The organism is Streptosporangium sp. NPDC002721, assembly GCF_042888905.1.
In the GTDB taxonomy this organism is placed as follows: domain Bacteria; phylum Actinomycetota; class Actinomycetes; order Streptosporangiales; family Streptosporangiaceae; genus Streptosporangium.
In genome coordinates this window covers 138,962-254,304 of sequence record NZ_JBIAQI010000001.1, presented here as the reverse complement: position 1 = coordinate 254,304, position 115,343 = coordinate 138,962, and the positions used below count along the sequence as shown (strand labels likewise).

General features: G+C 72.4%; 97 protein-coding genes (2 of these 97 running past the window's edge). 33 read left to right on the top strand and 64 right to left on the bottom strand.

Going from position 1 to position 115,343, the window contains the following annotated elements; genetic code table 11:
• Positions 1–552: the beginning of a glutamate synthase subunit beta gene (locus tag ACFYWM_RS01100; RefSeq protein WP_389907064.1), read on the bottom strand. 927 nt of this gene lie to the left of the window's left edge; 552 of the gene's 1,479 nt are visible here — the first part of the coding sequence; it begins with the start codon at positions 550–552; the stop codon falls past the left edge of the window.
• 109 nt (positions 553–661) lie between these two features.
• Positions 662–5,167 carry a glutamate synthase large subunit gene (gene gltB, locus ACFYWM_RS01095; protein WP_389907062.1) on the bottom strand — a complete coding sequence of 1,502 codons (4,506 nt, stop codon included), beginning with the start codon at positions 5,165–5,167 and terminating at the stop codon, positions 662–664.
• Between the two features lie 274 nt (positions 5,168–5,441).
• Here gltB and ACFYWM_RS01090 point away from each other — a divergent pair, with 274 nt between their 5' ends.
• Positions 5,442–7,310, top strand: a complete 1,869-nt coding sequence (locus ACFYWM_RS01090) for a bis-aminopropyl spermidine synthase family protein (protein ID WP_389907060.1) — start codon at positions 5,442–5,444, stop codon at positions 7,308–7,310.
• Positions 7,311–7,413: 103 nt separating this feature from the next.
• Here ACFYWM_RS01090 and ACFYWM_RS01085 read toward each other — a convergent pair whose 3' ends face one another.
• From ACFYWM_RS01085 to ppk2, 14 genes are all read right to left on the bottom strand, one after another.
• Positions 7,414–8,031 carry a hypothetical protein gene (locus ACFYWM_RS01085; RefSeq protein WP_389907058.1) on the bottom strand — a complete coding sequence of 206 codons (618 nt, stop codon included), beginning with the start codon at positions 8,029–8,031 and terminating at the stop codon, positions 7,414–7,416.
• Positions 8,032–8,242: 211 nt separating this feature from the next.
• A complete protein-coding gene (locus ACFYWM_RS01080; protein WP_389907056.1) occupies positions 8,243–9,154 on the bottom strand; it encodes a hypothetical protein in 912 nt (303 codons plus the stop codon).
• Complete coding sequence (locus ACFYWM_RS01075; RefSeq protein ID WP_389907054.1) at positions 9,151–9,870, bottom strand: VIT1/CCC1 transporter family protein; 720 nt, start codon at positions 9,868–9,870, stop codon at positions 9,151–9,153. Before ACFYWM_RS01075 ends, ACFYWM_RS01080 begins: the two co-directional genes overlap by 4 nt.
• A gap of 148 nt (positions 9,871–10,018) precedes the next feature.
• Positions 10,019–11,428, bottom strand: a complete 1,410-nt coding sequence (gene lgt / locus ACFYWM_RS01070) for a prolipoprotein diacylglyceryl transferase (RefSeq protein ID WP_389907052.1) — start codon at positions 11,426–11,428, stop codon at positions 10,019–10,021.
• Between the two features lie 26 nt (positions 11,429–11,454).
• On the bottom strand, positions 11,455–12,219 hold the full coding sequence (locus ACFYWM_RS01065) for a DsbA family protein (protein WP_389907050.1): 765 nt from the start codon (positions 12,217–12,219) through the stop codon (positions 11,455–11,457).
• The gene (locus ACFYWM_RS01060; protein WP_389907048.1) at positions 12,219–12,800 is read right to left on the bottom strand and encodes a MauE/DoxX family redox-associated membrane protein; all 582 of its coding nucleotides are present in this window, start codon (positions 12,798–12,800) and stop codon (positions 12,219–12,221) included. Before ACFYWM_RS01060 ends, ACFYWM_RS01065 begins: the two co-directional genes overlap by 1 nt.
• 404 nt (positions 12,801–13,204) lie before the next feature.
• Complete coding sequence (gene trpA / locus ACFYWM_RS01055; RefSeq protein ID WP_389907046.1) at positions 13,205–13,999, bottom strand: tryptophan synthase subunit alpha; 795 nt, start codon at positions 13,997–13,999, stop codon at positions 13,205–13,207.
• Positions 14,000–14,056: 57 nt separating this feature from the next.
• Complete coding sequence (gene trpB / locus ACFYWM_RS01050; RefSeq protein WP_389907518.1) at positions 14,057–15,277, bottom strand: tryptophan synthase subunit beta; 1,221 nt, start codon at positions 15,275–15,277, stop codon at positions 14,057–14,059.
• 27 nt (positions 15,278–15,304) lie between these two features.
• The gene (trpC, locus tag ACFYWM_RS01045) at positions 15,305–16,114 is read right to left on the bottom strand and encodes an indole-3-glycerol phosphate synthase TrpC (RefSeq protein ID WP_362842743.1); all 810 of its coding nucleotides are present in this window, start codon (positions 16,112–16,114) and stop codon (positions 15,305–15,307) included.
• Positions 16,115–16,284: 170 nt separating this feature from the next.
• A complete protein-coding gene (locus ACFYWM_RS01040) occupies positions 16,285–16,800 on the bottom strand; it encodes a DUF2752 domain-containing protein (protein ID WP_389907043.1) in 516 nt (171 codons plus the stop codon).
• 234 nt (positions 16,801–17,034) lie between these two features.
• Positions 17,035–17,532 (bottom strand): DUF4190 domain-containing protein, encoded by a 498-nt coding sequence (locus tag ACFYWM_RS01035; protein ID WP_389907041.1) that lies wholly within the window; start codon positions 17,530–17,532, stop codon positions 17,035–17,037.
• Positions 17,533–17,726: 194 nt separating this feature from the next.
• Positions 17,727–18,335, bottom strand: a complete 609-nt coding sequence (locus tag ACFYWM_RS01030; protein WP_389907039.1) for a TIGR02234 family membrane protein — start codon at positions 18,333–18,335, stop codon at positions 17,727–17,729.
• Complete coding sequence (gene hisI, locus ACFYWM_RS01025; protein ID WP_389907037.1) at positions 18,332–18,679, bottom strand: phosphoribosyl-AMP cyclohydrolase; 348 nt, start codon at positions 18,677–18,679, stop codon at positions 18,332–18,334. The genes ACFYWM_RS01030 and hisI overlap by 4 nt, the downstream gene beginning before the upstream one ends.
• A 65-nt stretch (positions 18,680–18,744) precedes the next feature.
• Complete coding sequence (gene ppk2 / locus ACFYWM_RS01020) at positions 18,745–19,701, bottom strand: polyphosphate kinase 2 (RefSeq protein WP_389907035.1); 957 nt, start codon at positions 19,699–19,701, stop codon at positions 18,745–18,747.
• A gap of 565 nt (positions 19,702–20,266) precedes the next feature.
• On the opposite strand from ppk2, the gene ACFYWM_RS01015 reads away from it, so the two are divergent.
• The 4 genes from ACFYWM_RS01015 to ACFYWM_RS01000 all read left to right on the top strand — a co-directional run bounded on the left by ACFYWM_RS01015 (position 20,267) and on the right by ACFYWM_RS01000 (position 23,689).
• Entirely contained in the window at positions 20,267–21,157 is an 891-nt protein-coding gene (locus tag ACFYWM_RS01015; RefSeq protein WP_389907033.1) for an amino acid ABC transporter permease, read from the top strand.
• Positions 21,154–21,918: an amino acid ABC transporter ATP-binding protein gene (locus tag ACFYWM_RS01010; RefSeq protein ID WP_389907031.1), complete on the top strand. Its 765-nt coding sequence runs from the start codon at positions 21,154–21,156 to the stop codon at positions 21,916–21,918. Before ACFYWM_RS01015 ends, ACFYWM_RS01010 begins: the two co-directional genes overlap by 4 nt.
• 257 nt (positions 21,919–22,175) lie before the next feature.
• Positions 22,176–23,183: an ABC transporter substrate-binding protein gene (locus ACFYWM_RS01005; RefSeq protein ID WP_389907029.1), complete on the top strand. Its 1,008-nt coding sequence runs from the start codon at positions 22,176–22,178 to the stop codon at positions 23,181–23,183.
• Positions 23,180–23,689 carry a GNAT family N-acetyltransferase gene (locus ACFYWM_RS01000; protein WP_389907027.1) on the top strand — a complete coding sequence of 170 codons (510 nt, stop codon included), beginning with the start codon at positions 23,180–23,182 and terminating at the stop codon, positions 23,687–23,689. Before ACFYWM_RS01005 ends, ACFYWM_RS01000 begins: the two co-directional genes overlap by 4 nt.
• Here ACFYWM_RS01000 and ACFYWM_RS00995 read toward each other — a convergent pair.
• Both ACFYWM_RS00995 and ACFYWM_RS00990 read right to left on the bottom strand, forming a co-directional pair.
• The gene (locus ACFYWM_RS00995) at positions 23,686–25,464 is read right to left on the bottom strand and encodes an ABC transporter ATP-binding protein (protein WP_389907025.1); all 1,779 of its coding nucleotides are present in this window, start codon (positions 25,462–25,464) and stop codon (positions 23,686–23,688) included. The two genes, ACFYWM_RS01000 and ACFYWM_RS00995, sit on opposite strands and share 4 nt — an antisense overlap.
• A 25-nt stretch (positions 25,465–25,489) precedes the next feature.
• Positions 25,490–27,292, bottom strand: coding sequence for an ABC transporter ATP-binding protein (locus tag ACFYWM_RS00990; protein ID WP_389907516.1), 1,803 nt, complete (start codon positions 27,290–27,292; stop codon positions 25,490–25,492).
• Between the two features lie 152 nt (positions 27,293–27,444).
• On the opposite strand from ACFYWM_RS00990, the gene ACFYWM_RS00985 reads away from it, so the two are divergent.
• On the top strand, positions 27,445–28,074 hold the full coding sequence (locus ACFYWM_RS00985) for a TIGR03085 family metal-binding protein (protein ID WP_389907023.1): 630 nt from the start codon (positions 27,445–27,447) through the stop codon (positions 28,072–28,074).
• A 160-nt stretch (positions 28,075–28,234) separates the two neighbouring features.
• On the opposite strand, the gene ACFYWM_RS00980 is transcribed toward ACFYWM_RS00985, so the two are convergent.
• Positions 28,235–28,531 (bottom strand): hypothetical protein, encoded by a 297-nt coding sequence (locus ACFYWM_RS00980; RefSeq protein ID WP_389907021.1) that lies wholly within the window; start codon positions 28,529–28,531, stop codon positions 28,235–28,237.
• 570 nt (positions 28,532–29,101) lie between these two features.
• On the opposite strand from ACFYWM_RS00980, the gene ACFYWM_RS00975 reads away from it, so the two are divergent.
• The 5 genes from ACFYWM_RS00975 to ACFYWM_RS00955 all read left to right on the top strand — a co-directional run bounded on the left by ACFYWM_RS00975 (position 29,102) and on the right by ACFYWM_RS00955 (position 34,165).
• Complete coding sequence (locus tag ACFYWM_RS00975) at positions 29,102–29,263, top strand: hypothetical protein (protein ID WP_344744406.1); 162 nt, start codon at positions 29,102–29,104, stop codon at positions 29,261–29,263.
• 419 nt (positions 29,264–29,682) lie between these two features.
• Positions 29,683–30,243, top strand: coding sequence for a hypothetical protein (locus tag ACFYWM_RS00970; RefSeq protein WP_389907019.1), 561 nt, complete (start codon positions 29,683–29,685; stop codon positions 30,241–30,243).
• Between the two features lie 94 nt (positions 30,244–30,337).
• Positions 30,338–31,732: a glutamine synthetase family protein gene (locus ACFYWM_RS00965; RefSeq protein ID WP_389907017.1), complete on the top strand. Its 1,395-nt coding sequence runs from the start codon at positions 30,338–30,340 to the stop codon at positions 31,730–31,732.
• An 18-nt stretch (positions 31,733–31,750) separates the two neighbouring features.
• Positions 31,751–33,160 carry an FG-GAP repeat domain-containing protein gene (locus tag ACFYWM_RS00960; RefSeq protein ID WP_389907015.1) on the top strand — a complete coding sequence of 470 codons (1,410 nt, stop codon included), beginning with the start codon at positions 31,751–31,753 and terminating at the stop codon, positions 33,158–33,160.
• A 426-nt stretch (positions 33,161–33,586) separates the two neighbouring features.
• Positions 33,587–34,165: a Uma2 family endonuclease gene (locus ACFYWM_RS00955; protein ID WP_389907013.1), complete on the top strand. Its 579-nt coding sequence runs from the start codon at positions 33,587–33,589 to the stop codon at positions 34,163–34,165.
• Between the two features lie 12 nt (positions 34,166–34,177).
• Here ACFYWM_RS00955 and ACFYWM_RS00950 read toward each other — a convergent pair whose 3' ends face one another.
• Positions 34,178–35,404, bottom strand: a complete 1,227-nt coding sequence (locus tag ACFYWM_RS00950) for a ricin-type beta-trefoil lectin domain protein (RefSeq protein WP_389907011.1) — start codon at positions 35,402–35,404, stop codon at positions 34,178–34,180.
• 471 nt (positions 35,405–35,875) lie between these two features.
• Here ACFYWM_RS00950 and ACFYWM_RS00945 point away from each other — a divergent pair, with 471 nt between their 5' ends.
• Positions 35,876–36,262 carry a nuclear transport factor 2 family protein gene (locus ACFYWM_RS00945; RefSeq protein ID WP_389907514.1) on the top strand — a complete coding sequence of 129 codons (387 nt, stop codon included), beginning with the start codon at positions 35,876–35,878 and terminating at the stop codon, positions 36,260–36,262.
• A gap of 91 nt (positions 36,263–36,353) precedes the next feature.
• Here the strand turns inward: ACFYWM_RS00945 and hisF are convergent, their stop codons facing one another.
• From hisF to hisD, 8 genes are all read right to left on the bottom strand, one after another.
• The gene (gene hisF / locus ACFYWM_RS00940; protein WP_389907009.1) at positions 36,354–37,124 is read right to left on the bottom strand and encodes an imidazole glycerol phosphate synthase subunit HisF; all 771 of its coding nucleotides are present in this window, start codon (positions 37,122–37,124) and stop codon (positions 36,354–36,356) included.
• Positions 37,125–37,135: 11 nt separating this feature from the next.
• The gene (gene priA, locus ACFYWM_RS00935) at positions 37,136–37,858 is read right to left on the bottom strand and encodes a bifunctional 1-(5-phosphoribosyl)-5-((5-phosphoribosylamino)methylideneamino)imidazole-4-carboxamide isomerase/phosphoribosylanthranilate isomerase PriA (RefSeq protein WP_389907007.1); all 723 of its coding nucleotides are present in this window, start codon (positions 37,856–37,858) and stop codon (positions 37,136–37,138) included.
• 4 nt (positions 37,859–37,862) lie between these two features.
• Positions 37,863–38,204: a hypothetical protein gene (locus ACFYWM_RS00930; RefSeq protein ID WP_389907005.1), complete on the bottom strand. Its 342-nt coding sequence runs from the start codon at positions 38,202–38,204 to the stop codon at positions 37,863–37,865.
• Positions 38,205–38,265: 61 nt separating this feature from the next.
• Positions 38,266–38,901, bottom strand: coding sequence for an imidazole glycerol phosphate synthase subunit HisH (gene hisH, locus ACFYWM_RS00925; RefSeq protein ID WP_389907003.1), 636 nt, complete (start codon positions 38,899–38,901; stop codon positions 38,266–38,268).
• A complete protein-coding gene (locus ACFYWM_RS00920) occupies positions 38,898–39,053 on the bottom strand; it encodes a hypothetical protein (RefSeq protein WP_350950340.1) in 156 nt (51 codons plus the stop codon). The genes hisH and ACFYWM_RS00920 overlap by 4 nt, the downstream gene beginning before the upstream one ends.
• A gap of 33 nt (positions 39,054–39,086) precedes the next feature.
• On the bottom strand, positions 39,087–39,719 hold the full coding sequence (hisB, locus tag ACFYWM_RS00915) for an imidazoleglycerol-phosphate dehydratase HisB (RefSeq protein ID WP_389907512.1): 633 nt from the start codon (positions 39,717–39,719) through the stop codon (positions 39,087–39,089).
• A gap of 5 nt (positions 39,720–39,724) precedes the next feature.
• On the bottom strand, positions 39,725–40,795 hold the full coding sequence (locus tag ACFYWM_RS00910; protein ID WP_389907000.1) for a histidinol-phosphate transaminase: 1,071 nt from the start codon (positions 40,793–40,795) through the stop codon (positions 39,725–39,727).
• A gap of 106 nt (positions 40,796–40,901) precedes the next feature.
• Positions 40,902–42,209, bottom strand: coding sequence for a histidinol dehydrogenase (hisD, locus tag ACFYWM_RS00905; RefSeq protein ID WP_389906998.1), 1,308 nt, complete (start codon positions 42,207–42,209; stop codon positions 40,902–40,904).
• A gap of 99 nt (positions 42,210–42,308) precedes the next feature.
• On the opposite strand from hisD, the gene ybaK reads away from it, so the two are divergent.
• Together ybaK and ACFYWM_RS00895 are read left to right on the top strand one after the other, a co-directional pair.
• On the top strand, positions 42,309–42,809 hold the full coding sequence (ybaK, locus tag ACFYWM_RS00900) for a Cys-tRNA(Pro) deacylase (RefSeq protein ID WP_389906996.1): 501 nt from the start codon (positions 42,309–42,311) through the stop codon (positions 42,807–42,809).
• A gap of 282 nt (positions 42,810–43,091) precedes the next feature.
• Positions 43,092–44,480, top strand: coding sequence for an amidase (locus tag ACFYWM_RS00895; RefSeq protein WP_389906994.1), 1,389 nt, complete (start codon positions 43,092–43,094; stop codon positions 44,478–44,480).
• 91 nt (positions 44,481–44,571) lie between these two features.
• Here ACFYWM_RS00895 and ACFYWM_RS00890 read toward each other — a convergent pair whose 3' ends face one another.
• Positions 44,572–45,132 carry a hypothetical protein gene (locus tag ACFYWM_RS00890; protein ID WP_389906992.1) on the bottom strand — a complete coding sequence of 187 codons (561 nt, stop codon included), beginning with the start codon at positions 45,130–45,132 and terminating at the stop codon, positions 44,572–44,574.
• Positions 45,133–45,230: 98 nt separating this feature from the next.
• On the opposite strand from ACFYWM_RS00890, the gene murA reads away from it, so the two are divergent.
• Together murA and ACFYWM_RS00880 are read left to right on the top strand one after the other, a co-directional pair.
• Entirely contained in the window at positions 45,231–46,547 is a 1,317-nt protein-coding gene (gene murA, locus ACFYWM_RS00885) for a UDP-N-acetylglucosamine 1-carboxyvinyltransferase (RefSeq protein WP_344744426.1), read from the top strand.
• 52 nt (positions 46,548–46,599) lie between these two features.
• Entirely contained in the window at positions 46,600–48,930 is a 2,331-nt protein-coding gene (locus ACFYWM_RS00880) for a transglycosylase domain-containing protein (protein ID WP_389906989.1), read from the top strand.
• A 240-nt stretch (positions 48,931–49,170) separates the two neighbouring features.
• Here ACFYWM_RS00880 and dnaE read toward each other — a convergent pair whose 3' ends face one another.
• Positions 49,171–52,692 carry a DNA polymerase III subunit alpha gene (dnaE, locus tag ACFYWM_RS00875; RefSeq protein WP_389906987.1) on the bottom strand — a complete coding sequence of 1,174 codons (3,522 nt, stop codon included), beginning with the start codon at positions 52,690–52,692 and terminating at the stop codon, positions 49,171–49,173.
• Between the two features lie 543 nt (positions 52,693–53,235).
• On the opposite strand from dnaE, the gene ACFYWM_RS00870 reads away from it, so the two are divergent.
• The 5 genes from ACFYWM_RS00870 (at position 53,236) to ACFYWM_RS00850 (ending at position 59,933) form a co-directional block, all read left to right on the top strand.
• Positions 53,236–55,869, top strand: a complete 2,634-nt coding sequence (locus ACFYWM_RS00870; protein WP_389906985.1) for a protein kinase — start codon at positions 53,236–53,238, stop codon at positions 55,867–55,869.
• 46 nt (positions 55,870–55,915) lie between these two features.
• A complete protein-coding gene (locus ACFYWM_RS00865) occupies positions 55,916–57,880 on the top strand; it encodes a protein kinase (protein WP_389906983.1) in 1,965 nt (654 codons plus the stop codon).
• Between the two features lie 67 nt (positions 57,881–57,947).
• Positions 57,948–58,781 (top strand): AraC family ligand binding domain-containing protein, encoded by an 834-nt coding sequence (locus tag ACFYWM_RS00860; protein ID WP_389906981.1) that lies wholly within the window; start codon positions 57,948–57,950, stop codon positions 58,779–58,781.
• Between the two features lie 22 nt (positions 58,782–58,803).
• Positions 58,804–59,484 (top strand): AzlC family ABC transporter permease, encoded by a 681-nt coding sequence (locus ACFYWM_RS00855; protein ID WP_389906979.1) that lies wholly within the window; start codon positions 58,804–58,806, stop codon positions 59,482–59,484.
• A gap of 137 nt (positions 59,485–59,621) precedes the next feature.
• A complete protein-coding gene (locus tag ACFYWM_RS00850; protein WP_389906977.1) occupies positions 59,622–59,933 on the top strand; it encodes an AzlD domain-containing protein in 312 nt (103 codons plus the stop codon).
• A gap of 76 nt (positions 59,934–60,009) precedes the next feature.
• On the opposite strand, the gene ACFYWM_RS00845 is transcribed toward ACFYWM_RS00850, so the two are convergent.
• Positions 60,010–61,203: a sensor histidine kinase gene (locus ACFYWM_RS00845; protein WP_389906975.1), complete on the bottom strand. Its 1,194-nt coding sequence runs from the start codon at positions 61,201–61,203 to the stop codon at positions 60,010–60,012.
• On the bottom strand, positions 61,203–61,889 hold the full coding sequence (locus ACFYWM_RS00840; protein WP_389906973.1) for a response regulator transcription factor: 687 nt from the start codon (positions 61,887–61,889) through the stop codon (positions 61,203–61,205). Before ACFYWM_RS00840 ends, ACFYWM_RS00845 begins: the two co-directional genes overlap by 1 nt.
• Positions 61,890–62,010: 121 nt before the next feature.
• On the opposite strand from ACFYWM_RS00840, the gene ACFYWM_RS00835 reads away from it, so the two are divergent.
• The gene (locus ACFYWM_RS00835; protein ID WP_389906971.1) at positions 62,011–64,194 is read left to right on the top strand and encodes an MMPL family transporter; all 2,184 of its coding nucleotides are present in this window, start codon (positions 62,011–62,013) and stop codon (positions 64,192–64,194) included.
• A 201-nt stretch (positions 64,195–64,395) separates the two neighbouring features.
• Here ACFYWM_RS00835 and ACFYWM_RS00830 read toward each other — a convergent pair whose 3' ends face one another.
• From ACFYWM_RS00830 to ACFYWM_RS00795, 8 genes are read right to left on the bottom strand one after another with little or no spacing between them, the layout of a single operon-like run.
• Positions 64,396–65,646: a beta-ketoacyl synthase N-terminal-like domain-containing protein gene (locus ACFYWM_RS00830; protein ID WP_389906969.1), complete on the bottom strand. Its 1,251-nt coding sequence runs from the start codon at positions 65,644–65,646 to the stop codon at positions 64,396–64,398.
• 54 nt (positions 65,647–65,700) lie between these two features.
• Complete coding sequence (locus tag ACFYWM_RS00825) at positions 65,701–66,963, bottom strand: beta-ketoacyl-[acyl-carrier-protein] synthase family protein (protein WP_389906967.1); 1,263 nt, start codon at positions 66,961–66,963, stop codon at positions 65,701–65,703.
• Complete coding sequence (locus tag ACFYWM_RS00820) at positions 66,960–67,796, bottom strand: cupin domain-containing protein (RefSeq protein WP_389906965.1); 837 nt, start codon at positions 67,794–67,796, stop codon at positions 66,960–66,962. The genes ACFYWM_RS00825 and ACFYWM_RS00820 overlap by 4 nt, the downstream gene beginning before the upstream one ends.
• A complete protein-coding gene (locus tag ACFYWM_RS00815) occupies positions 67,793–69,118 on the bottom strand; it encodes an SAM-dependent methyltransferase (RefSeq protein ID WP_389906963.1) in 1,326 nt (441 codons plus the stop codon). Before ACFYWM_RS00815 ends, ACFYWM_RS00820 begins: the two co-directional genes overlap by 4 nt.
• Entirely contained in the window at positions 69,115–70,341 is a 1,227-nt protein-coding gene (locus ACFYWM_RS00810) for an FAD-dependent monooxygenase (protein WP_389906961.1), read from the bottom strand. The genes ACFYWM_RS00815 and ACFYWM_RS00810 overlap by 4 nt, the downstream gene beginning before the upstream one ends.
• The gene (locus tag ACFYWM_RS00805) at positions 70,338–70,760 is read right to left on the bottom strand and encodes an antibiotic biosynthesis monooxygenase family protein (RefSeq protein WP_389906959.1); all 423 of its coding nucleotides are present in this window, start codon (positions 70,758–70,760) and stop codon (positions 70,338–70,340) included. The genes ACFYWM_RS00810 and ACFYWM_RS00805 overlap by 4 nt, the downstream gene beginning before the upstream one ends.
• On the bottom strand, positions 70,757–71,506 hold the full coding sequence (locus ACFYWM_RS00800; RefSeq protein WP_389906957.1) for an SDR family oxidoreductase: 750 nt from the start codon (positions 71,504–71,506) through the stop codon (positions 70,757–70,759). The genes ACFYWM_RS00805 and ACFYWM_RS00800 overlap by 4 nt, the downstream gene beginning before the upstream one ends.
• Positions 71,503–71,856 carry a SchA/CurD-like domain-containing protein gene (locus ACFYWM_RS00795; protein ID WP_389906955.1) on the bottom strand — a complete coding sequence of 118 codons (354 nt, stop codon included), beginning with the start codon at positions 71,854–71,856 and terminating at the stop codon, positions 71,503–71,505. Before ACFYWM_RS00795 ends, ACFYWM_RS00800 begins: the two co-directional genes overlap by 4 nt.
• A gap of 619 nt (positions 71,857–72,475) precedes the next feature.
• Between ACFYWM_RS00795 and ACFYWM_RS00790 the strand changes: the two genes are divergently transcribed.
• From ACFYWM_RS00790 to ACFYWM_RS00760, 7 genes are all read left to right on the top strand, one after another.
• Positions 72,476–73,327: a sensor histidine kinase gene (locus tag ACFYWM_RS00790; RefSeq protein ID WP_389906954.1), complete on the top strand. Its 852-nt coding sequence runs from the start codon at positions 72,476–72,478 to the stop codon at positions 73,325–73,327.
• Positions 73,306–73,980 (top strand): response regulator, encoded by a 675-nt coding sequence (locus ACFYWM_RS00785; protein WP_389906952.1) that lies wholly within the window; start codon positions 73,306–73,308, stop codon positions 73,978–73,980. Before ACFYWM_RS00790 ends, ACFYWM_RS00785 begins: the two co-directional genes overlap by 22 nt.
• A 310-nt stretch (positions 73,981–74,290) precedes the next feature.
• Complete coding sequence (locus ACFYWM_RS00780; protein WP_389906950.1) at positions 74,291–74,629, top strand: TcmI family type II polyketide cyclase; 339 nt, start codon at positions 74,291–74,293, stop codon at positions 74,627–74,629.
• Positions 74,626–76,320 (top strand): acetyl-CoA carboxylase carboxyltransferase subunit alpha, encoded by a 1,695-nt coding sequence (locus ACFYWM_RS00775; RefSeq protein ID WP_389906948.1) that lies wholly within the window; start codon positions 74,626–74,628, stop codon positions 76,318–76,320. Before ACFYWM_RS00780 ends, ACFYWM_RS00775 begins: the two co-directional genes overlap by 4 nt.
• Before the next feature lie 7 nt (positions 76,321–76,327).
• Complete coding sequence (locus ACFYWM_RS00770) at positions 76,328–76,948, top strand: acetyl-CoA carboxylase biotin carboxyl carrier protein (protein WP_389906946.1); 621 nt, start codon at positions 76,328–76,330, stop codon at positions 76,946–76,948.
• Positions 76,945–78,321: an acetyl/propionyl/methylcrotonyl-CoA carboxylase subunit alpha gene (locus ACFYWM_RS00765; protein ID WP_389906944.1), complete on the top strand. Its 1,377-nt coding sequence runs from the start codon at positions 76,945–76,947 to the stop codon at positions 78,319–78,321. The genes ACFYWM_RS00770 and ACFYWM_RS00765 overlap by 4 nt, the downstream gene beginning before the upstream one ends.
• Positions 78,322–78,364: 43 nt before the next feature.
• Positions 78,365–79,912, top strand: coding sequence for a protein kinase (locus ACFYWM_RS00760; RefSeq protein WP_389906942.1), 1,548 nt, complete (start codon positions 78,365–78,367; stop codon positions 79,910–79,912).
• 40 nt (positions 79,913–79,952) lie between these two features.
• On the opposite strand, the gene ACFYWM_RS00755 is transcribed toward ACFYWM_RS00760, so the two are convergent.
• The 3 genes from ACFYWM_RS00755 to ACFYWM_RS00745 are packed head-to-tail and all read right to left on the bottom strand — an operon-like array spanning position 79,953 to position 81,902.
• Complete coding sequence (locus ACFYWM_RS00755; protein WP_389906940.1) at positions 79,953–80,882, bottom strand: RluA family pseudouridine synthase; 930 nt, start codon at positions 80,880–80,882, stop codon at positions 79,953–79,955.
• The gene (locus tag ACFYWM_RS00750) at positions 80,875–81,519 is read right to left on the bottom strand and encodes a signal peptidase II (protein WP_389906938.1); all 645 of its coding nucleotides are present in this window, start codon (positions 81,517–81,519) and stop codon (positions 80,875–80,877) included. Before ACFYWM_RS00750 ends, ACFYWM_RS00755 begins: the two co-directional genes overlap by 8 nt.
• Positions 81,483–81,902 (bottom strand): TraR/DksA family transcriptional regulator, encoded by a 420-nt coding sequence (locus ACFYWM_RS00745; protein WP_389906936.1) that lies wholly within the window; start codon positions 81,900–81,902, stop codon positions 81,483–81,485. Before ACFYWM_RS00745 ends, ACFYWM_RS00750 begins: the two co-directional genes overlap by 37 nt.
• Before the next feature lie 473 nt (positions 81,903–82,375).
• Between ACFYWM_RS00745 and ileS the strand changes: the two genes are divergently transcribed.
• The gene (ileS, locus tag ACFYWM_RS00740) at positions 82,376–85,534 is read left to right on the top strand and encodes an isoleucine--tRNA ligase (protein ID WP_389906934.1); all 3,159 of its coding nucleotides are present in this window, start codon (positions 82,376–82,378) and stop codon (positions 85,532–85,534) included.
• Positions 85,535–85,759: 225 nt separating this feature from the next.
• Here the strand turns inward: ileS and ACFYWM_RS00735 are convergent, their stop codons facing one another.
• The 18 genes from ACFYWM_RS00735 to mraZ all read right to left on the bottom strand — a co-directional run bounded on the left by ACFYWM_RS00735 (position 85,760) and on the right by mraZ (position 107,625).
• Entirely contained in the window at positions 85,760–88,045 is a 2,286-nt protein-coding gene (locus ACFYWM_RS00735; RefSeq protein WP_389906932.1) for a hypothetical protein, read from the bottom strand.
• Between the two features lie 42 nt (positions 88,046–88,087).
• Complete coding sequence (locus tag ACFYWM_RS00730) at positions 88,088–88,945, bottom strand: DivIVA domain-containing protein (RefSeq protein WP_350973933.1); 858 nt, start codon at positions 88,943–88,945, stop codon at positions 88,088–88,090.
• Positions 88,946–88,994: 49 nt separating this feature from the next.
• Positions 88,995–89,282, bottom strand: a complete 288-nt coding sequence (locus tag ACFYWM_RS00725; protein ID WP_344748313.1) for a YggT family protein — start codon at positions 89,280–89,282, stop codon at positions 88,995–88,997.
• 82 nt (positions 89,283–89,364) lie between these two features.
• Positions 89,365–89,868, bottom strand: a complete 504-nt coding sequence (locus ACFYWM_RS00720) for a cell division protein SepF (RefSeq protein ID WP_389906930.1) — start codon at positions 89,866–89,868, stop codon at positions 89,365–89,367.
• A 120-nt stretch (positions 89,869–89,988) separates the two neighbouring features.
• The gene (locus ACFYWM_RS00715; RefSeq protein ID WP_389906928.1) at positions 89,989–90,693 is read right to left on the bottom strand and encodes a YggS family pyridoxal phosphate-dependent enzyme; all 705 of its coding nucleotides are present in this window, start codon (positions 90,691–90,693) and stop codon (positions 89,989–89,991) included.
• A gap of 90 nt (positions 90,694–90,783) precedes the next feature.
• The gene (ftsZ, locus tag ACFYWM_RS00710; RefSeq protein WP_389906926.1) at positions 90,784–92,160 is read right to left on the bottom strand and encodes a cell division protein FtsZ; all 1,377 of its coding nucleotides are present in this window, start codon (positions 92,158–92,160) and stop codon (positions 90,784–90,786) included.
• A gap of 234 nt (positions 92,161–92,394) precedes the next feature.
• On the bottom strand, positions 92,395–93,063 hold the full coding sequence (locus ACFYWM_RS00705) for a cell division protein FtsQ/DivIB (protein ID WP_389906924.1): 669 nt from the start codon (positions 93,061–93,063) through the stop codon (positions 92,395–92,397).
• 40 nt (positions 93,064–93,103) lie between these two features.
• Complete coding sequence (gene murC / locus ACFYWM_RS00700; protein WP_389906922.1) at positions 93,104–94,510, bottom strand: UDP-N-acetylmuramate--L-alanine ligase; 1,407 nt, start codon at positions 94,508–94,510, stop codon at positions 93,104–93,106.
• 110 nt (positions 94,511–94,620) lie between these two features.
• On the bottom strand, positions 94,621–95,709 hold the full coding sequence (murG, locus tag ACFYWM_RS00695) for an undecaprenyldiphospho-muramoylpentapeptide beta-N-acetylglucosaminyltransferase (protein ID WP_389906920.1): 1,089 nt from the start codon (positions 95,707–95,709) through the stop codon (positions 94,621–94,623).
• A gap of 14 nt (positions 95,710–95,723) precedes the next feature.
• Positions 95,724–97,040 carry a putative lipid II flippase FtsW gene (gene ftsW, locus ACFYWM_RS00690; RefSeq protein ID WP_389906918.1) on the bottom strand — a complete coding sequence of 439 codons (1,317 nt, stop codon included), beginning with the start codon at positions 97,038–97,040 and terminating at the stop codon, positions 95,724–95,726.
• Positions 97,037–98,377, bottom strand: a complete 1,341-nt coding sequence (gene murD, locus ACFYWM_RS00685; RefSeq protein ID WP_389907510.1) for a UDP-N-acetylmuramoyl-L-alanine--D-glutamate ligase — start codon at positions 98,375–98,377, stop codon at positions 97,037–97,039. The genes ftsW and murD overlap by 4 nt, the downstream gene beginning before the upstream one ends.
• Positions 98,378–98,471: 94 nt before the next feature.
• Positions 98,472–99,530 carry a phospho-N-acetylmuramoyl-pentapeptide-transferase gene (mraY, locus tag ACFYWM_RS00680; RefSeq protein ID WP_389906916.1) on the bottom strand — a complete coding sequence of 353 codons (1,059 nt, stop codon included), beginning with the start codon at positions 99,528–99,530 and terminating at the stop codon, positions 98,472–98,474.
• Positions 99,527–101,041, bottom strand: coding sequence for a UDP-N-acetylmuramoyl-tripeptide--D-alanyl-D-alanine ligase (murF, locus tag ACFYWM_RS00675; RefSeq protein WP_389906914.1), 1,515 nt, complete (start codon positions 101,039–101,041; stop codon positions 99,527–99,529). Before murF ends, mraY begins: the two co-directional genes overlap by 4 nt.
• Positions 101,042–101,053: 12 nt before the next feature.
• Positions 101,054–102,598 carry a UDP-N-acetylmuramoyl-L-alanyl-D-glutamate--2,6-diaminopimelate ligase gene (locus ACFYWM_RS00670; protein ID WP_389906912.1) on the bottom strand — a complete coding sequence of 515 codons (1,545 nt, stop codon included), beginning with the start codon at positions 102,596–102,598 and terminating at the stop codon, positions 101,054–101,056.
• Positions 102,599–102,638: 40 nt separating this feature from the next.
• Positions 102,639–105,485 carry a penicillin-binding transpeptidase domain-containing protein gene (locus ACFYWM_RS00665; RefSeq protein ID WP_389906910.1) on the bottom strand — a complete coding sequence of 949 codons (2,847 nt, stop codon included), beginning with the start codon at positions 105,483–105,485 and terminating at the stop codon, positions 102,639–102,641.
• Positions 105,482–105,931 carry a hypothetical protein gene (locus ACFYWM_RS00660; RefSeq protein ID WP_389906908.1) on the bottom strand — a complete coding sequence of 150 codons (450 nt, stop codon included), beginning with the start codon at positions 105,929–105,931 and terminating at the stop codon, positions 105,482–105,484. The genes ACFYWM_RS00665 and ACFYWM_RS00660 overlap by 4 nt, the downstream gene beginning before the upstream one ends.
• A gap of 43 nt (positions 105,932–105,974) precedes the next feature.
• Positions 105,975–106,967 (bottom strand): 16S rRNA (cytosine(1402)-N(4))-methyltransferase RsmH, encoded by a 993-nt coding sequence (gene rsmH, locus ACFYWM_RS00655; RefSeq protein WP_389906906.1) that lies wholly within the window; start codon positions 106,965–106,967, stop codon positions 105,975–105,977.
• Between the two features lie 226 nt (positions 106,968–107,193).
• Positions 107,194–107,625, bottom strand: coding sequence for a division/cell wall cluster transcriptional repressor MraZ (gene mraZ / locus ACFYWM_RS00650; RefSeq protein ID WP_344747384.1), 432 nt, complete (start codon positions 107,623–107,625; stop codon positions 107,194–107,196).
• A 492-nt stretch (positions 107,626–108,117) separates the two neighbouring features.
• On the opposite strand from mraZ, the gene ACFYWM_RS00645 reads away from it, so the two are divergent.
• Genes ACFYWM_RS00645 through ACFYWM_RS00635 form a run of 3 tightly spaced genes read left to right on the top strand, consistent with a single transcriptional unit; the run spans position 108,118 to position 112,816 of the window.
• Positions 108,118–109,095: a MoxR family ATPase gene (locus ACFYWM_RS00645; protein ID WP_344747382.1), complete on the top strand. Its 978-nt coding sequence runs from the start codon at positions 108,118–108,120 to the stop codon at positions 109,093–109,095.
• On the top strand, positions 109,092–110,348 hold the full coding sequence (locus ACFYWM_RS00640; RefSeq protein WP_389906903.1) for a DUF58 domain-containing protein: 1,257 nt from the start codon (positions 109,092–109,094) through the stop codon (positions 110,346–110,348). The genes ACFYWM_RS00645 and ACFYWM_RS00640 overlap by 4 nt, the downstream gene beginning before the upstream one ends.
• On the top strand, positions 110,345–112,816 hold the full coding sequence (locus ACFYWM_RS00635; protein WP_389906901.1) for a transglutaminaseTgpA domain-containing protein: 2,472 nt from the start codon (positions 110,345–110,347) through the stop codon (positions 112,814–112,816). The genes ACFYWM_RS00640 and ACFYWM_RS00635 overlap by 4 nt, the downstream gene beginning before the upstream one ends.
• Before the next feature lie 404 nt (positions 112,817–113,220).
• On the opposite strand, the gene ACFYWM_RS00630 is transcribed toward ACFYWM_RS00635, so the two are convergent.
• The 3 genes from ACFYWM_RS00630 to ACFYWM_RS00620 all read right to left on the bottom strand — a co-directional run.
• Positions 113,221–113,634 carry a DUF3040 domain-containing protein gene (locus tag ACFYWM_RS00630; protein WP_362870367.1) on the bottom strand — a complete coding sequence of 138 codons (414 nt, stop codon included), beginning with the start codon at positions 113,632–113,634 and terminating at the stop codon, positions 113,221–113,223.
• Between the two features lie 147 nt (positions 113,635–113,781).
• Positions 113,782–115,020, bottom strand: a complete 1,239-nt coding sequence (locus ACFYWM_RS00625; protein WP_389906899.1) for a DNA polymerase IV — start codon at positions 115,018–115,020, stop codon at positions 113,782–113,784.
• A gap of 37 nt (positions 115,021–115,057) precedes the next feature.
• Positions 115,058–115,343, bottom strand: the final stretch of a protein-coding gene (locus tag ACFYWM_RS00620) for a class I SAM-dependent methyltransferase (protein WP_389906897.1). It continues 473 nt past the right edge of the window; 286 of the gene's 759 nt are visible here — the last part of the coding sequence; its start codon lies beyond the right edge, outside the window; the stop codon is at positions 115,058–115,060.

Below are 115,343 nucleotides of genomic sequence, written 5' to 3'. Positions count from 1 at the left end.
GTAGCGGAGCAGGCCGCCGATCCGGTCGGCCCGCTCGAACACGACCACGTCGTGCCCGGCCCTGGTGAGCTGCTGGGCGGCGGCCAGGCCCGCGGGGCCCGAGCCGACGACCGCGACCCGGCGGTCGGTCTTCGAGGCGGGGATCTGGGGGGTGACCCAGCCCTCGTCGAAGGCGCGGTCGATGATCTCGACCTCGACCCGCTTGATCGCGACCGGGTCGGAGTTGATGCCGAGCACGCACGCCGCCTCGCACGGAGCCGGGCACAGGCGGCCGGTGAACTCCGGGAAGTTGTTCGTGGCGTGCAGGCGCTCGATGGCCTCGCGCCAGTCGTCCCGGTAGACCAGGTCGTTCCACTCGGGGATGAGGTTGCCCAGCGGGCAGCCGTTGTGACAGAACGGGATGCCGCAGTCCATGCACCGCGCGGCCTGCTTGGTCAGCGCGGGCTTGGGGAAGTCCTCGTAGACCTCCCGCCAGTCGCGGATGCGCACGTCCACCGGGCGGCGCGCCGGCAGCTCGCGTCCGTGAGCGAGGAAACCCTTGGGGTCAGCCATCGGTCGTACCTCCCTTATCCGTGAAAAGCCTGGAGAGCGCGGAAAATCTGGAAACCCGAAGAAACATGGGCGACATGAACGGTCGTCGACATCGGAACGAACATCGGCCTCACCCCTGGACCGCGGCGGTCATGACGGCCTCGTCGATGTCGCGGCCCTCCAGCCGGGCGGACTCGGCGGCCCGCAGGACCCGCTTGTAGTCCGTCGGCATGATCTTGCTGAACCGGGACGGGTCCCAGTCGGCGAGGAGCGCCTTGGCCACCGTGGAGCCGGTCTCGGTCAGGTGGGCCTCGACGAGCTCGCGCAGCGCCTCGGACTCGGTCTCGTCCAGCGCCTCGATCTCGACCATCTCCCGGTTGACCCGTTCGGCGTCGAGGTCGAGCAGGTAGGCGACGCCGCCCGACATGCCCGCCGCGAAGTTGCGGCCGGTCGGGCCGAGGACGACCGCCTTGCCGCCGGTCATGTACTCGCAGCCGTGGTCGCCGACGCCCTCGACCACCGCGGTGGCGCCGGAGTTGCGGACGCAGAACCGCTCCCCCACGACGCCGCGGATGAAGGCCTCCCCGGAGGTCGCGCCGTACAGGCCGACGTTCCCGGCGATGATGTGCCCGTCGAGCGGGGCCGCGTCGTGCGGCTGGACCGTGATCCGGCCGCCGGACAGGCCCTTGCCCACGTAGTCGTTGGCGTCGCCGGTCAGCCGCAGGGTGATCCCCCTGGGCAGGAAGGCGCCGAAGGAGTTGCCCGCCGAACCGGTGAAGCGCACGTCGATGGTGTTGTCGGGCAGCCCGGCGCCGCCGTACCGCTTGGTCACCTCGTGGCCGAGCATGGTGCCGACCGTGCGGTTGACGTTGCGGATGGGCAGGTCGAGGGTGACCCTGGAGCCGCCCTTGAGCGCGCCCTCGGCGAGCTGGATCAGCGTGTTGTCCAGCGCCTTGGCCAGCCCGTGGTCCTGCTCCACCGTACGGCGCAGCGAGGTGCCCGCGGGCAGCTCGGGCTGGTGCAGGATCGGCGCCAGGTCCAGCCCCGAGGCCTTCCAGTGGTTCTCGGCCGGGGTGGTGTCCAGCAGCTCGGCGTGGCCGACGGCCTCCTCGATGCTGCGGAAGCCCAGCGCGGCCAGATACTCGCGGATCTCCTCGGCGACGAACTCGAAGAAGTTGACCACGAACTCGGGCTTGCCGGTGAACCGCTTGCGCAGCTCGGGGTTCTGGGTGGCGACGCCGACCGGGCAGGTGTCCAGGTGGCAGACGCGCATCATCACGCAGCCGGAGACGACCAGCGGTGCCGTGGCGAAGCCGTACTCCTCGGCGCCGAGCAGCGCGGCGATGACCACGTCGCGGCCGGTCTTGAGCTGGCCGTCCACCTGCACGACGATCCGGTCGCGCAGGCCGTTGAGCAGCAGCGTCTGCTGGGTCTCGGCCAGGCCGAGCTCCCAGGGGGCGCCCGCGTGCTTGAGCGAGGTGAGCGGGGAGGCGCCGGTGCCGCCGTCGTGGCCGGAGATGAGCACGACGTCCGCGTGGGCCTTGGACACGCCCGCCGCGACCGTCCCGACCCCGACCTCGGCCACGAGCTTGACGTGCACCCGGGCGACCGGGTTCGCGTTCTTCAGGTCGTGGATGAGCTGGGCGAGGTCCTCGATCGAGTAGATGTCGTGGTGCGGCGGCGGCGAGATGAGGCCGACGCCCGGGGTGGAGTGCCGGGTCTTGGCGATCCACGGGTAGACCTTGTGGCCGGGCAGCTGGCCGCCCTCGCCGGGCTTGGCGCCCTGGGCCATCTTGATCTGCACGTCGTCGGCGTTGACCAGGTACTCCGAGGTCACGCCGAACCGGCCGGAGGCCACCTGCTTGATCGCCGAGCGGCGGGCCGGGTCGTGCAGCCGCTCGGGGTCCTCGCCGCCCTCGCCGGTGTTGGACTTGCCGCCCAGCCGGTTCATCGCGATGGCGAGCGTCTCGTGCGCCTCCATCGAGATGGAGCCGTACGACATCGCGCCGGTGGAGAAGCGCTTGACGATCTCGCTGACCGGCTCGACCTCCTCGATCGGCACCGGCTCGCGTACGCCCTCGCGCAGCTTGAACATGCCGCGCAGCGTCATCAGCTTCTCCGCCTGGGAGTCCACCAGCCCGGTGTACTCCTTGAAGATCTCGTAGCGGCGCGAGCGGGTGGCGTGCTGCAGCTTGAAGACGGTCTCGGGGTTGAACAGGTGCGGCTCGCCCTCGCGGCGCCACTGGTACTCCCCGCCGACCTCCAGGCGGCGGTGGGCGTTCTCGGCCCGGGGGTAGGCGCGCAGGTGACGCTGCGCCGCCTCCTCGGCCAGGACGTCGAAGCCGACGCCGCCCAGGCGGGACGTGGTCCCGGTGAAGCAGACGTCCACGACCTCCTGGCTCAGGCCGAGCGCCTCGAAGATCTGCGCCCCGGTGTAGGAGGCGACCGTGGAGACCCCCATCTTGGACATGACCTTCAGCACGCCCTTGCCGTACGCCTTGATGAGGTTGCGCACGGCCTTGTGCCGGTCGGTCTTCAGGGCGCCGGAGTCGACCATGTCCTCGACGGTCTCGATGGCGAGGTACGGGTTGACCGCGCCCGCCCCGTAGCCGACCAGGAGCGCCATGTGGTGCGCCTCGCGCGCCTCGCCGGTCTCGACGACCAGGCCGATCTTGGTACGGGTCTTCTCGGCGATCAGGTGGTGGTGGACGGCGCCGGTGAGCAGCAGCGAGGGGATCGGCGCCAGGGTCGCGGAGGAGCCGCGGTCGGACAGCACGATGATCCGCGCCCCGCCCTCGATCACCGAGGAGACCTCGGCGCGGATCTCCTGGATGCGGCGCAGCAGCGCCTCGCCGCCGCCCGCGACCTCGTACAGGCCGGAGACCACGTGCGGGTGGAAGCCCGGCAGCGCGCCCTCGTCGTTGATGTGGATGATCTTCGCGAGCTCGTCGTTGTCGAGCACCGGGTAGGGCAGCACGAGCTGGCGGCAGGAGGCCGGGCCCGGGTCGAGCAGGTTGCCCTCGGGGCCGATGGTGCTGGCCAGGGAGGTGACGAGCTCCTCGCGGATCGCGTCCAGCGGCGGGTTGGTGACCTGCGCGAACAGCTGGCTGAAGTAGTCGAACAACAGCCGGGGCTTCTCGCTGAGCACCGCGACCGGGGTGTCGGTGCCCATCGAGCCGATCGGCTCGATGCCCGCCCTGGCCATCGGCGCCAGGATGATCCGCAGCTCCTCCTCGGTGTAGCCGAAGGTCTGCTGCCGCTTGATCAGCGCCTCGTGCGACAGGACCTCGCGTGAGCGGGCGGGCAGCTCCTCGAAGCGGACCAGCCCGGCGTGCAGCCAGTCCCCATACGGCAGCTCGGCCGCCAGCTCGGTCTTGATCTCGTCGTCTTCGATGATCTTGCCGAGCTCGGTGTCGACCAGGAACATCCTGCCGGGCTGCAGGCGGCCCTTGCGGACCACGTCCTCGGGGGCGATGTCCAGCACGCCCGCCTCGGAGGCGAGCACGACCAGGCCGTCCGTGGTCACCCAGAACCGTCCGGGCCGCAGGCCGTTGCGGTCGAGCACCGCGCCGACGAGGGTGCCGTCGGAGAAGGTGATCGAGGCCGGGCCGTCCCAGGCCTCCATCATCGTGGAGTGGAACTCGTAGAACGCCCGCCGCGCGGGGTCCATCTCGGTGTGGTTCTCCCACGCCTCGGGGATCATCATCAGCACCGCGTGCGGCAGGCTGCGCCCCGCGAGGTGGATGAGCTCCAGGGTCTCGTCGAAGGAGGCGGTGTCGGAGCCGGCCGGGTCGCAGATCGGGAAGAGCCGCGACAGGTCGCCCGGCAGGTTCGCCGTCTCCAGCATCGCCTCGCGGGCGCGCATCCAGTTGCGGTTGCCCTTGACCGTGTTGATCTCACCGTTGTGGGCGACGTAGCGGTACGGGTGCGCCAGTGGCCACGAGGGGAAGGTGTTGGTGGAGAAACGCGAGTGGACCAGCGAGATCGCGGTCTCGTAGCGCTCGTCGCTCAGGTCGGGGAAGAACTGCTCGACCTGCAGCGGGGTGAGCATGCCCTTGTAGACGATGGTCCGGGAGCTCAGCGAGGGGAAGTAGACGCCCGCCTCGTGCTCGGCCCGCTTGCGCAGGCAGAAGGCCAGCCGGTCCAGCTCCAGGCCGCTCTCGCCGTCCGGGGAGGCCACGAACAGCTGGCCGAAGAACGGCATCACCGCGCGAGCGCTCGGGCCGGGCAGGTCGGGGGTGGTCGGGAGGTCGCGCCAGCCGAGGACCGTCAGGCCCTCCTCTGCGGCGATCTCCTCGATGAGCCGTACGGCGGCCTCGCGGGCCTGCGCCTCGGCGGGCAGGAAGGCCGTGCCGGCGGCGTAGGAACCGGCCACGGGCAGGGAGAAGTCCGTCACCGCGCGGAAGAACGCGTCGGGGATCTGCGTCAGGATCCCGGCCCCGTCGCCGGTGTCCGGTTCGCTTCCCTGGGCTCCCCGGTGGTCGAGATTGCACAGCGCGGTCAATGCCTTCGCGACGATGTCGTGGCTACGGCGACCGGCAACGTCCGCGACCATGGCGACACCGCAGGCGTCGTGCTCATGTGAGGGGTGGTACAGGCCCTGGGGCTCGGGAAAGCCGAGGTGGGCAGCAGGCATTGAATCCCTCCCGTCGTCTTGCTTCTTTGGAACAAGCAAGGGACGACGTTGGCCCTGCTGCGTGGTGGGTAGAGATTACCGTACCCTGCCGGATACCTACCTACCCGGTGAGGTCGCGCCGAATTAGTGCCGATTCGCCCGGTTCGTTTAACACATAACGGTGGCGCAACATTCCAGGTCGGGGCTCTAAGGTGGCCCAATGGAACCGAGCGACCCCGCCGGCCCGGGTGGCCCCACCGGTCTGACAGACGGCAACACTCCCAACATCCCGGGCGTGTCGGGACGACCCGGCGCGCCGGAGATCCCCGGCCGGACCGGGGCCGAGGCGCTCGTCGCGCGGGCGGGCGTCGACGGCAGGCGGCTGCGGAACGCGCTGGTGGCGCTGGGTGGCGGCCGCTGGTGGACGCTCGCCGACCTGGTCAGGGAGACCGCGACGTCGCGGCGGACCATCGAGGCGCTGCTGCGCGAGGTGGACGGGGAGCTGGAGCGATCCGGCGACCGCTTCAGGCTCCCGGCCCCTCCGGCCTGGCTGGAGCCGGCCTGGCAGGACCCGGCCACCCGGGGCCGGACCTGGCAGGATGCGGCCACCCGTAATTCGGAAGGCCGAAATCCGGCCGAGCAGGGTCCGGCCCGGCAGGACCCTGCCAGGCAGGACCAGGCCAGGCAGGGGGACGACGCCTTCGCACCGGCCGGGCCGCGAGCGAACGGCCCCACGCCGACCGGCCCGGGAGTGACCGGCCCCACACCGTCCCGAGGCGGCCCTTCACCGGCTCGGGCCCGGGCGGGGAGCCTCGCGCCGGCGGACCCCGTGGCCCACCTGCTCCCCGGCCACGCGGACCTGGTCGCGCGCATGGACGAGCTGATCGCCAAGGCGCCCCGGGGCCGCCACACCCTGGACCACGTCGCCGCCACCGGCGAGACCGTGGTCAGGCGGGCTCTGCTGCTGGACGCCCGCTTCTGGCTGGACGGCGCCCGGCTGCTGTGCGTGGGCGACCACGACCTGACCTCGCTGGCCACCGCGATGCTGCACCCGGGCGTCGAGGTGACCGTCGTCGACGTCGACGAACGCATCCTCGCCTACATCGCCGGCCAGGCCGACCGGCTCGGCCTGGCCGTACGGACCCGCTGGGCCGACCTGCGCCTGGGGCTGCCCGCCTCCGCGCACTCCTGGGCCGACCTGGCGATCACCGACCCTCCCTACACCCCCGAGGGCGTCGGGCTGTTCGTCGCCCGCTGCGCGGAGGGGCTGCGCGACCGCGAGCAGGGCCGGATCATGCTGGCGTACGGCGCGAGCGAGCGCACCCCCGCGCTCGCCCTCAAGGTGCAGCAGGCCCTGTCGCAGCTCAACCTCGTCAACGAGGCGATCTACCCCGACTTCAACCGCTACTTCGGCGCCGAGGCCATCGGTTCGGCCGCCGACCTGTACGTCCTGCGTCCCACGACGAAGACCTGGCCCGCCGCGACCGCCCGCGTCGAGGCGTCCGGCACCGCCATCTACACGCAGGGCCCGCAGTCCGTGGAGTCGGCGCCCCCCTCCGCCGCCGCCCCGGCCGCGGACCCCGGCGACGGGTTCGTCCCGGAGGTGCTGGTGGGCGACTGGCCCCGCGACGTGCTGCCCAGGGCCCCCAGGGCGCGCCTGACGACCTGGCTGGCCAAGCCCTACGCCAGCGACCCGGCCAGGGTGGCGATCTCCGTACCCGCCGGTCTGGAGGCGGCGCTTCCCCGGCTGCTGCTCGCCACCCGCGCCGTGGAGGTCCGGATCACGCTGGCCGCGCCCCCGAAGGACCTCCCCGCCGACCTGCTCGCCCCCGTCTACGAGCTCACCGCCGAGGGCGCGTCCGTGCGTGCCGTACGGGTGGCGCCACCGGCCGGGAAAGCCGGCGACACCGGCTCCGACGCTGACAACGCGGCCAGGATCCTGCGCCGCGTCCTGGACAACGCGCACGGCAAGCTCGCCAACACCTGGCGCGAGGCCCTGATCAGGGTCAGGGGCGACCTGACGAAGAAGCAGGCCAGGGCGGTCGTCGCCGCCGTGGCCCCGTGGGCGGGCGACGTCACCGTCCTCGAACTGCCCGCCCACCGGCTGCTGGAGCTGCGGGCCGCGGTGGAGAGCTCCCTCAGCGCACCGGCCGACGCTGAATGAGCTCCCTCAGCGCACTGGCCGACGCTGAATGAGCTTCCTCAGCACACCGGCCGACGCTGAATGAGCTTCCTCAGCTCACCAGCCGACGCTGGATGAAGCTTCCTCAGCTCACCAGCCGACGCTGGATGACCAGTCCGAGACCGTCCACCGCGACCTGCGGGTAGGTGAGGTCCACCTTGCTCCCCGGCACGGCGGGGGCGACCCAGCTCACCGTGACGTAGTGTCCGAGGCCGCGGATCTGGGCCCAGCCGCCCGAGCCGTCGAAGCCGTCGGGCGTGCCGGGGGCGGGCCGGACGAAGCCGCCGCCCTTGAGCGCCGCCACGAGCCTGTCGGCGGCGGCGGAGTCGCCGAGATTGAAGATCAGGAACTGGCCGGAGACCGCCCCGTCCTCGGTCTCGTAGCGGGCCCGCAGCACCTGCGTGCACCCGCCGAGCGCCTCCTCTGCGCTCCCCCAGACCACCTCGGTGCAGTCGGCGAGGGTCTCGGTGTTCCTGAGCGCGAGCCTGGTCGTGCCCGCCGACACCGCGGGGCCGGGGAACATCTCCGCGACGGTCAGCGGCCGGGGATCGAGGGCACGGGTCGCGATGGGCGCGTAGTGGGCCGTACCGGTCTCCGCGCGCAGGACGGCGGGGCGCGGGGCGGGCTCGCCGCCCAGCCACAGGAAGGCTCCCGTGCCGGCGACCCCGGCCAGCACGACGATGATGATGATCCACTTGCGCATGAGGAAAAAGCTTACTTCGACATGCCGCCTGTCCTCGAAGAACCGCGGTTCCCGGCCGGAATCAGAGGCTCACCGTCCGTGGCGGCCCCGCCCGGCGGCCGGAAGGCTCCCCGTGCCACCCCCGTACCTCCCGGGCCGTCACCCCGTACCTCCCGGCGGGTCCGGCGAGCGCGAACCGGCGGGATCCGGGCAACGGCACGGCGTACGGGAGCTACTTGGTCGGCGCGGGCGCCGGGGAGGCGGCGACGATGCGACGGAAGATCGCCTTCTCCGTGGCGCGGACCGTCAGGGACAGCGAGACGAAGTCGTCCCTCGCGCCCGGCTCCGTCCCGTCGGTCTTCCCGATCCAGACCAGGCCCGCGTAGTGCCCCATGGCGTGGCCGCTGGCCTCGGTGTGCCCCCCGGCGGGGAAGGCGGCCCTGGACGTCTGGAGCGGCCGGACCCAGCCGCCCCGGTGCAGGGTGGTCAGCGTGTTCGCCAGCGTGTCGGCGGAAGCGGTGTCGCGGAGGTTGAACATGGTGTACTGGGCGATGTAGCGGCCGTCGGCACTGGTGTACAGGCCCCTGGCCACCTGGGTGCACCCTCCCTGGGTGAGCAGGTCGGCGAGCCCCTGCCCCCAGACCGCCGCCACGCAGTCGGTCTCCAATCGGGGGGCGCCCGCCAGCCTCAGCGTGACCCGGCCCTCCTTGAGGGTCTTGGCGAAGAGGTCCTTGGCCGTCAGCGGCTTGGGGTCGGCCTTGCTCTCCGCGATCGGCGCGAACACCTTGGAGGAGGGCCATCCCCGGTAGACGTCCGGCCGGGGTTCGGTGCCGATGACCGAGGCGGTGGCCCGCTCGGGCACGAAGTCGTTGCCGATCGCGGAGATCGCCAGGGTGATGGCGACCGCGGCGACCAGCACACCCGCCAGCGACCCGAACACCACCACCAGCCGCTGCTGGGTCGGCGTCAGCCCCCACTCCTCCAGCTGGGGGACGGTCCAGGTCCGCGCCTTGCCGGAGGTGCGGGTCTTGCCGGAGGTGCGGGTCTTGCCGGAGGTGCGGGTCTTGCCGGAGGTACGGCGGCGCTTGCGCCCGGGAGCCGGCGAGGGCGGGGCGGGGGTCGGGGCCGGGGGTGGCGGGGTCACAGTGCGGTTCCTCCCAGGAAGGTGCCCAGGGCGAAGGTGAGGCCGGCGGCGACGGCGCCGACGACGAGCTGGCGCAGCCCGCTGTACCACCAGCTACGCGCGGTGACCCGGGAGACCAGCGCGCCCGCGCCGAACAGCGCCAGGCAGGAGATCACCGCCGAGGCCACCAGGCTGGTGACGCCGAGCAGGTACGGCAGGAGGGGCAGGAGCGCGCCCACCCCGAACGACAGGAACGAGGAGACCGCGGCGATCCTGGGCGAGGGCAGGTCACGGAGGGTGACGCCGAGCTCGGCCTCGGTGTGCACCTCCAGGGCCCGGTCGGGGTCCGTCGAGATCTGCCTGGCCACCTCGGCCGCCACCGCGGGGTCGACGCCCCGCTCCTCGTAGAGCTTGGCGAGCTCCTCCAGCTCGGCCTCGGGGTGGCGTTCGAGCTCGCGCCGCTCGACGTCGATCTCGGCCAGGGCGAGCTCCCGCTGGCTGGCCACCGAGACGTACTCGCCGCCGGCCATGGAGAACGCGCCCGCGGCCAGCCCGGCGATGCCGGCCAGCAGGATGACCCTGGTGCCCGCGGCGCCGCCGGCGACACCGGCGATCAGCGCGAAGTTGGAGACGAGGCCGTCCATCGCGCCGAACACCGACGGCCGCAGCCAGCCGCCGTTGACATCGCGATGCCGGTGGTGCATCTCGGCACGCCCCCCGGAGGCGTCCGGACTCACGCCGGTCCTTCGGGAGACGGCCCCGGGGACTCAGCGCCCGGGGGGTGCGGCGTGCCGCCGGTCCCGGCCCCGGAGAGAGGACGCGCCGGTGTGCCGGACGATCCGGCGGCGCGTCCGGGGCCCCGGGGCCTCGACCGTGGGAAGAACGTCAACGTCGTTCTTTCTCGCCTTCGGGAACGCCCTTCGCCGCGGTCTCCTCGCGGAGCTCACTCTTCCCGGCCCCCGGAGCCTCGCTGCTCGGGACGGTGCTGTCCGGGACGGCGTCACCCGGGACGGTCTCGTCGGAGACGGTCCCGCCGGAGACGGGCCTCTCCGAGGTGGCCTCGCCCGAGGCCGAAGCCGCGGTCGCGGCCGGGGCGCTCCCGTCACGGCCGTTCTCCACCGGCTCGGCCTGGTCCGACGGGTGGGCCGGGTCGACCGACGCTCCGGCCGTGCCCGCCTTCCCGGTCTCGCCCGGAGCCTCGGCCACGAGCGTCGCCGAGGCGGCCGGCGCCTCGCCGTCGTTCCCGCCCTGCTCGGTCTCGCCGTCGTTCCCGGTCCGGCCGGTCTCGCCGTCGTTCTCGGTCTCGTCGGCCTGGTCCGACGGATGGGCCGGGTCGACGGGATCCCCCGCCCCGTCCCCCGGCTCCGGCGCGACCAGGGTCTTCGCCGAGGCCGACCGCGACTCCGCGCTCTCGTCGTCCCCCGGGACGTCCCCCGCGACCACGGCCCCGCCGGTGAGGTCGTCGGGATCGGTCACCGGGACGACCCGCTCCTCGGTCGTCTTGTTCCTGGCGTACCAGAAGTAGGCCATCGCCCCGATGAACAGGATGATCGAGGTCCACTGGTTGAGCCGCAGGCCGAGGATGTGGTGGGCGGTGTCGACCCGCAGGCCCTCGATCCAGAAGCGGCCCACGGTGTAGCCGGCGACGTAGAGCGCGAACAGGCGGCCGTGGCGGAGCACGAACTTGCGGCCGAGCCAGATGAGGACCAGCGCCAGGCCCAGGTCCCAGATCGACTCGTACAGGAACGCGGGGTGGTAGGTGTCCTCGCCCGGCACCGTGCCCGGCCGGTCGGGGTCGATCTCCAGGCCCCACGGCAGGTCCGTGGGCCTGCCGAACAGCTCCTGGTTGAAGTAGTTGCCCCAGCGGCCGATGGCCTGGGCCACCACGATGCCGGGGGCGACGGTGTCGGCCACCGCGGTCAGGGAGATCCCCCGGCCGCGGCAGCCCAGCCAGACGCCCACGCCGCCGAGCGCGACGGCGCCCCAGATGCCCAGGCCGCCGTTCCAGATGAACAGCGCCTCGATCGGCTCGTTGGGCGCGTCCGGCCCGAAGTAGAGCTGCCAGTCGGTGATGACGTGGTAGAGGCGGCCACCGACCAGGCCGAACGGCACGGCCCAGACGGCGAGGTCCACGATCGTTCCAGGGACACCGCCGCGGGCGCGCCAGCGACGTTCGCCGATGGCGACCGCGACGACGACACCAAGCACGATGCACAGTGCGTAGGCCCGGATGGGGACCACGCCGAAGAGGTGCCAGACCCCCTGGGAGGGGCTGGGAATCGAGGCGAGGGGCATGTCAGGTGACGTTACCGTGTCAGGCGCTACTTGGCGGCATCAAGAACGGCCTGACGTAGCTCGGCCGGTTTGAAGGCCACCGCGGTGTCCAGCTCGGTGCCGTTGAGCTTCAGCGTCGGGGTGCCCGTGAGCTTCTGCGTCTTCAGGACCTCGGCGCTGTAGGCGAGGTGCGCGGACGCCTTCTCCTGGCTGGTCACGCACTTCTCGAAGGCGGGATCGGTCACCCCGGCCTCCTTGCCCCAGGCGACCAGGTCGGGGATCGCGAAGCCCTCCACGGTCTCGGACGGCTGCTCCTCGAACAGCCTGTCGTGGAACTTGCTCCAAGGGGCGCCCCCGGCGATGCATCGGGAGGCCGCCCCGGCGCGCACGGAGTTGCCCCGGGTGATGCCCTTGTTGGTCTGCTCCGAGAAGATCGTGATCGGGTGGTAGACCACCTTGGCCTTGCCCTCGGCCGCCAGGTTCTTGATCGTGGCGCCGCTGGTCCTCTCCAGCGCCTCGCACGCGGGGCACTGGAAGTCCTCGAAGACGTCCAGGACCGGCTTCTCCACGCCCGCCCTGGCCATGACCACCGACCCGTCGGAGGCGACGGTGACCGGTGCGAGCGCGGCGCCGACCTCCTCGGACCTGCTGCTCTGGGCGGCGAACCACCAGCCCGCCCCCACTGCGGCGATCGCGACGACGGCGACCGTTCCGATGGTCGCCATGCGCTTGCGCCTTTCCCTCAGCAACTGCTCTTCACGCTGTGCCTTGATCCGATCACGCGCCGACTGATCCCGCGCGGCCTTGCCCATCAGTCCGTCTCCTTTTCCTGGTGCTCCTCCTCGTCGTCGCCCTCGGGCTCGTCGTACGGCTCCCGTCCCGGGGTGAGCCCCAGGGCGGAGTCCAGCGCGAAGCGGCCCGGAGGGAACCAGGCGACGAGCACACCGAGTCCGAAGAGACCGAGGTCACGCAGGATGTCGATGAGGTAGTCGGGCTCCACCCCGGCCGCCAGCTGACCACCGCCGCCGAAGCAGCCGCAGTCGATGCGCAGCCCGCGCGCCCACGCCGAGGCGATCCCGATGACGAACGCCAGCATGAGCAGTGCCGAGATGACACCCGCCGCCCGGGTGAGCAGCCCGACGACCAGCAACACCCCCACGACGATCTCCAGGATCGGCAGGCCGTAGCCGACCGCCGTGGCGAGCGATTCAGGGAGCAGTTCATATGCCTCGACCGCCTGAACCGAGAGCACCGGGGTGCCGATCTTGCCCCAACCCGCGACAATCAGCACGCCCGCAAGCACCAGCCGCGAGACGGTCGTTACCCAGGGTAGCGCCGAAATCACGATACGCGACCTATTGGGCGCGGGGTTATCAGAGGTCACGAGCACCATTCTCCTATTCCAGGCCACGGGCGCGGACGTCTCCGGCGAACGCAAGGTATCCGATGGAAACCTCATCACGGGCTGGATAAGCGTCGAATAAGCCTGTCCGGCAGGCATGAAACAGAGCACGCCCCCTCCGTGGGAGGGAGCGCGCCCGGGCGGGTCCTCGGCGCCTGACGCCCGCCACCGGCTCGGCGCCCGGCCCGCAGGCGGGCCCTCAGCGCCCGAACGCCCGGACCCGGCTCGGCGCCCGGCTCACGGACGGCCCCTCAACTCCTGGACGCCCGCCCAACGGCTGGGCGCCCAGCTCACGGGCGAGTCCTCGGCGCCTGAAACCCCCCGCCGGCTCGCAAGCGGGCCTTCAACCCCTGACGCCCGCCCACCAACTCGGTGCCCGGCTCGCAAGCGGGCCCTCAGCCCCTGACGCCCGCCGCCAGCTCGGCGCCCAGCTCGCGGACGGCCGCCAGACCGGAGTTCTCGTCGGGGGCGTCCAGAACGCGGCGGATGAACGCCGACCCCACGATGACGCCGTCGGCGTAGCCCGCGACCTCGGCGGCCTGCCGCCCGGTGCCGACGCCCAGGCCGACGCACACCGGCAGGGAGGTGTGCGGGCGGGTGCGCTCGACCAGGCCCTGCGCGGCCTCGCCGACCGATTCGCGGGCGCCGGTCACGCCCATCAGCGACGCCGCGTAGACGAAGCCGGTGCAGCTGTCGGCGACGGCCCTGATGCGGGCCTCGGTGGAGCTGGGCGCGACCAGGAAGACCGTGTCGATCCCGGCCGAGGCGCTGGCCTCGCGCCAGGGACCGGCCTCCTCGGGGGTGAGGTCGGGCGTGATGGTGCCCACCCCGCCCGCGCTCGCCAGGTCACGGGCGAAGCGGTCGACGCCGTAGCGGTCGATCGGGTTCCAGTACGTCATGACCAGGGTGGCGGCACCGGTGGCGGCCACGCCCTCGACCGTGCGGAGCACGTCGGCGATGCGGGTGCCGTTGGTCAGCGCCCGGTGGACGGCGTCCTGGATCGTCGGGCCGTCCATCAGGGGGTCCGAGTAGGGCAGGCCGATCTCGATCACGTCACAGCCGGCCTCCACCATGGCGGTGGCGACGGCGATCGCACCCTCCTTGCTGGGGAACCCGGCGGGCAGGTAGCCGATGAGGGCGGCGCGGTCGTCCGCCTTGGCCTTGGCGAACACCGTCTGGAGAGTCGTCATCGTTGCTTCCGTTGCGGTTCGTCCCCTCCGGGCCGCCGGAGGGAAGCAAGTCGGTCGTCAGAGGTTGAAGTACTTCATCGCGGTGCCCATGTCCTTGTCGCCCCGGCCCGAGAGGTTGACCAGGATCGTCGCCTCGGGACCCATCTCGCGACCCAGTTTGAGGGCTCCGGCGAGCGCGTGCGAGGACTCGATCGCGGGGATGATGCCCTCGGTGCGGGCGAGGAGGGAGAAGGCGTCCATCGCCTCGGCGTCGGTGATGCCGTGGTAGGTGGCGCGGCCGCTGTCCTTGAGCCAGGCGTGCTCGGGGCCGACGCCGGGATAGTCGAGCCCGGCCGAGATCGAGTGCGACTCGACCGTCTGGCCCTCGTCGTCCTGCAGCACGTAGGTGCGCGAGCCGTGCAGCACGCCGATGGAGCCCTCGGTGAGGGTGAGGGCGTGCTCGCCGCTCTCCAGACCCCGGCCGCCGGCCTCGTAGCCGTGCAGCTGGACGTCCTTGTCGTCGAGGAAGGCGTGGAAGATGCCGATGGCGTTCGATCCGCCGCCGACGGCGGCGGCGACCGCGTCGGGCAGCCTGCCGGTGAGCTCCAGCGTCTGGCGGCGGGCCTCGACGCCGATGATGCGGGCGAAGTCGCGGACGATCTCCGGGAACGGGTGCGGCCCGGCGATGGTGCCGAAGAGGTAGTGCGTACGGTCGACGTTGGCGACCCAGTCGCGGAACGCCTCGTTGATGGCGTCCTTGAGGGTCTGGCTGCCGTTGGTGACCGGGACGACGGTGGCGCCGAGCAGCTTCATGCGGGCGACGTTGAGCGCCTGGCGCTCGCAGTCGACGGCCCCCATGTAGATCACGCACTCCAGGCCCATCAGGGCGGCGGCGGTCGCGGTGGCGACGCCGTGCTGGCCGGCGCCGGTCTCGGCGATCACCCGCGTCTTGCCCAGGCGCTTGGTCAGCAGGGCCTGGCCGAGCACATTGTTGATCTTGTGGGCGCCGGTGTGGGTCAGGTCCTCGCGCTTGAGGACGATCCGGGCGCCGCCCGCCTGCTCGGCGAAGCGCGGGACCTCGGTCAGCGTGGTCGGCCGCCCGGCGTAGGTGCGCAGCAGGTGGTCGAACTCCCGCAGGAACGCCTCGTCGTTCTTCGCCTTGTCGTACTCCGCCGCGACCTCGTCCAGCGCCGGGATGAGCGCCTCGGGCACGTAGCGTCCGCCGAAGACGCCGAACTTGCCGTGGACGTCGGGGTCGTTGCCGTGGGCGGCGTTCCCCGCGAGGTCGGCGGTGGTGATGACGGTTCCCTCGTGCGTTGTCACTGCTTACTGCCCCTCGGGTCGGGATGCTGGGTGGGCACCGGCGGTGACCAGGTCGACCACGGCGGCCCGCGGGTCCTTGCCGGTCACCAGGCTCTCGCCGACCAGGACGGCGTCGGCGCCCGCCCTGGCGTAGGCGAGCAGGTCGTGGGGGCCGCGCACGCCCGACTCAGCGATCTTGATGACGCCGTCGGGGATCTTCGGAGCCAGCTTGGCGAACACTTCACGGTCGACCTCGAGGGTCTTGAGGTTCCGCGCGTTGACACCGATGATCTTGGCTCCGGCGGCGAGCGCCCGGTCGAGCTCCTCCTCGGTGTGCACCTCGACCAGCGGGGTCAGCCCGATCGACTCGGCCCGCTCGATCAGCGAGACCAGCGCGTTCTGGTCGAGCGCCGCGACGATCAGCAGCGCCAGGTCGGCACCGTAGGCGCGGGCCTCCCACAGCTGGTACGAGGTGACGATGAAGTCCTTGCGCAGCACCGGGATGTCGACGACGGCGCGCACCGCGGCCAGGTCGTCGAGGCTGCCGCCGAAGCGGCGCCGCTCGGTGAGCACGCTGATGACGTGGGCGCCGCCCGACTCGTAGTCGCCCGCCAGCGCGGCGGGGTCGGCGATCGCGGCCAGGGCGCCCTTGGACGGGCTGGAGCGCTTGACCTCGGCGATGACCGCCACCTGGTCGCCGCCCAGCGCCGCGTACGCGTCGCGGGGGGCGGGCGCCCGCCCGGCCCGCTCCTTGAGTTCGGCCAGCGTCACCTTCTCCTGCCGCTCGGCCAGATCGGCGCGGACTCCTTCGAGGATCTCCTCGAGCACGCTCACTTGCCCTCCTCGCGAAGCTCCGGGGCCAGGTTCGCGGACGCTGCCGTGTCCGTGGTTCGCTCGCTCCGCTCACTCACGAGTTAGGCCCCTCCCGAATCAACTGCCCTTGTTCCGCCGATGCTATCGGCCCTACCGGGGTTGCCCGGCCACGGGGTGAGACCTATCGGTGACTATGGGGCCAGGAATTCCCCAAAAGGAAGATTTCGCACTATCCAAAACACGACCATCAAAGCGAGCAATAACCACGCGTAGGCCGGGTGTATGGATTTCCAGGCGGGCGCCCCGCCGGATTTCCAGGCGCGCGCGCCGCCGGATTTTCCGGTGGGCCCGCCGCCGGACCAGGCGCGCAGCGCCCACCGGCCCCAGAGTACGACCAGCGCCGGGATCGCGAGCACGACGAGCGGGTTGAGCCCCAGGGCCGTCACGGGATCGCCGTGGACGAGCGCGTACACCGTCCGCAGGCCGCCGCAGCCGGGGCAGTAGAGGCCGGTGAGCATGAGGAACGGGCAGGTCGGGTAGTGGCCGGGCTCGTTGGGGTCGACCGTCCCCACGAACGCCACCGCCGCGCCCGCCGCGAGCGCGGCGCCGAGCGGGGCCAGCACGGCCGTCGCGCGCGACCCGCGCGAACCCTCGGTCCGCCCCGTCACCATGCCGTCAGCGCCCTTCGCCGGTGTCCAGCCCCTCACCGGCCACCCTACCCACGGCCCACGCCGCCCCCGGGCCGCCGGGGCGCCGGGGCGCCGGGCCACTGGGGCGCCGGGCCACTGGGGCGCCGGGCCACTGGGGCGAACCCTCGCCGGAACCGGAACCGGAACCGGAACGGGTCACGGGAACCTGGCGCGATCGATACCGTTCGCGGCTCCCGGCCGGGCCTGAGCCCGGTCATGAAGCGAACCGGCACCGGACGCCCGGCTTTCGCGTCAGTAGCTCGCGCCGCCGCCGATGAGGGCCGCGGCCCCGATCAGCCAGAAGAGCAACGCCACGCCTATCCAGCACAGGACGCTGAAGTAGGACAGGACCAGGCCGGCGATGGCCATGCCCCGGCCCTCCTCGCCCGTCCGCTTGATCTGTCCCAGCGAGATGTGGCCGAGCACCACGCCCACGAGCGAGGGAAGGCCGCAGATGAACAGCCCCGCGATGCCCATGATCAGCGAGGCGACGGCCATGCCGTTGTTGCCCCTGGGCGGCGGCGGCGCGCCGTACCCGCCGTAGGGGTCGTAGCCGCCACCGGGCTGGCCGTAGCCGGGCTGGCCGTAACCGGGTTGGCCATACCCGGGCTGGCCGTAACCGGGCTGGCCGTAATCGCCGTACCCTCCGGTGCCGTAACCGCCGCCGGATGAATCGTGGCCACCCGGGGGGCCGTAGCCGCCGCCCCCTGGGGTCTGGCCATAGCCATCCGAGTGATTGCCATAGCTCATGAATGACCCCCAATTATCCGAGTTGCGGGCGAAATCCTAGCGAAAATGCTCCGGGAAGGAGAGGCTCCGCTCACGCTTGTGAGCGCGTTGTGAGCAAGTCGTAGCCGAAAGCACACGCCCCGGCGTCTTGGGCGCCCCCAGAGGATCAGCGCCCGCGAAGTTCAGCGCCCGTAGAGGATCAGCGCCCGCGGGGGTCAGCGCCCGCGGGGGTCCGGGTCGGCCGTGGGGTCGGTGCCCTCGTCGAGGGCGTCCCACAGTGCCCGCTCGCTGGGGGCGCTCTCGGCGGGAGCGGGACGGCTCACGGCACCGCCGGGACCCGGCCCCGTCCCCTGACGGTCGTACCGGCCGGACATGCCCGGCCAGCGTCGGCCGCGCAGGATCGCCGCGACCCCTCCGGCCAGCAGCAGGAGCCCCCCGGCGGAGGCGAGGACCGGCCAGACGACGGCCTGCGCGACCTGCGGGGCGGTGCCCGCGGCCATCGGCGCCTGCTCGGCGGAGATCCGCAGCGCGGCGCTCGCGCCGCTCCCCCACCAGGAACCGGCGATCGTCCCGGCCCCGACGAGCGCCATCACCGCCCCGACGATCCCGCGCCACACGCCCCCCGTGGCGAGGACGGCGACCACCGCGGCGAGCGCCGCCCAGGCGGCGGGGCCGAGCGCGGGGACCAGTTCGGCCGCGGAGACCGCCACCTCGCGGGTGCCGTACGTCACGGTGAACCAGTCGCGCCCGGCGGCGAGGAGCACCAGCGCGGCGCCCGCCGCGCACGCGGCCAGCCAGGTGAACAGCTCCCGCCTGGCCGTCACGCCCGGGTCACCGTCAGCTCGCCGGCGTCGAAGCAGGTCCGGTCGCCGGTGTGGCAGGCGGCGCCCACCTGGTCGACCTTGAGCAGGATGGTGTCGCCGTCGCAGTCGAGCGCGGCGGACTTGACGTGCTGGACGTGGCCGGAGGTGTCGCCCTTCACCCAGTAGGCCCCGCGGCTGCGCGACCAGTAGGTGGCCCTGCCGGTGGTGAGCGTGCGGTGCAGCGCCTCGTCGTCCATCCAGGCGAGCATGAGCACCTCGCCGGTGTCGTACTGCTGGACGACGGCGGGAACCAGCCCGTCGGCGGTGCGCTTCAGCCGGGCCGCGATGGCGAGGTCAAGGGACATGCGGCAATTGTGCCGCAACCGGGGGGAGGGGTCGCGACCGGCCTTCGCTCCCCCCAAAAGGCGGCTCAGTGGCCGCGGTCGTCGTCGAGCACGTCGGCGGCGTGGACGACGATCCTGGGGTCGGGGGTGCCGACGATCTCGTGGTCCTTGTTCTCGTACTCGAACAGGCTCAGGACGTGGCGCATGGCCTCGGTCCTGGCCCGCTTCTTGTCATTGCTCTTGATCACCGTCCACGGGGCCTCCTCCGTGTCGGTGTGGATGAACATGTCCTCCTTGGCGGCGGTGTAGTCCTCCCACTTGTCGAGCGACTCCAGGTCCATCGGCGACAGCTTCCACTGCCGCACCGGGTCGACCTGGCGGATCACGAACCGGGTGCGCTGCTCGGACCGCGAGACCGAGAACCAGAACTTCACCAGGTGGATGCCGTCGCGGACGAGCATCCGCTCGAACTCGGGGGCCTGCTCCAGGAACTCCAGGTACTCCTCGGGGGTGCAGAAGCCCATCACCCGCTCGACCCCGGCGCGGTTGTACCAGGAGCGGTCGAAGAAGACCATCTCCCCGGCGGCGGGCAGGTGGGAGATGTAGCGCTGGAAGTACCACTGGGTACTCTCGCGCTCGCTCGGCTTCTCCAGCGCCACCACGTTCGCGCCCCTGGGGTTGAGGTGCTCCATGAACCGCTTGATCGTGCCGCCCTTGCCCGCGGCGTCGCGCCCCTCGAAGAGGACGACCATGCGCCCCCCGGTGTCCTTGATCCAGTACTGGAGCTTGAGCAGCTCGATCTGGAGCAGCCGCTTGAGCCGGTCGTACTCCGCCCGCTCCATCCGCTCGTCGTAGGGGTACTTCTCCCGCCAGGTGTCGACCGGGCTGCCGTCCTTGCGGACGAGGACGGGATCGTCGTCGTCATCGTCGTTGACCCGCAGATCGGTCAGCTCGTCGAGCAGGTCGCTGCGGTCTATCGCCGCGTGGACGTCCACCACGGGGAACTGGCTGTCCGACGGCTCCCCGCCAATCAACTCCGACATTCGACCCCTTCCCCTCGGGCGACGGTGAGACCCGCCTCCGTCCTGCCTCTACCTCCCTCTGAGCAGGCTAATCCTCCCCGGACGCCCCTTTCTCGGCGGGTGATCCACCCCGTCGCCACGGGGAATGATCGGCTTCGTCCAAAAACCTACTAAACAAGTAGGTCTTGACGGGATTGTGAACGTGTGTTGAAGTGATGCCGTGCGCCCAGAGTTCCGGCCGGCGGCGGGCGAGCACCTCGCCCGCCGCCGCCCCCACCGCCTCCCCTGTCGCCGCTGACCTGCGTCGCCGCCGTCCTTGTCGCCCCCACCCCTGTCGCCGCCGTCGCGCGACCTTCCGGCGCTCCGCCCTCGGAGCGCGCGCCACCCCTGTTCGGTACGACCAGCCAGAAAGGCCTCAACCATGCCCGTCGAATTCTCAGGCGCCGGCGGCGGTGACACACACGATCTCCCCGCGGCCCTCGCGAAGGCACCACCCCCGGTGACGGGCGGCCGGGGGCGCGGGTACGCGTCGAGCCGGACCCGGTCCGTCCCCGGGTCCGCCTCCCGCCGATCGGGCGGGTCCCGCGTGATCCTGGCCGCCACTCCCCCCGCGGGCGGCCCCCCGGACGGCCCCGGAGACACGGCGGCCGGTGAGCCCCCGCTGAAGGTGGTCACCACCCGCCACCCCGGGCGCTGGGTGGCGGCCCTGGGCGTCGCGGTGCTGCTGGCCATGGCGGTCAGCGCGCTGGTCACCAACCCGGCCTGGGAGTGGGAGGTGGTCGGGGAGTACCTGTTCGCGCCCTCGGTGCTGCGGTCGGTCGTGTTCACCCTGGAACTGACCGCGCTGGGAATCGTCTTCGGCTTCCTGCTCGGCACGGTCCTGGCGCTCATGCGGCTGTCGGGGAACCCGCTGCTCAACTCGGTCGCCTGGGGCTACATCGCGCTGTTCCGGTCGGTGCCGCTCATCCTGCAGCTGCTGTTCTGGTACAACCTCGCCCTGCTGTACCCGAGGCTCTCCTTCGGGGTGCCGTTCGGCCCGGCGTTCTTCGACATCGGGACGATGGACCTGATCGGCCCGGTCACCGCCGCCGCGCTGGGCCTCGCCCTGCACCAGGCCGCCTACGCCGCGGAGATCGTCCGGGCCGGGCTGCTCTCGGTGGACCACGGCCAGCGGGAGGCGGCCGCGGCGCTGGGCATCCCCAGGACCCGGCAGCTGTTCCGGATCGTCCTGCCGCAGGCCATGCGGTCGATCGTGCCGACCGCCGGAAACGAGATCATCGGCCTGGTCAAGGGCACCTCGGTCGTCTACATCATGGCCCTGCCCGAGCTCTTCTACCAGGTCCAGGTGATCTACAACCGCAACGGCAGGGTGATCGCCCTGCTGCTGGTGGCGACCATCTGGTACCTCGTCATGACCTCCGTGATGTCCGTCGCCCAGCACTACGTCGAGCGCCACTACGGCAGGGGGCGCGCATGAGCGCCACGATGGTCGAGCTGCGGGACGTACACAAGAGCTTCGGCCCGCTGGAGGTGCTGCGCGGGGTGGACCTGAAGGTCGCCGCGGGCGAGGTCACGGTGATCCTGGGCCCGTCGGGGTCGGGGAAGTCCACGCTCCTGCGTACCGTCAACCACCTGGAGAAGGTGGACAGCGGTTCGGTCAGCGTCGACGGGGAGCTGGTCGGCTACCGCAGGTCCGGCGACAGGCTGTACGAGCTGCCCGAGCGCGAGATCCTCCGGCAGCGCACCAAGATCGGCTTCGTCTTCCAGAACTTCAACCTCTTCCCGCACCTGACCGTGCACGAGAACGTCACCGAGGCGCCCCGGTCGGCCCAGCGCAGGCCGAGGGCGGAGGTGGACGCGCTGGCGACCCGGCTGCTGGAGCGGGTTGGGCTCTCCGACAAGGCGCGCTCCTACCCCCGCAAGCTCTCCGGCGGTCAGCAGCAGCGGGTGGCCATCGCCCGCGCCCTGGCCCTGGAGCCCAAGGTCATCCTCTTCGACGAGCCGACGTCCGCGCTGGACCCGGAGCTCGTCGGCGAGGTGCTCGACGTGGTCAAGGACCTCGCCGGGAGCGGCACCACCATGATCGTCGTCACCCACGAGGTCGGCTTCGCCCGCGAGGTCGCCGACACCGTGGTCTTCATGGACGAGGGCCGGATCGTCGAGCGGGGCACTCCCGCCGAGGTGCTGGACGCCCCCCGGCACGAGCGCACCCGCCTCTTCCTCAGCAAGGTCCTCTGACCCTCCCGCGAGGACCCTCACGAAGACTTCCCACGAAGACTTCCCACGACCCTCGCAAGGACCTCTCGCGAAGACCTCCCACGACCCTTGCGAAGACCTCCCACGAAGACCCCTCACGACCCTTGCGAAGACCTCCCACGAAGACCCCTCACGACCCTCGCGAGGACCTCCCACGAAACCCCCGCCCGAAGATCCCTCGCGCGGCTCCCGCGCGAATCCCCGGCACCACCCCACCACCCACCCGAGCAAGGACCGACATGTCGTTCACATCGAGGCTCGCCCCCGCCGTCGCCGCCCTGCCTCTCCTCCTCGCCGTCGCCTGCGGCGGCACCGCCGCCCCGGCCGGTACGACGAACAGGGCCGAGGCCGGCACGACCGCCCCGGCCACGGCCCCGTCCGGAACCGGCGGGATAAAGATCAACACCTCGCCCGAGCAGAACCGCGTCCGCGCCGAGAAGGTGGAGGCGATCGCCGCCAAGGTCCCCGAGGCGATCCGGTCCAAGGGCGCGCTGACCGCCGGGTTCAACGGCGAGGGCGCGCCGCCCCTGGTGTTCCTGGCCGACGACGACACCACCCTGGTCGGCGTGGAGACCGACCTCGCCCACCTGATCGCCGACGTGCTGGGCCTCCCCCTGAAGGAGGACAACACCTCCTGGGAGAACCTGTTCCTCGCGGTCAAGTCAGGCAAGTACGACCTGGTGCTCAACAACGTCACGGTGACGGAGGAGCGCAAGGACATCTACGACTTCGCCACCTACCGGGTGGACCAGCTCGCCTGGCAGGTCGGCAGGGACAGCCAGATCACCAAGATCGAGAAGCCCGCCGACATCGCCGGGCTGAACGTCTCCGTCGGCTCCGGCACCAACCAGGAGAAGATCCTGCTGGAGTGGGACGCGCAGAACCAGAAGGCCGGGCTCAAGGCCGCGAACATCCAGTACTACCAGAAGTACGGCGACGTCCTGCTCGCGCTGAAGTCCGGCCGCATCCAGGCCTACCTGGGCCCGAACCCGCCCATCGCCTACCAGGTCGCGGTGGGCGGCGACAGCAGGATCGTCGGCACGCTCTCGGGCGGCGGGCCGGTCGAGGGCCTGATCGCGGTCATGACCCTGAAGGGCAACGGCCTGGTCCAGCCGGTCAACGAGGCGATCAACACGCTCATCGAGAACGGCAAGTACGCCGAGGTGCTCAAGCGCTGGGGCCTGGACAACGAGGCGCTGCCCACCTCGAAGATCAACCCGCCCGGCCTGCCGAGGCAGCCGAAGTGACGGTCGACTCCGCGAGGCCCGCCGCCCCGGGCGAACACCTCCGGGTCCGGTACGTGGCCGTCGGCGACCCCGAGGTCAGGCCACTCCTCGCGGACCTGCATCACGAGTACACCAGCAGGTACGGTCCCAACGAGGAGATGAGCCGCTACCCCGACGAGCGGTTCACCCCGGAACACGGGGGCGCGTTCCTCGTCCTCGTCGAGGACGGGCGGACCGTCGCCGGGGGCGCGTTCTTCCGCCACGACGAGGAGACCGCCGAGCTCAAGCGGATCTGGACCCACCCCGGCCACCGCAGGCGCGGCCTGGGCGCCGTCGTCGTACGGGAACTGGAGCAAGAGGCCGCGCGGCAGGGCTATCGCAGGATCTACCTGACCACGGGCCCCCGGCAGCCGGAGGCGGCCGGGCTGTACCTCTCGACCGGATACAGCCCGCTGTACGACCTGACGGCCGACCCCGAGACGGTCGGCCCCCATCCCTTCGAGAAGGCCATCCCGCAGGGCCGCTAGGAGCGGGCGGCCGAGACCCAGGAGGCGTGCAGGTCGGCGTAGACCCCGGGCCGTCGTACCAGCTCGGCGTGCGGGCCGCGCTGCACGATCCGCCCCTTGTCGAAGACGAACACCTCGTCGGCCGCCTCGGCGGTGGAGAGCCGGTGGGCGATGGAGACGGCGGTGCGGCCCCGGGTCACACCCTCCAGGGCGCGGGCCAGCCGCACCTCCGTCGCCGGGTCCACCGCGGAGGTGGCCTCGTCCAGCAGCAGCAGGTCGGGGTCGGCCAGGTAGGCGCGGGCGAGCGCGACGAGCTGGCGCTCGCCCGCCGACAGCGACTCGCCGCGCTGGCCGACCCTGGTCGCGAGGTCGGCGGGCAGCCCCTCCAGCCAGTCGGTGAGCCCCAGCTCGGTCATGGCGAGCCGGATCTCCGCCTCGGTCGCCGAGGGGCGGCCGAAGGCGATGTTCTCGGCCAGGGTGCCGTCGAACAGGAAGCCGTCCTGGGGCACCATGACGATACGGCTGCGCAGGGAGGAGAACCGGACGTCCCGCAGGTCGTGGCCGTCGACCGTGATCCGCCCCGAGACCGGGTCCATCAGGCGGGTGAGCAGCTTGGCGAAGGTCGTCTTGCCGGAACCGGTCTCCCCCACCACGGCGATCCGCGAGCGCGGCGGGATGTCCGCCGAGACCTCGTGCAGCACCGGCACCCCTCCGGGATAGGAGAATCCCACGTCCTCGAAGGAGACCGAGATCGGGCCGCGCGGCAGCTCGACGCCCTCCGGGCCCGGGTCGGCGACGTCGGCGGGGGTGTCGAGCACGCCGAGGATGCGCCGCCACCCGGCGACGGCGTTCTGCGCCTCGTTGAGCACCTCGGTGGCGATCTGCATCGGCGAGACGAACAGCGTGATGAGGAACAGGAAGGCGACCAGGCGACCCTCGGTGATGTCCTCGGCCAGCCCGAGCCGCACCCCGACCAGCACCACGGCCGCCAGGGTGACGGCGGCGACGATCTCGGTCAGCGGGAACACGGTCGCGACGATCCGCTGGGTGCGGGCCTGCGCCGCCATGTTGGCGTCGATCGCGACGTCGAGCCGCTCGGCCGTACGGGCCTCGGAGCCGTGGGCCCTGATCACCGCCGCGCCCACGACCGACTCGCTGACGGCCGAGAGCATGTCGCCGGTGCGCTCGCGGACCCGCGTGTAGGCGCCGGACAGCCACCGCTGGAAGCGCGGCAGGACGACCATGAGCGGCAGGAAGCACAGCCACACCACCAGGGCGAGCTGCCAGGAGTAGACGAACATCAGCGCGGTGGCGACCAGGAGCTGGCCCAGGGCGATGATGATCATCAGCCCGCCCCACTGCATGAACACGCTGATCTGGTCGACGTCGCCGGTGACCCGCGAGACGAGGGCGCCGCGCCGCTCGGAGTTCTGGGTGAGCACCGACAGGTCGTGCACGTGCCGGAAGCCGCGCACCCTGAGCGTGGCGAGCGAGGACTCGGTGGCCCGGTAGAGACGGACGTTCATCAGGTACGCGCACAGCGCGGTGAGCACCACGGCGGCGGCGCACAGCAGCACGGCGGTGCGGATGTAGGCCACGTCCGGGGCCCCTCCCCCGAGCCCCCTGTCGATGGTCTGCTGGACGGCGATCGGCACGATGATCTTGCCGACCGTGGCCACCACGGCGAGCGCGAGCGTACCGGCCAGCCCCCTGCGGAACTCCGGTGTGAGCGACAGGCCGTGCCTGACGGTGGCCAGGCCCGAGCGTTCGACCCCCTGGAACGAGCTCACCGGCACCACCCTCCCGGCGGGTTGTGCTTCCTCACGCGCTGACCTCTTCTTCCTGTTCGGCGGCGAGCGCCTCGCGCTCGGCGCCCTGGCGTTCGTAGGCGGTGACCAGGTTGCGGTAGCCCTCGCAGCGGGCGAGCAGCTCCGCGTGGGCGCCCCGGTCGACGACCCGGCCGTGGTCGAGGTAGACGACCTCGTCGGCCAGGGCGATGGTGGCCATCCGGTAGGCGATGACGACCACCGTGGAGACCTGGGCCGCGTCCCGCAGCCCGTACAGGATCCTCGCCTCGACCTGCGGGTCGACGCTGGAGGTGGCGTCGTCCAGGACGAGCAGCCGCGGGCGGCGCACCAGCGCGCGGGCCAGGGCGATGCGCTGGCGCTGGCCGCCCGACAGGGTGGTGCCGCGCTCGCCGACCCGGGTGTCCAGCCCCGAGGGCAGCGCGCTGACGAACCCCTCGGCCTGCGCCAGGCGCAGCGCCTCCCAGACGTCCTCGTCCCCGACCGGCCGGCCGAGGGTGACGTTGCCGCGTACGGTGTCGTCGAACAGGAACGTCTGCTGCGGCACCAGCGCCACCGCGTCGCTCACCCCGTTCCTGGCGATGTCGCGCAGGTCCGTGCCGTCCACCAGCACGACGCCCTCCGCCGGGTCGACCAGGCGCACGAGCGCCTGGGCGAGCGTCGACTTGCCGGAGCCGGTGGGGCCGACCAGGGCGACGGTACGGCCGGGCTCGACCTCCAGGCTCACCTCGCGCAGGACGGGGAACTCGCCGTCGCCGTACGCGTAACCGAGGGCGCGGACCTCCAGCCTGGCCGGGTCGGTGCCGGGCAGCTCGACGGCGCCGTGCTCCATGGAGCCGGTGGCGTCGAGCACGGCCCGGATCCGGTCGTAGCCGACCACGGCCCGGGGCAGCTCGGCGAGCACCCAGCCCAGCGCGCGGATCGGGAAGGCCAGCAGGGTGAACAGGTAGGCGACCTGGACGAGCACGCCCGAGCCGATCGCGCCGCTCTCCAGCCGCATCGCGCCGATCAGCAGCACGGCGAGCACGCCCAGGGTGGGCAGCGCCTCCAGCATCGGGTCGAACAGGCCGCGGACCCGGCCCACGGCGATGTTGGCGTCGCGCAGCTCGCCGGCCTTGGCCTGGAACCTCGCGGTCTCCTCGTCCTCGCGGCCGAGGGTCTTGACGACCAGGGCGCCGTCGAAGCTCTCGTGGGCGATCTCGCTGACCTCGGCGCGCAGCTGCTGGGCGCGGGTGGCCAGCGGGTTGAGCCTGCGCTGGTAGACCAGGTTGAGCACGGCGATCGCGGGGAAGACCAGGAAGCCGACGAGAGCGAGGACCGGGTCGGTGATCACCATCGCGACGGCGGCGGTCACCAGCATCACGACCACGCCGACGGCCATCGGCAGCGGGGCGAGCGGCGCCCAGGCGGCCTCCACGTCCGACCCGGCGTTCGACAGCAGCTGCCCGGTCGGGTGCCTGTGGTGCCAGGACAGCGGGAGCCTCAGATACTGGCGGGTGACGTCGCGGCGCGAGCGGGCCTGCATCCGATACTGCATGACCCCGGCGAAGTACCGCCGCCCGGCCACGCCCAGCGCCTTGAGCAGGGAGACCCCGAGGATGAGGAGCGCGCCGAGGGTGAGGGTGGCGGTCGTGATCCGCCCGTCCCTGAAGGCCGGGAGCACGACGTGGTCGGTGGCCCAGCCCAGCGCCCACGCCGCGGCGACGGTCATCACGCCGTACAGGGCGCTGGAGAGCACCGCGGCGGAGAAGATCGCCTTCTCCGCCCGGACGGCCACCCCCAGAACCCCCAGTCCCCTGCGCATGACTGCGGTGGTCATCTTGCTCGCCACGCGGGGGGTGTCCTTTCGACGGGGAACGTTTCTACCTATGTCCCTATCACTGTGGATCATCCGGTTATTCCCGAACCACCTTCGGTTAGTGTCACGTTCACACCTCCGGTTGCTCGTACAACGGCTCGTTAGGAACTGAGATGAACTACGCCCGCGCCGAACGATCCGCGCTCAGCGACCTGTTCGACCGGCTCGGCCCGGACGCCCCCACGCTCTGCGAGGGCTGGACCACCTCCGACCTCGCCGCCCACCTCGTCGTCCGCGAGAGCCGCCCCGACGCCGCCGGAGGCATCCTCCTCAAGCCGCTGGCCGGATACACCGCCAGGGTGCAGGAGTCCACGAAGGCCAGAAAGGGGTACGCCGGCCTCGTCGACCTCGTGCGTTCCGGGCCCTCGGGGGTCTACCGCCTGCCCGGCCTGGACCAGGCGGTCAACACGACGGAGCTCTTCGTCCACCACGAGGACGTGCGGCGGGCGCAGCGGGTCTGGGAGCCTCGGGAGCTGCCCGCCGGGCTGGAGGAGAGGTTCTGGAAGCAGGTCCACCGCGGCGCGCGGATCTTCCTGCGCCGTTCTCCCGTACGGGTGGTCCTGCACCGCGTCGGCGGGGGTGTCGCCGTCGGCGGTCCCAAGGAGGGGCCGCAGGTCGAGGTGACGGGCACGGCCGGGGAACTGCTGCTGTTCTGCTTCGGCCGCCAGTCCCACGCCAAGGTCGAGGTGAGCGGCGACGACGAGGCCGTGGCGAAGCTGATGGACGCCTCCCTGGGCGTCTGAGCGGACGTCCGGGCGGCCTGTACGTCCAGGCGGCCTGTACGTCCAGGCGGCCTGTACGTCCAGGCGGACGTCCAGGCGGACGTCCGGACGGGTGCGTCCGGACGGGCGCTTGGGCGGGGGGAAAGGTGGGAGGAGCCGGACGGGCGGGAAACCGGGGAGGCTAGCGGATGCCGTCGCCCCGGTCCCGGCTTCCGGCCTTCGCCAGACCCCGGGCGATCATGTAGCCGACCGTGAGGATGGTGATGTACTTGATGGCCTGCTCCGCCCCGAAGGGGTCGCCGTAGCCGCGCGAGTCGCCACCGACCACGAAGGCCGTGATCACGATCGCGACCAGGATGACGATGTAGGCGATGAGCTCGGTCGTCTGGAACGCGGGTTTCGTCTCCGTGCCCACCCCGTGAGAGCCGACGTTCCGCGGCCGGTCACCTGGCTGTCCTGATCCGACGGGCGATGTCATCGTCACCACTCCTTGCTCCTGAATAATTACCCATAGTTACGATACATCGACCAATTCCCCCCTTTTGCAGCCACAAACGCCGCACCAGCCACCCACGATCGCGCCGGAGAGGCGCACCAGGCGCCGACAAGAGGCCGCAAGGTCAAAAGGCATCCCGAAAAGCAGGCCGACCCCCCCTCGAACGGCAGGGCTCCCCGGCCGTCCCCGGCTCGCCCGACGGCGAGGTCACGCATTTGCCGACACCGATCGCCATACCGGAACCCCCGGCACGAACGACGCGTCAGGCCGGCCACCGGATCGGCGATGACCAGCAAAAACCACCCCCGCGATCGGCGTATGCGCGACGCCGGGCTACCCCTACCGGTATACCTGGCATTGAAGATTGGACAGGAGCCCCTCGCGACCGCACGATGGCGAGTGTGACCTATGCCAAACTCGCCACCGGACCGCGGCTCGCCACCGCGAGACGGGTATGATCATCAAAATCCGGGAGCCACCCGGGCCGCAGATGCCAAAGATCGATAAAATTCGGGTATATACGGCTGGGATTGGAACTGCCAGGAGGCCCCCATGCAGGTCAAGAAGATCCTCACCTACCTCGCGGTAGCTTTCGTGGTCTTCTATCTGTTCACCAAGCCCGCCGAGGCGGCGAGCGCGGTCAACGGAGTCTTCGACGGGATCATAAGAGGAGCGGACCAGTTGGCCCTGTTCTTCACCCGCGTGCTCACCTAATCGTCAGGCGGGCCCCCCGCCCCGAACCGCGTCACCCGCGCTCCCGGCTGACCCACAGGGGAGCGCACCCACCTCGAACGCCATGCCGTCGGCCCCGCCGATCCCGGAAACGCATCCGGCTCCGCTGATCCCGGAGCCGTATCGCGACGATCACCGGAAGCGGCCACGGCCCCCTCGTCCCCGCCAACCGTCCACGAGGTCACACCCGCGCCCCGCCGTCCGAGGCCGCGCGGCCCCGCCGTACAGAGTGGTACGGAAACAGGGTGGCAAGAGACACCCGCGTGACATGACACGAAGGCCACCCGTACGGCGAACGTCCTGACCCGATCATGGATGACCCCGGAAGACATCACGGCACTTCCTTGATGATCTCTCCGGCACCCTGGGGAAAAGTCCGTTTCTCGTACGGGGGATCGTTCATGCGCGGCAAGCAGGGGTTTCCCTGGATCGGGGTCATCGTCGCCGGGGCCGTCGTGTGCGGCGTGCAGGCGACCCCGGGAGTCGCCCTCGCGACCCCGGCACCGGACCCGGCCCTGACCTCGACACCGGCCTCGGCCCCGGCCCCGGCTCCCATGCCACCCTCCGCCCGGACACCGGCCCGCGGGCCCGTGCCCCCCTTCCTCGCGGACTCCTCGTCCCTCTCGGCCTACCCGCCCCTCGGCCACTTCGGCGCCGGCGTCGACCGGCCGCTGAAAGGGAGGATCACGCTGGCCAACCCGACCGGCGAGACGACGGCCTTCAGGGTGCTCGACCCCACCCTCCTGCCCGCCGGGGTCACCCTCGACGCCGACGGCCTGCTCGGCGGCGCCTCGCGGGTGCCCGGCACCTGGACGGTCCCGGTCGAGGCGTGCGTCCCCTCCGGCCGCTGCACCTCCGGCACGGTGACGATCACCGTCACCTGCCGGTGCGCCCGCCCGCTCCCCCCGTCTCCCTCCCTCACGGGTGCGCCCTGCTCCGCCGGCGACGTGACCACCGAGTAACCGCGGGCCGGAATCTCACAATCGTCCAGGATCATCCCCCGGGCGGGCGTCCCGGGTGCTTCCCCTCCCCCCGAGGACGTGTTACGCAGGAGACATGGGAGATCAGCAGGTCGTGACCGGCCCCCACCCGTTCGACGCCGCCGCGGCGCACGTCGCCGAACGCGCCGACACCGAGGGCGTCGAGCTGGTCCGCTTCCTGTACGCCGACCACGGCGGCGTGATCAGGGGCAAGGCCGCCTCCCGCTCCCGCCTGGCCGAGCGGCTCCGTACCGGCATCGGGCACACCGTGGCGATGATGGCGATGAACATGCTCGACGAGCTCCAGGACGTCGAGGGCCTCGGCCCGGTGGGAGAGGTCCGCCTCGTCCCCGATCCGGCCACGTTCGTCCACCTGCCCTACGCTCCCGGCGCCGCGGCCATGCTGGCGGACCTGCGCCAGGTCGACGGCTCCCCCTGGCCCGTCTGCCCGCGCACCTTCCTGCGCGAGGCCGTCGCAGCCCTGGCCGCCGAGGGTCACGCCCTCGTCGCCGCCTACGAGCCCGAGTTCACCCTGGGCCGCCGCGAGCCCGACCCCGCGGGCGGCCCGGACCGCCTGGTCCCCGCCGACGACAGCCTGTGTTACTCCAGCGTCGGCTTCAACCAGGTCCACGACTACACGATGGCCCTGATCCGCGCCCTGGAGAGCCAGGGGCTGCGGCCCGAGCACTACCATCCCGAGCTCGGCCACGGCCAGCACGAGCTGTCCATCCACCACGCCCCCGCCCTGCGGGCCGCCGACAACCAGGTGATCTACCGCGAGACGGTCAGGGGCGTCGCCGCCCGCATGTCGATGTGGGCCTCCCTCGCCCCCAAGCCCCTCGCCGACCAGGCGGGCAACGGCGCCCACCTCCACGTCTCCCTGTGGGACCCCGAGCTGCGGGCCAACGCCTTCGCCGACCCCTCCGACCGCTACGGCATGTCGGCCACGGCCTACCGCTTCATCGGCGGCCTGGTCGCCCACCTCCCGGCACTCACCGCGCTGACCTGCGGTTCGGTGAACGGCTTCCGGCGCCTGGCCCCGAGGTCGTGGGCGAGCGCGTACGCCTGCTACGGCATGGACAACCGTGAGGCGGCGGTGCGGATCTGCTCCCCCACGGGACGCGACGCCGCGGCGTCGGCCAACCTGGAGCTCAAGCCCTCCGACTCCTCGGCCAACCCCTACCTGTCGCTGGGCGCCGTCATCCACGCGGGCCTGGACGGCATCCGCCGCGGCCTCGACCCCGGCGACCCCGTCAACGTCGACCCCGCCACCCTCCCCGCCGGACGCGTGCCCCGCCTCCCTGCCTCCCTGGACGAGGCGCTGGACGCCCTGGAGGCCGACGACGTCCTCATGGACGCCCTGGGTCCCCTGCGCGCCTCCGCCTACCTGGCCGTCAAACGCTCCGAGGCCCGGACCTTCGCCGCCCAGGACGCCACCTACGAGCTTTTCCACCACTTCCGAGTCTTCTAGGTCCTAATATCCCCACATATGCGGGAGGGTGCGACAAGAAGCGGAACCGGAACGGCACTGGCACTCGTCCTCCTGCTCGGCGGATGCGGCTCCGGAGGCGAGCGGGAGGCGACCCCGGCCCCGTACGTGACACCGTCGGCGCTGCTCCCCGAACCGCCGCCGGCGCCACCGTCGTCGTCCCCCCGGCCCGCGCCGTCGCGTTCCCCAGGGTCGCCGCCCGCCGAGGGAAAGGGCGGACGCGACCCCGACGACGTCAACGGCGACGGCTTCGCGGACCTGACCTTCGTCATGTCCCACGCCTCTTGGTCGCCCGACCTCGTGATCGTGTACGGCTCGAAGGGCGGCCTGAACCCCCGGACCAGGACGGTGGTGCCCGGCGCCCACCTCGAGTTCACCGGGCCCACGAGCACGGCCGACCTGGACGGCGACGGCTTCGCCGACGTCCTCGTCCACGGCCACGTGGTGCGGCGCGGCCCCGCCACGGACAGCCCGCACATCCTGTGGGGCGGCCCGAAGGGGGTGGACCCGGAGGCGGTGCCGACCGCCGTCCCGACGTCCCTCACCCCGCGCGCCTTCTCCCACGGGACGCTGCCGGGTGACTTCGACGGCGACGGAGAAGCGGATCTGGTGCTGAAGACGCCGATGACGAGGGGAACGTCCGAGCACCGGGAGAGCCTGGCCGTGCTGTACGGGCCGTTCACCCGGCAGGGCGTCCCCCGCCGCCACACCGTCCAGCCCTCTCCGGGCGACGTGGGCTTCCACGGCCTGGCCGTCGGCAAGGTCGGCGGACGCCGCGCCGGCGACCTGCTCGTGTACGACGGAGGCGACGACGGGCAGGCGGAGACCTGGCTCGTCAGGGGCGGCCCCGGCGGACTGTCCCGCCAGGCCCGCAGGCTGAACAAGGGCAAGTCCTTCGCCTTCGGTGACTTCGACGGGGACGGCAGGGGCGACGTCGTGGTCGCCGACAGCGGCAGCCGCACCAACGAGCCGGGGTACGACACCGAGCCGCCCTCGGTCGACGGCGTGATGACCGTCTACTTCGGCGGGACGCGCCGCACACCGCAAACGTTCAGGAACCTCAGGTTCGCGCGGACGCTGACGGCGGGAGACTACGACGGCGACGGGACCGACGACCTCGCGATCGACCGCGGCCCCGACGGCGTCGAACTGCTCCACGGCGGGGGAGGCGGGCTACGACGCGGCGGGAAGACGATCCGCCGGTCCGGACCGGCCACCGACCCGACCGGCGGGAAACCGCACCCTTCGGAACGCCTGGCGCGCCCGTGGACGTCCGCCGACTACGACGGCGACGGACGGGACGAGCTGCTGCTGACCTGGTCCCCCACGGGATCGAACCCGGCGTTGTCCCTGTGGTGGGTGACGGACGGCGACCGCGACGAGAACACCTTCGACACCGGTAACTGGTAGAACATCGGCCAACCTTCCGCGCCGATCGGCGCCGGGGCCACACCGTTCCAGGTACGGCTACGTCATCAACCGCCCACCCCCGACCTCTGGGCGGCGCGCAGACACCGCTCACCCCATTTCGGCGTCCTCACTTTCCAGCATTCTCGTCTCTTCAAGTAATCATGTGGATACGATTCGTTCACGCCGACTTCAGGGGCCCTGCGAGGTGAAGGAAAACCGCATCCCCCTCGACCACCGCCGCTGCGGCAGGACACCGCGCGCCCGATCGTTCACCTTCGACCGGCAGTGCGCGGGGGCGGGTCACGACGCGAACCAGGAACTCCCGAAAGGACCACCGAGCCCATGAGCAGCCCGCCGGGAACCATGAGCGAACGCACCGCTCAGCCACGCTATGAGGTGTGCGGCAACCCCGATACCGTGGTACGCATGACCGTCCCGCATGGCCACCAACCTCACGGAACGCTTCCGTGGGCTCCGCGTTACTGGAACGCGGACGAGTTCATGAGCCATGACTTCGGCGACGTCGGCCGCCGCTTCGAGCTTGAGGACGGCTGCATCGTGATGACCCCCGCGCCCTCCATCCGGCACCAGCGCATCGCCCGCCGCCTCATCAACGCCATCGAGGCATGCCTGCGGGCCAACGACCTGGACCTCGACGTGGAGGGGCCGGTCAACTACCGCCTCAACTCCGACACTGTGTTCGCCCCCGATGTCGCCGTCTTCCAGCGCGGCACCGACAGTGACCTCTACGTGGAACCGCACGAGATCGAGATCCTCGCGGAGGTCACGTTCACCAACTCCAACCGCGACCGCCTCACCAAGATGAACCGCTACGCCCGGACCAAGTGCGAGTGGTACTGGATCATCGACCAGAACACCCTGGTCGTCGACGTCTACCAGCTCGACGGTGACGTCTACCGGCAGGTGGCCGCCCTCGCCCCCGGCAGCGCCGCCACCCTGCCCGGCCCCGTTCCCCTGACGATCGACCCTGGAACCCTTGCCTGAAAGGCGGGCGTGTCACGTGCGGGGCGCGTCGGGGTAGCGGGCCCACAGGGGGGTGCGCCACTGCTGGTGGATGTCCGTGCGATCACAGGTCCGGAGGGTGAGTTCCGTTCCGATCTCGTGCGACTCGCCTTCCACCCGGAGGCAGCGGCCGGTCAGGCGATGCCTGATCTCCCAGTACTGCCACTCGCGCGCGGTGTCCCGCGCGTCGAGGTCCCAGATCGCGTCGGCCGGAGGGGCCTCTCTCGGGCAGATCGGCCGCCGGACGACCCCCGCCGCGTCGTCGCCCGCCTGGGGGACCACGCAGCCGGACCCGTTGCGGATCACGTACGCCCCCGGCCTCGGGGGGACCTCCTGGTAGGTGAACGCCTGGTTGGGCTCACCGTGGCAGTCCCAGCGCAGGAGCCGGCCGCCCGTGAAGGGAACGTCGACGCAGTCGCCGTTCTGGGCGCTGGCGATCGCGCTGCCCGTGCCGGGCGGCAGGCCCCTGGTGATCTGCCAGTACTGGCCGATCCGGTCGGAACAGTTCTGCAGGACCAGTGCGACCCCAGGGTCGCGGACCGTCTTCTCGACGTCGATACAGAGTTCACCGCCGTGGGAGGCGATCCTGCCCCGGGAGGTGCCGTCGATCAGACGCCACAGTTGCCCGTCGGAGGTCTCGTCGCACAGGGAGTTGGTGAGATGGGAGGACTGGCGGGGGAGCCTGGCCTCCACGTCCAGGCAGAGCCTCGATTCGGCGTTGACGATCCGGTGGTGCAGGATCCCCTCGTGCCGGACGGGCTGAAGATCCCAGCTGCGTTCGGGTTTCGGCTCCTCGTGGGCCAGTGACCCGCCGAGCCGGACCCGCTTCACCGGCTCGCCGCCGTAGACCATGGGCTGCCCCACCGCGAACCGGGAGACGACCATGACCCCCCGCGCCTCGAAGTCGGGCGCGGACAGCGACCCGTACACGGCGACCGCACCCCACAGCGTGAACGCCACCGCCCCGGCGACACAGAGCACGACGGCGCCCTGTCGCGACACACCGAACGACACGGGCACCACCGCCCCGACCCCCGCCGCCCCCGTCTCGGAGCCGGCCCGATCCCGCTCCTGCCACCAGGCCAGGACTCCGGTCAGGATCAGCGAGCAGAGGAAGAACTCGACCCGGAACTCGACGTCACCGGTCGTCCAGTTGATGAACAGACCGCCCAGAGTAACGACAAGCGCAAGTTTCCCGGCATTAAGAAAGTGTCGATCCAATGAGAATATTATCTTCTTTCTGGAAGCTACCGGAGCAGGCATATATACTCACACCTGACATTATTAGACGAGAAACCCGGGCGTCCGAAAATCGCCGGAGATAACATCATCCGGCCGAGGCCGTCACCATTCCGGCCCAGCACACGATACGCCGCCCCACCTCGCCCCAACCGGCGGTTCCCCAACGCCGACCAGGCCGAACCCGGCCACCGTGAAGCGCAAAGGCGCTCGGCCACCCGCGCCACGTGGCCCCCCGGGACACGACGAGGTCGCAGGCGAAACACAAAGCCACCGGCAGAACCCACTCGCGGAACGCGCTCACAGAACATCGCCCATAAACCCGCTGTAACGCCGGCGAACCATTCGGCGATCCACAGAACCGGTACGGTCGACAACACCGCCGTCAAATCAGGCGCCGATCATCGCGTTCCCCCGAGCGAAGGAGCACGCCGTGCCCGAAACCCCCAGGAGATCTTCGAGCGGTACGTCCGGGCCGGAGCCGTGACCCGGGACGCCGCGGCGCTGGCCGAGCTGTTCACCGTGGACGGCGTCATCGAGGCGCCGCTCGTCCCGGCCGGTCACACCTACCCCAGGCGCCTTGAGGGGCGCGAGGAGATCCGCGAGGCGATGGCCGCGCACTACAGGCGGCCGGTGCGCGCCGACCGCACGTTGAACGTGGCCGGGACCCGGTACGCGCTGCACACCACCGTCGACCCCGACGTGTTCGTCGCCGAGATCGACACCGCCTTCGACGGAGGCGCCGGGCCCACGACCATGTCGCTGGTGCAGATCTTCCGCCTCCGCGACGGGAAGATCGCCCTACTGCGCGACTACTTCGCCCCCGAGGAAGTGGAGTGAGGGCGTCCGCGGCGCTCGACGACGTCAGCGAACGCGCCTGCTCGGCGGCTACCTGGCCGCGCGCGCCGAGCATCGGCGGCACTCGACGACGTCAGCGGACGGGATGCCCCGCCCCCCGCAGCGCGTCCTTGACGTCACCGATCTTGAGCTGCCCGAAGTGGAACACCGACGCCGCCAGCACCGCGTCCGCCCCCGCCTCGACCGCGGGAGGGAAGTCGTCGACGGAACCGGCCCCGCCGCTGGCGATGATCGGAACCGACACCTCGGCCCGTACGGCCCGGATCAGCTCCAGGTCGTAGCCGTCGCGGGTGCCGTCGCCGTCCATGGAGTTGAGCAGGATCTCCCCCACCCCGAGCTCCTCGCCCCGCCGGGCCCACTCCACCGCGTCGATGCCGGTGCCCCGGCGGCCGCCGTGCGTGGTCACCTCGAAACCGGACGGCGTCGGCGGGCCGTCGACGATCCGGCGGGCGTCCACCGACAGCACGATGCACTGCGCCCCGTACCGCCGCGACGCCTCGGTCAGCAGCTCGGGCCGGGCGATCGCCGCCGTGTTCAGGCTCACCTTGTCGGCGCCCGCCCGCAGCAGCTTGTCGACGTCCTCGACCGAGCGCACTCCCCCGCCCACGGTCAGCGGGATGAACACCTGCTCGGCCGTCCGGCTGACCACGTCGTACATCGTCGACCGGTCGGAGCTGGAGGCCGTGATGTCCAGGAACGTCAGCTCGTCGGCCCCCTCCGCGTCGTAGCGGCGGGCCAGCTCGACCGGGTCGCCCGCGTCACGGAGGTTGTCGAAGTTGACGCCCTTGACCACCCGCCCGGCGTCCACGTCCAGGCAGGGAATCACTCGCACCGCGACAGTCATCTGCGACCCCCTCAAGAGCTCACTGCGGCGAGGGCGTCCTCGAGGGTGAAGGCCTGCGCGTACAGGGCCTTACCCACGATGGCCCCCTCGACGCCGATCGGGACCAGCGAGGCCAGGGCGCGCAGGTCGTCCAGGGACGACACGCCGCCGCTGGCGACCACCGGCTTGTCGGTGCGCGAGCAGACCTCGCGCAGCAGGTCGAGGTTGGGGCCGCGCAGCGTGCCGTCCTTGGTGACGTCGGTGACGACGTAACGGGGACAGCCGTCGCCCTCCAGGCGCTCCAGGACCTCCCACAGGTCGCCGCCCTCCTGGGTCCAGCCACGGGCGGCCAGGGTCGTCCCCCGCACGTCCAGCCCGATCGCGATCCGGTCGCCGTACTCAGAGATGATCTTGGCGCACCAGGCGGGGTTCTCCAGCGCCGCGGTGCCGATGTTCACCCGGCGGCAGCCGGTGGACAGCGCGATCTCCAGGGAGGCGTCGTCACGGATGCCGCCGGACATCTCCACGTTGACGTCGAGCGCGCCGACCACGGTGGCGAGCAGCTCCCGGTTGCTGCCCCGGCCGAAGGCGGCGTCGAGGTCGACCAGATGGATCCACTCGGCACCGGCCTCCTGCCAGGCGAGCGCCGCCGACAGGGGGTCGCCGTACGACGTCTCGGTGCCGGCCGCGCCCTGGACCAGGCGGACCGCCTGCCCGTCGGCGACGTCCACGGCGGGAAGCAGCTCAAGCGACATCGGTTCAAGACCTCCGGTCGAAGACAAGGGTGAGGAAAAGCGGTACGAACAGCAAAGAGATGACGAGCGCCCCGAACCGGGCCGCCCACGAGGACCACAGCAACCAGACGATCACCTGGACGATCAGGAACAGCACCACCGCGACACCGTTCTGCGCCCGGCGGCGGCGGGCCATGATGCCGCCCTGGGACGCGATGCGGACGGGCCTGCCCGGCAGCAGAGCGACCAGCCTGCCGACCCGCTCACGTCGCCGCGCCAGCCGCGCCTCCCGCTCGGCGCGCAGGGCCGCCTGGCGTGCCTGCTCGGCCTCCCGCTCGGCCCTGCGTCTGGCCCGCTCCTTGCTCATCGGGCACTCCCGGGCGCCCCGAACGGGACACTCACCGGCACCCCGCACGAGACCCATGAGATCACGTGACGGTCCCGAGCCAGTTCGTGAGCAGGTGCGCCCCGGCGTCGCCCGACTTCTCCGGGTGGAACTGGGTGGCCGCCAGCGGGCCGTTCTCCACCGCCGCGACGAACGGGACCCCGTGCTCGGACCAGGTGACCAGCGGATCGTCGAAACCCGGCCCGGCCTGGAGCTCCCAGGAGCGCACCCCGTACGAGTGCACGAAGTAGAAGCGCGTGTCGGCGTCGAGCCCGGCGAACAGCACGGTCCCGTCAGGCGGCTTCACCGTGTTCCAGCCCATGTGCGGCAGGACCGGAGCCTCCAGGCGCTCCACCGTGCCAGGCCACTCCCCGCAGCCCTCGGTCGTGACGCCGTGCTCGACGCCCGTCTCGAAGAGGATCTGCATGCCGACGCAGATGCCGAGGACCGGCCGCGCCGCCGACAGGCGCCGCGCGACGATCCGCTCGCCCCGCACGGCGCGCAACCCCGCCATGCACGCGGCGTACGCCCCCACGCCCGGCACGACGAGGGCGTCGGCCTCCATCGCCGCCTCGTAGTCGGCCGTCACCGTGACCTCGGCGCCGACCCGGGCCAGCGCGCGCTCCGCCGAACGGAGGTTGCCCGAGCCGTAGTCGAGAACGGTTACCTTCTTCTTCACCACCAGAGCACCGCCGCCGTGGTCGCCAGGGCCGCGAGGGCGGCGAGCAGCACCGCGCCCTTCTTCAAGCCCTGTTTGAGGAATGAGACGATCCCGCCGACGAGGAAGAGGGCCACGAAGGCCATCGCGACGGCCGTCCAGTTGTCACTCACCGGCGCCGCCCCTCTTTCCCGTACGGAAGACGATCACAGCACGCCCTTCGTGCTGGGCACCCCGGTGGCGCGCGGGTCGCGCTCCGAGGCCGCCCGCAGCGCCCTGGCCAGCGCCTTGAACTGCGCCTCCACGATGTGGTGGGCGTTGCGGCCGTACGGGACGCGCACGTGCAGGCAGATGGCGGCCTGGGCGACGAACGACTCCAGGATGTGCCTGGTCATCGTCGTGTCGTAGTCGGGACCGATCATGGGGGCCATGCCGTCGGGCTCGCTGTGCACCAGGTAGGGGCGCCCGGACAGGTCGACCGTGACCTCCGCGAGCGACTCGTCCAGCGGGCAGGAGGCGTTGCCGAACCTGCGCAGGCCCGACTTGTCGCCCAGGGCCTCGCGGAACGCCGCCCCCAGCGCGAGCGAGGTGTCCTCGATCGTGTGGTGGGCGTCGATGTGCAGGTCGCCCTCGGTCTTCACGGTCAGGTCGAACAGCCCGTGCTTGCCGAGCTGGTTCAGCATGTGGTCGAAGAACCCGACACCGGTGGCCACCTCGACGCTCCCGGTGCCGTCGAGGTCGACCTCGACCAGCACCGAGGTCTCCTTGGTGACACGCTCGACACGGCCGCGACGCGGCGCGGTCGCGGTGCCGGTACCGGTTCCGGTGCCGCCGGTGATGCTGCTCACAGGATCTCCTCCAGGGCGGCGCGGAACGCCGCCATCTCCTCAGGGGTACCGATCGAAACTCTCAGCCACTCGGGCGGCCCCACCTCGCGGATCAGCACCCCGCGCTCCAGCATGCCCCGCCACACCGCGTGCCTGTCCTCGAAGAGCCCGAACAACACGAAGTTGGCGTCGGAGTCGGCGACCGTGAGCCCCCGGCCGCGCAGCCACTCCACGGTGGCGTCGCGCTCGGCCCGCAGCGCGTCGACGGCACCGAGCAGCTCGCCTCCGTGGGCGAGCGCGACCCGCGCCGCCGTCTGGGTGAGCGTGGACAGGTGGTACGGCAGCCGGACCAGCAGCAGTGCCTCGATCACCGCGGGGTGGGCGGCCAGGTAGCCGAGACGGGTCCCGGCCATGGCGAACGCCTTGGACATCGTCCGCGTGACGATCAGCCGGGGGTTGTCCGGCAGCAGGGTCAGCGCCGACGGGGTGCCGGTGCGGGCGAACTCGAAGTAGGCCTCGTCCACCACCACCATGCCCGGCGCCGCCTCGACGATCCTGGCGATCACCTCCGGGTCCAGGGCGGTGCCGGTCGGGTTGTTGGGCGAGGTCAGGAAGACGACGTCGGGCCGGTGCTCCTCGATCGCGGCGACGGCCTTGCCGGGGTCGATCCCGAAGTCGTCCTCGCGCGCCCCGGAGATCCACTCGGTCGACGCGCCGGTGGTGATGATCGGGTGCATCGAGTAGGAGGGCTCGAAGCCCATCGCGACCCGGCCGTGGCCGCCGAAGGCCTGCAGGATCTGCTGGAGCACCTCGTTGGAGCCGTTGGCCGCCCAGACCTGCTCCACGGCCAGGCCGTGCCCCAGGTAGGCGGCCAGCTCCCCGCGCAGGGCGAGCGCGTCGCGGTCGGGGTAGCGGTTGAGCTCGCCCGCCTGGGTGCGTACGGCCTCGGCCAGGTCGGCGACCAGGGACGCGGAGGGCCCGTAGGGGTTCTCGTTGGTGTTGAGCCTGACCGGGACGTCGATCTGGGGGGCGCCGTACGGCGTGCGCCCCCGGAGGTCGTCGCGGATCGGCAGATCTTCAAGCCTCACGACGAAGTCTCCCCGTCGAATCGAACACGAATGTCTCCGGTGGACACCGGCGGGAGGGTCCTCACGAGGGCACCTCTGTCTCCGGTGGACACCGGCGGGAAGGTGATCACGAGGGCACCTCCCAGTCGAAGCGCGCGCGGATCGCCGCCCCGTGCGCCGGGAGGTCCTCGGTGTCGGCCAGCACGCACACGTGGGCGGCGGCACCGGCGAGGGCCTCGCGGCTGTAGTCGACGACGTGGACGCCGCGCAGGAACGTCTGCACCGACAGCCCCGAGGAGTGGCAGGCGCAGCCGCCGGTGGGCAGCACGTGGTTGGAACCGGCCATGTAGTCGCCGAGCGAGACCGGCGCGTAGGAGCCGACGAAGATCGCTCCGGCGTTGCGCACCCGGGCGGCCAGCTCGCGCGCCCCGGCGGCGTGGATCTCCAGGTGCTCGGCGGCGTACGCGTCGACGACGCGCAGCCCGGCCTCCAGGTCGTCGACGAGCAGGATGCCCGACTGGCGGCCCGACAGGGCCTCGGTGATCCGCTCGGCGTGCTTGGTCGCGGCGACCTGGCGGGGCAGCTCCCTCTCGACGGCCTCGGCCAGCTCCACCGAGTCGGTGACGAGCACGGCGGCGGCGATCGTGTCGTGCTCGGCCTGGCTGATCAGGTCGGCGGCCACGTGCACCGGGTCGGCCGTGGAGTCGGCGAGGATCGCGATCTCGGTGGGACCGGCCTCGGAGTCGATGCCGATGCGGCCCTTGAGCAGGCGCTTGGCGGCGGCGACCCAGATGTTGCCGGGGCCGGTGACCATGGTGACCGGCGGGCACTCCTCGGTGCCGTACGCGAACATCGCCACCGCCTGGGCGCCGCCGACGGCGTAGACCTCGTCCACGCCGAGCAGCGCGCACGCCGCCAGGATGGCCGGGTGCGGCAGCCCGCCGAACTCGCGCTGCGCGGGCGAGGAGACCGCCAGGGAGGGCACCCCCGCCTCCTGGGCGGGGACGACGTTCATGACCACGCTGGAGGGGTAGACCGCCCGGCCGCCGGGGACGTACAGCCCCACGCGGTCGACGGGAACCCAGCGCTCGGTGACGGTGCCGCCGGGCACGACCTGGGTGGTGACGTCGGCGCGCCGCTGGTCGCGGTGGACGAGGCGGGCGCGGCGGATCGACTCCTCCAGCGCCGCCCTCACCTTCGGGTCGAGCCTCTCCAGCGCCCCGGTGATCGCCTCGGCGGGCACCCGGGTGGACTCCAGCTCGACCCCGTCGAACCTGGCGGTCAGCTCGCGCACGGCGGCGACCCCGCGATGATGCACGTCCTCGCAGATGGGCCGCACCTTCTCCAGGGCGGCTTCGACGTCGAGGTCGGCACGGGGCAGCACGTCGCGAAGGTCCTCAGGCAGAGGCCCTCGCAGGTCGGTACGCGAAATCACCCGTTCAGTCTACGGAGGTCCGCCACCCGATATCGTCTCGTCCATTATCCGGACGACGCCTTTACTATGTAGATTTTAACCAGCCGCTACGCTTCCCCCGTGAGCAAGAGCAAGAACAAGGGCGGCCAGGGAACCCCCGCGACGGTGGCCCTGACCCAGGCCAAGGTCGATTTCACCCTGCACCCCTACGAGCACGACGCGAGCGCGCAGGCCTACGGCGAGGAGGCCGCCGACGCCCTCGGGGTGCCGTACGGGCAGATCTTCAAAACGCTGGTGGCCGAGGTGGAGAGCGGCCTCGCCGTCGCGGTGGTCCCGGTGGCCGGCAAGCTCGACCTCAAGGCGTTCGCGGCGGCGCTGAAGAGCAAGCGGGCGGCGATGGCCGACGCGGTCAAGGTCGAGCGGGTCACCGGTTACGTGGTCGGCGGCATCAGCCCCCTCGGGCAGCGCAGGCGCCTGCCGACCGTGATCGACGCCTCCGCGCTCGACTTCGCGACGATCTACTTCTCGGCCGGGCGGCGCGGGCTGCAGATCGAGACCGCCCCCTCGGAGCTGGTACGGCTCACCCAGGCCGTCACCGCCCCCATCGGCAGAACCGGCTGAGCGCCTCGCGGGGTTCCCACCGGCAGAGCAGCTGAGCACCTCGCGAAACTCACCGGTGGAAAAGCCTCGCACCTCGCGAGATCCCGCACCGCTCCCGTCGGCGAAACGGCCGCGCACCTCGTGAGACCGCCGGGCGAAACGGCCGCGCACCTTGTGAGGTCCCACAAGACGGACCCGCTCCCCCCGCCAGGTCCTGTCGAAGGTTGCCGACGCGGCGCGCGGTGACGTTCGGTCAGACTCGGTACGACAGGCCACACCTGACCAGGGACATCCGGGGGGAAGATGCACTATTTGACCGCTACCGAGATGATCGAACTGCTGCGCACCCGGCAGGTCGGCGCGGTCGAGCTGCTCGACGCGCACCTGCGGCGCATCGAGGAGGTCAACCCGGAGGTCAACGCGATCGTCACCCTGGTGGCCGAGCGTGCCAGGCGGGAGGCCGAGGAGGCCGACCGGGACCTGGCCCGCGGCAGGTGGCGGGGCCCCCTGCACGGGCTGCCCGTCGCGCACAAGGACCTGGCCGACACCGCGGGGATCCGCACCACGTACGGCTCCCCGATCTTCGCCGACCACGTCCCCCACTCCGACGCGCCGATCGTGCGGCGGATGCGCGAGGCCGGGGCGATCACGGTCGGCAAGACCAACACCCCGGAGTTCGGCACCGGCTCCCACACCGTGAACGAGATCTTCGGCGCCACCCGCAACCCCTACGACCTGTCGAGATCGGCCGGGGGCAGCAGCGGCGGGGCCGCGGCGGCGCTGGCGACCGGCATGGTGGCGCTGGCCGACGGCTCCGACATGGGCGGCTCGCTGCGCAACCCCGCCTCCTTCTGCAACGTGGCGGGACTGCGGCCCACCCCGGGCCGGGTCCCCTCGCCCTCGCCCGTCGCGGCCTGGTTCACCCTCGGCGTGCCGGGGCCGATGGCCCGTACCGCGGAGGACCTGGCGCTGCTGATGAGCGCGGTGGCGGGGTTCGACGCCGCCTCCCCCCTGTCGATCATCGGGAGCGGCTCCGCCTTCGCCGGGCCGCTGGACCTCGACCTGACCGGGCTGCGGGTGGCCTGGAGCCCCGACCTGGGCGGGCTGCCGGTCGACGCGGAGACGGCCAAGGTCACCGCGGACGCCCCGGCCACGCTCGCGGAGCTGGGCGCGCGGGTGGAGCGGGTGGACCTGGACCTTTCCGCCGCCGAGGACGCCTTCCGGATCTACCGGGCGTGGTACTACGCGCTCTCCTTCGGCGACCTGCCCCAGGAGAGCCTGGGGGCGAACGTGCGCTGGAACGTCGAGCGGGGCCGCGAGGTGACCGGCGCCGACCTGGCCCGCGCCGAGCGGCTGCGCAGCGGGCTCTACCAGCGGATGAACTCCTTCTTCGACACCTACGACTTCCTGATCGCGCCGGTCAGCCAGGTGCCGCCGTTCCCGGTGGACGCCCCGTACGTCTCGGAGATCAACGGGGAGGCGCTGCCCGACTATCTGGCGTGGATGCGCTCGGCCTACTGGGTCAGCGTGCTGCACGCCCCGGCGGCGTCGGTGCCGTGCGGGTTCACCCCCGGCGGGCTGCCGGTGGGCGTGCAGATCATCGGGCGCCCGTTCGCCGACATGGCGGTGCTGCGGCTGGCCCACGCGTTCGAGCGCGCCACCGGCCACGGCGCGCGCAGACCGCCCCTCTGACCGCTCCGCGCAGGCTCCCTCGCCGTTCCCGACCCCGCCACCGCGTCCACAACTCCGACCACCCCTCTGACAGCCCCCGCGGCGAGGGGCCCTACCGGTCGCCGAGCCGGTCGCTGATGTCGTACGACGACAGCGGCCCGTAGGGGTCGTTCCCGCCGAACGGGCGGCGCAGCGGCGACTCGCGGTAGCCCGCGATGCCCTCCAGGGCGAAGAAGAGACCGGCCGCCAGCGTCGGCCACACGAACAGCACCCCCCTGGCGGTCAGCTCCAGCGGCCCCGCGATCAGCTGCGTGGACGTCCCCGAGGCGGTGACGCTCACGGCCCCCAGGTTGACCGCCACCCCGACCAGCAGCGCCAGGTGCGCGCCGAGCAGGCCGCCCGCGGCCAGGCCCACCACCACCGGCACCGGGCGGCCCCTGCGTGACACCGCGTAACCGACGGCCCCGCAAACGAGCCCGAGCGCGCCGGTGATCACGGCGAACCAGCCGTCGGCGGCGATCAGCGCCTGGGTGGAGGGGTCGGCCAGCAGCGGCCCGCCGTCGATCACGACGTACGGGGGGCGCGGCGCGGCCAGCGACCACAGGAGGCCGGCGGCGGCCCCGACCAGCGCCAGCGCCAGCACGGTGATCACAAAATCGCGTACACCGCGCACCATGGCTCCCTCACCCTCTGTGCAGATGTGCCCGATGTTACCCACCGCACGGCCCGGCGCCATCCGAGGCTCCGACCGAACCCCGTTACTCTGGCTGGGTGAATGAAGAGGTATGGCTGATCGAACCCTCCGGGCCGCTCCGCGGTGATGTCGAGGTCCGCGGCTCCAAGAACGGCGTCTCCAAGCACATGGTCGCCGCGATGCTGGGCACCGGTGAGAGCACGATCCAGAACGCCCCCGACGTGGGCGAGGTGGGGATCACCGCGCAGATGCTGAGGGCGCTCGGCATCGACGTGGAGATCAGCTCGGGGGAGATCTCCGTCGCCCCGGGGAAGCAGATCAACCCGCACGTCCCCGCGGCGTTCACCGGGCTCAACAGGATCCCGATCCTGATGCTCGGCCCGCTGCTGCACCTGGCGGGCGAGGCGTTCGTGCCGCTGGTGGGCGGCGACCCGATCGGCCGCCGTCCCGTCGACTTCCACGTCGAGGCGCTGCGCGCGATGGGCGCCGAGGTCGAGGTGAGCGACACCGGGGTGTACGCCAAGGCCAAGCGGCTGCGCGGCACCCGGATCGAGCTGCCCTACCCCAGCGTCGGGGCCACCGAGACGATCCTGATGTCGGCGGTGCTGGCCGAGGGCAAGACCGTGCTGAAGGGCGCGGCGATGGAGCCCGAGGTGGTGGAGCTCGCCCTGTTCCTGCAGCGGATGGGCGCCCGCATCGAGCTGAGCCCCGACCGGCGCATCGTGATCGAGGGCGTGGAGCGCCTGCACGGCGCCTCCACCTGGCTCAACGGCGACCGCATCGAGGCGTTCTCCTACCTGGCGGCCGGCCTGATCACCGGCGGGCAGGTGCGGGTGCACGGCTGCCCGCAGGACCGGCTGGTGACCGCGATCACCACCCTGGCCAGGATGGGCGCCGAGGTCGACATCACCGACGACTACCTGTCGGCCTCCGCGCCGCACGGGCTGCGGGCCGCGGCGGTGCAGACCGACACCCACCCGGGGTTCATGACCGACTGGCAGACGCCCCTGATGGTGCTGTTCACGCAGGCCCAGGGCATGTCGGTGCTGCACGAGACGGTGTTCGAGAACCGCCTGGTCTACGTGCCCGCGCTGCAGAAGATGGGCTGCGAGATCGAGGTGTTCGACGTCTGCCTCGGCGGCCCCGCCTGCCGCTACCACGACACCAACGCCAAGCACTCGGCGGTCGTGCGCGGCGTGTCCAGGCTGAGCGGCGCCGACGTGACGCTGCCCGACATCCGGGCCGGCTTCTCGGCCGTGCTCGCCGCCGCCGCCGCCGAGGGCACCTCCACGCTGCGCGGGGTGCACCACATCGAGCGGGGCTACCACCGGCCGTTCGAGCAGTTCGCCTCGCTCGGGCTGAAGATCAGTCGAGAAAAGGTGCAGGACGGGTAAGGATTGGCAATCGGGCGTTTGTAGGTGATCACCCGGTCGCACGTTACCAAGTGTGACATCGCGCCCAGAGGTGAGACGTGGTCCCGGCGCGTGCCTGCGCCGGCTGGCCGCCTGCGGGGTGTTCGGCGGGCTGCTCGCCGCCCTGGCCGCGCTGCCTCTGGTCGGCACGGCCGGGCTCACCGTCAACAACGTCACGCGGACCCTCACCGACCTGCCCCCGAGCCCCCGGGAGAACCCGCTCCCCCAGCGCACCGTGCTGCTGGACAAGAACGGCAGGCGGTTCGCCCAGTTCTACACGGAGAACCGGACGGTCGTCAGGCTCTCCCAGGTCGCCCCCGTCATGCGTGACGCGATCGTGGCGATCGAGGACTCGCGGTTCTACGAGCACGCGGGCCTGGACGTCAAGGGCACCCTGCGCGCCCTGGTCACCAACACCAAGGCGGGCGAGGTGCGCCAGGGCGGCTCCTCGCTCACCCAGCAGCTCGTGAAGAACATCCTGGTCGAGAACTCCGAGAGCGACACCGAGCGCGCCCAGGCCCGCGCGCCCAGCATCCAGCGCAAGATCACCGAGCTGCGGTACGCGCTGGCGATGGAGCGCAAGTACAGCAAGGCCGAGATCCTGGAGCGCTACCTCAACATCGCCTACTTCGGCGCGGGCGCCTTCGGGGTGGAGGCCGCCGCCCAGCGGTTCTTCTCGGTCCCGGCCGCCCGGCTCACCCTGCCCCAGGCGGCGACGCTGGCCGGCGCGGTCCGCACGCCGTACGCCACCGACCCCTCGCTGGACGTCAGGCGCAGGGAGCGGCTGCGCGAGCGCAGGGACATCGTCCTGGACCGGATGGCCCAGCTGTCGTACATCACCGCCGCGCGGGCCGAGGCCGCCAAACGGCGCCCGCTCGCCATCCGCCTCAAGCCCGAACCCGGCGGCTGCCAGGGCAGCGACTACCCCTTCTTCTGCCTGTACGTGCACCGGGAACTGCTGACCAGCCCGGCCTTCGGCCCCACCCGCGCGGAGCGGGAGCGCCGCCTGGCCAGGGGCGGCATCGTGCTGCGCACCACCCTGGCGCCGAAGGCGCAGCGGGCCGCGCAACGCGCCATCTCCGCGCGGGTCGGCAGGAAGGACACCCAGGTCGCGGCCGAGGCCATGATCCAGCCGGGCACCGGGCGGATCCGGGCCATGGCGGCGAGCAAGAGGTACGGCAGCAACGGCGGCAGTACGGCGAACTCCAGGAACGGCCCCGACACCACCTACAACCTGGTCGCCGACATGGCGCACGGCGGCGGCCAGGGCTTCCAGGCGGGATCGACGTTCAAGGTGTTCACCCTGGCGACGGCGCTGGCCCAGGGGTGGCGGTTCGACCAAGGTTTCATGACGCCCGGCAGTTTCGTCCCCGCCGACGGGTTCGTCGACTGCGGGGGCCGCAAGGTCAACGACCCCGGCGCGGAGATCCACAACGCGAGCGGCGAGGGCAAGGGCGGCCCGCAGAGCCTGTCCACCGGCACCTGGAAGTCGGTGAACGTCTTCTACATGATGCTGGAGCAGCGGGTGGGCCTGTGCCCGGTCGTCACGACCGCCAGGGCGCTGGGCGTCGTCCGCGCCGACGGCACCCCGCTGCGGGAGGTGCCGACCTTCACCCTCGGCGTGAACGAGATGGACCCGGTGACCGTGGCGGCCTCGTTCGCCGCGTTCGGGGCGCGGGGCCGCTACTGCCGCCCGATGGCCATCGTCGAGATCGTCGAGCGGGACGGCAGGCGCTTCAAGATCCCGCCCAGCTGCGCGCGGGCGATCGAGCGCGAGGTGGCCGACGCGGTCAACCACCTCCTGGCCGGGGTGTTCACCAAGGGCACCATGACCGGCCAGGACATCGGCCGCCCGGCCGCGGGCAAGACGGGCACCAACAACGGCTACACGTCGGCCTGGTTCGCCGGTTACACCCCCGACCTCGCCGCCGCGGTGAGCGTGGGCGACATCCGGGGCGCCTACCGCTACCCGCTGACCAACGTCGAGATCGGCGACGAGTACTTCGGCGCCGTCCAGGGTGCCTCCCTGCCGGGACCGATCTGGGTCTCGTCGATGTCGGCGGCCCTCGACGGTACGCGCGAGAGCCACTTCCACCGCCCCGACATGGGCCGTTTCGGCGGCGGGTTCACCCCCGGCATGGAGGAGGCCCTGGCCAGGGAACGCGAGGAGGAGGACGCCGAGGGCGAGGGGCGTCGCGGCGCCCGGGGAGAGCACGGACGCCGCTTCCGCGAGGAGCGGAGGTACCGGCGGGAGCATGGGTACCGGGAGCGCCGATACCGCGAGAACGGCGCGCACCGCCGGTATCGCGACGGGTACCGCGCCCCCGGCTGGCGCTCCCCCCGCCGGCACGACCGGCCCCGCTGACCGCCGCCCGCCCACGCTGACCACGGTCTGCCCGCACTGAGCACGACCGGCCACGCTGACCACGGTCCGCCCGCACTGAGCACGTACGCCCACACCGGGCAGGGTCACGCCCACACCGGGCACGTCCGCCCGCACTGAGCACGTACGCCCGCACCGGGCAGGGCCGCCGCGGGGCAGGGCACCGGGCACGTCCGCCCCGGGGCAGGCTCCTTCGAGCTCCCCAGGCTCCCCCGAGCTCCCTCAGGCTCCGAGGCAGGCGGGGCCGAGCAGCTGCTTCAGGTCGCCCATCAGCGCCGGGGACGGCGAGACCCTCAGGCGGTCGTCGAGGCGCACGATGGTGGTCTTCGGGCCGTTGTGGACCTGCAGGTGCACCTCGGTGGTGCCGGGGTGCGCGGTCAGCACCTCCTTGAGGCGGCCGACCACCGGCGGGGTGCACCGGGCCAGGGCGAGGCTGACGGCGAGCGGGCCACCGGCCTCGCGGGTCAGGTCGGGGGCCGTCACCTCCATCGCGATGATCTTCCCGACGTCCTCGCGCTTGTCCAGGCGGCCCTTGACGAACACGATGGCGTCCTCGGCGAGCACCGTCGCGCAGAGCTGGTACGCCGAGGGGAAGATCATCACCTCGATGGCACCCTCCAGGTCCTCCAGCTGGGTGAGGACCCAGGTGTCGCCCTTCTTGGTGACCTTGCGCTGCAGGCCGCTCAGGATCCCGCCGACGGTGACGACCTGGCCGTCGGGACGGTGCTCGTCCTGCAGCGCGGCGATCGAGCAGTCGGCGCCGGAGGCCAGGATGTGCTCCACGCCGAAGAGCGGGTGGTCGGAGACGTACAGGCCGAGCATCTCCCGCTCGAACTGCAGCAGGGTGTTCTTGTCCCACTCGCCCAGCGGGATCTGCACGTCGAAGGTCTCGTCCTCGGCGCCCTCGACGGCGCCGAACAGGGAGTCCTGGCCCTGGGCCTCGTTCTTCTTGATCCCGATGATGCTGTCGACGGCCTGCTCGTGGATCATCACCAGGCCCTTGCGCACGTGCCCGAAGGAGTCGAAGGCACCGGCCTTGACCAGCGACTCGATGACCCGCTTGTTGCAGACCACCATGGGAACCTTGCGCAGGAAGTCCTTGAAGTCGGCGAAGCGGCTCTTCTCCCGGCGCGCGGCGATGATCCCGTCGACCACGTTGCCGCCGACGTTGCGGATGGCCGACAGGCCGAACCGGACGTCGGTGCCGCGCGGGGTGAAGTCGAAGTCGGAGTCGTTGACGTCCGGCGGCAGCACCTTGATGCCCATCCGGCGGCACTCGTTGAGGTAGAGGGCCGACTTGTCCTTGTCGTCCTTCACCGAGGTGAGCAGGCCCGCCATGTACTCGGCCGGGTAGTTGGCCTTGAGGTAGGCGGTCCAGTAGGAGACCAGGCCGTAGGCGGCGCTGTGCGCCTTGTTGAAGGCGTAGTCGGAGAACGGCAGCAGGATGTCCCAGAGCGTCTTGATCGCCGCGGCCGAGTAGCCGTTGTCCTTCATGCCCTGCTCGAAGGACTCGAACTGCTTGTCCAGCTCCGACTTCTTCTTCTTGCCCATCGCGCGGCGCAGCAGGTCGGCCTTGCCGAGCGAGAACCCGGCGACCTTCTGCGCGATGGCCATGACCTGCTCCTGGTAGACGATCAGGCCGTACGTCGTGCCGAGGATCTCCTGCAGCGACTCCTCGAACTCCGGGTGGATCGGGACGATGTCCTGCTGGCCGTTCTTGCGCAGCGCGTAGTTGGTGTGGGAGTTGGCGCCCATCGGGCCGGGGCGGTACAGCGCGCCGACGGCGGAGATGTCCTCGAAGTTGTCGGGCTTCATCAGCCTCAGCAGCGACCGCATGCCGCCGCCGTCCAGCTGGAACACCCCCAGGGTGTCGCCCCGGCCGAGCAGCTCGTACGTCTTGCGGTCGTCCAGCGGCAGCTTGAGCAGGTCGATGGCCTCGCCGGTGTTGGCCTCGATCATCTTCAGGCAGTCGTCGATGATCGTGAGGTTGCGCAGGCCCAGGAAGTCCATCTTCAGCAGGCCGAGCGTCTCGCAGGTCGGGTAGTCGAACTGCGTGATGATCACACCGTCGGAGTCGCGGCGCATGATCGGGATGTAGTCGGTCAGCACCTCCGCCGACATGATGACCCCGGCCGCGTGCACGCCGGTCTGCCGGATCAGGCCCTCCAGGCCCCTGCCGAGGTCCATCGCCGACTTGACGTCGACGTCCTCCTCGTACAGCCTGCGCAGCTCGCCCGCCTCGTTGTAGCGCGGGTGCTCGGAGTCGAAGATGCCCGACAGCGGGATGTCCTTGCCCATCACCGCGGGCGGGAACGCCTTGGAGACCTTGTCACCCAGCGCGTACGGGTGCCCGAGGACGCGGGCCGCGTCCTTGATGGCCGCCTTCGCCTTGATGGTGCCGAAGGTGGCGATCATGGCGACCTTGTCGGCGCCGTACTTCTCCGTCACGTAGCGGATCACGTCGCCGCGCCTGCGCTCGTCGAAGTCGATGTCGACGTCGGGCATGGAGACGCGGTCGGGGTTGAGGAACCGCTCGAAGATCAGCCCGTGCGGCAGCGGGTCGAGGTCGGTGATGCCCAGCGCGTACGCGGCCAGCGAGCCGGCGGCCGAGCCTCGGCCGGGGCCGACGCGGATGCCGTTGTTCTTGGCCCACATGATGAAGTCGGCGACCACGAGGAAGTAGGAGGGGAACCCCATCTGCAGGATGACGCTCATCTCGAACTCGATCTGCGCGCGATGCTCCTCGTCGACGCCCTCGGGGAAGCGCCGCTCCATGCCCGCCCAGATCTCCTTGCGGAACCAGCTCTCCTCGGTCTCCCCCTCGGGCAGGGGGAAGGTGGGCATCAGGTTCTTGAAGCCGAACATGCCGCTCGGGTCGACCTTCTCGGCGACCAGCAGGGTGTTGCGGCAGCCCTCGGCCCACAGGTCGGAGGAGTCGACGGCGCGCATCTCGTCGGCGTTCTTGATGTAGTAGCCGCTGCCGTCGAAGCGGAAGCGGTCGGGGTCGGACAGCTGCTTGCCGGTCTGGATGCACAGCAGCGCGTCGTGCGAGGTCGCGTCCGACTCGTAGGTGTAGTGGGAGTCGTTGGTGACCAGCGGCGGGATGTTCAGCTCTTTGGAGATGCGGGTCAGGCCGTCGCGGACCCGGCGCTCGATGTCGAGCCCGTGGTCCATGATCTCCAGGTAGTAGTTGTCCTTGCCGAACAGGTCCTGGAACCTCGCCGCCGCCGCGACCGCCTCGTCGTACTGGCCCAGGCGCAGGCGGGTCTGCACCTCGCCCGACGGGCAGCCGGTGGTGGCCATCAGGCCCTCGGAGTGCTCGGCGAGGATCTCGGCGTCCATCCTGGCCCACTTGCGGACGAAACCCTCGGTGTAGGCGCGCGAGGAGAGCTTCATCAGGTTGCCCAGGCCCGTGGCGTTCTTCGCCCAGATGGTCATGTGGGTGTAGTAGCCACCCGCCGAGACGTCGTCGCGCTTCTGGTGCGGCTCGCCCCACAGCACCGGCTTCTTCTGGTGCCGGGAGGCCGGGGCGACGTAGGCCTCGATGCCGATGATCGGCTTGATCCCGGCGCCGGTCGCCTGCTTGTAGAAGTCGTAGGCGCCGTGCATGTTGCCGTGGTCGGTGATCGCGATGGCGGGCATCCCCAGGTCACCGACCTGTTTGAACATCTGCTTCAAACGGGCGGCCCCATCCAGCATGGAGTATTCCGTGTGAACGTGCAGATGCACAAACGAGTCTGACATGCGGCCCCGTCCTCCCCTAGTCGCACCGTCGGGGGGAAAGCGTATCCAAGTTGGGTTTCGGAAGTGCCCCTCACACTCCGGAGCACCCCTCCCGGCCCTCGGCCCCCCGGCCCTCCCGATGTGAGGTCCGCCCCCGGCCCATAGTACGGGTGACGGCACGTGTCACCTGGCGCCACGCGAGCGGAGCGCGGGCCGCGCCACCCCGCCCGGAGGGTGAGCGGAGGCCGTCCGGACGGAGCCCCTTGACGAGGGTTCCGGCGGGGTTTCCGGCGGGGGTTTCCGGCCGGAAGGCGGGGAGCCCGCGTTCCCGCCCCGTGCGAGTTTCGGCCGGTCACGGGTCGGACACTGTCGCGATCGGCTCCGCGCGGCCGGTTCATCCGATACAAAGGTGCAGGTCACACGGCGACTCTCAGATCGCCTTCCCGACATCCGCCACGTACTGGACACCGAATCTCACGATGTGGACATTTCCCCGGCGTGTGAGTCGATCACTTTACCGGGCTATGAGAGTATTCGGGGGTTCAGAAGGAGGTAAGCCGGTTGATGGCCGAAGCACAGCCCGAGGGGCGCCGTATCGCCTCCCGCTACCACCTGCTCGAAGCCATCGGCCGGGGTGGCATGGGCATCGTGTGGCGGGCCCACGACGAGCTCCTCGACCGTGAGGTCGCGATCAAGGAGGTCCGCTACGCCGACATGCTCGGCGAGGACAACCAGGAGGACTTCAACCGGCGCACCAAGCGCGAGGCGCGTGCCGCCGGGCGCCTGACGCACCCGAACGTGGTGGTCGTCCACGACGTCGTCGAGGAGGACGGGCGTCCCTGGATCGTCATGCAGCTGGTGGAGTCGCGCTCCCTCGGCAAGGTGCTGCGCCAGGACGGGCCGCTGCCGCCGCGGCGGGTCGCGGAGATCGGCCTCAAGCTGCTGGAGGCGCTGCGCGCCGCCCACGCCCAGGGAGTGCTGCACCGCGACGTCAAGCCGGAGAACGTGCTGCTGGCCGACGACGGCCGGGTGGTGCTGACCGACTTCGGCATCGCGACCCTGGAGGCCGAGACCGCGCTGACCATGACCGGCATCGCGGGCACCCCCGCGTTCATCCCGCCGGAGCGCATCAAGGGCGGCAGCGCGCAGCGCGAGTCCGACCTGTGGTCGCTCGGCGCGACCCTGTACGCCGCCGTCGAGGGCAAGCCCCCGCACGACCGGGGCGGGGCGCTGCCGACCATGCACGCCATCCTGAACGACGAGCCCGAGACCCCGGCCAACGCCGGGCCGCTGGCCCCCGTCCTCGAAGGGCTGCTCCGCAAGGACCCGGCGCTGCGCATGCCCTACAAGGAGGCCGAGCGGCTGCTGCGCCGGGTGGCCGAGGGCGAGGGCACCCGGGACCGGCCGGCCAGGACCGCCGTCATGCCGGCCGTGGACCCCTCGGACGAGACCGACCCCGGGATCGCCTTCCGGCCCGGCGCCGTCCCCGAGACGGGCGCGAAGCTGGACTCCGTACCCCCGGGACCCTCGGACGCGAAGAGCGACGCCCCGCCCGTGCCCGCGCCGCGCGCGGAGAGACCGAAGAGCGGCGCGAAGGCCGCGAAGGCGCCCGCCTCGGACGCGCCACGGCAGAAGCCCGCCCCCGCGAAGGACGCTCCCGAGGCGCCCGGTTCCGTGATGCCCGGTTTCGCCGCGGCCGGCGCCGTGGCGGCCGGTTCAGGGGAAGCCGGTTCGGCGGAGAAGGCCGGGGCGGCGCCGGAGAAGGGTGGCCAGGCCCCCGAGGCCGGGGCCGGCTCTCCCGTTCCGGACGCCGGAGCGGGTTCACCGGCTCCCGAGGCGCCCGAGGCGAAGGCCGGCGCGCAGGGCTCCGGGGCGGAGGCGGGCTCGAAGACCGGCAAGGGCACGCCCGCTCCCCCGGCGACCGCCGAGGCCGCGCCCCCGATCCTGGCCAGGTTCGCCCCCAAGCCGAGGCCCGCCGCCGATTCCAGGCCCGAACCCAAGGCCGGACCCGACCCGAAGGCCGAGCCCGACCCGAAGCCCGCGGCCGCGGCCCCGATCCTGGCCAGGTTCGCCCCCAAGCCGAAGCCCGCCGCCGGTCCGAAGCCCGGACCGGCCGCCGGTGCCACACCGGCCCGCGAGGCGAAGCCGGGCGCGGCGACTCCCGGTTCCGCGGCCGGGGAGGCTCCCCGGACGAGCCGTGAGGACACCCCTCCGGCCGGGGGACAGCAGAAGCCGGCCGCTCGCCCCAACCCCTTCCCGCCCGTGGGGCGCGAGCCCGCGCCGGGGCCCGCCGGGACGCCCGTCTCCGCCTCCAGGGCCGAGCCCGCTCCGCGTGAGCCCTCGCCCCCTTACGGCGGCGAGGACCACGGCACGTACGTCGAGGGGCACGACGTCCACTCCGGCGGCGCCTACTCCGGCGGTTCATATTCCGGGGGGAGCGACACGCTCGACTCGCGAGGGTCGGGCGGGTCGGGCAACTCCCCGGTGAAGCGGGGCCTGCTGGTGCTCCTGCCCGCGTTGCTGATCGTCGGCGGGATCGCCGGCTGGATCGGCATGCGCAGCGGCGACGGCGACGAGGCCCCGCAGGCCAGGCCGGGCGGGCCGAGCGCGTCCAGCGCCTCGAACGCCCCGAGCGGCACCGCCGAGACGACCCCGGAGGGCTCACCGGACCCGGAGACGTCGCCGTCCTCGTCGGAGGAACCCCCGGCGTCCCCCTCCCCCAGCCCGAGCCCCACCAAGAAGGAGGAGGAGAAGTCCGCCCTCCCCTCCGGCTGGAAGATGCACAAGGACTCCAACGGCTTCTCGATCGGCCTGCCCAAGGGGTGGGGCGTGGACCAACGGCCCGGCCAGCAGGTGTGGTTCCGCGGCCCCGACCGGACGAGCTTCGTCTTCGTCGAGTACGTCGACAAGGCGGGCCCCGACCCGAAGAAGGACTGGGAGGACCAGGAGCCGTCCGCCCGGGGCAGGTTCCCCGGCTACGACCGGATCCGGATCGCGAACGTCAAGTACATGGTGAAGGCCGCCGACTGGGAGTTCACCTGGAACACCAACTCCGGCAAGGCCCGCGTGATCAACCGGGGGTTCGTCACCAAGGGCGGCCGGGGGTATGCGATTTACTGGCATACCCTGGCCAAGGACTGGAAGAAGAACATGCATCTCTTCGAAGGGTTCGCCGCGACCTTCTCCTCGAAAAAGTGAGCGGGAGCCCCACCGCCTGCGGTCGGTGAGTTTGGGAGGGCGGGGGATGGCGGAAAGGAAGGTGGCGGGCCGCTACCGGCTGCTCGAACACATCGGCGAGGGCGGCATGGGCATCGTCTGGCGTGCCCACGACGAGCTCCTCGACCGGGTGGTGGCCGTCAAGGAGGTCCGCTATCGAGGAGTCGACGAGGCCGCGCGCACCGACCTGAACCGGCGCACCATCCGCGAGGCCAGGACCGCCGGGCGCCTCGACCACCCCTCCGTGGTCATCGTGCACGACGTGGTCGAGGAGGACGGGCGTCCCTGGATCGTCATGCAGCTGGTCCGGTCCCGGTCGCTGGGCGAGATCGTCCGTACGGGCGGGCCGCTCCCGCCCGAGCGGGTCGCCTCGGTGGGGCTGCACGTGCTGGGCGCGCTGCGGGCCGCGCACGCCGCGGGGGTGCTGCACCGCGACGTCAAGCCGGAGAACGTGCTGCTGGCCGACGACGGCCGGGTGGTGCTGACCGACTTCGGCATCGCCTCCATGACGCAGGAGACCGGCATCACCCGTACGGGCGCGATGGTCGGTACCCCCGCGTTCCTGCCTCCCGAGCGGCTGCACGGGCTGCCCGCCACCCCCGAGTCGGACCTGTGGTCGCTCGGGGCGACGCTGTACGCGGCGCTGGAGGGCCGCCCCCCGTTCGAGCGGGCCACGGCGGCGGCCACCATGATGGCCGTCCTGCACGGCGAGCCCAGCCCCATGGGCCACTCGGGACCGCTGGCGACGGCGATCCTCGGCCTGATGGCGAGGGATCCCGCCGCCCGGATGGTCCCCGACCAGGCCGAGGCCCTGCTCGGCCGCGTCTCCTCCCCCGGACCGGCCTCCGGGCGGGCGGAGCGTCCCGGGCCCGTCTCCGGGCAGGCGTACGCCTCCCCCGGGTTCCACACCGACCCGCCGCGCGCCGACCCGCCACCGCGGCGTCAGAGCGCGTGGCAGCAGGGGTACGGTGCCCCCTCCGGCGGTCCGGGGCAGCCTTCGCACCCCGTCACGCCCACCCATCCGGGACAGTCGCCGTACGCGTCCGGGCACACGCGCCCCCAGCAGCCGTCGTACGCGGACCACGAGGCGTACGCGCCGCGCGAACAGTCCCCGTACACACATCCCGAGGCGTACGCGCCACGCGAGCAGGCTCCGCACACGAACCCCGAGGCGTACGCACGCCACGAGCAATCTCCCTACATGCCCGCGCACCACGGGCAGCCCTCCTACCCCCCTCCCGGACAGCGACAGGCCCACGACTCCAGGCCCCCGGTTCCCGGTTCCTGGCCGGGGCTGGAGCAGTCCACGGACGCGGGGGCCGCGCCCGCGCGGCGGGCGGGGACGGCACGGACGGCGCTGCTGGCCGGGGCGGGCGCGCTCGTGGTGGCGGCCGGGGTCGGCGCGTGGCTGCTGTTGCAGAATCCCGGCGGCCCGGCCGACACCGTGGACGACCGGGCCGACATCACGGTCCCGACCGCGGAACCCACCGGCTCCACCCCCACCGCTTCCACCCCGGAGCCGAGCCCGACGGCGACGCCGCGACCCGGCCGGGTCGTCCCGGCGGGCTGGCGGCTGCACCGCGACCCGATGGGCTTCTCCGTCGCGGTGCCCAGGAACTGGCAGGTCAAGCGCTTCGCCGGCCGCGACAGGGTGGAGTTCCGCGCCCCCGGCGCGAGTGGTTTCCTGTGGATCGAGTCGACCGACGACCCGGAGAAGAACCCGGTCAGGCACTGGCAGAAGGTGGAGAAGGCCGGGAGGGCCGACAACGTCTGGCCCGGCTACCGGCGGATCGGCATCACCTCGCTGGTCTACCGGGGGGTGCCGGCCGCCGACTGGGAGTTCACCTACCTCAAGAACGGGGTCCGCACGCGCGTCCTGGACCGGGGCTTCCGCACCCTCGCCGACAGGCCGTACGCGATCTACTGGGAGAGCCCGGCCGCGGGGTGGGACCGCTCGTTCTTCGACACGTTCACCAAGACCTTCCGGCCGTGAACGGCCCCATGAGCGGCCCTGTGAGCGACCCCTGTGAGCGGCCACGTGAGCAGCACATGAGCGGCGCATGAGCGGTCAGGAGAGGGCGCGTTTCTGGCGCACCCCGGCCCTGCCGGGGGTGGACCTCCTCAAGGCCAGGTACGTGACCCACCGCTTCCCGCCGCACGCGCACGAGAGCTACGCGATCGCGATGGTCCTGTCGGGGGTGGAGGAGTTCGCCTACCGGGGCACCGTCCACCGCGCGGGGCCCGGCAGCCTGAGCACGCTCAACCCCGAGGAGGCGCACGACGGCTACGCGGGCGTCCCCGGCGGGTGGTCCTACCGGGTGCTGTACCCCTCGGTCGAGTTCGTCTCCGGGATCGCCGCCGAGCTGGTGGCCGGGCACGGCACGCCCTGCTTCCCCGAGACCGTCACCTACCATCGGCCCACCGTCGCGCTGCTGCGGGCCGCGCACGACGCCGCGGAGAGGGGTGACGACCTCGCCTCCTCGACGCTGGCCCGCACGGCGTTCGCCGCCCTGCTCAGCGGGCACGCCTCCCGCCGTCCCGCGGACGCCCCGCACCGGGACGACGACCCGGCGGTGCGGCGTGCCCGGGAGATCCTGCACGAGCGGCTCGTCGACCCGCCCACGATCGAGGACCTGGCCCGGGCGGTGGACACGAGGCCCTTCACCCTGATCCGGGCCTTCAAGGCGGCCACCGGGCTTCCCCCGCACGCCTACCTGAACACGCTGCGGATCATCCGGGCCCGGCGGCTGCTCCAGTCGGGAACCCCTCCCGCGCAGGTCGCCGGGGATGTGGGCTTCACCGACCAGGCCCACCTGAGCAGGCACTTCACCCGGACGGTGGGCGTGCCCCCGGCCGCGTACCAGCGTGCAGGAACGTACAAGACCAGGGCTTGAAGCCGTACATAAGCTCACCGCCATGGAAACAACCACTCGTTCCTCCGCGATCAGGGACGGACTGGGCGTGGGGATCGCCGTCGGCCTGGCGGGGGTGGCCTTCGGCGCCGCGGCGGTCACCGCGGGGCTCAGCGTCGCGCAGGCGTGCGTGCTGAGCCTGTTCGCCTTCACCGGCGCCTCGCAGTTCGCCCTGGTCGGCGTCGTCGCGGGCGGCGGCAACCTGGTCGCGGGCACGGCCGGCGCGATGCTGCTGGGCGCCCGCAACAGCCTGTACGGGCTCCGCCTGGCCGGGGTGCTCGACATCCGGGGCTGGCGCAGGCCGCTGACGGCCCAGGGGGTGATCGACGAGACGACCGCGGTCGCCCTGGCCCAGCCGGACGAGGAGTCGTCCAGGACCGCGTTCCTGGTCACCTTCGCCAGCCTGTACCTGACCTGGAACGCCACCACCCTGGTCGGCGCGCTGGGCACCTCCTGGGTGGCCGACCCCGCGGTGTTCGGCCTGGACGCGGTCGGTCCCGCGACGTTCCTCGCCATCCTGTGGCCCCGGCTCACCGGGAGCGGCGCCGAGGCCCGCGCGCTGCGCCTGATCGCGGGCTGCGGCGCGGCGGTCGCGCTGGCCGCGACCCCGTTCACCCCGCCGGGCGTGCCCGTGCTGCTCGCGTCCGTGGCCGTGCTCGCGGTGATCCTGAGGAGACCGAAGTGACCGTCCGGCGGACCGCGCCCGCGACGACCCCGAGGAGACCGAAATGACCGTCCGGCGGACCGCACTCGCGACGACCCCGAGGAGACCGAAGTGACCGTCCGGCGGACCGCGCCCGCGACGACCCCGAGGAGGCCGAAGTGACCGTCTGGTGGGCCGTCGTCGCCACCTGCGTGGCCTGTTACGCGTTGAAGCTCGCCGGGCTGTCGGCCCCGCGCCGCGTCCTCGACCACCCCGGGGTGCAGCGCTTCGCGACGCTGGTCCCGGTCGCGCTGCTGGCGGCGCTGATCGCGGTGCAGACCTTCGGCGACGGGCAGGCGCTGCACCTCGACTGGCCGCGCACCGCGGGGATGGGCGCCGCCGTCGTGGCACTGCTGCTGCGCGCCCCCTTCCTGGTGGTCCTCGCGGCGGCGGCCGTCGTCACCGCCGCGCTGCGCCACCTGCTGAGCTGACCCCCTCACCGCCGCACCGGGCCGCGTCCTGAGACGTGGTCGTCACCTGCCCCTGTCCGGCGCGGGGCCGGGAGCGTCACCTCGTGCCGCGTCCTGGGGCAGGAGCGGGGGCGTCACCTCGCTCCGCGTCCGGGGCGAGGTCAGGGCCGGAGCCGGGGCCAGGGCCGGTAGCTCGCGGGAACCGTACGCGGAAGGTGGCACCCGCGCCGGGGCGGGAGGTGACCGTGGCGTCGCCGCCGTGCGCGGCGGCGACGGCGGCGACGATGGACAGCCCGAGGCCCGCTCCCCCGTGGCGGGCACCGTCACGGGGGTGGGCGGCCCGGTGGAAACGCTCGAAGACCAGGGCTCCCTGCTCCTCGGTGAGGCCGGGCCCCTCGTCGGCCACCTCGACCACGGCGTGCTCGCCGTCCGCCCGGACCCTGACGACCGCCGGGGTCCCCTCGGGGGTGTGGCTGAGCACGTTGGCCAGCAGGTTGCCGACGATCTGGCGGATCCTGGCGGCGTCGCCGGGCACCTCGACGGGCCCCTCGCACTCCAGCGACAGCGGCCGGAGCGGCTCGATGGCGAGGGTGTCGGCCACCGCGTCGGCGGCGAGCGAGGTCAGCTCCACCGGGGAGCGTTCCAGGGGACGGCCCTGGTCGAGGCGGGCCAGCAGCAGCATCTCGTCGACCAGGGAACCCATCCGGGTGGCCTCGGCCTCGATCCTGCGCATGGCCTTGGCCAGGTCCTCCGGCCGGGTGGCCGCGCCGCGCCGGAACAGCTCGGCGTAGCCGCGGATGGAGGCGATCGGGGTGCGCAGCTCGTGGGAGGCGTCGGCGACGAAACGGCGCAGGCGGTCCTCCGACGCCTCGCGTTCGCGGAACGCCTCCTCGATCTGGGCGAGCATCTGGTTGAGCGCGTGGCCCAGGCGGCCCACCTCCCCGGTGGGGGGCGCCGCCTCGATGCGGCGTTCCAGGTTGCCCTCGCCGATGGCCGCCGCGGTCTCGACGATGCGGTCCAGGGGACGCAGCCCGCGGCGGATCAGGTGGGTGGCGAGCAGGGTCAGGCAGGCGAGCGCGAACACCGAGGAGCCGATCATGACCAGCGCGACGCGTTCGGTCAGCTCGTCGGAGGCGGCCATCAGCGCCTCGGGGGTGGTCAGGGCGAGCAGCCTGGCGCCGCCGTGGCCGCGCCAGTCCTGCAGCGCGCCGAACGTCGCCCCCGCCGCCGCCCCGAGCGCCAGGGCGACCAGGCCCACGACGGTGAGCACGAGGCGGGTCCGCAGCGACATCAGTCTTCCCTGGGCAGGCGCACGACGTATCCCACCCTGGGCACGGTGTGGATGAGCGGCGGGTGGGACGCGTCGACCTTGCGGCGCAGGTAGCTGATGTAGGTCTGCACGACCCCGTCGTTGCCGCCGAAGTCGTACTCCCACACGTGGTCGAGGATCTGCCGCTTGGAGACGACCTTGCCCGCGTTCGCCACCAGGAAGCGCAGCAGCTTGAACTCCGTCGGGGTGAGGTCGACGCGCCGGCCGTCGCGCCACACCTCGTGGGCGTCCTCCTCGATGACCAGGTCGGCGAAGGTCACCCTGGCGCCCTCGGCGCCGGTCCGCCGCGTCCGGCGCAGCACGGCGCGGACCCTGGCGATCAGCTCCTCCAGGCTGAACGGCTTGGTGACGTAGTCGTCGCCTCCCACGGTCAGCCCGCCGATCTTGTCCTCGGTGGCGTCGAGCGCGGTGAGGAAGACCACAGGCACCTCCGACCCCGCCATCCTGATCCGGTGGCAGACCTCCGTGCCGAGCACGTCGGGCAGCATCACGTCCAGGACGATCAGGTCGGGGTCGAAGCTCTCGGCCAGCGACACCGCCGAGGCGCCGGTCGCGGCGATCGCCGTCTCGAACCCCTCGTAGCGGAGGGCGGTCGCGACCAGATCGGCGAGATAGGGCTCGTCGTCTACCACCAGTATTCGGCTCACCCGACAAGTCTCACCCGGCAGATCTTTGAAAGACCATAGAAAACTCTGTGAAGAGTGATTCACAGACCGCTCCAAGGACGGGCACACAGGGATCGAAGATCTTTTTGTTGCACTGGACGGCATGGAGAGAATCTCGGTTTTCGTACTGCGACGCAAAGGGCTGGTCGCCCTGCTGGCCGTGCTGGGATTCCTGGTGGGTATGGGCGCGACGCCGTTCGCGATCCAGCGGCTCTCCGAGCAATACTCACATCCGGGAATGCCCGCTTTCGATGCCAATCAGGAAATTGTCAGAATTTATGGGAATGGCGGCTACCAGCGGCCGTTCGTCCCGGTAATCGTGTTCCCCGAGGGAACGCGCGCCGCCGAGCAGAAGGAGACCCTCGGCCGCGCGTTCGCCGCCGTCTCCGCCAGGCTCCCCCAGGCCCGCGTGGTCTCGTACGCCGGCACCGGCGACCCCCGGCTGATCGGCTCCGACGGCCGGACCACGTTCGGGCTGGTCTTCCCCGGCACCTACTCCGACGGCAGCCCGCCGGGCGGCGGCCTCGGCGAGACGCCGAACGAGAGCCCGGTCATCGTCGCGGCGATGACCCCCGTGCTGCCGCCGGGCGCGAGCGTCCACGTCACGGGGCTGGACACCCTCGCGCCGAGCGTGGACGCGGGCGGCGTGGACGTGCCCGCCAAGATCGGCATCGGGGTGGTCGCCGCGGTGCTCGTCCTGCTGCTGGTGTTCCGCTCGGCGCTGGCCTTCGTACCGCTCCTCATCGCGGTCCTGTCCATCTTCGTGTCGTTCATCGTGATCCTGGCGCTGACGACGGTGATGACCGTGCACGACGTGGCCCTCACCACGATGCCCCTGCTGGGGCTGGGCATCGCGGTCGACTACTCGCTGCTGCTGGTGGCCCGCTGGCGGGAGGAGCGGGCGGGCGGGCACCGGGGCGACGAGGCAGTGCACCGGGCCATGGCGGGCGCGGGGCGGGCGGTGCTGTTCAGCGGCGTCGCGGTCGCGATCGGCCTGGTGACCATGGTGGTGCTGCCGGTGCCGTTCCTGCGCAGCCTCGGCCTCGCCGGGATGATCATCACGGCGGTGAGCGTGGCCACGACGCTGACCGTGCTGCCGGTGCTGCTCGCCCTCACCGGGCAGCGGCTCGACCGCAGGCGCGCCCGCGACGGCCGGGGCGGGCTCCCCTTCCGGCGCGAGGCGCGGGCCGGGCGGGCCTGGTCGGCGTGGGCGCGCGGCGTGGTGCGGCTGCGGTGGCCCGCCGCCCTGCTCACCGGCGGGGTGCTGATCGCGCTGACGGTGACCGCCCTGGGCGTCAACCTCGGCCTGCCGGAGAGCAGGAACCTGCTCACCTCCGGGCCCGGCCACGAGGGGCTGTCCGCGCTGCGCCAGGCGGGCGTGCCCGCCGGCTCGATCACCCCGTTCGACGTCCTGGTCACCGGCGACCCCGCGCGGACCGCCGAGAGGCTGCGGGGCGTGGAGGGCGTGTCGGCGGTGCTCGCCCCCGACGACCCGTCCTGGCGCCGCGACGGCACCGCCGTCGTCACCGTGCTCCCGGCGGCGGAGAACGGCACCGCCGAGGGCGAGGCGACCATCACCCGCGTACGCGAGGCGGCACCGCCCGGCGCGCGGGTCGGCGGCAACGCGGCGCAGAGCATGGACTTCCAGGAGCGCACCTACGGGGCTTTCCCCTGGATGCTCGGCCTGATCGCGCTGGTCACGTTCGTCATGCTGGCGCGGGCGTTCCGCTCGCTGCTGCTGCCGCTGAAGGCGATCGTCGTCAACCTGCTCTCGCTGGGCGCGGTGATCGGCGCGATGGTGGTGCTGTGGCAGTTCGGCTGGGGGACCAGGGAACTGCTGGACATCCAGCCCACCGGCTCGATCGGCGAGTTCGTGCCGCTCACCATCTTCGCCTTCCTGTACGGCCTGAGCATGGACTACGAGGTGTTCATCCTGGCCAGGATGCGCGAGGAGTACGACAGGTCGGGCAGCACGGAGCACGCGGTGATCGAGGGGGTGGGCCGCACCGGGCGGCTGGTCACCTCGGCGGCGCTCATCCTGTTCATCTCCTTCACCGCGCTGGCCATGACCCCCGAACTGGACGTGAAGGTGTTCGCCAGCGGCCTCGCCCTGGGCATCTTCCTGGACGCCACCCTGATCCGCGGCATCCTGGTCCCGGCGGTGGTCGCGATGATGGGCCGGTGGAACTGGTGGCTGCCCGTCTGGGCGGCCCGGATCCTGCGGGTGGCGCCCTCGCCGCTGAGGGACGAGAACCCCGAGCCGGTCCGCGTCCCGGAACCGGTCTAGGCCCCCGGAGCCGGTCCTGCGAACTCCGGGACCGGCTCCGGGTCTGGAACCGACCCCTGGAACCGGCCCCTGGGGCCGGAACCGATCCGGCCCCGGAGCCGATCCGGGGCCCCACCGGCTCCGGGGGCCCGGGGACAGCGAGACGGCCACCGCCTTGGAGAGGCGGTGGCCGTTCGTGGGTCTTGCCGGTTGTCCGGCCCGTCAGACGGCCGTGAGCACGGCCGCGGAGTTGAAGCCGCCGGAGCCGCGGGCCACGACCAGCGCGGCCGACAGCCCGTCCGCGGCCCTGGCCTCGGTGACCAGGTCCACGCCCTCGACAACGGTGGTGCCGGCCGTCGGCGGGATGACCCCGTTGGCCAGGGACAGGGCCGCCCACGCGACGTCGAGGGCCGCGCCGCCGGAACACAGGCGGCCGGTCATCGTCTTGGGCACCGTCACCGGCACGCGGCGGGCGCCGAACACCTCCCGCAGCGCCGCCACCTCCCGCGCGTCCCTCACCGGATCACCGGCTCCGTCGGCGAAGACCACCCCGACGTCGTCCGGGCCGAGACCGGCGCGGGCGATCGCCTCGCGCATGGCCCTGGCGTACTGGCGGTGGTCGGGAGCCGGGTCGGCCACGTGGTGGGCGTCGTGGGTGGAGGCGGTCCCGGCGATCTCGGCGTAGACCGTGGGGGCGCACCGGCCCAGGGCGCTGTGCCGGTCCTCCACGATGAGCATCGCGCCGCCCTCGCCGGGGACGTGGCCGCCCGCGCCGGGGGCGAAGGGCCGGTAGGCCGCGGCCGGGTCGCTCGCGCGGCTCACCGTCGCCTCACCGGCCTGGCAGGCGAGCGCGTACGGCGACAGCGGTGCCTCGGTGCCGCCGGTCACGACGACCTCGGTGCCCCGGCGGATCAGCCGGGCCGCCTCGGCCAGCGCGTCGATCGCCCCGGCCGCGTCCGCGACCAGCACCCCGCAGGCACCCTTGAGCTGGTGCCTGATGGACAGCTGGCCGCTGCTCGCGGCGTAGAACCAGCCGATGGACTGGTAGGCGCTCACCGCCCGGGGGCCCTTGCTCCACAGCGCCTGGATCTCCCGCTGCCCGAAGGCGTTCCCCCCGGAGGCCCCCGCGGTCACCACCGACAGGTCGAACGGGTCCTCCCTCGCCGGGTCGAGCGCGGCGTCGGCCAGGGCGAGCTCGGTCGCGGCGAGGGCGAACCAGGTCCAGCGGTCGGTCTGCACCAGCAGCTTGCTGTCGACGAACTCGCGCTCGTCGAAACCGGCGACCTCCCCCGCGAGCCGGATCGGCGCCCCGGCGGCGTCGAACGACGTCACCGGGCCGATCCGGCTCCGTCCGGTCAGGGACTCCTCCCAGTGCTCGGCCACGCCGACCCCCGTCGGGGCGACCACGCCGATCCCGGTTATCACCGCTCTGCGGCCGCTCGTCGGCCCGCCTCCGGGTTCAGGGAAGATCATCGGTCCGTCTCCCGCCCGGGGAAGATCATCGGTCCGTCTCCGGCTCAGAGAAGATCATCGGCTCGCCTCCGGGTCAGAGAAGATCATCGCGGACTGGAAACCGCCGAAGCCGCTGCCCGCGGAGAGCGCGTGCGCGGCGGTCACCTCGCGGGCGACCAGGGGGATGTAGTCGAGGTCGCACTCGGGGTCGGGGGTGGTCAGGTTGGCGGTGGGCGGGACCACGCCCCGCTGCAGCACCAGGGCGCAGGCGGCCATCTCGATCGAGCCGACCGCGCCGAGCGAGTGGCCGATCACCGACTTGATCGAGCTGATCGGCACCCGCCGGGCGTGGTCGCCGAGGCTCCGCTTGTAGGCGGACGTCTCGTGCCGGTCGTTCTGCCTGGTCCCCGACCCGTGGGCGCTGACGTAGCCGATGTCCCCGGGGTCGAGCCGGGCCTGGCCGAGCGCGTCGGCGATGGCCTCGCCCAGTTCGAGGCCGTCGGGCCGCAAGCCGGTCATGTGGAAGCCGTTGGCCCGCGCCGCGTACCCGGTGACCTCGCAGTAGACGCGGGCGCCGCGCCGGCGGGCGTGTTCCAGCTCCTCCACCACCAGCACCGCCGCGCCCTCGCCGAGGACGAAGCCCCTGCGCCCGGCGTCGAAGGGCCGCGAGGCCGCCTCGGGCTCGCCGTTGTCCGGGCTGGTGGCGCGGATGGCGTCGAAGCACGCCACGGTGATCGGGGAGATCGGCGCGTCCGACGCCCCCGTGATCATCACGTCCGCCTCGCCGTCCTGGACGAGCCGGTAGGCCCGGCCGATGGCGTCGATGCCGGAGGTGCAGCCGGTCGAGACGACGGCGGCCGGGCCGTTCACGCCGAACCGGACCGCGAGCTCGGCCGCCGCGCTGGAGGGCACCAGCGCCTGGTAGACGAACGGCTTGAGGTGACGGTGGTCCACCTCCCAATCCCTGCCGCGGTCGCTGGCGACCACGTACTCCTCCTCCAGGGTGATGGTCGCCCCCACCGCCGAGCCGAGGCTGACCCCGGCCCGCTCGGGGTCGGCCGCGCCGAGGTCGAGGCCGGAGTCGGCCACCGCCTCGTCGGCGCAGGCGACGGCGAGCTGGGTGAAGCGGTCCATCCGCCGGACCTCGCGCGGGGTGAGCCCGCAGGCGGCCGGGTCGAAGTCGACCTCGGCCGCGATCTGGGAGCGGAACGGGGACGGGTCGAAGGCGGTGATCCGGCGGACGGCCGGTTTGCCGTCCACGATCCGGTTCCAGAACTCCTCCCGGCCCACCCCGCCCGGGGCGATCACCCCGATGCCGGTGACGACGACCCGCCTCATGTTCCCGCCCTCTCCGGGTGGGGCTCGGTGTCCACGTGCCCGAGTTCGGGCCTCGGGGCGAGCGGGCTGAGCTGGAAGACCACGAGCGCGTCGTCCTCGCCGATATTGGTGAGGCGGTGCCTGACGTGGCGCGGGACGAGCAGCGCCTGCTCGGCGCCGACGGTGAGCGGCTCGCCGTCGAGGTCCACCCTGAGCGTCCCGGTCGCGACGAACACGTACTCCTCCGAGTAGGGGTGGTAGTGCTCGGAGACGCCCTCACCCGGCGCCAGCCGTACGGCGCCGCAGAAGCCCGACGAGGAACCGCAGGTCGCCGGGGAGACCAGGGTGCGCAGGTCGCCGCCGCGGCGGGTGTTGGACGGCACGTCGTGGAAGCCCACGACGCGGCGGCGCCGCCGCTCCACCCTCTCCTTGATCAGCGCCATCTGGACCGCGGAGCCGGCGTTGATCCGGTCGGTCATCGCCTGCGTGTCGACCGGGGCCTCGGGCCTCATGTGGAAGTCCTGCACCCAGCGCATGCGCGTACGGTCGGGGCCGAGCTCCTCGTAGACCCAGGTGATGTTCATGAACTCGAACGGCCCGGTCTCCACCCGGCGCGCCCGGACCGTCCAGGTGTCGCGGTCCCAGGAGCGCTCCGACACCCAGGACCAGACGCGGTCCTGCTCGTCGGGGTGCATGGTGAGCCGGAAGGTCGCCGAGTCGTCCGACTCGGCGAGAACCTCCACCTTGGCGTACTCGGAGAAGAGCTCCGGCCAGGTCCGGACGTCGTTCGTCCGGTCCCAGACGAATCCGATGGGCGCGTCGATCTCGATCGCGTTGTCGGTGTGTCCGATCATGATGTGCGTCCTCCCCCTCCGGCGCCGGTCACGGCCAGCCGCTCGGTCACGAGTTCTCTCATCAGGGACGGCGTGGTCCCGGCCGTCAGCTGTTCCTCCACGTCCACCCCGAACCGGTCCTGGATCCGGGTGGCGATCTCCACCCGGGCCAGCGAGTCGAGGTCCAGCTCGTCGAAGCTGAGCTCCAGGGCGTCGTCCCCGGCCGCGGGGTCCAGGCCCACGGCGAGCAGCAGTTCGCGCACGTTCTCGTCGGTGAATGGCATCGTCGTCGTTTCCCGTCGTCGGTCGGTGTCTGCCGATCGGAGGTGGCGGTCGGTGTCTTGAGCCCCGCCGGTGTCTGCCGATCGGAGGTGGCGGTCGGCGTCTTGAGCCCCGCCGATGTCTGTCGAGTGCCTGCCTGCGGCCTGGAAGTGCCCGCCGGTGTCCCGGGAGGCTCGGGAGGCTCGGGCCGGTGCTGCCGCCGCTGCCGGGGGACGTCCGCCGTCGCGCACGGCGTCGACGAGCCAGATGCGGGCCGAGCCGACCGCTTGGGGGTCCGCCATCGCGGGGACGGGACGCCCCAGCCCCCGGGCGAGGTCGGCCTGGTGGGTCACCGTGGCACGCCAGCCGTACCCGGCGAGCCACCTCTCCGGGTCCTCCACGGCGGACCGCCAGGCGGCCTGGGTGGAGGCGAGCCTGCTCATCGCGGGCCGCATCTGCGGCAGGTCGGCGTACGCCCGGTTGACGTGCTCGACGGCGAGCCTGCTGCCGGGAAGCGACAGCTCGGAGACCTCGCCGAGGACGCGCGCGCCGTCCTCCGGCGTGAGATACATCAGCACGCCCTCGATCAGCCAGGCGATCGGCTCGCCGGGGTCGAGGCCCGCGGCGAGCAGCGGCGACGACCAGTCCTCGCGCAGGTCGGCGGAGACGACCGTACGGTCGCAGGCGGGCCGGACGCCCCGGCCGGCCAGTGCCCTCTCCTTACGGGCGATCAGATCCGGCAGGTCGACCTCGAACAGGCGGGTGCCCTTGGGCCATTCGAGCCGGAACGCGCGGGTGTCCAGGCCGGCGGCGAGCAGGACCACCTGCCGCCGTCCCGCCGCCGTGGCCTCGCGCAGCCGGTCGTCGAAGAAGCGGGTGCGCAGGACGAAGTGCTCACCGGCGCGGCGGCCCGCCTCGCTGATCCCGGTGATCCGCCCCGCGGCGTCGGCGAGCGGGCCCGCCAGCGGGTCGTCGAAGAGCCGGTCGGGCCGCGCGCTCTCGGCCTCCCTGGCCTGGGCGATCACCACCGCGGTGCGGCTCACACCGGCGGCCGGGCCGGGGCCTTCGATGAGTCGGGTCATTCCTCGCTCCTGTCTGCGGTGAGGCTTCCTGCGGGGAGGCTTCCTGCGGGGAGGCTTCCTGCGGGGAGGCTTCCTGCGGTGAAGTCGACGGCCATGGTCAGCCGGTAGGTCTCGCGGTAGACCAGCCGGTCGAAGGTGAGGCGCATGAACGCGTCGCGCGCCGCGCAGGCGAGCGGGTGCCGCCAGCGGGTGAGCTCGCCGTTGGCCCGCGACCGCCGGACCATCCGGGTGGTGCGCCCCACCCGCCGCGCCTCGTAGGCGGCCAGCGCCCGCGGCACGTCGCCCCCGGCGAGCTCGTCGGCCAGCACGAGGGCGTCCTCGATCGCCTGGCCCGCGCCCTGGCCGAGGTTGAACGTCATGGGGTGGGCCGCGTCCCCCAGCAGCGTCACCGGGCCGTGGCTCCAGCGCCGCAGCGGGGGCCGGTCGAAGACATGCACCGGGGTGACGTCGTCCGCCCCGGTGGCCGCGATCAGGCCGGGAACCGGGTCGGGCCAGCCGGCGAACTCCGCGGCCAGCATGTCGGGGACGCTCACCCCGAGCCTCGGGGCGACCCGGTCGCCGAGCACCCCGTCCCAGTAGACGTGGTCGTCGGCGAGCCGGTAGCAGACGAACCACCGGCCGCGTCCCCAGGTGCTGAGGAAGGTGTTCGCGGGCACCCCGGAACCCGGCAGCCGGATCACCCCCTGGAAGGCGGTGAACCCGGCGTAGCGGGGCGGCGGGTCCCCGGGGAGCAGCGCCGCGCGTACGGCCGAGCGCAGCCCGTCCGCGCCGACGAGCAGGTCCGCCCGCTCCTCGCGGCCGTCGCCGAACCGGGCGACGACACGGCCGCCCTCCGCGGTGAGGCCGGTGAACCGGGAGCCCGTCACGAGGTCGTCCCCCACCTGGCCGGCGAGGAGGGTGTGCAGTCCGGGGCGGCTGACGCTGTAGACGGGGGCGCCGAGGGGACCCGCCATGCGCGCCATGGACCACTCCGCGATCCGGCGCCCGCGCGCGTCCCTGAACAGGTGCCGGTGCAGCTCGTGACCGATCTCGCGGACCCCGGGCTCCAGCCCGAGCTCGCGCAGCGCCAGCACGGCGTTGTGCCAGAGCACCAGCCCGTGTCCCGCCCGTGCCGCGCGGGGTCCGGGGGCGCGTTCGTGCACGCTGACCTCGGCTCCCGCGGCCCGCAGCGCCAGCGCCACGGTCAGCCCGCCGATGCCGCCCCCGACCACGACCACCCTCACGCGGGCCCCCGCGCGACGGCCGCCACGGCGGGCTCGACCTCGGCCTCGGCCTCGACTTCGGCTTCGGCCTCGGCTTCGGGCGAGGCGCCCGGCTCCGCTTCCTCCCCGACCGGCGCGCCCGCCTCCGTCTCCGCCCGGATCAGGAAGCGCAGCGAGCGGGCCCCGCTCAGGCACTCCCGCATCGGCCGGACGAGCTCGCGGTGCTCCTCGGTGGCCTCCCAGGCGAGGAAGTCGGCCAGCCGGCGCCACTCGCTGGTGATCAGCCACTGCTCGGGGTCGGTGGCCGACTGGCAGACCTGGTCCTTGAGATGCCCCGGTACGCCGCCGGACACCTCGTACCGGATCTTCTCGTAGGCCGCCAGGAAGTCCTCCCGCCGCTCGGCGAGCACCCTGACCAGGAAGACGATCCGGGCCCTCACCGGGGACCTCCCACCCCGGGCGGCGGCCCGCCGCCGAGTTCCGACCCGAACTCGAACCTGCCCAGCACCGGCACGCAGCTCCCGTACAGGCCGTCGGCGGCCTCGCTGGTCAGGAAGGCCACGACCCTGGCGACCAGGTCGGGGGTGACGGTGTGGTCGAAGTTCATCCCGGGGCGTTCCCGGCGCTTGTCCGGGGTGTCGGCCATGGTCATGACGATGGTGTTGGCGTGGATGCCGCTCCGCTTCACCTCATGCGCGATGGAGCGGACCCAGGCGACCAGGGCCGCCTTCGCCGCGGCGTACGCCGACAGCGCGGGCAGCGGCTCGTCGGCGAGGGGGGTGCTGAAGTAGACCAGCCGCGCGCCCTCGGTCAGGTGCGGCAGGACCGCCTGGGTGGCGGTGACGGCCGACAGGAAGTTGTCGCGCAGCATCCGCTCGTAGACGCCGGGGTCCGTCAGGAACAGCGGCCCGGCCCGGAAGCCGCCGGCCATGTGGACCAGCCCGTCGAGCCTGCCGAAGCGCCCGACCGCCTCCTCGGCGGCCAGGCGGGCGCCCTCGGGGTCGGAGACGTCCGTGACGAGCGTCTCGACGCGCCCGGCGACGCCGTGCCGCCCCTCCAGCGGGGCGAGGCGGTCCTTGTCGCGGCCGGTGAGCAGCAGCCGGTCGCCCCTGGCGCCGAGCCGCTCGATCACGGCCTCGGCGAGCCGGCCGGTGGCCCCGGTGACGACGAAGGCCGGGGCGGTCATCGGACCGGCTCCGCGACCCGGGTGGTCACGTGGTCCATCAGGGCCGACAGGAAGAAGGCCCGCGCGCCGTCGGGGCCGCCCATGTCGCGCGGGACCGCGAGGTAGCCGTCCAGCTCGCGCTCCAGCCTCTGGATGCCCGGCTGCCTGGACAGGTGGGCCATCACGCTCGGCAGGTTGCCGTCGATCTCGATGACCCGGACGACCGTGGTGCCCTTCATGAAGATCGAGGTGCTCAGCAGCCGGGTGCCGTCGGGGGTCTCCCACTCGGGGGGGTCGTAGCTCGACAGCAGTTCCCTCACCGCCGCCTCCGCACCGGGCCTGATCTGGAAGGTGATCGCGTAACGCTGCATCGGGCTTCCCTGGGTCGGGGCGGCCGTCCGCCGCCTTGTGGGAACAGCCTGTTCGCGGCGGGCCGGGCTGTCTTCCGCCCCGCGGCCGGACCTGCGCTCCCCCGGCGGTGGGGCCCTCTCCGCCTCGGGCGGGAGCCCGTGGCTCCTCACCGGAGATCCCCGGCCACCGGCCCGCGCGGGCCGGGGCCGCGCTCACCAAGCAACCATTTGTTTCTCGTCTCAGCCGAAAAGCCCGTTGACGGAATTACGGGCATCACGGCGCACGAATATCTCGCCCGCACGTTAAACGGTCACAGATGAGATGATTTATCCGGTTATTTCTTAGGAACCCCTGAGTCACCTCTGTGAGAACCCATAGAACGACCGCGAGATACGGACAGGGAGACGGCACCATGCCCCCCACGTGCGACAGAAGGGTCCCAGTAGACGCCCCCATTAGGCAAAGAATAGAATCTTAATGAAGTCTGTGACAGCCCATATAATTTGCTTGATATAGTCACCTTTTCTGACTACGCTCACCTTTCATGGGGGAACGACGGGGCAAAACAACCCAAGAAAGCAAGCACCTCTCATCTTCAGCACGTAGCCGATCTCAGCGGATCCCAACGGGGTGGGTCCGATGAGCGCCTTTCTCGGCTACCTCATCTCAGAGCTGAGCTGGACCGACCTGCTGTGCTCGACGGTGGCGGCGCTCCTGGCCGTCGTGTCGTCCACGCTCGGCGCCCGCCGGCACACCAGGTCCATGCTGGCCAGGAGCGAGAGCGCCGCGGCACTTCACGAACGGCGCCGGATCGCCCGCGACCTGCACGACGGCGTGGGCCACGGCCTGACCGTCATCGCCCTCCAGGCCCGGAGACTGACCGGCTCGCCGGCGACGGCCCACCACGTGGCCCAGATCATCGAGGAGACGGTCCAGGCGACCCTGTCCGACCTGCGAGGGACCCTGGCGGACCTGCGGCACGAGCCGTCTCCCTCTCGGGGGAGGCCCGGCCTCCCCCTCGGGGAGGAGCCGCGGCACCACGACGACGGCGTGCTCCTGTCGACCAGGCTGACCGAGCTCGCCGGGCGCTATCCCTTTCCCGACCTGGTCGTGCGGCTGCGCAACGTCGCCGCCGAACGCCACGTGCCGCCCGAGGTCGCCCGGACGGCGTTCCGCGTCGCCCAGGAGGCCCTGACGAACGCGCTCAAGTACCACACCGGCCCGGTCCACCTGGAGGTCGGCTTCGGCGAGAAGCTGAGCGTCTCGGTGATCAACGAGACGCGCTCCCCCGGTGTGAGGGCGGTGGCCATGCCCCTCCCGCGCAGGCAGGGCGGCACGGGGCTGCACGGCCTGTCGGAACGCGTCGCCGAGCAGGGAGGCCACCTGGAGTCGGGGCCGCTGACCGGGGGCGGTTTCGTCACCCGGGCCGTCATTCCCGTGACCTCCGCCATCTCCAGAGAGGACCAGCCATGCGGAAGATCCGCGTCCTGATCGCCGACGACCAGCCGCTGATCCGCAGCGGTCTGCACGCCATCTTCGACGGGGTGCCGGACATCGTGGTGGTCGGGGAGGCACGGCACGGGGTGCAGGCGGTGCAGTCGGTCAAGACGCTCCGCCCGGACGTCGTGCTGATGGACATCAACATGCCGCGCATGGACGGCATCACCGCCACCAGGGAGATCTGCAAGCTGGGTGCCGGCTATCCCGCGAAGGTCGTCATCCTGACCATCTACGACCAGGACGAGCACGTCTTCGAGGCGCTGCGCAGCGGGGCCAGCGGCTTCATCCTCAAGCACACGCCCACCGACCGGCTGGTCGACGCCGTGCGCGAGGTCGCCGAGGGCGACGCCCTGCTGTCGCCCTCGGTGACGCGCAAGCTCATCGACGAGTTCGCCAGGCGCCCGGTGCTCTCGGCCGCGCCGACCGCCGTGCTCGGCCAGCTCACCGAGCGGGAGCGCGAGGTGTTCCAGCTGCTCGTACGGGGATACGGCAACGACGAGATCGCCCGCGCGCTCGTGCTCGGCGACAGCACGATCAAGTCGCACGTCCAGCACCTCTACCAGAAACTCGGCGTGCGCGACCGGGTGCAGATCGTGATCTTCGCGTACGAGAACGGCCTGGTCGCGGCCACCCCCCGGGGCTGACGCGCCTCCGGAGCCCGAAGACGGCCGCCTCCCTCGGGGAGGCGGCCGTCCCGCGCCCGGCCCGCTTTCGCGAAGGCAGCCCGGCTCCCCCAGGTCCGGCTGCCCTCGGGCCCGGCTGCCCTCGGGCCCGGTTCACCTTGAGGCCCGGCGCCCCTCAGGCCCGGCTCACCTCGGGGCCCGGCTCACCTCGGGGAAGGAGACGGTCCCCTCACCGGAGGAGCCCGGGGTTCACGCCGGCGGCGGACGACACCGGCCGGGCCGCGTTCCTACGGTGGGACGGACCCGATCGACCGGCCACCGAGGAGTGCCCGTGCCCGACCAGATCCTGATCGTCGCCCGCCTCAGCCCCGGCGGTTCCGGCGAGGTCTCCCGCCTCTTCGGCGAGTCCGACGCCGGCGAGCTCCCCCGCGCGCTCGGGGTGACGCGCCGCGACCTGTTCCTCTACCGGGACCTCTACCTCCACCGCGTCGAGTTCGAGGGCTCCGCCGCCGAGGCGATGGCGCTCGCCCGCGGGCGGGAGGACTTCCTGCGGCTGAGCGCGGACCTCGACCCGCACGTCAGGCCGTACGACCCGGACACCTGGCGCGGCCCCGCCGACGCGATGGCGCGGCGGTTCTACCACTGGACCCCCGAGGAGCGCGCCCTGTGACGATCTCACCGGCCACCGCACCGGTCACCGCGCCCGGACCGTGGGCACGCTGCCCCGGCTGCGCGGCCATCGTGTACGCCCCCCGCCTGGCCCGCGCGCAGCGCGTCTGCCCCGAGTGCGGTCACCACCACCGGCTGGGCGCCGTCGAGCGGCTCCGCACGCTGGTGGACGACGGCTCCTTCCGCGCCGCCGCTCAGGTGCGCGGCGGCGACCCGCTGGGCTTCACCGACTCCCGGCCCTACACCGAGCGCCTCGCCCGGGCGCGGGAACGCACCGGCCTGGACGACGCCGTCCTGCACGGCACCGCGACCGTCGGCGGCCACCGCGTGGTCGTCGCCGTCATGGACTTCTCCTTCCTCGGCGGCAGCATGGGCTCGGCCGTCGGCGAGGCCGTCACCCGCGCCTGCGAGCGGGCGCTGAACGAGCGCGTCCCGCTGGTCCTGGCCGTCGCCTCCGGCGGCGCCCGCATGCAGGAGGGCGGCCTGTCCCTGATGCAGATGGGCAAGACCGCCCAGGCGATGCGGCGGCTGCGCCGGGCGGGCGTGCTCAGCGTCTGCGTGCTGACCGACCCCACCTTCGGCGGGGTCACCGCCTCGTTCGCCACCCTCGGGGACGTGCTGGTCGCCGAGCGCGGCGCGCTCGTCGGCTTCGCCGGGCCGCGCGTCATCGCCTCGGCGACCCGCGAGAAGCTCCCCCGGGGGTTCCAGAGCGCCGAGTACCTCGCCGCGCGGGGCATGCTCGACCGGGTCGAACCCCGCGACGGCCTGCGCCCCCTGCTCGCCCGGCTGCTCTCCACGACCGGCGGTGCCGCCGCTCCCAGGCCCCCCGAGGAGCCGCCGTCCTCCGGCGGGCCCGCGGTGGTGATCCGCGACCCGGGCGAGCTGTCCGGCACGCTGACCGCCCAGGAGACCGTACGGCTGGCCCGCGACACCCGGCGCCCGACCGCCCTCGACTACATCTGGCACCTGTGCTCGGACTTCGTGGAGCTCCACGGCGACCGCACGTACGGCGACGATCCGGCGATCGTCGGCGGCACCGGCCTGATCGACGGGACGCCGGTGATGGTCATCGGCCACCAGAAGGGCCACGACACCTCGGAGCTGGTCGCCAGGAACTTCGGCCTCGCCCACCCCGAGGGGTACCGCAAGGCGCTGCGGCTGATGTCGCTGGCCGACCGGCTCGGCCTGCCGGTGGTGACCCTCGTCGACACCCAGGGCGCGGCCCCGGGCGTCGGGGCCGAGGAGCGCGGCCAGTCCTGGGCGATCGCCGAGTGCCTGGCCGGCATGTCGGAGCTGTCGGTCCCGGTGGTCGCGACCGTGGTCGGCGAGGGCGGCAGCGGCGGGGCGCTGGCCCTCGCGGTGGCCAACCGGGTGCTGATGCTGCGCCACGCCGTCTACTCGGTGATCAGCCCGGAGAGCTGCTCGACGATCCTGTACGGCGACCCCTCGCACGCTCCCGAGCTGGCCGAGTCCCTGCGGATCACCGCGCCCGAGCTGCTGCGGCTCGGCGTCGTCGACGGCGTCGTCCCCGAGCCGCGGGGCGGCGCGCAGGAGGACCCGGCGGCGGCGATGGACACGCTCAGGGCGGCCGTCCTGGAGTCGCTGCGCGAGCTGTCCGGGCTGAGCGGCGACGAGCTGCGCAAGCACCGCCACGAGAGGTTCCGCGGGCTGGGAGTGATCGAAGGTGGATGAATCGAAAGTGGACGAATCAAAGGCGGACGAGCGGCCTCCCGGCGGACCGGCCCCCGGGACCAACGGGAGACCGGCATCCGAGGTCGCCGGGAGATCCGGCTCCGAGGAGGACGCGCACGCGGTGATGCGGCTGCTGCGCGAGGAGGCCGGCAACCTCGTCAGGACCGTCCCCGGCCCGGTGGCGGCCATCTCCCTGCGCCTGGGCGAGTGCGCCCTGGAGGTGACCTGGGCCTTCCCACAGTCCTCCGCACCGGACACGCGGCCCGCCGCACCCGGCACGCGGCCCGCCGCGGACACCCGCCCCGTCGCCGTACCCGCCCCCGAGGGGGCCGCGCGGCCTGCGGAGCCCGGCCCCCTCGACGAAACGCGGGAGCACTCCTCCTCGTACGCGGTGACCTCCCCCCTCGTCGGCACCTTCTACGTCGCCGCCGAGCCGGGAGCGCCGCCCTTCGTGCAGCCGGGCGACCGGGTGGACGCCGGTCGGACGGTCGGCCTCGTCGAGGCCATGAAGCTGATGAACCCGGTCGTCGCCGGGCACGCGGGCGAGGTCGTCGAGGTGGTCGCGGGCGACGGCGAGCCGGTGGAGTACGGGCAGGTCCTGGTACGGCTGCGGACGGACGGCACATGAGTTTCTCCAGGATGCTCATCGCCAACCGGGGCGAGATCGCGCTGCGCGTGGCCAGGACCTGCCGCGAGATGGGCATCGAGACCGTCGCCGTGTACTCCACCGCCGACCGGGACGCCCGGTTCACGGCCTACGCCGACAGGGCCGTCCACATCGGCCCGGCCCCGGCGCGGCGCAGCTACCTGTCCGTGCCCGCCGTCATCGAGGCGGCCCTGCAGACCGGGGCGGAGGCGATCCACCCGGGTTACGGCTTCCTGTCGGAGGACGCCGACTTCGCCAGGATCTGCGCGGACAACGGGATCACCTTCGTCGGCCCCTCACCCGAGGTCATGGAGTGCGTCGGCGACAAGGCGCGGGTGCGCGCCCTGATGGCCGAGGCCGGGTTGCCCGTCCTGCCCGGCAGCGACGGCGCCGTACCCTCGGCCGCCGAGGCCGAGCGGGTCGGCGCCGAGATCGGCTACCCGGTCATCGTGAAGGCCGCCGCGGGCGGCGGCGGGCGGGGCATCGAGGTGGCGCGCGACCGGGCCGAGCTGCGCGACGTCTACCGGCGCACCACCGCGTCCGCCCGGCAGCTGTTCGGCAACGGCGACGTCTACGTCGAGCGGTTCGTGCCCGTGGCCCGCCACGTGGAGGTGCAGCTGCTGGGAGACTCCGCCGGGACCGTCGTACACCTGGGAGAGCGCGACTGCTCGCTGCAGCGGCGCAACCAGAAACTCGTCGAGGAGGCGCCCTGCCCCGCGCTGCCCGAGGAGGTGCGGGCCCGGCTCGGCGAGTACGCGGTGGCCGGGGCGCGGCACGTCGGCTACACCGGCGCGGGGACGATGGAGTTCCTGGTCGGCCCGGGCGGGGAGGCGACGTTCATGGAGATCAACGCCCGCATCCAGGTCGAGCACCCGGTCACCGAGATGCTCACCGGGATCGACCTGGTCAGGGAGCAGATCCGGGTGGCCGCGGGCGAGCGCCTGTCCTTCACCCAGGAGCAGGTCCGCCTCACCGGCGCGGCCATCGAGTGCCGGGTGAACGCCGAGGACCCCGGCGCGGGGTTCCGTCCCGCCCCCGGCCGGCTGGAGGTCTTCCGCCCGCCCGGCGGGCCCGGCGTGCGGGTCGACTCCGGGTTCGCCCAGGGCGACGCGATACCGCCGGACTACGACTCGATGATCGCGAAACTGGTCGTCTGGGCGCCCACCCGGCGGGAGGCCGTCGCCAGGGCCGACCGCGCGCTCGCCGAGTTCGCCGTGGAGGGGCCGGGGGTGGCCACCACCATCCCGCTGCTGCGCGATCTGCTCGCACAACCGGGGTTCGCCGCGGGTGAGCACAGCACCGGATTCGTGGACGCGTTCATGAGCGAGCGGGGACATATACCCTGGTCTGCGTAAACTTTTCTGAATGCCAGCGTAAATCCGGGGTACTCGCCAGCACATGACCGATTCTCAGGGAATCATCGGAGCCCGCTACCGCCTGCTCGAACGCATCGGCCGAGGAGGCATGGGAACGGTCTGGAGAGCCCGTGACGAGGTGCTGGGCCGCGATGTGGCGATCAAGGAGGTCATCCCCTCCCCCGACCTCACCGAGCCCGAACGCGAGGTCTTCACCGTCCGGACCCTCAGGGAGGCCCGCGCCGCCGGGCGGATCGGGCACCCGGGGGTGGCGACGGTCTACGACGTGATCGAGGAGCAGGGTCGCCCCTGGATCGTCATGCAGCTGGTCGACTCCCGCACGCTCGGAGCGGTGATCAGGGAGGACGGGCCGCTGCCACCGATGCGGGTGGCGCGGATCGGGCTGGAGGTGCTGGGCGCGCTGCTCGCCGCCCACCACGCGGGCGTCCTGCACCGCGACGTGAAGCCCGACAACGTGCTGATCGCCGCGGACGGGCGGGCCGTGCTCACCGACTTCGGCATCGCCGTCCTGGAGGGCGACTCGTCGATCACCAGGACCGGTTCGCTCATCGGCACCCCGGCGTTCATCGCGCCGGAGCGGGCGAGCGGCGGTCCGGCCGAGTTCGCCTCCGACCTGTGGTCGCTCGGGGTGACGCTCTACGTGGCCGTCGAGGGCCGCTCCCCCTTCGAGCGGGCCCACCCGCTGGCGACGCTCAGCGCCGTCATGCACCAGGAGCCGTCACCGATGCGGTTCGCCGGGCCGCTCGCCCCGGTGATCTACGGCCTGCTCCACAAGGATCCCGCGCGGCGCATGTCCGCCCGCGAGGTGCAGGTCCATCTGGGCTCGCTGGTGAACGGGACCGCCCCGCAGCCGACCGTGCCCATCGAGCTTCCCGCGGACATGCCCGTCGAGCCGCCGGCCGAGACGCTGTCCGGGCGGTCGAGCGGGCCGTACCCGGTGATCCCCGTGGCCGCCGCGATCCCGGACGGCGCTCCCACCGCCGCGGCCGTGCCGCCCGTGCCGCCGTCCGCGCAGACCTGGCCGGGGGCGGAACCCGAGCCGGTCCCGGCCTCCTCCCCCGGGAGGCGGCGCCCGGCGATGGCCGCCCTGGTCGCGACGGCGCTCGCCGTCGCCGTGACCGCGGGAGGGGTGGCGTGGGTCGCCGCCAACTCCCCGTCCCAGGGCCCCAAGGAGCCGCCGACCTCGTCGAGCGTGGCGCCGGAGAAGGCGAAGCCCTCGAAGGAGCCTGAGCAGGCGAAGGTGCCCGCGCGCGACGACTCCCCCCGGAACGGCGGGAACGGGACCTCGGAGCGCCCGGCCCCGGACCGGCAGGGCAACGGCGACCCCGCCCCGCAGGACAGGCCGACGGACAAGCCCTCACCCAAGCCGACGGGCAAACCCTCCCAGGAGCCCTCAGAGGAGCCCGAGGAGGACCCCGCCGAGCAGGAGCCGGACGGCGGGGACCAGGGGGGTGACGGGACCGACGAGGGCTCGGGCGGGGACGACGCGCCGGGCGACGGGCAGCAGGGCGACTCGCCCGACCAGGTCGACCCCGGCGCCGCGGCGGCCGCGCTCGACACGAACCCCTGAGGCGCGCCGGCGGACCTGCCGGGACCCGGCAGGGACCCGTTCAGGACTCGGCGGCGACGACCGTCAGGGCGTGGGCCAGGTCGTCGGGGTAGGCGGTGCTGAAGGAGACCCACTCCCCGGTGGAGGGGTGCTCGAAGGCCAGCGAGACCGCGTGCAGCCACTGCCGGCTCACCCCCAGGCGCGCGGCCAGGGTGGGGTCGGCCCCGTACAGCATGTCGCCGACGCACGGGTGGCGCAGCGCCGACATGTGGACCCGGATCTGGTGGGTGCGGCCCGTCTCCAGCTTGATGTCCAGCAGCGACGCCGCGCGGAACGCCTCGATCGTGTCGTAGTGGGTGACCGAGTCCTTGCCCCCGGCCACGACCGCCCAGCGGCCGTCGCCGACGGGGTGGCGGTCGATCGGCGCGTCCACGGTGCCGCGGTGCGGGTCGGGGTGGCCCTGGACCAGCGCGTGGTAGCGCTTGTCGACCGTACGCTCCTTGAAGGCCCGCTTCAGGTGGGAGTAGGCGTGCTCGCTCTTGGCGACGACCATCGCGCCGGTGGTGTTGGCGTCCAGCCGGTGCACGATGCCCTGGCGCTCGGCCGCGCCGCTGGTGGACACCCGGTGGCCGGCGCCCAGCAGGCCGCCGATCACGGTGGGCCCGGTCCAGCCGGTGGTCGGGTGGGCGGCCACGCCGATGGGCTTGTTGACGACGACGATGTCGTCGTCCTCGTACACGATGTGCATTCCGGGCACCGGCTCGGCCACCGGCATCGGCGCGGTGGGCGGCGGCGGGAGGGTGACCTCCAGCCACGCGCCGCCGTGGACCCGGTCGGACTTGACCGCGGTCGAGCCGTCGACCAGCACGTCGCCGGCGACGATCAGCTCGGCCGCGCGCGTGCGGGACAGGCCGAACAGGCGTGACAGGGCGGCGTCGAGGCGCTCGCCCTCCAGCCCGTCGGGGACGGGGAGGCTTCGCCGGTCAGCCATCGTTGTTCTCCTTGATTTCCTTCGTGTCCTTCGTGGTCTTCGCGGCTCCCGTGTCGCGCGTGCCGTCGATCTGGTAGCCCCGCCAGGCGAGGATGACCGCCAGGATGCCGCCGCAGACGATCGACGAGTCGGCGATGTTCCAGACCGGGAAGTGACCGGGGAAGGTCTCGATGAAGTCGACCACGTGCCCCTGGAGCGGCGAGGGCCTGCCGGGACCGAAGCCCGAGGGCCAGCGGAAGATGCGGTCGGTGAGGTTGCCGAGCGCCCCGCCGAGCAGCAGGCTCAGCGTGATCGCCCAGGGCAGGCTGCGCAGGTTGCGCGCGGTGCGCAGGATCGCCACCACGACGACGGTCGCGACACAGGTGAAGATGATCGTCATCCCGGTGCCGAGGCTGAAGGCCGCCCCCGAGTTGAAGATCACCCGGAACTGCAGGAGGCCGGGGATGACCACGAGCGGTTCCTTACCCTCCAGGGTCCTCAGCACGAGGGTCTTCGTGAGGAGGTCGAGGACGTAGACGATCGGGACGATCGTCGCGAGTACGGCGATCCGCCGCGCCGGGAGGGGGGCGGCCGGAACCGCCCCCTCCTCGGTGTCGCCGGTCAGCGGCGTTCCTCCCGCTGCTTGCAGGCCACGCACAGCGTCGCCCTCGGAAACGCCTGAAGGCGCTCCTTTCCGATCGGCTGATGGCACGATTCGCACACTCCGTAGGTCCCCGCGTCGATCCGGGCGATCGCTCGCTCGTTCTGCGCGACCAGGTCGCGCGAGTTCAGGGTAAGGGCGATTTCGCGCTCGCGTTCATACGTCCGGGCTCCGGCGTCGGCCTGATCGTCTCCCGCACCGTCGGTGACGTCGCTGGACGCGATCTCCATCTCGGCCTTGGCGATCTCCGCGGTGAGCTCGCGGATCTCCGTGGCCAGCTGCTCCCGGACCTCCTTGAGCTCCTCGGCCGACCAGGTGACGACGGCGCCGTCCTGGGACGGCGCCACCGCGCTGTTGTCTGCGCGCACGGTCGCGGCCATGGCGGCCTCCTTGTTCGATGGACCGTCTCCAATGTGGTAAACGGTGCGGGCAGCTTAGGTCTCCCATAACAGAACGGCAAACGACCCGCCGCAATCTTTACCACTCCCGTAACATCCGGTCGCTTCCCCCTGATTCCGCCCAGCGGACCTCAATACGGGGAAGCTTCCGGGGGGCGGGTGCGTTATCGTGTGAGCCTGCAAGGCGTTGATGGGGACAGCAACCTCCGCATCCCCTCGCACGAGCGACCCGGGGACGGTGCGAGCCCGGGGCGAGGCGCGAAGGCACGATCACCCCGGAGCCGCCGGAAGAACGGCCGTGCCTGGTTCACAAGGCGGCCCGGTAGACCCGGCAGCAGACCGAAGGAAGAGGGCCTTCCGCGTTCTCGCGAAGGTCAAGAAGGGTGGTACCGCGGGGCCGCACGGCCTCGTCCCTTCACGCCAGAGCCGGTTCCAGCGTGGAGGTCCAGCCCATCATGTCCGCCTATTTCCGTTCTCTTCCTGCGCAGGTCGATCTTCCCGCGCTTGAGCACGAGGTGCTCGACCGCTGGCGGGACGGCAAGATCTTCGAGCGCTCGGTCGAGCAGAACGCCGGCGGCCCCAACTGGGTCTTCTACGAGGGCCCGCCCACCGCCAACGGCATGCCCGGCGTCCACCACGTCGAGGCCCGCGTCTTCAAGGACCTCTTCCCCCGCTACAAGTCGATGCGCGGCTTCAACGTGCCCCGCAAGGCGGGCTGGGACTGTCACGGCCTGCCCGTCGAGGTCGCCGTCGAGAAGGAACTCGGCCTCTCCGGCAAGAAGGAGATCGAGGCGTACGGCATCGCCGAGTTCAACGACCGGTGCCGCGAGTCCGTGCTGAAGCACGTGGACGCCTTCGAGGAGATGACCGAGCGGATGGGGTACTGGATCGACCTGTCCCAGGCCTACCGCACGATGGACCCGGCCTACGTGGAGTCCGTCTGGTGGTCGCTCAAGGTCATCTTCGACAAGGACCTGCTCACCCGCGACTTCCGCATCACCCCGTACTGCCCCCGCTGCGGCACCGGCCTGTCCGACCACGAGCTGGGCCAGCCGGGCGGCTACGAGACCGTCACCAGCCCGTCGGTCTACGTCCGCATGCCCGCGACCTCGGGGCCGCTCGCCGACCTCGGCGCCTCGCTGCTGATCTGGACCACCACGCCGTGGACCCTGGTCTCCAACACCGCCGTGGCCGTGCACCCCGACGTGACCTACGTCGCGGCCCGCCCCGCCGGGTCCGACGAGGTCCTGGTGGTGGCCGAGCCGCTGCTCGCCGCCGCGCTGGGCGAGGGCGCCGAGGTGCTCGCCGCCTTCCAGGGCGCCGACCTGGAGCACACCACCTACACGCGGCCCTTCGAGCTGGTCGACATCCCCGGCGCGCACTACGTGGTGCTCGGCTACTACGTCACCACCGAGGACGGCACCGGCCTGGTCCACCAGGCGCCCGCCTTCGGCGCCGACGACATGACGACCTGCAAGCGGTACGGGCTGCCCGTGGTCAACCCGATCGGCCCCGACGGCCGGTTCCTCGACGGCGTGCCCCAGGTCGGCGGGCAGTTCTTCAAGGACGCCGACGAGGGGCTCACCGCCGACCTGCGCGAGCGCGGCCTGCTCTACTGGGGCAGCCACTTCGAGCACAGCTACCCGCACTGCTGGCGCTGCCACACCGCGCTGCTCTACTACGCCCTGCCCGCCTGGTACATCCGCACCACCGCGATCAAGGACCAGCTCCTCGCCGAGAACGAGAAGACCAGCTGGTACCCCGAGACGATCAAGTGGGGCCGGTTCGGCGAGTGGCTGCGCAACAACGTCGACTGGTCGCTGTCGCGCTCGCGCTACTGGGGCACCCCGCTGCCCCTGTGGGTCTGCACCGCCGACGAGTCGCACGTCACCTGCGTCGGCTCGCTGGACGAGCTGAGCCGCCTGTCCGGCCAGGACGTCTCCGCGCTCGACCCGCACCGCCCCTACGTCGACGACGTCACGCTGCCCTGCCCCACCTGCGGTAACGAGGCGCGCCGGGTGCCCGACGTGATCGACGCCTGGTACGACTCCGGCTCGATGCCGTTCGCCCAGTGGGGTGCCCCGTACCTCAACGAGGAGATGCTGGAGAAGGCCTACCCCGCCCAGTTCATCTGCGAGGCCACCGACCAGACCCGCGGCTGGTTCTACTCGCTGATGGCGGTCGGCACGCTCGTCTTCGGCAGGTCCTCGTACGAGAACGTGCTCTGCCTCGGCCTCATCCTCGCCGAGGACGGCCGCAAGATGAGCAAGCACCTGGGCAACGTGCTCAAGCCGATGCCGCTGATGGACCAGCACGGCGCCGACGCGCTGCGCTGGTACATGGCCTGCTCGGGCTCGCCGTGGGCGGCCCGCAGGGTGGGACACGGCGCCCTGGAGGAGATCGTCCGCAAGGTCCTGCTCACCTACTGGAACACCACGTCGTTCTTCACCCTGTACGCCAACACCGAGTCCTGGTCGCCGTCCCGGCTCGCCGAGGCACCCGCGTACGACGAGCGCCCGCTCATCGACCGCTGGGCCCTCGCCGAGCTGCACCGGACCGTGGCCGAGGTCACCGCGTCGCTGGACGTCTTCGACACCGCCCGCGTCGGACGCCGCCTCGCCGAGTTCCTCGACGACCTGTCCAACTGGTACGTGCGCCGCTCCCGCCGCCGCTTCTGGACCGGCGACCCCGCGGCGTTCGCCACGCTGTACGAGTGCCTGGAGACCGTCACCCGGCTGATGGCCCCGGTGGTGCCGTTCACCACCGACTACGTCTGGGACGTGCTCCGCGACCCCGAGGCCCCCTCCTCGGTCCACCTGGCCACCTGGCCCGAGGTCAACGGCGAGCTGCTGGACCCGGAGCTGTCCGAGCGGATGGCGCTGGTCCGCCGCCTGGTGGAGCTGGGCCGCTCGGCCCGCGCCTCCAGCGGGGTCAAGACCCGCCAGCCGCTCGGCCGCGCCCTGGTCGGCGCCCCCGGCTGGGCCGCGCTCTCCCCTGAGCTGCGCGAGCTCATCGCCGACGAGCTCAACGTGAAGGACCTGGAGGACCTGTCGGGGATCGGCGCCGACCTGGTGTCCTTCACCGTGAAGCCCAACTTCCGGGCGCTGGGCAAGCGGTTCGGCTCGCAGACCAAGCTGGTCGCCTCGGCCGTCACCGCCGCCGACCCCGCCGAGCTCGCCCGCGCGCTCCGTACCGGCTCGCCGGTCGCGGTGGAGGCGGGAGAGCTGGGCAGCGTGGAACTCGGCGCCGACGACGTGATCGTCACCGAGCAGCCCAGGTCGGGCTGGGCGGTGGAGGCCGGCGCCGGTGAGACCGTCGCCCTCGACCTCACCATCACCGACGAGCTGCGCCGCTCGGGCCTGATCCGCGACGTCATCCGCCTGCTCCAGGACACCCGCAAGTCCACCGGCCTGTCGATCACCGACCGGATCGACGTGTGGTGGTCCACCGGCGACGCCGACCTGGCCGAGGCGCTGCGGACCCAGGGGCGGACGGTGGCCGACGAGGTCCTCGCCGTCTCCCTCACCGAGGGCGGCGCCGACGACCTCCCCGCCCACAGCGACGCCGAGCTGGGCCTGACCTTCCAGCTCCGCCGCACGACGACGACGGTCTGACCTCCGGTCCCGGCGATCCGGCCTGCCCCGCTCCGAACGGCCAGGCCGGATCGGAGCGGCCCGGGAAGGCCGGCGAGAGCGGGATCGCGTACGGACGCGGACACGGCCGGGGTCGTGGGGACGCCCTCCCCGCGACACCGGCCGTCCTGTTTCACGACTTTCGCGACGACTTCTGCGACGACGACAGGCCAGGCACTTGGAACCTGGCCTGGTGGGCCGGTCAGATCACGGCCGGCGGTTCTGGCGGCAGATCGGGCAGTTGGTCAGACCGGCCTTCTCGGCCTGGGCCCGGGACGTGGTCTCGACGCCGTTGCCGCTCACGCTGGCGCCCTTGACGAGAGGGCAGTCGGAATCGTGGAAACGGCGGGTGCCGACGATGACCGTGACCGTCTCGCTGTCAGCCTCGTCCTCCCGGGCCTGCGGAGCCTCCTGGGCCTCCTGGGCCTCGGGACGCGGCCGGTCCTTGAGGGCGGGGATGCCGCCGGAAAAGGTGGCGTCGCCGTGGTCGCCGTGGTCGCCGTCGTCGCCGTCGTCGTCGGAGGCGCCGCGGTCGTCGCGGGAGGAGCCGGTGGCGGCTTCGGGCGTCGCGCCGGTCGAGGCCGCCTCGGGGGCCGCGGCGGGTTCCGCGGAGGTGGAGTCGGCCGCTACCTGCCGCCCGGCGCGCCCGGGTGCGGTCTCGGCCGGCTCCACCGGTTCGGGGGTGTCGCCCTTGGCGGGGGTCTCTCGCCCGGAGGGACCCGGGGGCTCCGAGGAGACGTCCCGCCCGGCGGTCACGGTCTCGGCCTTCTCGGGGGAGGACTTCTCACCGGGGACGGCCTCGGCGCGGGCCTTCCCTCCGGCAGGGTCGGCCTTCGCGGGCTCGGTCCTCGCGGTGGCGGATTCGGCCCTGGCAGGTCCGCTCCCGGCCGGTTCGGCCTTCGCGGGCCTGGACGTGGCGGGCCTGGTGGGCTCGGCCTCGGCGTCCTCGGGCCCGGTGGACCCGGGCCTCGCGGGCGCGGCCGGCTCGGGCGCTCCGGCGCGGCTCGCGGAGACGGCCGTGGCGGACGTCCCGGAGGGACCGGAGGCGTCCGGGGCGGCGGGCTCGGTCTCGGCGGGCCTGGCAGGCTCGGTCTCGGCGGGCTTGGGCTCGGACTTCGCGGAGGCGGAATCGGGCTTGGCGGAGGCGTCCGCGGACGTGGCGGAGGCCGCCGCGCTCGCCTGCGCGACCACGTCACGGCTGAACCAGCTGGTGGCCTCGGACGCGGCGTGCGGGATCTCGGGGATCCGCGGCAGCTGGACCGCGGCCGGGCGAGCCGGCTGCTCGGCGGAACGGGCCTGCTGCTCCGGGCGAGTCCGCTGCTCCGCAGCCGGACGGGCCGCCTGCTCCGCGGGGCGGGGCGGGGAGCCCGCGGGCTCCTGGGGCCGCGCCTGCGGCTCGGGAGACTGGATGTAGGGCCGGGCGACCGGGACGACGGGCTCCTGCGGGGGGCGCTGGGCCTCCTGGCGGGACGCGGTGCCCTCGCTCCTGGTCACGGAGGTCTCCGAACCGGCGGGTGCGGCGTCGCGTCCGGCGGCCGGAGATGTCTGAGACGTCGAGGACGCCGGGGACGCCGGGGACTCAGCCCTGGTTCGCGAGGTCTCGGCCCCGGGCCGCTGCTCGGGTCGCTGGGACTCGGGCCGCCGGGACTGCTGGGACTCGGGCCTCTGAGGTTCGGGCCGCTGGGACTCGGGCCGCTGGGACTCGGGCCGCGCTCCAGGGGCCTGCTGCCCACCGGCCGGGGCCGTGGGCTGACCGGGCTGACCAGGTCGTACGGGCCGGTACGGGGCGGTGAAGCGGGCGGTGGCCTCCTGGGGGCCGGGCTCGCGGGTGTCGCCGAGGGAGCCGGACTCGCGGGAGACGTTCAGCGGCGCCTCGGGCGTGCGCGCCCCGGGCGGGGTCTCCCGCTGCTGGGGCCCGGAGGCAGGGTCTGCGGGCAGGCACGTGGTGCAGGGCGTGAAGCCCTCCTCCCGCGCCTCCTCGTGGGTGAGCTCCTCATGCTCCCTGCCGGCCAGCTGGCGGCATCCCGCGACGTGGTAGCGCTTACGGCCGGGGATGACCAGCACGATCGCCTCGGGGTCCAGGGCGCCCCGCCTCGCCGCTGCGGCGGTGGCCGGCCCGGCCACCGGGCCGCGTCGCGGCTGGGCCGAGGCGGCGGGCGCCTGTTGCGTCCCGGGCCGCACCATCATCTGCTGTGGCGCGGGAGGCCGGCCCGGCACCTGGTGCGGCGTGCCGTGCGGCTGGTTCGGCACGCCGTGCGGCGCGGGCAGTGGCCCGGCCGGCATCGGTCCCTTCGGAGGAAGGGGTTGAGAGGCCCCGGCGGCTCCGCCGGGGAACAACTCGTGGCGGCGCAGCAACGCCCCGATCACCAGGAAGACTGCGGACAGCATGCTGACCGCGATCGACCAAATGACCAGGAATGGCTTGGCCAGCACGAATCCCGCGATGAGCAGGACGATGGCCGTGAGTACCAAACCGGCGCTGATGAGGATCACAGAGAGACTCCCGGATGCGGGTCAAGGGGATGACCCGACACCTTAGCGGCGGTCGTTGTGAGGACCGTCAACGCCCTGGAAGGCACCGGAGTGCTGCGAGGGATCGCCGCCGAACGGGTTGGGCGCGCTCTGGAGGGTCGGCTGACCGCCCTGAGCCACCGCGTGGGACATGGCCGGGGGCCCGCTCACGATCGGGAACCCGCCGCTGCCCTCGGCGGCGACGTTCAGCTCGGCGAGCTGGTTCTCCAGGTACAGCTTCAGGCGGCTGCGGTACTCGCGCTCGAAGCTGCGAAGCTCCTCGACCTTGCGCTCCAGCTCGTCGCGGGTCTGCACCAGGGAGCCCATGGCCTGACGGTGCCGCTCCTGCGCGTCGCGCTCCAGCGTCTCCGCGCGGGCACGCGCGTCACCGATGACCTGCTCGGCCTGGCGACGTGCCTTGCCGAGGATGTCGTCGGCCTCGCGACGGGCCCGGGTCACCGTCTCGTCCGCCTCCCGGCGGGCGTCGGCGATGGCCTGGTCGGCCGTCTGCTGCGCGAGGGCGAGCACGCGGGCCGCGGTGTCCATGTTGTCCTCGGCCGGAGGCATTCCCATTCCGACGGGAACGGGCTGCTGATGCTGCACCGGCTCGGGAGCGCGCATCGGCTCCGGCTGCTGCATCATCATCTCGGGCTTGGGCTCGGCGATGGGGGCGGGCGCCATGGCCATGCCCATACCGCCGGGGACCTTGCCCCGCAGGCACTCCGCCAGCTTGGCGCGAAGCTCCTCGTTCTCCTGTATGAGACGGTCCAACTCGGACTCGACCTCATCGAGGAAGGCGTCTACCTCTTCCTCGTCGTAACCCGGCCTGAGTCGGGTCGTACTGAATTGCTTGTTCCGCACGTCGGCGGGCGTCAGCGGCATTTCGGTCTCCTTGGCGCGCTTGGAGTCTGTCCGGGGGGACGGTACCCGATCAACGAAGCGCGGACACGAGTTGGATCAAGACCAAGACCACAATGAACAGCACTGTGAAGCTTAGGTCAAAGGCCACCGTACCCAACCGGAGTGGTGGAATGAAACGGCGGAGGAACTTGAGAGGTGGGTCGGTCACCGTGTATACGGCTTCCGCCAGCACCAGGACGATGCCGGTGGGGCGCCACTGACGTGCGAACGCCTGCACCGTCTCGAAGATCATTCTGCCGATCAGCAGGATGAGATAGATGGACAGGACGAAGACCAAGATCCCGCTAACGATCCCCACGGTCCGTACCCGCCTCCACTCCGCTCTGCCGTCCACTGTCCTGTCGGGACCTGTCGGGCCGGTCACTGTTCATGGTGGAACTCTAGCTCTGGTTGAAGAATCCGCGTTCCGCGATTCGGGCCTTGTCCTCGGCGGTCACCTCGACATTGGCTGGGGACAACAGGAACACCTTGTTGGTAACACGTTCGATGCTGCCGTGTAGGCCAAAGACGAGACCTGCCGCGAAATCGACCAGCCGCTTGGCGTCGCTGTCAACCATCTCGGTCAGGTTCATGATGACCGGGGTGCCGTCGCGGAAGTGCTCGCCGATGGTGCGCGCCTCGTTGTACGTGCGGGGGTGGAGCGTGGTGATACGCGCCAGATCGGTCGTGCGGCGCTCCAGGAGGGCCGTCGCGGGCCTCGGAGCCGGCACGCCGGGGTCGGTGTCGTCCTGGAGGTCGTGGACCGTGCCAGGGCGTTCGTCGCCCTCGCGGCGCGTGTCGTCGAACTCCTCGTACTCGTCGTCGGGGTAGCTGTCGTATCTCTCGTAGCGGTCGTCCTCAACAAGACCGAGGTAGACCGCCATCTTGCGCATCGCGCCGGCCATCGCTACTTCTTCCTCCGTCTTACGTCAGATGTGCCCGAGGGGCCTGCCCGACCGCCCTGAGCTCACCACCGTTCCACCGCTGTCCGGATACGCGGACGCCAAGGTCCACTTGAAGGGACATTACCTGACGAAGGGCTTCCTGCGACCGAGCAACGCCGTACCGACACGCAGGTGTGTCGCGCCGTTGGCGATCGCCTGGGACATGTCCCCGCTCATCCCCGCCGAGATGACACCCGCGCCCGGGTGGGCCTTCCGGACGGACCGCGCGATCTCCCCCAGCCTCGCGAACGCCCCGCCCGGCTCCTCGCCCAACGGCGCCACCGCCATCACCCCGCCCAGTTCGAGCCCCTCGGCCCCGGCGACGGCGTCGGCCAGGGCCTCCACCTCCGCGGGCCTCGCCCCGCCCCGCCCGGGGTCGCCGTCGAGCGCGACCTGCACCAGGCAGGTGATCGTGCGTCCCGCCCCGGCCGCCTCCCTGCTCAGCGCGGTGACCAGGCGCGGGCGGTCGACCGAGTGGACGACGTCCGCGTAGCCGGCCACCGAGCGGACCTTGTTGGTCTGCAGCTGGCCGACGAAGTGCCAGCGAAGACCGAGCCCGGCGCACTCGCGCGCCTTGGCGGAGGCCTCCTGGTCGCGGTTCTCCCCGACGTCGGTGATCCCGAGCTCGGCCAGCAGCCGTACGTCGGAGGCGGGGTAGGTCTTGCTCACCGCGATGAGCGTCAGCTCCTCGCGGTGACGGCCGGAGGCCCGGCAGGCTTCGGCGATCTGCGCCTCGACCCGGGCCAGCCCGGCCGCGATCTCGTCACGTCGTGTTGTTTCCGTCACATCTCCGCCGCTCGGACACTGGCAAACCGGCGGGGCCCATTCTTCCCGGCACGGCCGGGCGGTCCGTGGCCGCCCCCACCGTGAGGGATGTCACTTCAGGAAGTCGGGGACGTCCAGTTCCTCTTCCTGCTCCTCGAAGATCACCGGCCGGCGCCGGGCGGGGTCGGTGGCCCTGGCCGAGATCGGCGTCGGCTGCGAGGGCTCGGGGGCCGGGCGCGGGATCGACAGCGGGGGGGAGTGCGGCTCCTCCGCGCGCTGCGGCTCGGCGTGCTCCGCCGGGGGCTGCGCCTGCTGGACCGGGTAGATCTGCTGCGGCTGGGGCTCCGCCTGCGCGGGCGGCGGGCCGGAGACCGGCCGCACCGGCGGGGGCGGCGCGTGCTCCACCCTGGGCTCGGGGCGGGGCTCGGCCTTGACCGTGGGCGCCAGCGGGCGGACCGGGGGGGCCGCCGAGGGCGGCTGGGCCGGGCGCGAGACGGGCTGCGGGCGGGCGGCCGGCTGCGCGAGCGGCTTGGGCTCGGGAGCGGGCTCGTCGAACCCGGCCGCGATCACGGTGACGCGCACCTCGTCGCCGAGGGCGTCGTCGATGACCGTACCGAAGATGATGTTGGCGTCCGGCGCGGCGGCGGTGGAGACCAGCTGAGCCGCCTCGTTGATCTCGAACAGGCCGAGGTCGGAGCCGCCGGCGATCGACAGCAGCACGCCGTGCGCGCCGTCGATGCTGGCCTCCAGCAGCGGGCTGGAGACGGCCATCTCGGCTGCCGCGACCGAGCGGTCGTCGCCACGGGCGTGGCCGATGCCCATCAGGGCCGAGCCCGCCCCGGACATGACCGACTTCACGTCGGCGAAGTCGAGGTTGATCAGGCCGGGCGTGGTGATCAGGTCGGTGATGCCCTGGACACCGGAGAGCAGCACCTGGTCGGCCGCCTTGAAGGCGTCCAGCACGCTCACCTGCCGGTCGGAGATCGACAGCAGCCGGTCGTTCGGGATCACGATGAGGGTGTCGACCTCCTCGCGGAGGGTCTCGATGCCGGCGTCGGCCTGCATCGCCCTGCGCCGGCCCTCGAAGCTGAAGGGCCGGGTCACCACACCGATGGTGAGCGCGCCCAGCGTGCGGGCGATGTTGGCCACCACCGGGGCGCCGCCGGTGCCCGTGCCGCCGCCCTCACCGGCCGTGACGAAAACCATGTCGGCCCCCTTGAGGACCTCCTCGATCTCCTCGCGGTGGTCCTCGGCCGCCTTGCGCCCGACTTCGGGATTGGCTCCCGCGCCGAGGCCGCGGGTGAGCTCGCGCCCGACGTCGAGCTTGACGTCGGCGTCACTCATCAGCAGCGCCTGGGCGTCGGTATTGATGGCGATGAACTCGACGCCCTTGAGTCCCTCCTCGATCATCCGGTTGACGGCGTTGACTCCGCCTCCGCCGATTCCTACAACCTTGATGACCGCGAGGTAGTTCTGCGGTGCTGCCACGACGAGGGGCCTTTCCGCTCGTTGACTTGCAATTTCATGCGACACGGGGCCGTGCCGTCGTTTCCAAAACCCTCACCCTCAAGTTGAGATTTAGCTTTATGTCAACCTGAGGAGTGATACGGACAGTAGGAGTTGCGCTCCTGGCGGGTCAACTAACCGCGCCGCAGCGCGTCCAGCGTGTCGCGGGCCGCCCTTTTCCGGGAACCTTCCGGGAACGCCCGCCATCCGATGAGATCACCTGACCGTCACGACGTCAGGCGAACTGACGTCATAGGTGTCGGCCGGACGCTTGAGCAGCGTAACAAGGATCCGCGCCTTGTCGGCGGGACGGTCGCCGCCGCCCCACACGATCGCGCGGCCGTCCTTGAGGCGCAGCGAGACCGTCTCCGCCGACGGCGCGAGCACCTCCGCGACCTTGCGGGCGAGATTGGCCGGCAGCGCGGTGATGACGCCGAGCGCCGCCGTGGTCGCCGGATCGGCGGGTCCCGGCCGCGACACCCGCAGCACGGGCAGCGCCGGGGGCGCGACGTCCCTGAGCTCGGTGACCATCCCGTGGCGGTCCATCAGCGCGGAGCGCTCGCCGACCGGCACCACCGCCACCGGCTCGCGCTCGACGACCTCGACGCGCAGGGTGCCCGGCCAGGCGCGGCTGACCGTCACCGACTCGACCTGCGGGATCCTGCCGACCCTGCCCTCGACCTCGGCGACGTCGACGGTGGCCAGGGGCATGTCCGCGGCCACCGCCGCCGCCCGCCGTATCTGCTCCGCGGACAGGCCCGCGTTGCCGACCACCTGGATGTCGCGCACCCCGAGCACCGGGGAGAAGAACACCAGCCACGCGGCGATGCCCACCACCCCCACGGTGAGCAGGGCCAGGAAGGCCGACCGCCACACCCCGTTCATCACCACTCCCCCTCCGGCGACCCGCGCCCGCCGACGTGGGTCACCGCGCGGCCAGCTCCGCCACGATCCTGGGGCCCAGCTCCGTCACGTCGCCCGCACCCATGGTCAGGACGATGTCGCCGGGCCTGGCCCGGCCCGCCACCAGGGCCGGGACGCTGTCGCGGTGGGGGGCGTAGGCCACCCGCTCCGCGGGCAGCGGCACCTTGCCCGCCACCAGCGCCCCCGACACGCCGGGCTCGGGGTCCTCGCGGGCCCCGTAGACGTCCAGGACGACCGCCTCGTCGGCCAGGCCGAGCGCGGCGCCGAACTCGTCGGCGAAGAAGCGCGTGCGCGAGTACAGGTGCGGCTGGAAGACCGCGATGACCCTGCCGTCGCCGGAGAAGGAGGCCACCACGTCCCGCGCCGCGCGCAGGTCGGCGGCGAGCTCGGTCGGGTGGTGGGCGTAGCTGTCGAAGACCGCCACCCCGCCCGCCTCCCCCTTGGCCTCGAAGCGTCGCTTGGCGCCGGTGAAGGCCGCCAGGCCGTCGCGGATCTCGTCGAAGGAGACGCCCAGCTCCTCCGCCACGGCGATGGCGGAGGCGGCGTTGAGCGCGTTGTGACGGCCCGGCACCGCGAGCCTCACCTCCCCGCGCCCGGCGATCGTGAACGTGATGCCCAGGCCCTCGGGAACGATCCCGCCCACCCGCAGGTCGGCGTCCTCCGCCTCGCCGTACGTGATCACCTTCAGCCCGCGGGCGCGGGCGATCGGGATCAGCGCGGCCGAGCCGGGGTCGTCGGCGCAGACCACCATGGTGGAGCCGACGCGCTCGACGAACCGGGCGAAGCTGTCGTGGACCGCGCGTGGGTCGCCGTAGTTGTCCAGGTGGTCGGGCTCGACGTTGGTCACCACGGCGATGTCGGGGGCGAGCATCAGGAAGGAGCCGTCGCTCTCGTCGGCCTCGGCGACGAACACCCCGCCCGAGCCCTCGTCGGCGCCCAGGCCCGTCGTCACCAGCTGCCCGCCCACGCAGTAGGAGGGGTCGGTGCCGCACTTCTGCAGCGCCACGGTGAGCATCGAGGTCGTGGTGGTCTTGCCGTGGGTGCCGGCCAGCGCGACGCCGGTCTTGCCCGCCATGACGGAGGCGAGCGCCGCGGCCCTGGGGATGACCCGCAGGCCCTGGCGCAGCGCCTCGCCCAGCTCGGGGTTGGAGTCGCGGATCGCGGTGGAGACCACCACGGTGTCGACGTGCTTGACGTGCGAGGCGGCGTGGCCGATGTGGACCCTGGCCCCCAGGTCGCGCAGCTCCGTCACCATGTCCGACCCTCGCGCGTCGCTGCCGGAGACCGGCACGCCCCGCTTGAGCAGGATGCGCGCGATCCCGGACATCCCGGAACCGCCGATCCCGATGAAGTGCACCCGTCCCAGGTCGCCGGCCGCGACCGGATCCACCAGCTTGACCAGGCTCATCGGCCGCCCGCCCCTCCTCGTTCGCCGCGCGGGAGCGTCCGCTCCGCGTCGGGCCGTCGTCCGTCTCCGGCGGCCCCGCGCCCGTCGCGCGAGATCCCCTCCGTGCTCATTCAGCCCCTCCCCCGCGCCGCGATCTGCAGCACCCTGCGTGCCAGCGTCACGTCGGCGTCCTTCCTGCCCATCCTGGAGGCCGCCTCGGACATGGTGACCACGCGCTCGGGGTCGGACAGGATGGGCAGCACGTTGCGGACGATCCACTCCGCCGACAGCTCCGCGTCGTCGATCATCAGACCGCCGCCGCCCTGCACGATCGGGGTGGCGTTGAGCCGCTGCTCGCCGTTGCCGTGCGGCAGCGGGATGTACGCGGCCGGCAGCCCCACGGCCGTCAGCTCGGCGCAGGTCATCGCGCCGCCGCGGCACAGGGCGAAGTCGGCCGCCGCGTAGGCCAGGTCCATCCGGTCGACGTACTGCAGCACGACGTACTGCGGGTCGCCCGGCGGCGGCTCCTCCTCCAGGGTGTTCTTCGGGCCGATGACGTGCAGCACCTGCACCCCGGCCGCGCGCAGCGCGGGGGCGGCGGCCAGGGCCGCCCGGTTGAGCGAGCGGGCCCCCTGGGAGCCGCCGGTGACCAGCAGCGTGGGCAGGTCGGCCTCCAGGCCGAACCAGGACCGGGCCTTGTCGCCCATCGACAGCCGGTCGAGGTTGACGATCTCCCTGCGCAGCGGGATCCCGACGTGCTCGGCGCGGCTCAGCGGGGTGTCGGGATGGCCGGTGAACACGTGCTCGGTGAGGCGCGCGCCCAGCCGGTTGGCCAGGCCGGGGCGCGGGTTGGCCTCGTGCACCACGATCGGCACGTTGCGCCGCCGCGCCGCGAGGTAGGCGGGCGTCGCCACGTAGCCGCCGAAGCCGACCAGGACGTCGGCCCTGACGTGGTCCATGATGCCGGCGGCCGCGTTGATGGCGCCCGCCAGGCGGCCGGGCACGCTCAGCAGCTGGGGCGTCAGGGACCGGGGCAGCGGCACCGCGGGCACCAGTTGCAGGTCGTACCCCCGGGCGGGCACCAGCCTGGTCTCCAGGCCGCGCTCGGTGCCGAGGCAGGTGATCCCGATGTTGGGGTCGAGTTGGCGCAACGCGTCGGCCAGGGCCAGCGCCGGTTCGATATGACCGGCCGTCCCGCCACCGGCGAGGACCACCCTCATGTCGGTCCTTTCGCTTATCGTCTTCCGCGGCCCGGCCGTCGTTTCCTGGCCGGACCACCCAGGCCAAGCCAGCTTAGGCCCCGCGCCACCGGTCCGGGGCCATGGGCCGCGAGAGCCTCGCGGGCGCCGGGCTCGTGCTTGGCGAACGACAGGAGCATGCCGAGGGCGGCGAGGGTGGGCAGCAGGGCCGATCCGCCGTAGGAGACCAGCGGCAACGGGATGCCGGTGATGGGCAGCACGCCGATGACCGCGCCGATGTTGACGATCGCCTGGCCCACGATCCAGGCGATCGCGGCGGCGGAGGCGAGCCTGATGAACGGGTCCTTGACCCGGGTGGCCACCCGCAGCCCCGCGTAGCCCAGCAGCCCGAACAGGGCCACCACGACGAGCGTGCCCATCAGGCCGAGCTCCTCGCCGAGGATGGAGAAGATGAAGTCGCTCTCCGAGTGGGGGATCCAGCTCCACTTCTGCCTGCTGGAGCCCAGGCCCAGCCCGAACCAGCCGCCGCTGCCGATGGCGATCTGTCCCTGCACGGCCTGGTAGCCGGCGTTCTGGGCGTTGCCCCAGGGGTCCAGCCACCCGGTGATCCGGTCCGCGCGGTATCCCTCGGTGCTGATCATGACGATGGTCGCGAGCACCGCCACCGCGAGGATCCCGCCGAACAGTTTCAGCGGCGCCCCCACCACCCACAGCAGCGCCAGGAAGATCAGCATCAGCACCAGCGTGGTGCCGAGGTCTCGTCCCAGCATGACCATGACGGCCAGGATCGCGGTGCCCGGCATCAGCGGGATGAACAGGCTGCGCCACTCGATCATGCCGTTGCGCGCCTTGCGGGCCAGCAGGTCGGCGCCCCAGAGCATCAGCCCGAGCTTGGCGGGCTCGGACGGCTGCAGGTGGATGGGGCCGAGGTCGATCCAGCGCTGGGCGCCGAGCTGGGAGACGCCGACGAACAGCACCAGCACCAGCCCGAGGATCGACAGCGCCATCAGCGGCAGGCCGGCGAGCCTGAAGAACCGCGGCGGCAGCTGCGCGCAGATCCACATCAGCGGCAGGCCTAGCGCCGCCGAGATCGACTGCTTGAAGAACCAGTAGAAGGGATCGCCCGTCTTCTGCAGCGCCTCGATGCTGGAGGCCGACAGCACCATCATCAGGCCGAGGGTGAGCAGCAGCGCGCTGCACCCCAGGATCAGGTAGTACGAGGTCAGCGGCCGGTTCAGCAGCTCGCGGAAGGCGAGCAGGTGCTCGCGGAACCCGTCGGGCCGCGCGGGCGCCCCCTTGGGAGCGGGCGCGCCCTTGAGGACGGGCGCGCCCTCCTGGGTCGTCGCGCTCACGCCGCTCCCCCGTCGTGCCCCTCGGCGAGACGGTGCACGGCCCGGGCGAACGCCTCCCCTCGGGCGGGGTAACCGGCGAACATGTCCAGAGAGGCGCCGGCCGGGGCCAGCAGCACGGTGTCTCCGGGGGCGGCGAGCCTGGCGGCTTCGGTGACGACACGGTCCATGACCCCAGTGTCTTGCCCCGCGACCTCCACCACCGGAACATTCCCGGCGTGTCGCGCCAGAGCCTCGCGAATTCGCTCGCGGTCGGCGCCCAGGAGCACCGCGCCGCGCAGGCGGGGCGCGGCGCGGCGGACCAGCTCGCCGACGTCGGCGCCCTTGAGCTGCCCTCCGGCGACCCAGACGATCGACGGGTAGGCGGCCAGCGAGGCGGCGGCGGCGTGCGGGTTGGTGGCCTTGGAGTCGTCCACGTAGTCGACCTCGGCGACCCTGGCCACGTGCGCGATCCGGTGGGGGTCGGGCACGAAGTCCAGCAATCCCTGGCGCACGGCGGCCGCGGGCACCCCGTAGGCCCTGGCCAGGGCCGCGGCGGCGAGCGCGTTGGAGACGTTGTGCGGGGCGAACGGGCGGACGTCGGCGAGCGAGGCGAGCTCCTCGGCGTTGCTCTCCGGTTCGGCCACGAACGCCCGGTCCACCAGCAGGTCCTCGACCACGCCCAGCTGGCCGGGCCGGGGCACCTTGAGGGTGAAGCCCACGCTGCGCACCACGCCGGTGCTCCCGTACGGCGCGGCCAGGCGGGCCGCCCACTCGTCGTCGGCGTTGTGCACGACCGTCCCCGCCCTGGCGAAGATGTCCCCCTTGACGCGGGCGTACTCCTCCATGGAGCCGTGCCAGTCGAGGTGGTCGGGCGCCACGTTGAGCACCGCGGCGGCGTACGGGGCGATGCCGGGCGCGCGGTGCAGCTGGAAGCTGGACAGCTCCACCGCCAGCACGTCCGAGGGCCCGGTGACGGCCTCCACCACCGGGGTGCCGACGTTGCCGACGGCGAGCGCCCGGTGGCCCGCGGCCAGCAGCATCGAGGTGAGCATGCGCACCGCGGTGGTCTTGCCGTTGGTGCCGGTCAGCGCCAGCCAGGGGGCGGCGCCCCCGGGGCGCAGCCGCCAGGCCAGCTCGACCTCGCCGATCACCTCGATCCCGGCCGCCGCCGCGGCGGCGAGCAGCGGGTGGTGCGGCGGCCAGCCGGTGGTGACGATCAGGGAGGTGCCCGCGGGGGGTTCGGCGGGCTCGCCGAAGCGGACCTCGACGCCGAGCGCGGCCAGCTCGGCGGCGACCGCCCTGGCCCGCTCGCCGTCGCGGCCCTCCAGGACGACGACCCTCTCGCCGCGCCCGGCCATCGTGCGGGCGACGGCGACGCCCGAGACCCCCAGCCCCGCGACGCAGATCACGTGCCCTCCCCGGCCGCGCCCGGCCGCCCCGTCGACCCGTCGTTCACAGCCTGGGCATCCATTCCACGTAGAAGATCCCCAGCCCGCCGGCGGCGCACAGGGCGGCGATCAGCCAGAAGCGGACCACGATGGTCGTCTCGGCCCAGCCCTTCAGCTCGAAGTGGTGCTGGAGCGGGGCCATCCTGAAGACCCGTTTGCCGGTCAGCTTGAAGGACCCGACCTGGATGATCACCGACATGGTGATCAGCACGCACATCCCGGCGAGGATGATCAGCAGGAGCTGGGTCCTGGTGGTGATGGCGAGGCCGGCGAGCACGCCACCCAGGGCGAGCGAGCCGGTGTCACCCATGAAGATCTTCGCGGGCGGGGCGTTCCACCACAGGAACCCGACCAGCGCGCCGAGCACCGCGGCGGCGACCACGGCCAGGTCCAGCGGGTCGCGGACCCAGTAGCAGTTGGGCCCGAGCTGGGTGGTGCAGCTGTTGCGCAGCTGCCAGTTGCCGATCAGCACGTACGAGGCCAGCACCACGCCGGTGGCGCCGCTGGCCAGGCCGTCGAGGCCGTCGGTGAGGTTCACCGCGTTGGAGAACCCGACGATCATGATCAGCACCCAGATCGTGAACCCGATGAGGCCGATGGAGGGGCCGAAGTCCCGCAGGAACGACAGGCGCGTCTCGGCCGGGGTGATCAGGTAGGCGTTGGGGAAGCGGGTCACCAGGACCGCGAAGACCGCGCCGACGATGAGCTGGCCCAGCGCCTTGGCACCGCTGCGCAGGCCGAGGCTGCGCTGCTTGTAGATCTTGATGAAGTCGTCGAGGAAGCCGACCGCGCCCAGTCCCGTCATCAGGAACAGCACGAGGACGGCGGAGACCGTGGGGGGCGTGAAGCTGTACAGGTGGGCGCAGGCGAAGCCGACCAGCGCGGCGATCACGATCACGGTGCCGCCCATGGTGGGGGTGCCGCGCTTGTCGTGGTGGCCGGAGGGGCCCTCCTCCCGGATGCTCTGCCCGTAGCCGCGCCGGGAGAACAGGCGGATCGCCAGCGGCGTGCCCAGCATGGACAGCAGCAGGCTCACCGCGGCCGCGACGAGGATCTCCCTCATCGGCGGTCACCCCCGAGCAGCGCCGCGGCCACGTGTTCGAGGCCCGCGGCGCGCGGTCCCTTGACCAGCACGACGTCGCCGGGCGCCAGCAGCGCCGACAGCTCCGCGCTCGCCTGGGCCGCGTCGGCGGCGTGCGAGACCCGGGTGGCGGCCGGACCCGCGCCGCCGGTCTCGGGGGCCTCTCCGAACGCCGCGACGGGCGAGAGGCGGCCGGGCGGCTCGCCCGGCGGTCCGTGGAGCGCCGCCCCGTGCGAGACGGGGACAGCGGGGACAGCGGCCCCCACGGCGGCCCTGGCCCCGGCCAGGACCGGGTCCGCGTCGGGGCCGACGACGAACAGGCCCGCGAGGCCCGCTTCCCCGGCCAGGCGTCCCAGCCCCTCGTTGAGCGCGACGCTCTCGTCACCCAGCTCGCGCAGGGCGGCGACGACCGCGAAGCGGCGGCGGTCGCCCGCGAGCGCGTCCAGGGCGCCGAAGGCGGCCCGCATGGAGTCGGGGTTGGCGTTGTAGGCGTCGTTGATCACGGTCACGCCGTCCGCGCGGTCGGTGACCTCCATCCGCCAGCGGCTGCGCGGCTCGGCCTCCGACAGCTCCTCGGCGATGGTGGCGACCGGCAGGCCGAGCTCGTAGGCGGCCGCGGCGGCGGCGAGCGCGTTCTCCACCGCGTGCTCGCCGTACAGGCGCAGGGCCACCGGGGCGGCGCCCGAGGGGGTGCGCAGCGTGAAGGAGGCGCGTCCGCGCTCGTCGACGGTCACGTTCTCGGCCCGCACGGTCACGCCCTCGCTCCGGCCGTACCAGGTGACGCGGGCGCCGGTGCGCCCCGCCATCGCGGCCACCAGCGGGTCGTCGGCGTTGAGCACGGCCACGCCGTCGGCGGGCAGCGCCTCGACCAGCTCGCCCTTGGCCCTGGCGATCTCCTCCTTGCCGCCGAAGACGCCCAGGTGGGCGGTGCCGACGTTGAGGACCACGCCGATCCTCGGCGGGGCGACGCGGGTCAGGTGGGTGATGTGGCCCGCGCTCCTCGCGCCGAGCTCCAGCACCAGGTAGCGGGTGTCCTCGCCGGCCCTCAGCACGGTCAGCGGGTGGCCGATCTCGTTGTTGAACGAGCCGGCCGTGGCGACCGTCGGGCCGATCCTGGCGGTGAGCCTGGCCAGCAGGTCCTTGGTGGTGGTCTTGCCCGCGGAGCCTGTGAGGCCGATGACCGTGGTCGCCGGCAGGGCCGCGCAGACCGCGGTGGCCAGGACCGTCATCGCGGCCACGGTGTCGCCGACGATGACGGCGGGGGCGTCGACCGGCCGGGAGGCCAGCACGGCGACCGCCCCGGCCGCGACGGCCTGGGCGGCGAAGTCGTGCCCGTCGACCCGGTCACCCTTGATCGCGACGAAGAGCGACCCCGGTTCGACGGCGCGGGAGTCGGTGACGACCGGGCCGCGCACCACCGCGCGTGGGTCGGCCATGCCCGCGAGGGCGCCCGAGGTGATCTCGGCGATCCTGGCCAGCGGCAACGGGATCATGATGCGTCTTCCCTACTCTCCATACGTGCTTCGGCGCCCGGTGCGGTCCCTGCGCCTGACGATCGCGTCGGCCACGACCTGCCTGTCGTCGAAGGGAAGCACCCGGTCGCCGACGTACTGACCCTGCTCGTGGCCCTTGCCGGCCACGACGACGACGTCACCGGGACCAGCCTGGCCGATGGCCAGGTCGATGGCCGCGGCGCGGTCCGGCTCAATGATCACATGCGCGCGCCCGTCCTGGGACACGCCGAGAACTCCGTCCATCATCTCCGCGAGGATCCGCAGGGGGTCCTCGGAGCGGGGGTTGTCGCTGGTGAGAATAGCCACATCTGCCAGTCTTGCGGCGGCTTCTCCCATCATTGGGCGTTTACCACGGTCACGGTCACCTCCGCAGCCGAGCACGATGACGAGCCTGCCCTCGGTGATCTCGCGCAGCGAGCGCAGGACCGACTCGACCGCGCCGGGCTTGTGCGAGTAGTCGACGATGGCCTGGAAGTCCTCGCCGCCGGGGACCCGCTCCATCCGGCCGGGAACCCCCGCCAGCGTACCGACGCCCGCCACCGCGGCCCGCAGCGGCACACCCGCCTCCACCAGCGCGACGATCGCGCCCAGGGCGTTGGCCACGTTGAAGGGGCCGGGCAGCGCGACCGACGCGGCCTCCTCGACGCCCCCGGGGCCCACGACCGTGAAGGTGCTGCCCTCGGGGCCCAGGCGCACGTCCACGGCCCGCCAGTCGGCCTCGATGGCGCCCTCGGCGGAGAAGGTGGTCATCGGGATCTTCGCGAAGCCCCTGAGCTCGCGCCCGTGGGCGTCGTCGATGTTGACGACCCCCACGCGGCTCATCTCGGGCGTGAACAGCCGGGCCTTCGTCGCGAAGTAGTCGTCGAGGTCGCGGTGGAAGTCGAGGTGGTCCTGGGACAGGTTGGTGAACAGCGCCACGTCGTAGAACACCCCGTCGACCCGGCCGAGCGCCAGTGCGTGGCTGGAGACCTCCATGGCGGCGGCGGTGACGCCCCGCTCGCGCATCAGGGCGAACAGGCCCTGCAGGTCGCTGGCCTCCGGCGTGGTGAGCTTCGGCGTGAAGCGCAGGTCACCGACGTGGATCTCCACGCCCCCGACGAGCCCGGGACTGTGCCCCGCGGCCCGCAGCCCGGCCTCCAGCATGAAGGAGACGGTGGACTTGCCGCTGGTGCCGGTGACCCCGACGACCATCACGTCCGCCACCGGGTTGCCGTACACCCAGGCGGAGACCTGCCCCAGCAGGGCGCGCGGATCGGGCACGACGAGGACCGGCAGGCCGGTCGCGACCGCGGCCCGCCTGCCCGCCTCGTCGGTCAGGATCGCGCTGGCACCCGCGGCGAGGGCCTGGGCGGAGAAGTCGGCCCCGTGGGCCGTGGCCCCCGGCAGCGCGACGTAGAGATCTCCCCGGCACACCTGGCGCGAGTCGATGGTGATTCCGGACACCGCGGCCAGCGGGGCTCGCGAGGTGCCCGAGGGCGCGCCGATCAGGCTCGCCAGCCCCGAGAGCGGACGGGGCGAACTGGTTGAGGGTCGCATTGACGACGGGGGATGCACGGCGAGAGCGTACCTTCACTCGTCACTCTCCGGCGCGTATCCGCACCGGGGAGGGCCTGGTTCCGGTCGGCGGGATCTTCCCGCTCTTCAACGCGAACGTCATCACCTTCTTGAAGACCGGAGCGGCGATCTCCCCACCGTAGTGGCCCTCCTGGGGGTCCTGGAGGACCGCCAGGACGACCAGCCGCGGCTTGTCCGCGGGGGCGAAACCAACAAATGTCGCGGTGTATCCGCAATAGCCCTGACATCTGGTGTCGTAGCGCATCGCGGTCCCCGTCTTGCCCGCCACCCGGTAGCCGTCGATCGCGGCGAGGCTGCCGGTGCCCTCCTCGCTCACCGCGGCCTCCAGCATGGTGGCCACCTCGCGCGCCGTACGCTCGCCGATCACCCGGGTCTGCCTGCCCGGCGGGGACGGCGTGAACGCGCCGTTCTCCCCGGTGGTGCCGGCCACGACCTGCGGGGTGACGCGCACCCCGCCGTTGGCGATGGTCTGGTAGACGCTGGCCGTCTGCAGCGCCGTCACCGAGACCCCCTGGCCGTACGCGATCGTGCAGCGCTGGCTGCCCGACCAGTTCTTCCAGTCGGGCAGGAGCCCGGCCTCCTCCCCCGGCAGCCCGGTGCCGGGCTTCGTGCCGAACCCGAAGCGCTGGAGCATCGAGTGGAGCTTCTCGTCGCCGATCTTCTGGGTGGCGAGGATCGTGCCCACGTTGCTGGAGGTCGCCACGATGCCCGAGAAGGTCAGGCGCTCGGTGGGGTGCGGGTGGGAGTCCTTCAGCACCCGGTCGGCGCACCTGATCTCGTCGTCGACCGTGAACACGGTCTCCGGCCGCACGGCTCCCGACTCCAGGGCCGCCGCGGCGGTGATGACCTTGTTGGTGCTGCCCGGCTCGAACACGTCGGTGACCGACCGGTTGACCCGCTCGGTGTCGGGGGCCCTCATCCAGTTCTTCAGGTCGAGCTCGGGCGCGTTGGCCATCGCGACCACCCGGCCGGTCCGCACGTCCATCACGATGGCGCTGCCGGTGCGCGCCCCGGTCGCCTCGACCTGCTCGCCGATCGCCTTCTGCGCGGCCCACTGGACGTCGCGGTCGATGGTGAGCCGCACGTCCCTGCCCTCGATGGGCGCCCGGACGGTGCTGCGGGTCATCGGGATGCGCTGCCCCGTGGCGCCCGTCTCGATGATCTGCTCGCCGTCGCGGCCCGCGAGCAGCTTGTCGTAGGTGCTCTCCAGCCCGGCCAGCCCGGTGCCGTCGGTGCCGACGAACCCCAGCAGGGTCCCCGCCAGGTCGCCGCCCGGGTAGTCGCGCCGGTAGCGGTGCTTGCTGCCGACGCCCTTGAGGTCGTACGCCATGATCCGCTGGGCGAGCGCCGGGTCGACGGCCGAGGCGAGCTGCTGGTAGTGGCTGGTGCTCTGGGCCAGCTTGGCGGCGATCGGCTCCTTGGGGGTGCCCAGCTCCCTGGCCAGGATCGTGGCCACCCGGTCGCGCTGGGAGGCGGAGACCTCTGCGGGGTCCACGAAGATCTCGCGGGCCTCCAGGGTCAGCGCGAGCTCGTGGCCGTTGACGTCGGTGATCGCCCCCCGCCTGGCGGGCAGCTTCTCGCCCTGCACGCGCTGCTTGGCCGCCTCCGCCGTGTAGACCTTCGAGTCGAGGCCCTGGAGCTGGATGAGCCGCCCCGCGAAGATGGACAGCACGAAGGTCATCGCCATCAGGCCGATGCCGATGCGCCTGCGGGGGTTGCCCAGGCGCAGCACCGCGGACGGGCGCGCCGGAGGCCGCGGCGGCCTGCCACCACCACCACCGTTGCCACCGCCGCGCGTCACCGTGCGGGTGTGCTCGTGATCACCGGGCCGGTCGCCGCCGCGCCTCGGCACGGACCGCACCCAGCCCAGCGGGTCCGGCGGTCCCTCCGGCCGCGGGGGCCGCACCGGCCCGCGCGGGGCCTCGGGGCCCGGCGGCCTGCCGGGCCGGGGGGCGGAGGTCCTGCCCGGCGTCTCGGGGCGGGCGGGCCTGCCGGAGGCCCCGGAGGCCCCGGAGGCACTGGGAGGGCCGGAGGCACCGCTCCTGCCGTCAGGGCGCCCCGGCCTGCCCGGTCCGTCGGAGCCGGGCGTCCGCGCGCCGGGACCGGGCCTGCCCGCGGGACCCGGCCTGCCCGGGGCGCCGGACCTGCCGGACGGGCCCGCGGCCGGCGGCCTCGCCGGTTTGTCGTATTTGTCAGATCTGTCGGACCTGCTGGACCCTCCCGGTGCCGAGGGCCTCCCGGACGATCCCGCCCTGCCCGAACCGCCGGAGCCGGACGACCGGCCGGAACCGCCCTGGACGGGTGGCCTCGCGGCCGGACCCGGCCTGCCGGTCCCCTTGCCGGGACCGTCGGCGGGAGACGGGCGTCCGCCCTGCCCCCTGGCGGGAGAGCCTCCCCTGCCGGAGGCGGCGGACGGCCTGCCCGAAGAGCCCTGCCCCTCGGGGGAGTTCGCGCGGCCGGAGCCGGACGGCCTGCCCGGAGCACCGGACCTGCCGGGCCCGTCGGCCTTGCGCGCCGCGCCCGAGGAACCCGCGCGGCCGGAACCGCCGGAGGAACCCGAACCGGCCGGCCTGCCGGGCGAACCGGGGGCGCCGGAGGCCGGGGACCTGCGCGGGGAGGCGGGCCCCTGGGGGACGCCGGGCACGCCGGGGGCACCGGTGTCCCCGGACGCTCCCGGCCTGCCCGGTCTGCCCTGCCTGCCGGGGACGTCCGGGGAGGCGTCGGGCCCGGCCGTACGGCCGGGGCCGCCGGGAGCGCGGCGGCCCGAACCTCCGGCCGGCCCCCCGGTGGAACCGGCGCGGCCCTGTCCGGGGCCCTGGCCGCCGGTCCGGTCGCCGCTCTCCCTCACTGGCCCGTGCCCGGCACTCGTTCCTGCCCCGCGGGCGTCCGGGCGTCGCCGGCGACCCCGACGGAGGGCCTGTCGGGGTCGATGACGTGCATGTCGTCCCAGTCGGCCCCCAGCCCCTGGAGCGCGTTCCTCCTCGCGACCTCCTCGGGCATCTCCTGGCGCATGATGGCGCTCTCCTTGCTCTCCTTCTGGATGCGCAGGTCGTTGATCTCGTTGCGCAGCCCGTTCGCCCTGAAGGAGTCCTTGGCGAGCACGGCGTTCAGCAGCAGCAGGCTGACCAGGCCGCCGCAGAGCAGGCCGACCACGAGCAGCAGGAAGGGAGCCCTCGGCGGCCGGGAGCGACGGGGTGCGGCAGGTGTCTTGACCTGCGCGGCCGGAGCGGCCGCGGGCGCGGGCCTGGCCGGCCTGGCCCCGTATCCCTGCGGCACCGCGCGGGGGACGCGCACAGGGCGCGCGCCGCGGCTGGCCGCGGCGCGTCGGGTGTCTGTCTCACTCCTCGTCAACTGCCTCACGGATCCTCTCTGCCGCCCGACACCGGGCGGAGGCCGCCCGCGGGTTGCGGGCCACCTCCTCTTCGCTCGGAAGCTCGGCTCCCCTTGTCAGGAGCGCGAACCGCGGCTGGTGAGCCGGCAGCGGGACGGGGAGTCCGGCGGGGCCGGTGTCCCTGGTCCGCGCGGTGATGACCTGCTTCGTCAGCCGGTCCTCGAGGGAGTGGTACGCGAGCACGACGACGCGCCCGCCCAGCGTCAATGCGTCGAGCGCGGCCGGGAGCGCGCGTTCCAGTGCTGTCAACTCCGCGTTCACCTCGATCCGCAACGCCTGAAAAGTCCTTTTGGCGGGGTTGCCCCCGGTCCTGCGGGTAGCGGCCGGGATCGCCGTCCTGACGATCTCCGCAAGCCGCTTGGTAGACGTTATGGCCTCTCTGGCCCTTTCCTTGATGATTAAGTGCGCGACACGCGGGGCGAATCGTTCTTCTCCGTAATCCCGCAGGATCCGGATCAGCTCGGCGGCCGGGTAGGTGTTGACCACGACCTCGGCCGTCAGCTCCTCGTCGCGGTCCATCCGCATGTCCAGCGGCGCGTCGTAGGAGTAGGCGAAACCGCGCTCGGCCTCGTCCAGCTGCGGGGAGGAGACGCCCAGGTCGAACAGCGCGGCGTCGACGCGCGGGCGGCCCGCCTCGGCCAGCACCTCGGGAAGCTCGTCGGAGACCGCGCGGACCAGCGTGATCCGGTCGGCGTACGGGGCGAGCCTGGCGGTGGAGCGTTCGATGGCGGTGGGGTCGCGGTCGATCCCGATCAGGTGGAGCGAGGGATGCGCGGCGAGCAGCGCCTCGGCGTGGCCGCCGAGGCCGAGGTTGGCGTCGACGAGGACGGGAGCGGGGCGGGCCAGCGCCGGAGCGAGCAACTCCAGCACCCGGTCGAGCATGACGGGGACGTGACCCCCGGTCGTCTGGAGATCATGGTCGTGGTTCTCGGCGCGCATGAAGCGCAACCCCCCTCTTTCCCGCCCCGTCCCGTGGACGCGCGGCGGACGCTCACCGGTGTCTTGAAAACTGGCCCCCACCCCCGGGGCCGTCCGGCCAGGTCCCCATCCGCACCCGCGTGTCCGCCCGTCACCTGACACCGGGGAAGGTGCATCAGCTGACGGGCAGGTGGTTGCGGGTGGAGACCTCGCCGAACGACGTTTTACCGATGAGTCGACCGTGGAGTCACAGAATCCCTGGCAGCACCTCCTCCGACAGATCGGCGAAAGCCTGCTCTTGGTCGGCCAGATAGGCGCTCCAGGCGTCAGCGGCCCAGATCTCCAGCCGGGTGTTGGCCCCGATGACCACGCAGTCGCGGCGCAGGCTGGCGTACTCGCGCAGAGCCTGTGGCACGGTGATCCGGCCCTGCTTGTCGGCGACCTCGTCGGAGGCACTGGCGAAGAGGACGCGGCTGTAGTCGCGGACCGCCTTGGCGGTGACCGGCGCGGTGCGCAGAGCCTCGGTTATGCGCTGGAACTCCTCTACGGGAAAGACGTAGAGGCAGCGCTCCTGGCCTTTGGTGATCACCAGACCCTCCGCCAGCTCCTCGCGGTACTTCGCCGGCAGGAACAGCCGTCCCTTGTCATCGAGACGCGGGTGGTGGGTGCCGAGGAACACCGGCCTCACCTCCCGTGCCCAGCGGAGCGCCAGGCGTCGCAGCCCTGCCCTCCACTGCGCACCACCATACTCCACTTCTCTCCACCGTCAACTGATTCCGTGCCTCTTCACGACGGGTTTCGGCGCCATTTCCCCAGTTCAAATGGGGTGGTGCGGAGTGGAGAGGGTAAGCGGCCCCTCGTACGCCACGGGCGTGTCGGGAAGGCCGCCCGAATAGTCAGAAGATCATGAAATAAACCGGAGGGCGGTGAAGAATGGGGGAAGGCGAGGATCCCCGGGCCCGTCACGGGATCGGCACCTCATCCGTACCGCACCGCGACCGTCGTGGCCGCACTATGGCTGTTTACCCGGAATCAGCCCTGATGACCGCATAAAGTCGCCGAGGGAACGCACGGCGCCGTAGTGTCGGTAAGCAGAATGAGTTACGGGATCGCAAAGATTCCGCAACGGCAACCCCCCGGCGCGCAACCGCCGCACCCTCATGGAGGCCTGGTGGCAGTAACCCATGACGTCTCACCGCAGCTCGATGATCTCGTCGTCACCGCGCACCGGATCCGCCAGTCGATCGAATCGGTGATCGAGGGCAAGAGCGACGTCGTCCGCCTGACCTTGACCGTACTCCTCGCCGAGGGGCACCTCCTCATCGAGGACGTGCCAGGAGTGGGCAAGACCATGCTCGCCAAGGCGTTGGCGCGATCCATCGACTGCCCGGTGCGCCGCGTGCAGTTCACCCCCGACCTGCTGCCGAGCGACATCACGGGGGTGAGCGCCTACAACCAGCAGACCAGGGAGTTCGAGTTCAAGCCCGGCCCGGTCTTCGCCAACATCGTGGTGGGCGACGAGATCAACCGCGCGTCGCCGAAGACCCAGTCGGCGCTGCTGGAGTGCATGGAGGAGCACCAGGTCACCGTCGACGGCGCGACCTACCGGCTGGACTCCCCCTTCATGGTGATCGCGACGCAGAACCCGATCGAGATGGAGGGCACCTACCCCCTTCCCGAGGCGCAGCGCGACCGGTTCACCGCCCGGATCGCGATGGGTTACCCAGCCCCCTCCGCGGAGCTGGAGATGCTCGACGTGCACGGTGCCGCCTCCCCGCTGGACAAGCTGGAGCCGGTGGCCACCACCGAGGAGGTGAAGGCGCTGATCGAGGCGGTGCGCGGGGTCTACGTCTCCCAGCCGATCAAGAAGTACGCGATCGACCTGGTGACCGCCACCCGCCAGTCCCCCGACCTGCGCCTGGGCGCCTCCCCCCGGTCGACCCTGCAGCTGGTCAGGGCCGCGCGGGCGCACGCCGCGCTCGCGGGCCGCGACTACGTCATCCCCGACGACCTGCAGGAGTTGTGCGTCCCCGTCCTGGCCCACCGGCTGCTGCCCAGCATCGAGGCCCAGGGGCAGCGCCGCCCGCCCGAGCAGGTGATCGCCGACCTGGTCCGCCGGGTGCCCGTGCCCGAGGCCCAGGCCCGGTGACCTCCGGCCTCAAGGCGCTCACCGCCCGCGGCCGGTCCTTTCTGGCGTCCGGCGTCGCGGCGCTGCTGTGCGCCTTCATCCTCGGCGAGCACGACCTGGTCAGGATCGGCGTGCTGATCATCTCGCTGCCGCTGCTGGCGGCGATGGTGGTCGCCCGCACCCGTTACCGGCTGAGCTGCGCCCGGCGCCTGGACCCGCCCAGGGCCGAGGTGGGCAGCGAGGCCACCGTGACGCTGCGACTGGAGAACGTCACCCGGCTGCCGACCGGCCTGCTGATGATCGAGGACACCGTTCCCTACGCGCTCGGCGCCCGGCCCAGGTTCGTCCTGGACCGGGTGGAGGCGCAGGGCATCCGGGAGATCGACTACCGGGTCCGTTCCGACCTGCGCGGGCGTTTCACCATCGGGCCGCTCTCCATCCGGATCAGCGATCCCTTCGGCCTGGTCGAGCTGACCAGGTCGTTCACCATCAGCGACACGCTGATGGTGACGCCCCAGGTGGTGGCCCTGCCCCACGTCCGCCTGGCCGGCGAGTGGACGGGCGGGGGCGACAGCCGCACGAGGAGCGTGGCGGCGGCCGGGGACGACGACGTCGCGCCGCGCGAGTACCGGCAGGGCGACGACCTGCGGCGGGTGCACTGGCGCTCGACCGCCAGGCACGGCGAGCTGATGGTGCGGCGCGAGGAGCAGCAGTGGCAGAGCAGGGGGGCGCTGCTGCTGGACACCCGCCGCTACGCCCACCGGGGCGAGGGTCCGCGCTCGTCGTTCGAGGCGGCGGTCTCGGCCGCGGCCTCCATCGGCGTGCACCTCGCCCACGAGGGCCTCGGCCTGCGCCTGGTGACCGACCAGGGGGCCGAGCACCTCACCGACACCGGGCTGAGCCTGTCGCTGCTGGACACCCTGGCCGTCGTACGGGCCAGCACGGCGCGGTCGCTGGAGTACGGCGTCGGCGCGCTGCGGCAGGGCGGCGGCGACGGCCTGATCGTGGCCGTGCTCGGCAAGATGGACCTCGACCAGGCCCAGGAGCTGTCCAGGGCCAGGCACGGCAACGTGACCGGCGTGGCCGTGATGCTGGACGTGGAGGGATGGGAGCATCCCGAGCTGGGCGAGGACGAGGAGTTCCAGGCGGCGCGGTCGGTGCTCACCGGGACGGGCTGGCGCGTCGTGCGGCTGCCCGCCGGCGCCTCCGTCGCGAGCGTGTGGCAGGACGTCGCGCAACGCGGACGATTCGCGACGAGCAGGGGTGGCTCATGAGACTTTCCATCGCGTCGGGCGTGGCCACCGGAGCGGTCGCGATCGCGCTCTACCCGCTCTTCCAGGGCGGCGACTGGTTCTGGTCGAGCGTGGGCGTCATCCTGGTCGTGACCGGGATCGGCGTGCTGGCCGGCCGCTACGCGCTGCCCGGCTGGCTGGCGCCGCCCGCGCAGGTGCTGGGCGTGTGGATCTACCTGACGGCGGTGTTCGCCGGGGACGAGGCGTGGGGGAAGGTCGTCCCCACCTGGGACTCGATCGCCAGGCTCGACAGGCTGCTGACGACCGGCTTCGCCGACATCCAGCGGTTCGCCGCCCCGGTGCCCGACAGCACCGGCATCGTCCTGCTCACCTGCGGCGGCGTCGGCCTGATCGCCGTCCTGGTGGACGTGCTGGCGGCGCGGCTGCGCAGGGCGGCCCTCACCGGGCTGCCGCTGCTGGCGCTGTTCACGGTCCCGGCGGCGGTGGTCGCCGAGCCGATCAGCTGGCCGGCGTTCATCATCGGGGCCCTGGGCTACCTGGGGATCCTCGTCGCCGACGGGCGGGAGCGGGTCAGCCACTGGGGCCGCGCGGTGCTGGTGCGCCGCACCTCGTCGTTCACCGTCACCCGGCCCACGCCCTCCGACAGCGGGGCGCTGCGGCTCTCCGGCAGGCGCATCGGCTTCACCGCGATCGCGCTCGCCGTCCTGCTGCCCGCGCTGCTGCCCACCATGGAGCCCAACCCGCTGTTCGGCTTCGGCGTGGGCAACGGCAGGGGCGGCGGCAACTCGATCAGCATCCCGAACCCCATGGTCAACCTGCGCGGCCAGCTGTCGCTGCCGGAGAACTCCACCGTCCTGACCTACCAGGCCGGCGACCGCACGGCCCGTTACCTGAGGATGTACTCGCTCGACATCTTCGACGGCGAGCAGTGGACGATGTCGGAGCCCAGGGGCCGCCCCGAGGACCGGACCTCCGACGCGCCGATGCCCCCGCCCCCTGGCCAGGGCACGGGCGTGCCGGTCACCCCCACGACCCTCAGCGTCACGGTGAGCGACCAGGTCAGGAGGCTGAGCTTCCTCCCCCTGCCCTACCCGGTGTCCAAGGTCACGGTGGCGGGCGACTGGCGGCCCGACCGCGACACGCTCATGGTCTTCTCCACGCGGAACACCGCGGGGGGCCTGACGTACCAGGCCGTCACCGCCGAGCCCGAACCCACCGCGGACCGGCTCAAGGCGGCGGCCCCGCCCGCGACGGCGATCAGGGAACGCTACCTGACGCTGCCGGAGAACCTGCCCGACGAGATCAGGCAGCTCGCCCTCCAGGAGACCGAGCGGGGTTCCAGCCCGTACGAGCAGGCGATCCAGCTGCAGGAGTTCTTCACCGAGACCGGCGGGTTCACCTACAGCCTGGCCACCCAGGGGCACGACGGCCCGGCGCTGACGGACTTCCTGATCCGCAACAGGACCGGCTACTGCGAGCAGTTCGCCGCCTCCATGGCGGTGCTGGCGCGCGTCCTGGGCATCCCCTCCCGGGTCGCCATCGGCTACACCGGGGGCAGCGTCACCTCAGGCGGGTGGCAGGTGCGCACCCACGACTCGCACGCCTGGCCCGAGCTGTACTTCGAGGGCACCGGGTGGCTCCGCTTCGAGCCCACCCCGGCGGGCGGGGCGGGCCAGGGCAGCGCGACGATACCGTCCTACACCCGCCCCGAGGTGACACCGGACACCCCCGACGAGCCGAGCACCGCGCCGTCGTCGGGCCCGGCCGCCTCCGACTCTCCGACCGGGGCGGCGAACGACCGCCGCGAGGAGATGCTCGACCGGGAGTTCGGCGGCGTGCTGACCCCGGTGGACGAGGGGATGCCGCTGGCGGCGAAGATCGGGATCGGGGTCGCGATCGCGCTGCTGGTCGTGCTGATCCCCGCGATGATCCGCTGGCAGCTGCGGCTCCGCCGCGACAGGGCCTACTCGCGGGCCGGAGACCCGGCGAGGCCCCGTTCCGGGCGGGCCGTGGACCCGGCGGGCGGGGGGCGGGCCGCCCCGGATTCCGGCGCCGCCACCTCCCCCTCGGAGGTCAGGGTGATCCGCTGGGAGCCCGCCGTGACGGCCGCGTGGGCCGAGCTCGACGACGCCCTGTGCGACTACGGGATGGCCCGGCAGGCGAGCGAGAGCCCGCGCGCGTTGTCGAGGCGGCTGGCCGAGCAGTACGTGTTCGAGCCCGAGGCCGCCGCCGCGCTGGCGAGGATCGCCGCCGCGGTGGAGCGGATGCTCTACGCCAGGACCCCGGGCGAGATCGGCACCCTGCGCGAGGACATGCGGAGCGTGCGGCGGGCGCTGGCGGCCACCGTGACCCGCGGCAGGCGGATCAGGGCGGTGCTGCTGCCGCCCTCCACGCTCCTGCGGATGCGGGCGCTGGGCGGGCGGGTGCTGGACGGCTTCGACCGTCTGGAGAACATCCGGCTGCGCGGGCTGGCCAGGAAGGGCGCCTAGCCCCTCCGGCCCCCGGCTCTCCCGGCTCTCCCCGGTGATCGGGACGCGCGACCGCGTCCCGATCACCGGGGCGGCTTCTCGGGGACCGTCGCTTCTCGGGGACCGCCGGGAGGTACGGAACAGTAACCTTCAGGACGGGCGGACCCCGGCCGATCGCCAGGGCGGCGGAGCTCCCGGCCCGTCCTCGCCGGGGGCTCGGGGCAGGGGATCCGGACACGCCCGGTGACCGCGAAAGCGCGGAGCGCGGGCTCTCAGGGCGTGAGGTGGCGAACCTCGACCGTCAAGAAGTGCGGAATCCGGGGGACTCGACAGGCGACGCGGGCCGCTCCCGCATCGGGAGTGACCCTCGTCGTCACAGGGGGATCCTTCAGGAGAGGCCGCCGCGGACGGCGGACCCCGCCGGGCTAGCGCTCGTCGTGGCGACGGCGCCAGCGCTCCTCCATGCGTTCCATGAAGCTCTGGCGGGAGCCCGCACGGCGCCCGCCCTTGCCTCGCGGCTGATCGGCGGGCGTGGCCGCGTTGGCCTCACCGAACCCGTTCATCCGCTTCCAGCTGGACAGGCCCCACAGACACGCGGCGAGCATGACCACGAAACCGCCGACGCCGAGCGGGATGCCGAGCGGGACGTTGTTGATCACGACGCCGACCATCAGCAGGACGACGCCCAGGATGAAGCCGACGAGGGCCTTCACCAGGCGGCGCCTGTAATGGCTGCGAGGATCACTGATCCTGACGGTATTGGCCCACTTCGGGTCCTCGGCGTAGAGGGCCTGCTCGATCTGGTCGAGCAAGCGCTGCTCGTGCTCAGAGAGCGGCACGGCGCCTCCCAAGGACAGCCCCAGGACGGGGAAGACGGTGACGGACGACACGGGGTGTCCGAACCTCGCGGTCGGTTATCCCCAGAATACGAGGCTGTAGACGTAGACGAAAGAAAACGTCCAACGTAGTCCAAACCGGAGGCGGATTCATGGATCTATTCCATCAAACGGAGGGCGAACAAGGGAGGCCGGGAGGACGGCATCCTGACCGAATCTGCGGACCGCCCTGTCCATCGCCTGCTCGGCCTCCCGCCAGCCCGTCTCGCGCTCTCCGAGACCGAGTTGGCGGGTCGCCCCGGCGGCCGGGCTGAGGTTCTCCACCCGCACGCCGACCAGCCTCAGATGGACGTTTTCCAGGCCGGACGCGGCGTAGAGGGCGCAGGAGACGTCGTACAGGATCTTGGCGACGTCGGTGGGCTCGCGCAGGCTGCGGGACCGGGACAGGGTGGTGAAGTCGGCGCGGCGGAGCTTGACGCTGACCGTGCGGCCGACGCTGCCGCCCTTCCTGAGCCTGGCGGCGACCCGCTCCGAGAGCCGCAGCAGCTCCCTGCGGATCTCCGCCGGGTCGGCGATGTCTGTGGCGAAAGTCTCTTCCGCGCCGATGCTCTTGTCGGGGACGTCGGGGGTCACCGGGCGCTCGTCGCGCCCCCAGGCGAGCGCCGCCAGGTGCGCGCCCGCCGCCTGGCCCAGCTCCCGCTGGAGCGTGTCCACCGGGGTCCGGGCGAGGTCGCCGACGGTCTTGACGCCGAGGCGGGCCAGGGACCGCTCGGTGCGCTCCCCGACGCCCCACAGGGCCGCCACGGGGAGCGGGTGCAGGAAGTCGACCACCCGGTCGGCGGGCACCACGAACAGGCCGTCGGGCTTGCAGTGCTGAGAGGCGAGCTTCGCCACGAACTTGCTGCTGGCGACCCCGACGGAGCAGGTGATGCCCTGCTCGCGCTCGACCTGCTCGCGGATCATCCGGGCGATCGCCGCCGGAGGCCCGAGACGCTTGCGGGCGCCGCCGACGTCGAGGAACGCCTCGTCGGAGGCGATCGGCTCGACCTCGGGGGTGAAGGTCTGGAAGATCTCCATGACGCGCCGGGAGACCTCCGCGTACTTGCCCCGGCTGGGCGGGATGATCACCGCCTGGGGGCAGAGCCTTCGGGCCCGGGTCATGGGCATGGCCGAGTGCACCCCGAACCTCCGGGCCTCGTAGGTGGCGCTGAGCACCACCCCGCGCGCCCCGGGCGCGCCGATGATGACGGGGGTGCCCCGGAGATCGGGACGGTCGCGCAGCTCGACGCCGGCGTAGAAGGCGTCCATGTCGACGTGGAGGATCGGGCAGCCGGTGTCGTCCGCCCCCAGATCGGCGCCCGGGCGCGGCACCTGCTGCTTTCTCGACACGACGCCATCCTACGGGAACAGGCGTTCGACGCGGCGTTCACCGGTGGCCAAGCACGTGCAGTTGGGTCGCGATGTCGCGGAGCACCGGGTGCGCCGCCGCCGCCTGCTCCAGGGCGACCAGGGCGCGGGCGGCTCCGGGCTCGCCGTCGAGCAGCCTGCTGGGCACCAGGTCGGCGAAGACCCGCACGCCGTGGACCTCGCCGGGGGCGAAGCCCGTCACGGCCAGCAGGCGCTCCAGGGCCTCGCGGGTGAAGCGCCTGGGCGTGGGGTCGCGGTCGCCCCAGCGGCCCTCGGGGTCGTCCAGGACCTGGCGGGCCTCGTCG

Bases quoted from the DNA above. Each gene is read 5' to 3' on its own strand.
- gltB (WP_389907062.1), bottom strand. From the start codon at position 5,167: ATGCCTGCTGCCCACCTCGGCTTTCCCGAGCCCCAGGGCCTGTACCAC.
- ACFYWM_RS01085 (WP_389907058.1), bottom strand. From the start codon at position 8,031: ATGCGCAAGTGGATCATCATCATCGTCGTGCTGGCCGGGGTCGCCGGC.
- lgt (WP_389907052.1), bottom strand. From the start codon at position 11,428: ATGCCCCTCGCCTCGATTCCCAGCCCCTCCCAGGGGGTCTGGCACCTC.
- ACFYWM_RS01065 (WP_389907050.1), bottom strand. From the start codon at position 12,219: ATGGGCAAGGCCGCGCGGGATCAGTCGGCGCGTGATCGGATCAAGGCA.
- ACFYWM_RS01060 (WP_389907048.1), bottom strand. From the start codon at position 12,800: ATGGTGCTCGTGACCTCTGATAACCCCGCGCCCAATAGGTCGCGTATC.
- trpA (WP_389907046.1), bottom strand. From the start codon at position 13,999: ATGACGACTCTCCAGACGGTGTTCGCCAAGGCCAAGGCGGACGACCGC.
- ACFYWM_RS01035 (WP_389907041.1), bottom strand. From the start codon at position 17,532: ATGAGCTATGGCAATCACTCGGATGGCTATGGCCAGACCCCAGGGGGC.
- hisI (WP_389907037.1), bottom strand. From the start codon at position 18,679: ATGTCCCTTGACCTCGCCATCGCGGCCCGGCTGAAGCGCACCGCCGAC.
- ppk2 (WP_389907035.1), bottom strand. From the start codon at position 19,701: ATGTCGGAGTTGATTGGCGGGGAGCCGTCGGACAGCCAGTTCCCCGTG.
- ACFYWM_RS01010 (WP_389907031.1), top strand. From the start codon at position 21,154: ATGAGCGCCACGATGGTCGAGCTGCGGGACGTACACAAGAGCTTCGGC.
- ACFYWM_RS01005 (WP_389907029.1), top strand. From the start codon at position 22,176: ATGTCGTTCACATCGAGGCTCGCCCCCGCCGTCGCCGCCCTGCCTCTC.
- ACFYWM_RS00990 (WP_389907516.1), bottom strand. From the start codon at position 27,292: ATGACCACCGCAGTCATGCGCAGGGGACTGGGGGTTCTGGGGGTGGCC.
- ACFYWM_RS00985 (WP_389907023.1), top strand. From the start codon at position 27,445: ATGAACTACGCCCGCGCCGAACGATCCGCGCTCAGCGACCTGTTCGAC.
- ACFYWM_RS00980 (WP_389907021.1), bottom strand. From the start codon at position 28,531: ATGACATCGCCCGTCGGATCAGGACAGCCAGGTGACCGGCCGCGGAAC.
- ACFYWM_RS00975 (WP_344744406.1), top strand. From the start codon at position 29,102: ATGCAGGTCAAGAAGATCCTCACCTACCTCGCGGTAGCTTTCGTGGTC.
- ACFYWM_RS00970 (WP_389907019.1), top strand. From the start codon at position 29,683: ATGCGCGGCAAGCAGGGGTTTCCCTGGATCGGGGTCATCGTCGCCGGG.
- ACFYWM_RS00965 (WP_389907017.1), top strand. From the start codon at position 30,338: ATGGGAGATCAGCAGGTCGTGACCGGCCCCCACCCGTTCGACGCCGCC.
- ACFYWM_RS00960 (WP_389907015.1), top strand. From the start codon at position 31,751: ATGCGGGAGGGTGCGACAAGAAGCGGAACCGGAACGGCACTGGCACTC.
- ACFYWM_RS00955 (WP_389907013.1), top strand. From the start codon at position 33,587: ATGACCGTCCCGCATGGCCACCAACCTCACGGAACGCTTCCGTGGGCT.
- hisF (WP_389907009.1), bottom strand. From the start codon at position 37,124: ATGACTGTCGCGGTGCGAGTGATTCCCTGCCTGGACGTGGACGCCGGG.
- priA (WP_389907007.1), bottom strand. From the start codon at position 37,858: ATGTCGCTTGAGCTGCTTCCCGCCGTGGACGTCGCCGACGGGCAGGCG.
- ACFYWM_RS00930 (WP_389907005.1), bottom strand. From the start codon at position 38,204: ATGAGCAAGGAGCGGGCCAGACGCAGGGCCGAGCGGGAGGCCGAGCAG.
- ACFYWM_RS00895 (WP_389906994.1), top strand. From the start codon at position 43,092: ATGCACTATTTGACCGCTACCGAGATGATCGAACTGCTGCGCACCCGG.
- dnaE (WP_389906987.1), bottom strand. From the start codon at position 52,692: ATGTCAGACTCGTTTGTGCATCTGCACGTTCACACGGAATACTCCATG.
- ACFYWM_RS00870 (WP_389906985.1), top strand. From the start codon at position 53,236: ATGGCCGAAGCACAGCCCGAGGGGCGCCGTATCGCCTCCCGCTACCAC.
- ACFYWM_RS00865 (WP_389906983.1), top strand. From the start codon at position 55,916: ATGGCGGAAAGGAAGGTGGCGGGCCGCTACCGGCTGCTCGAACACATC.
- ACFYWM_RS00860 (WP_389906981.1), top strand. From the start codon at position 57,948: ATGAGCGGTCAGGAGAGGGCGCGTTTCTGGCGCACCCCGGCCCTGCCG.
- ACFYWM_RS00855 (WP_389906979.1), top strand. From the start codon at position 58,804: ATGGAAACAACCACTCGTTCCTCCGCGATCAGGGACGGACTGGGCGTG.
- ACFYWM_RS00845 (WP_389906975.1), bottom strand. From the start codon at position 61,203: ATGTCGCTGCGGACCCGCCTCGTGCTCACCGTCGTGGGCCTGGTCGCC.
- ACFYWM_RS00835 (WP_389906971.1), top strand. From the start codon at position 62,011: ATGGAGAGAATCTCGGTTTTCGTACTGCGACGCAAAGGGCTGGTCGCC.
- ACFYWM_RS00830 (WP_389906969.1), bottom strand. From the start codon at position 65,646: ATGATCTTCCCTGAACCCGGAGGCGGGCCGACGAGCGGCCGCAGAGCG.
- ACFYWM_RS00825 (WP_389906967.1), bottom strand. From the start codon at position 66,963: ATGAGGCGGGTCGTCGTCACCGGCATCGGGGTGATCGCCCCGGGCGGG.
- ACFYWM_RS00820 (WP_389906965.1), bottom strand. From the start codon at position 67,796: ATGATCGGACACACCGACAACGCGATCGAGATCGACGCGCCCATCGGA.
- ACFYWM_RS00815 (WP_389906963.1), bottom strand. From the start codon at position 69,118: ATGACCCGACTCATCGAAGGCCCCGGCCCGGCCGCCGGTGTGAGCCGC.
- ACFYWM_RS00800 (WP_389906957.1), bottom strand. From the start codon at position 71,506: ATGACCGCCCCGGCCTTCGTCGTCACCGGGGCCACCGGCCGGCTCGCC.
- ACFYWM_RS00795 (WP_389906955.1), bottom strand. From the start codon at position 71,856: ATGCAGCGTTACGCGATCACCTTCCAGATCAGGCCCGGTGCGGAGGCG.
- ACFYWM_RS00790 (WP_389906954.1), top strand. From the start codon at position 72,476: ATGAGCGCCTTTCTCGGCTACCTCATCTCAGAGCTGAGCTGGACCGAC.
- ACFYWM_RS00785 (WP_389906952.1), top strand. From the start codon at position 73,306: ATGCGGAAGATCCGCGTCCTGATCGCCGACGACCAGCCGCTGATCCGC.
- ACFYWM_RS00765 (WP_389906944.1), top strand. From the start codon at position 76,945: ATGAGTTTCTCCAGGATGCTCATCGCCAACCGGGGCGAGATCGCGCTG.
- ACFYWM_RS00760 (WP_389906942.1), top strand. From the start codon at position 78,365: ATGACCGATTCTCAGGGAATCATCGGAGCCCGCTACCGCCTGCTCGAA.
- ACFYWM_RS00755 (WP_389906940.1), bottom strand. From the start codon at position 80,882: ATGGCTGACCGGCGAAGCCTCCCCGTCCCCGACGGGCTGGAGGGCGAG.
- ACFYWM_RS00745 (WP_389906936.1), bottom strand. From the start codon at position 81,902: ATGGCCGCGACCGTGCGCGCAGACAACAGCGCGGTGGCGCCGTCCCAG.
- ileS (WP_389906934.1), top strand. From the start codon at position 82,376: ATGTCCGCCTATTTCCGTTCTCTTCCTGCGCAGGTCGATCTTCCCGCG.
- ACFYWM_RS00730 (WP_350973933.1), bottom strand. From the start codon at position 88,945: ATGCCGCTGACGCCCGCCGACGTGCGGAACAAGCAATTCAGTACGACC.
- ACFYWM_RS00720 (WP_389906930.1), bottom strand. From the start codon at position 89,868: ATGGCCGGCGCGATGCGCAAGATGGCGGTCTACCTCGGTCTTGTTGAG.
- ACFYWM_RS00705 (WP_389906924.1), bottom strand. From the start codon at position 93,063: ATGAACGGGGTGTGGCGGTCGGCCTTCCTGGCCCTGCTCACCGTGGGG.
- murC (WP_389906922.1), bottom strand. From the start codon at position 94,510: ATGAGCCTGGTCAAGCTGGTGGATCCGGTCGCGGCCGGCGACCTGGGA.
- murG (WP_389906920.1), bottom strand. From the start codon at position 95,709: ATGAGGGTGGTCCTCGCCGGTGGCGGGACGGCCGGTCATATCGAACCG.
- murD (WP_389907510.1), bottom strand. From the start codon at position 98,377: ATGGCCGGGCGCGGCGAGAGGGTCGTCGTCCTGGAGGGCCGCGACGGC.
- mraY (WP_389906916.1), bottom strand. From the start codon at position 99,530: ATGAGGGAGATCCTCGTCGCGGCCGCGGTGAGCCTGCTGCTGTCCATG.
- murF (WP_389906914.1), bottom strand. From the start codon at position 101,041: ATGATCCCGTTGCCGCTGGCCAGGATCGCCGAGATCACCTCGGGCGCC.
- ACFYWM_RS00670 (WP_389906912.1), bottom strand. From the start codon at position 102,598: ATGCGACCCTCAACCAGTTCGCCCCGTCCGCTCTCGGGGCTGGCGAGC.
- rsmH (WP_389906906.1), bottom strand. From the start codon at position 106,967: ATGCGCGCCGAGAACCACGACCATGATCTCCAGACGACCGGGGGTCAC.
- ACFYWM_RS00635 (WP_389906901.1), top strand. From the start codon at position 110,345: ATGAGACTTTCCATCGCGTCGGGCGTGGCCACCGGAGCGGTCGCGATC.